At 66.2% G+C, this 113,592-nt stretch carries 110 protein-coding genes and 2 tRNA genes (1 of these 112 only partly in view); 59 read left to right on the top strand and 53 right to left on the bottom strand.

Annotated features, from left to right (window positions below):
* The 11 genes from BKA03_RS00555 to BKA03_RS00505 form a co-directional block, all read left to right on the top strand.
* Positions 1–298 carry the 3' end of a PP2C family protein-serine/threonine phosphatase gene (locus BKA03_RS00555; RefSeq protein WP_062075685.1) on the top strand. 908 nt of this gene lie to the left of the window's left edge, so only the last 298 of its 1,206 coding nucleotides appear in the window; its start codon lies off the left edge, out of view; the stop codon is at positions 296–298.
* Positions 299–311: 13 nt separating this feature from the next.
* Positions 312–1,814 (top strand): FtsW/RodA/SpoVE family cell cycle protein, encoded by a 1,503-nt coding sequence (locus BKA03_RS00550; protein WP_083971836.1) that lies wholly within the window; start codon positions 312–314, stop codon positions 1,812–1,814.
* Positions 1,811–3,277 (top strand): peptidoglycan D,D-transpeptidase FtsI family protein, encoded by a 1,467-nt coding sequence (locus BKA03_RS00545; RefSeq protein ID WP_062075684.1) that lies wholly within the window; start codon positions 1,811–1,813, stop codon positions 3,275–3,277. Before BKA03_RS00550 ends, BKA03_RS00545 begins: the two co-directional genes overlap by 4 nt.
* Positions 3,277–4,245, top strand: coding sequence for a serine/threonine-protein kinase (locus BKA03_RS00540; protein WP_062075683.1), 969 nt, complete (start codon positions 3,277–3,279; stop codon positions 4,243–4,245). Before BKA03_RS00545 ends, BKA03_RS00540 begins: the two co-directional genes overlap by 1 nt.
* 57 nt (positions 4,246–4,302) lie before the next feature.
* The gene (gene pknB / locus BKA03_RS00535; RefSeq protein ID WP_062075682.1) at positions 4,303–6,453 is read left to right on the top strand and encodes a Stk1 family PASTA domain-containing Ser/Thr kinase; all 2,151 of its coding nucleotides are present in this window, start codon (positions 4,303–4,305) and stop codon (positions 6,451–6,453) included.
* A gap of 212 nt (positions 6,454–6,665) precedes the next feature.
* A complete protein-coding gene (locus tag BKA03_RS00530; protein WP_062075681.1) occupies positions 6,666–7,748 on the top strand; it encodes a polyprenyl synthetase family protein in 1,083 nt (360 codons plus the stop codon).
* Complete coding sequence (locus BKA03_RS00525) at positions 7,745–8,653, top strand: phytoene/squalene synthase family protein (RefSeq protein WP_083971833.1); 909 nt, start codon at positions 7,745–7,747, stop codon at positions 8,651–8,653. The genes BKA03_RS00530 and BKA03_RS00525 overlap by 4 nt, the downstream gene beginning before the upstream one ends.
* Positions 8,650–10,353: a phytoene desaturase family protein gene (crtI, locus tag BKA03_RS00520; RefSeq protein ID WP_179397636.1), complete on the top strand. Its 1,704-nt coding sequence runs from the start codon at positions 8,650–8,652 to the stop codon at positions 10,351–10,353. Before BKA03_RS00525 ends, crtI begins: the two co-directional genes overlap by 4 nt.
* Positions 10,350–10,712, top strand: coding sequence for a lycopene cyclase domain-containing protein (locus BKA03_RS00515; protein ID WP_062075680.1), 363 nt, complete (start codon positions 10,350–10,352; stop codon positions 10,710–10,712). The genes crtI and BKA03_RS00515 overlap by 4 nt, the downstream gene beginning before the upstream one ends.
* Positions 10,709–11,014 (top strand): lycopene cyclase domain-containing protein, encoded by a 306-nt coding sequence (locus tag BKA03_RS00510; protein WP_062075679.1) that lies wholly within the window; start codon positions 10,709–10,711, stop codon positions 11,012–11,014. The genes BKA03_RS00515 and BKA03_RS00510 overlap by 4 nt, the downstream gene beginning before the upstream one ends.
* On the top strand, positions 11,011–11,889 hold the full coding sequence (locus BKA03_RS00505; protein WP_062075678.1) for a prenyltransferase: 879 nt from the start codon (positions 11,011–11,013) through the stop codon (positions 11,887–11,889). Before BKA03_RS00510 ends, BKA03_RS00505 begins: the two co-directional genes overlap by 4 nt.
* A 272-nt stretch (positions 11,890–12,161) precedes the next feature.
* Here the strand turns inward: BKA03_RS00505 and BKA03_RS00500 are convergent, their stop codons facing one another.
* From BKA03_RS00500 to BKA03_RS00490, 3 genes are read right to left on the bottom strand one after another with little or no spacing between them, the layout of a single operon-like run.
* Positions 12,162–12,785, bottom strand: coding sequence for an aminodeoxychorismate/anthranilate synthase component II (locus BKA03_RS00500; RefSeq protein ID WP_062075677.1), 624 nt, complete (start codon positions 12,783–12,785; stop codon positions 12,162–12,164).
* Positions 12,782–12,946, bottom strand: a complete 165-nt coding sequence (locus BKA03_RS00495; RefSeq protein WP_179397625.1) for a hypothetical protein — start codon at positions 12,944–12,946, stop codon at positions 12,782–12,784. The genes BKA03_RS00500 and BKA03_RS00495 overlap by 4 nt, the downstream gene beginning before the upstream one ends.
* Complete coding sequence (locus BKA03_RS00490; protein ID WP_179397635.1) at positions 12,943–13,776, bottom strand: class E sortase; 834 nt, start codon at positions 13,774–13,776, stop codon at positions 12,943–12,945. Before BKA03_RS00490 ends, BKA03_RS00495 begins: the two co-directional genes overlap by 4 nt.
* A gap of 129 nt (positions 13,777–13,905) precedes the next feature.
* Between BKA03_RS00490 and BKA03_RS00485 the strand changes: the two genes are divergently transcribed.
* Complete coding sequence (locus BKA03_RS00485; protein WP_062075675.1) at positions 13,906–14,151, top strand: cell division protein CrgA; 246 nt, start codon at positions 13,906–13,908, stop codon at positions 14,149–14,151.
* A gap of 127 nt (positions 14,152–14,278) precedes the next feature.
* On the opposite strand, the gene BKA03_RS00480 is transcribed toward BKA03_RS00485, so the two are convergent.
* Complete coding sequence (locus tag BKA03_RS00480) at positions 14,279–14,806, bottom strand: rhomboid family intramembrane serine protease (RefSeq protein WP_062075674.1); 528 nt, start codon at positions 14,804–14,806, stop codon at positions 14,279–14,281.
* A 237-nt stretch (positions 14,807–15,043) separates the two neighbouring features.
* Complete coding sequence (locus BKA03_RS00475) at positions 15,044–15,583, bottom strand: peptidylprolyl isomerase (protein WP_062075673.1); 540 nt, start codon at positions 15,581–15,583, stop codon at positions 15,044–15,046.
* Between the two features lie 141 nt (positions 15,584–15,724).
* On the opposite strand from BKA03_RS00475, the gene BKA03_RS00470 reads away from it, so the two are divergent.
* Entirely contained in the window at positions 15,725–16,897 is a 1,173-nt protein-coding gene (locus BKA03_RS00470) for a hypothetical protein (protein ID WP_062075672.1), read from the top strand.
* Positions 16,898–17,170: 273 nt separating this feature from the next.
* On the opposite strand, the gene BKA03_RS00465 is transcribed toward BKA03_RS00470, so the two are convergent.
* Both BKA03_RS00465 and BKA03_RS00460 read right to left on the bottom strand, forming a co-directional pair.
* Entirely contained in the window at positions 17,171–18,103 is a 933-nt protein-coding gene (locus BKA03_RS00465) for an aldo/keto reductase (protein WP_062075671.1), read from the bottom strand.
* Positions 18,100–18,993 (bottom strand): aldo/keto reductase, encoded by an 894-nt coding sequence (locus tag BKA03_RS00460; protein WP_062075710.1) that lies wholly within the window; start codon positions 18,991–18,993, stop codon positions 18,100–18,102. Before BKA03_RS00460 ends, BKA03_RS00465 begins: the two co-directional genes overlap by 4 nt.
* 69 nt (positions 18,994–19,062) lie before the next feature.
* Here BKA03_RS00460 and BKA03_RS00455 point away from each other — a divergent pair, with 69 nt between their 5' ends.
* The 9 genes from BKA03_RS00455 to BKA03_RS00415 all read left to right on the top strand — a co-directional run bounded on the left by BKA03_RS00455 (position 19,063) and on the right by BKA03_RS00415 (position 26,413).
* Complete coding sequence (locus BKA03_RS00455) at positions 19,063–19,983, top strand: LysR family transcriptional regulator (protein WP_238579445.1); 921 nt, start codon at positions 19,063–19,065, stop codon at positions 19,981–19,983.
* 74 nt (positions 19,984–20,057) lie between these two features.
* Positions 20,058–20,264, top strand: a complete 207-nt coding sequence (locus BKA03_RS00450) for a hypothetical protein (RefSeq protein WP_062075669.1) — start codon at positions 20,058–20,060, stop codon at positions 20,262–20,264.
* Between the two features lie 107 nt (positions 20,265–20,371).
* Positions 20,372–21,139, top strand: a complete 768-nt coding sequence (locus tag BKA03_RS00445; protein WP_062075668.1) for a hypothetical protein — start codon at positions 20,372–20,374, stop codon at positions 21,137–21,139.
* Positions 21,140–21,170: 31 nt separating this feature from the next.
* A complete protein-coding gene (locus BKA03_RS00440) occupies positions 21,171–21,902 on the top strand; it encodes a phosphotransferase (RefSeq protein ID WP_062075667.1) in 732 nt (243 codons plus the stop codon).
* A gap of 68 nt (positions 21,903–21,970) precedes the next feature.
* Positions 21,971–22,324, top strand: coding sequence for a helix-turn-helix domain-containing protein (locus BKA03_RS00435; protein ID WP_062075666.1), 354 nt, complete (start codon positions 21,971–21,973; stop codon positions 22,322–22,324).
* Positions 22,321–23,622, top strand: a complete 1,302-nt coding sequence (locus tag BKA03_RS00430) for a type II toxin-antitoxin system HipA family toxin (protein ID WP_062075665.1) — start codon at positions 22,321–22,323, stop codon at positions 23,620–23,622. The genes BKA03_RS00435 and BKA03_RS00430 overlap by 4 nt, the downstream gene beginning before the upstream one ends.
* Before the next feature lie 137 nt (positions 23,623–23,759).
* Complete coding sequence (locus BKA03_RS00425; protein ID WP_062075664.1) at positions 23,760–24,797, top strand: ABC transporter ATP-binding protein; 1,038 nt, start codon at positions 23,760–23,762, stop codon at positions 24,795–24,797.
* A 13-nt stretch (positions 24,798–24,810) separates the two neighbouring features.
* Complete coding sequence (locus BKA03_RS00420) at positions 24,811–25,620, top strand: ABC transporter permease (protein WP_062075663.1); 810 nt, start codon at positions 24,811–24,813, stop codon at positions 25,618–25,620.
* Complete coding sequence (locus tag BKA03_RS00415; RefSeq protein WP_062075662.1) at positions 25,610–26,413, top strand: ABC transporter permease; 804 nt, start codon at positions 25,610–25,612, stop codon at positions 26,411–26,413. Before BKA03_RS00420 ends, BKA03_RS00415 begins: the two co-directional genes overlap by 11 nt.
* An 87-nt stretch (positions 26,414–26,500) precedes the next feature.
* Here the strand turns inward: BKA03_RS00415 and BKA03_RS00410 are convergent.
* The 3 genes from BKA03_RS00410 to BKA03_RS00400 all read right to left on the bottom strand — a co-directional run bounded on the left by BKA03_RS00410 (position 26,501) and on the right by BKA03_RS00400 (position 27,315).
* A tRNA-Ala gene (locus BKA03_RS00410) sits at positions 26,501–26,576 on the bottom strand.
* Positions 26,577–26,643: 67 nt separating this feature from the next.
* Positions 26,644–26,717 (bottom strand) — tRNA-Ile (locus BKA03_RS00405).
* Positions 26,718–26,802: 85 nt separating this feature from the next.
* Positions 26,803–27,315, bottom strand: coding sequence for a DUF3566 domain-containing protein (locus BKA03_RS00400; RefSeq protein WP_152649603.1), 513 nt, complete (start codon positions 27,313–27,315; stop codon positions 26,803–26,805).
* 692 nt (positions 27,316–28,007) lie between these two features.
* Here BKA03_RS00400 and BKA03_RS00395 point away from each other — a divergent pair.
* Complete coding sequence (locus tag BKA03_RS00395) at positions 28,008–30,506, top strand: FAD-dependent oxidoreductase (protein WP_062075659.1); 2,499 nt, start codon at positions 28,008–28,010, stop codon at positions 30,504–30,506.
* A 387-nt stretch (positions 30,507–30,893) separates the two neighbouring features.
* Here the strand turns inward: BKA03_RS00395 and BKA03_RS00390 are convergent, their stop codons facing one another.
* The 3 genes from BKA03_RS00390 to BKA03_RS00380 all read right to left on the bottom strand — a co-directional run bounded on the left by BKA03_RS00390 (position 30,894) and on the right by BKA03_RS00380 (position 34,407).
* Entirely contained in the window at positions 30,894–31,721 is an 828-nt protein-coding gene (locus tag BKA03_RS00390) for a hypothetical protein (RefSeq protein ID WP_062075658.1), read from the bottom strand.
* Positions 31,722–31,725: 4 nt separating this feature from the next.
* A complete protein-coding gene (locus BKA03_RS00385; RefSeq protein ID WP_062075657.1) occupies positions 31,726–32,619 on the bottom strand; it encodes an ABC transporter ATP-binding protein in 894 nt (297 codons plus the stop codon).
* Between the two features lie 345 nt (positions 32,620–32,964).
* Entirely contained in the window at positions 32,965–34,407 is a 1,443-nt protein-coding gene (locus tag BKA03_RS00380; RefSeq protein WP_062075709.1) for a SulP family inorganic anion transporter, read from the bottom strand.
* Between the two features lie 512 nt (positions 34,408–34,919).
* Between BKA03_RS00380 and BKA03_RS00375 the strand changes: the two genes are divergently transcribed.
* Both BKA03_RS00375 and BKA03_RS00370 read left to right on the top strand, forming a co-directional pair.
* Entirely contained in the window at positions 34,920–36,212 is a 1,293-nt protein-coding gene (locus tag BKA03_RS00375) for an APC family permease (RefSeq protein WP_179397634.1), read from the top strand.
* Between the two features lie 73 nt (positions 36,213–36,285).
* Positions 36,286–37,302, top strand: a complete 1,017-nt coding sequence (locus BKA03_RS00370) for a nucleoside hydrolase (protein ID WP_062075655.1) — start codon at positions 36,286–36,288, stop codon at positions 37,300–37,302.
* Positions 37,303–37,438: 136 nt separating this feature from the next.
* Here BKA03_RS00370 and gyrA read toward each other — a convergent pair whose 3' ends face one another.
* The 6 genes from gyrA to dnaA all read right to left on the bottom strand — a co-directional run bounded on the left by gyrA (position 37,439) and on the right by dnaA (position 47,286).
* Positions 37,439–40,015, bottom strand: coding sequence for a DNA gyrase subunit A (gene gyrA, locus BKA03_RS00365; protein ID WP_238579444.1), 2,577 nt, complete (start codon positions 40,013–40,015; stop codon positions 37,439–37,441).
* The gene (gene gyrB, locus BKA03_RS00360) at positions 40,005–42,062 is read right to left on the bottom strand and encodes a DNA topoisomerase (ATP-hydrolyzing) subunit B (protein WP_083971852.1); all 2,058 of its coding nucleotides are present in this window, start codon (positions 42,060–42,062) and stop codon (positions 40,005–40,007) included. Before gyrB ends, gyrA begins: the two co-directional genes overlap by 11 nt.
* Before the next feature lie 221 nt (positions 42,063–42,283).
* Positions 42,284–42,991 (bottom strand): DciA family protein, encoded by a 708-nt coding sequence (locus tag BKA03_RS00355; protein WP_062075653.1) that lies wholly within the window; start codon positions 42,989–42,991, stop codon positions 42,284–42,286.
* Complete coding sequence (recF, locus tag BKA03_RS00350) at positions 42,984–44,294, bottom strand: DNA replication/repair protein RecF (protein ID WP_062075652.1); 1,311 nt, start codon at positions 44,292–44,294, stop codon at positions 42,984–42,986. The genes BKA03_RS00355 and recF overlap by 8 nt, the downstream gene beginning before the upstream one ends.
* Before the next feature lie 6 nt (positions 44,295–44,300).
* Complete coding sequence (dnaN, locus tag BKA03_RS00345; protein ID WP_062075651.1) at positions 44,301–45,428, bottom strand: DNA polymerase III subunit beta; 1,128 nt, start codon at positions 45,426–45,428, stop codon at positions 44,301–44,303.
* Between the two features lie 439 nt (positions 45,429–45,867).
* Positions 45,868–47,286 (bottom strand): chromosomal replication initiator protein DnaA, encoded by a 1,419-nt coding sequence (gene dnaA / locus BKA03_RS00340; RefSeq protein ID WP_062075650.1) that lies wholly within the window; start codon positions 47,284–47,286, stop codon positions 45,868–45,870.
* Between the two features lie 204 nt (positions 47,287–47,490).
* On the opposite strand from dnaA, the gene rpmH reads away from it, so the two are divergent.
* The 8 genes from rpmH (at position 47,491) to BKA03_RS00300 (ending at position 53,206) form a co-directional block, all read left to right on the top strand.
* The gene (gene rpmH, locus BKA03_RS00335) at positions 47,491–47,628 is read left to right on the top strand and encodes a 50S ribosomal protein L34 (protein WP_083971820.1); all 138 of its coding nucleotides are present in this window, start codon (positions 47,491–47,493) and stop codon (positions 47,626–47,628) included.
* On the top strand, positions 47,628–47,972 hold the full coding sequence (gene rnpA / locus BKA03_RS00330) for a ribonuclease P protein component (protein ID WP_083971818.1): 345 nt from the start codon (positions 47,628–47,630) through the stop codon (positions 47,970–47,972). The genes rpmH and rnpA overlap by 1 nt, the downstream gene beginning before the upstream one ends.
* On the top strand, positions 47,969–48,268 hold the full coding sequence (yidD, locus tag BKA03_RS00325) for a membrane protein insertion efficiency factor YidD (RefSeq protein WP_238579443.1): 300 nt from the start codon (positions 47,969–47,971) through the stop codon (positions 48,266–48,268). Before rnpA ends, yidD begins: the two co-directional genes overlap by 4 nt.
* A 10-nt stretch (positions 48,269–48,278) precedes the next feature.
* On the top strand, positions 48,279–49,388 hold the full coding sequence (gene yidC, locus BKA03_RS00320; protein WP_083971815.1) for a membrane protein insertase YidC: 1,110 nt from the start codon (positions 48,279–48,281) through the stop codon (positions 49,386–49,388).
* A gap of 43 nt (positions 49,389–49,431) precedes the next feature.
* The gene (locus BKA03_RS00315) at positions 49,432–49,920 is read left to right on the top strand and encodes a Jag family protein (protein WP_062075648.1); all 489 of its coding nucleotides are present in this window, start codon (positions 49,432–49,434) and stop codon (positions 49,918–49,920) included.
* Positions 49,921–50,251: 331 nt separating this feature from the next.
* Positions 50,252–50,923, top strand: a complete 672-nt coding sequence (gene rsmG, locus BKA03_RS00310; RefSeq protein ID WP_062075706.1) for a 16S rRNA (guanine(527)-N(7))-methyltransferase RsmG — start codon at positions 50,252–50,254, stop codon at positions 50,921–50,923.
* Positions 50,924–51,122: 199 nt separating this feature from the next.
* On the top strand, positions 51,123–52,172 hold the full coding sequence (locus BKA03_RS00305; RefSeq protein WP_274518623.1) for a ParA family protein: 1,050 nt from the start codon (positions 51,123–51,125) through the stop codon (positions 52,170–52,172).
* On the top strand, positions 52,169–53,206 hold the full coding sequence (locus BKA03_RS00300) for a ParB/RepB/Spo0J family partition protein (protein WP_062075647.1): 1,038 nt from the start codon (positions 52,169–52,171) through the stop codon (positions 53,204–53,206). The genes BKA03_RS00305 and BKA03_RS00300 overlap by 4 nt, the downstream gene beginning before the upstream one ends.
* Positions 53,207–53,217: 11 nt before the next feature.
* On the opposite strand, the gene BKA03_RS00295 is transcribed toward BKA03_RS00300, so the two are convergent.
* From BKA03_RS00295 to BKA03_RS00260, 8 genes are all read right to left on the bottom strand, one after another.
* Complete coding sequence (locus BKA03_RS00295) at positions 53,218–54,162, bottom strand: D-alanine--D-alanine ligase family protein (protein ID WP_062075646.1); 945 nt, start codon at positions 54,160–54,162, stop codon at positions 53,218–53,220.
* Between the two features lie 33 nt (positions 54,163–54,195).
* Positions 54,196–55,497 (bottom strand): aminotransferase-like domain-containing protein, encoded by a 1,302-nt coding sequence (locus tag BKA03_RS00290; RefSeq protein WP_062075645.1) that lies wholly within the window; start codon positions 55,495–55,497, stop codon positions 54,196–54,198.
* 130 nt (positions 55,498–55,627) lie between these two features.
* Entirely contained in the window at positions 55,628–55,957 is a 330-nt protein-coding gene (trxA, locus tag BKA03_RS00285) for a thioredoxin (protein WP_062075644.1), read from the bottom strand.
* Positions 55,954–56,937, bottom strand: a complete 984-nt coding sequence (gene trxB, locus BKA03_RS00280; protein WP_062075643.1) for a thioredoxin-disulfide reductase — start codon at positions 56,935–56,937, stop codon at positions 55,954–55,956. Before trxB ends, trxA begins: the two co-directional genes overlap by 4 nt.
* Positions 56,938–57,046: 109 nt before the next feature.
* Positions 57,047–58,435: a protein kinase family protein gene (locus BKA03_RS00275; RefSeq protein WP_062075642.1), complete on the bottom strand. Its 1,389-nt coding sequence runs from the start codon at positions 58,433–58,435 to the stop codon at positions 57,047–57,049.
* A gap of 22 nt (positions 58,436–58,457) precedes the next feature.
* Positions 58,458–60,224 carry a murein biosynthesis integral membrane protein MurJ gene (gene murJ, locus BKA03_RS00270; protein ID WP_062075641.1) on the bottom strand — a complete coding sequence of 589 codons (1,767 nt, stop codon included), beginning with the start codon at positions 60,222–60,224 and terminating at the stop codon, positions 58,458–58,460.
* 19 nt (positions 60,225–60,243) lie between these two features.
* Positions 60,244–62,157 carry a DUF6049 family protein gene (locus BKA03_RS00265; RefSeq protein WP_152649601.1) on the bottom strand — a complete coding sequence of 638 codons (1,914 nt, stop codon included), beginning with the start codon at positions 62,155–62,157 and terminating at the stop codon, positions 60,244–60,246.
* Between the two features lie 14 nt (positions 62,158–62,171).
* Complete coding sequence (locus tag BKA03_RS00260; RefSeq protein WP_202965750.1) at positions 62,172–62,711, bottom strand: NUDIX hydrolase; 540 nt, start codon at positions 62,709–62,711, stop codon at positions 62,172–62,174.
* Between the two features lie 127 nt (positions 62,712–62,838).
* On the opposite strand from BKA03_RS00260, the gene BKA03_RS00255 reads away from it, so the two are divergent.
* A complete protein-coding gene (locus tag BKA03_RS00255) occupies positions 62,839–64,299 on the top strand; it encodes a CCA tRNA nucleotidyltransferase (protein WP_062075638.1) in 1,461 nt (486 codons plus the stop codon).
* Positions 64,300–64,448: 149 nt separating this feature from the next.
* Positions 64,449–65,360, top strand: coding sequence for a PDDEXK family nuclease (locus tag BKA03_RS00250; RefSeq protein WP_062075637.1), 912 nt, complete (start codon positions 64,449–64,451; stop codon positions 65,358–65,360).
* A 120-nt stretch (positions 65,361–65,480) separates the two neighbouring features.
* On the opposite strand, the gene ald is transcribed toward BKA03_RS00250, so the two are convergent.
* Positions 65,481–66,572, bottom strand: coding sequence for an alanine dehydrogenase (gene ald, locus BKA03_RS00245; protein WP_062075636.1), 1,092 nt, complete (start codon positions 66,570–66,572; stop codon positions 65,481–65,483).
* 163 nt (positions 66,573–66,735) lie between these two features.
* On the opposite strand from ald, the gene BKA03_RS00240 reads away from it, so the two are divergent.
* Positions 66,736–67,269, top strand: coding sequence for an Lrp/AsnC family transcriptional regulator (locus BKA03_RS00240; RefSeq protein ID WP_062075635.1), 534 nt, complete (start codon positions 66,736–66,738; stop codon positions 67,267–67,269).
* Between the two features lie 50 nt (positions 67,270–67,319).
* Here BKA03_RS00240 and BKA03_RS00235 read toward each other — a convergent pair whose 3' ends face one another.
* Complete coding sequence (locus BKA03_RS00235) at positions 67,320–68,624, bottom strand: MFS transporter (protein ID WP_062075634.1); 1,305 nt, start codon at positions 68,622–68,624, stop codon at positions 67,320–67,322.
* Positions 68,625–68,723: 99 nt separating this feature from the next.
* On the opposite strand from BKA03_RS00235, the gene BKA03_RS00230 reads away from it, so the two are divergent.
* From BKA03_RS00230 to BKA03_RS00210, 5 genes are all read left to right on the top strand, one after another.
* On the top strand, positions 68,724–69,431 hold the full coding sequence (locus BKA03_RS00230; protein WP_062075633.1) for a DUF805 domain-containing protein: 708 nt from the start codon (positions 68,724–68,726) through the stop codon (positions 69,429–69,431).
* A 231-nt stretch (positions 69,432–69,662) separates the two neighbouring features.
* A complete protein-coding gene (locus BKA03_RS00225) occupies positions 69,663–69,851 on the top strand; it encodes a hypothetical protein (RefSeq protein WP_062075632.1) in 189 nt (62 codons plus the stop codon).
* Positions 69,848–70,189 (top strand): hypothetical protein, encoded by a 342-nt coding sequence (locus tag BKA03_RS00220; RefSeq protein WP_062075631.1) that lies wholly within the window; start codon positions 69,848–69,850, stop codon positions 70,187–70,189. The genes BKA03_RS00225 and BKA03_RS00220 overlap by 4 nt, the downstream gene beginning before the upstream one ends.
* A complete protein-coding gene (locus tag BKA03_RS00215) occupies positions 70,186–71,985 on the top strand; it encodes an HlyD family secretion protein (protein WP_062075630.1) in 1,800 nt (599 codons plus the stop codon). Before BKA03_RS00220 ends, BKA03_RS00215 begins: the two co-directional genes overlap by 4 nt.
* A gap of 52 nt (positions 71,986–72,037) precedes the next feature.
* Positions 72,038–72,664: a hypothetical protein gene (locus tag BKA03_RS00210; RefSeq protein ID WP_062075629.1), complete on the top strand. Its 627-nt coding sequence runs from the start codon at positions 72,038–72,040 to the stop codon at positions 72,662–72,664.
* Between the two features lie 42 nt (positions 72,665–72,706).
* On the opposite strand, the gene BKA03_RS00205 is transcribed toward BKA03_RS00210, so the two are convergent.
* From BKA03_RS00205 to BKA03_RS00175, 8 genes are all read right to left on the bottom strand, one after another.
* A complete protein-coding gene (locus BKA03_RS00205) occupies positions 72,707–72,949 on the bottom strand; it encodes a zinc ribbon domain-containing protein (RefSeq protein ID WP_083971810.1) in 243 nt (80 codons plus the stop codon).
* Positions 72,950–73,070: 121 nt separating this feature from the next.
* A complete protein-coding gene (locus tag BKA03_RS00200) occupies positions 73,071–75,299 on the bottom strand; it encodes a sensor histidine kinase (RefSeq protein ID WP_062075627.1) in 2,229 nt (742 codons plus the stop codon).
* A 52-nt stretch (positions 75,300–75,351) separates the two neighbouring features.
* Positions 75,352–76,800: a methyltransferase domain-containing protein gene (locus BKA03_RS00195; protein ID WP_062075626.1), complete on the bottom strand. Its 1,449-nt coding sequence runs from the start codon at positions 76,798–76,800 to the stop codon at positions 75,352–75,354.
* Positions 76,793–76,915 (bottom strand): hypothetical protein, encoded by a 123-nt coding sequence (locus tag BKA03_RS15065; RefSeq protein WP_257020087.1) that lies wholly within the window; start codon positions 76,913–76,915, stop codon positions 76,793–76,795. The genes BKA03_RS00195 and BKA03_RS15065 overlap by 8 nt, the downstream gene beginning before the upstream one ends.
* Positions 76,916–76,925: 10 nt before the next feature.
* On the bottom strand, positions 76,926–77,222 hold the full coding sequence (locus BKA03_RS00190) for a hypothetical protein (protein ID WP_062075625.1): 297 nt from the start codon (positions 77,220–77,222) through the stop codon (positions 76,926–76,928).
* A 466-nt stretch (positions 77,223–77,688) separates the two neighbouring features.
* Positions 77,689–78,834: an aminotransferase class V-fold PLP-dependent enzyme gene (locus BKA03_RS00185; RefSeq protein WP_062075624.1), complete on the bottom strand. Its 1,146-nt coding sequence runs from the start codon at positions 78,832–78,834 to the stop codon at positions 77,689–77,691.
* A gap of 626 nt (positions 78,835–79,460) precedes the next feature.
* Entirely contained in the window at positions 79,461–80,555 is a 1,095-nt protein-coding gene (locus BKA03_RS00180) for an inositol-3-phosphate synthase (RefSeq protein WP_062075623.1), read from the bottom strand.
* 18 nt (positions 80,556–80,573) lie between these two features.
* Positions 80,574–81,146 carry a PadR family transcriptional regulator gene (locus BKA03_RS00175; RefSeq protein ID WP_062075622.1) on the bottom strand — a complete coding sequence of 191 codons (573 nt, stop codon included), beginning with the start codon at positions 81,144–81,146 and terminating at the stop codon, positions 80,574–80,576.
* 349 nt (positions 81,147–81,495) lie between these two features.
* Between BKA03_RS00175 and BKA03_RS00170 the strand changes: the two genes are divergently transcribed.
* Together BKA03_RS00170 and BKA03_RS00165 are read left to right on the top strand one after the other, a co-directional pair.
* On the top strand, positions 81,496–83,868 hold the full coding sequence (locus tag BKA03_RS00170; RefSeq protein WP_152649599.1) for a transglycosylase domain-containing protein: 2,373 nt from the start codon (positions 81,496–81,498) through the stop codon (positions 83,866–83,868).
* Complete coding sequence (locus tag BKA03_RS00165) at positions 83,865–85,097, top strand: DegT/DnrJ/EryC1/StrS family aminotransferase (protein WP_062075618.1); 1,233 nt, start codon at positions 83,865–83,867, stop codon at positions 85,095–85,097. The genes BKA03_RS00170 and BKA03_RS00165 overlap by 4 nt, the downstream gene beginning before the upstream one ends.
* Here the strand turns inward: BKA03_RS00165 and BKA03_RS00160 are convergent.
* Positions 85,066–86,298 carry a carboxylate--amine ligase gene (locus tag BKA03_RS00160; RefSeq protein ID WP_062075617.1) on the bottom strand — a complete coding sequence of 411 codons (1,233 nt, stop codon included), beginning with the start codon at positions 86,296–86,298 and terminating at the stop codon, positions 85,066–85,068. The genes BKA03_RS00165 and BKA03_RS00160 overlap by 32 nt on opposite strands.
* Positions 86,295–87,350: a lipid II:glycine glycyltransferase FemX gene (locus BKA03_RS15630; protein WP_062075616.1), complete on the bottom strand. Its 1,056-nt coding sequence runs from the start codon at positions 87,348–87,350 to the stop codon at positions 86,295–86,297. The genes BKA03_RS00160 and BKA03_RS15630 overlap by 4 nt, the downstream gene beginning before the upstream one ends.
* Before the next feature lie 166 nt (positions 87,351–87,516).
* Here BKA03_RS15630 and rpsF point away from each other — a divergent pair, with 166 nt between their 5' ends.
* The 6 genes from rpsF (at position 87,517) to BKA03_RS00125 (ending at position 91,667) form a co-directional block, all read left to right on the top strand.
* Complete coding sequence (gene rpsF, locus BKA03_RS00150; RefSeq protein WP_062075615.1) at positions 87,517–87,807, top strand: 30S ribosomal protein S6; 291 nt, start codon at positions 87,517–87,519, stop codon at positions 87,805–87,807.
* A gap of 32 nt (positions 87,808–87,839) precedes the next feature.
* Positions 87,840–88,331, top strand: coding sequence for a single-stranded DNA-binding protein (locus tag BKA03_RS00145; protein WP_062075614.1), 492 nt, complete (start codon positions 87,840–87,842; stop codon positions 88,329–88,331).
* A 31-nt stretch (positions 88,332–88,362) separates the two neighbouring features.
* A complete protein-coding gene (gene rpsR, locus BKA03_RS00140; protein ID WP_062075613.1) occupies positions 88,363–88,599 on the top strand; it encodes a 30S ribosomal protein S18 in 237 nt (78 codons plus the stop codon).
* 13 nt (positions 88,600–88,612) lie between these two features.
* A complete protein-coding gene (rplI, locus tag BKA03_RS00135; RefSeq protein ID WP_062075612.1) occupies positions 88,613–89,059 on the top strand; it encodes a 50S ribosomal protein L9 in 447 nt (148 codons plus the stop codon).
* A 494-nt stretch (positions 89,060–89,553) separates the two neighbouring features.
* Positions 89,554–90,915, top strand: a complete 1,362-nt coding sequence (dnaB, locus tag BKA03_RS00130) for a replicative DNA helicase (RefSeq protein ID WP_062075611.1) — start codon at positions 89,554–89,556, stop codon at positions 90,913–90,915.
* 155 nt (positions 90,916–91,070) lie between these two features.
* Entirely contained in the window at positions 91,071–91,667 is a 597-nt protein-coding gene (locus BKA03_RS00125) for a peroxiredoxin family protein (RefSeq protein ID WP_083971804.1), read from the top strand.
* Positions 91,668–91,693: 26 nt separating this feature from the next.
* Here BKA03_RS00125 and BKA03_RS00120 read toward each other — a convergent pair whose 3' ends face one another.
* The 13 genes from BKA03_RS00120 to BKA03_RS00060 all read right to left on the bottom strand — a co-directional run bounded on the left by BKA03_RS00120 (position 91,694) and on the right by BKA03_RS00060 (position 102,951).
* Positions 91,694–92,581, bottom strand: coding sequence for a cytochrome c biogenesis CcdA family protein (locus BKA03_RS00120; protein ID WP_439645172.1), 888 nt, complete (start codon positions 92,579–92,581; stop codon positions 91,694–91,696).
* Positions 92,582–92,659: 78 nt separating this feature from the next.
* Positions 92,660–92,974 (bottom strand): AzlD domain-containing protein, encoded by a 315-nt coding sequence (locus tag BKA03_RS00115; protein WP_062075608.1) that lies wholly within the window; start codon positions 92,972–92,974, stop codon positions 92,660–92,662.
* Positions 92,971–93,714: an AzlC family ABC transporter permease gene (locus BKA03_RS00110; RefSeq protein WP_062075607.1), complete on the bottom strand. Its 744-nt coding sequence runs from the start codon at positions 93,712–93,714 to the stop codon at positions 92,971–92,973. Before BKA03_RS00110 ends, BKA03_RS00115 begins: the two co-directional genes overlap by 4 nt.
* 10 nt (positions 93,715–93,724) lie before the next feature.
* A complete protein-coding gene (locus BKA03_RS00105) occupies positions 93,725–94,330 on the bottom strand; it encodes a Pr6Pr family membrane protein (RefSeq protein ID WP_062075606.1) in 606 nt (201 codons plus the stop codon).
* Between the two features lie 39 nt (positions 94,331–94,369).
* Positions 94,370–95,221: an iron uptake transporter permease EfeU gene (gene efeU, locus BKA03_RS00100; protein ID WP_062075605.1), complete on the bottom strand. Its 852-nt coding sequence runs from the start codon at positions 95,219–95,221 to the stop codon at positions 94,370–94,372.
* Between the two features lie 129 nt (positions 95,222–95,350).
* Positions 95,351–97,141 (bottom strand): acetyl/propionyl/methylcrotonyl-CoA carboxylase subunit alpha, encoded by a 1,791-nt coding sequence (locus BKA03_RS00095; RefSeq protein ID WP_062075704.1) that lies wholly within the window; start codon positions 97,139–97,141, stop codon positions 95,351–95,353.
* A gap of 214 nt (positions 97,142–97,355) precedes the next feature.
* Positions 97,356–97,988, bottom strand: a complete 633-nt coding sequence (locus BKA03_RS00090) for a Maf family protein (protein WP_062075604.1) — start codon at positions 97,986–97,988, stop codon at positions 97,356–97,358.
* Positions 97,989–97,998: 10 nt separating this feature from the next.
* Positions 97,999–98,298 (bottom strand): hypothetical protein, encoded by a 300-nt coding sequence (locus BKA03_RS00085; RefSeq protein ID WP_062075603.1) that lies wholly within the window; start codon positions 98,296–98,298, stop codon positions 97,999–98,001.
* On the bottom strand, positions 98,295–100,253 hold the full coding sequence (feoB, locus tag BKA03_RS00080) for a ferrous iron transporter B (protein ID WP_083971800.1): 1,959 nt from the start codon (positions 100,251–100,253) through the stop codon (positions 98,295–98,297). Before feoB ends, BKA03_RS00085 begins: the two co-directional genes overlap by 4 nt.
* Positions 100,250–100,471 carry a FeoA family protein gene (locus BKA03_RS00075; protein ID WP_083971798.1) on the bottom strand — a complete coding sequence of 74 codons (222 nt, stop codon included), beginning with the start codon at positions 100,469–100,471 and terminating at the stop codon, positions 100,250–100,252. Before BKA03_RS00075 ends, feoB begins: the two co-directional genes overlap by 4 nt.
* Positions 100,472–100,562: 91 nt before the next feature.
* On the bottom strand, positions 100,563–101,186 hold the full coding sequence (locus BKA03_RS00070) for a SanA/YdcF family protein (protein WP_062075602.1): 624 nt from the start codon (positions 101,184–101,186) through the stop codon (positions 100,563–100,565).
* The gene (locus BKA03_RS00065; protein WP_238579442.1) at positions 101,183–101,425 is read right to left on the bottom strand and encodes an acyl-CoA carboxylase subunit epsilon; all 243 of its coding nucleotides are present in this window, start codon (positions 101,423–101,425) and stop codon (positions 101,183–101,185) included. The genes BKA03_RS00070 and BKA03_RS00065 overlap by 4 nt, the downstream gene beginning before the upstream one ends.
* Positions 101,422–102,951: an acyl-CoA carboxylase subunit beta gene (locus BKA03_RS00060; RefSeq protein WP_152649604.1), complete on the bottom strand. Its 1,530-nt coding sequence runs from the start codon at positions 102,949–102,951 to the stop codon at positions 101,422–101,424. The genes BKA03_RS00065 and BKA03_RS00060 overlap by 4 nt, the downstream gene beginning before the upstream one ends.
* Positions 102,952–103,048: 97 nt before the next feature.
* Here BKA03_RS00060 and BKA03_RS00055 point away from each other — a divergent pair, with 97 nt between their 5' ends.
* The 3 genes from BKA03_RS00055 to BKA03_RS00045 all read left to right on the top strand — a co-directional run bounded on the left by BKA03_RS00055 (position 103,049) and on the right by BKA03_RS00045 (position 105,177).
* Complete coding sequence (locus tag BKA03_RS00055) at positions 103,049–103,942, top strand: biotin--[acetyl-CoA-carboxylase] ligase (protein ID WP_062075600.1); 894 nt, start codon at positions 103,049–103,051, stop codon at positions 103,940–103,942.
* 2 nt (positions 103,943–103,944) lie between these two features.
* Entirely contained in the window at positions 103,945–104,460 is a 516-nt protein-coding gene (locus BKA03_RS00050) for a hypothetical protein (RefSeq protein ID WP_062075599.1), read from the top strand.
* A 195-nt stretch (positions 104,461–104,655) separates the two neighbouring features.
* Positions 104,656–105,177 carry a hypothetical protein gene (locus BKA03_RS00045; RefSeq protein ID WP_152649598.1) on the top strand — a complete coding sequence of 174 codons (522 nt, stop codon included), beginning with the start codon at positions 104,656–104,658 and terminating at the stop codon, positions 105,175–105,177.
* Here the strand turns inward: BKA03_RS00045 and BKA03_RS00040 are convergent.
* Complete coding sequence (locus tag BKA03_RS00040; protein WP_062075597.1) at positions 105,174–105,845, bottom strand: SOS response-associated peptidase; 672 nt, start codon at positions 105,843–105,845, stop codon at positions 105,174–105,176. The two genes, BKA03_RS00045 and BKA03_RS00040, sit on opposite strands and share 4 nt — an antisense overlap.
* 299 nt (positions 105,846–106,144) lie before the next feature.
* Here BKA03_RS00040 and BKA03_RS00035 point away from each other — a divergent pair, with 299 nt between their 5' ends.
* The 7 genes from BKA03_RS00035 to BKA03_RS00005 all read left to right on the top strand — a co-directional run.
* Positions 106,145–106,738 (top strand): hypothetical protein, encoded by a 594-nt coding sequence (locus BKA03_RS00035; RefSeq protein WP_062075596.1) that lies wholly within the window; start codon positions 106,145–106,147, stop codon positions 106,736–106,738.
* A gap of 178 nt (positions 106,739–106,916) precedes the next feature.
* Positions 106,917–108,611, top strand: a complete 1,695-nt coding sequence (gene treS, locus BKA03_RS00030; protein WP_062075595.1) for a maltose alpha-D-glucosyltransferase — start codon at positions 106,917–106,919, stop codon at positions 108,609–108,611.
* On the top strand, positions 108,608–109,924 hold the full coding sequence (locus tag BKA03_RS00025) for a maltokinase N-terminal cap-like domain-containing protein (RefSeq protein ID WP_062075594.1): 1,317 nt from the start codon (positions 108,608–108,610) through the stop codon (positions 109,922–109,924). The genes treS and BKA03_RS00025 overlap by 4 nt, the downstream gene beginning before the upstream one ends.
* 199 nt (positions 109,925–110,123) lie before the next feature.
* Positions 110,124–111,017, top strand: a complete 894-nt coding sequence (locus BKA03_RS00020) for a ZIP family metal transporter (RefSeq protein ID WP_062075593.1) — start codon at positions 110,124–110,126, stop codon at positions 111,015–111,017.
* 48 nt (positions 111,018–111,065) lie between these two features.
* On the top strand, positions 111,066–111,731 hold the full coding sequence (locus tag BKA03_RS00015) for an SDR family oxidoreductase (protein ID WP_062075592.1): 666 nt from the start codon (positions 111,066–111,068) through the stop codon (positions 111,729–111,731).
* Between the two features lie 147 nt (positions 111,732–111,878).
* Complete coding sequence (locus tag BKA03_RS00010) at positions 111,879–113,111, top strand: TadA family conjugal transfer-associated ATPase (protein WP_062075591.1); 1,233 nt, start codon at positions 111,879–111,881, stop codon at positions 113,109–113,111.
* On the top strand, positions 113,108–113,592 hold a 485-nt coding region (locus tag BKA03_RS00005; RefSeq protein ID WP_373366726.1), incomplete at its 3' end, for a type II secretion system F family protein. The genes BKA03_RS00010 and BKA03_RS00005, both read left to right, overlap by 4 nt.

The raw sequence follows: 113,592 nt of genomic DNA, 5'->3' as shown, positions 1-113,592 counted from the left end.
GCCGTGGCTGCTTCCCGTCGCCGCACTCCTTGTGGTCGTAGCGGCGCTCTGGGGCGGCTATGCCTGGACCCAGACTCAGTACTACGTGGGCTCGGACACCCAACATGTCGTCATCTACAAGGGCATCCCGCAAACCCTGGGGCCCATCTCGCTGCACTCGGTTGCCGAGGTGACCGACCTATCCGTGTCCAAAATCACAGGATCATACGACCAGGCGCGCCTCGATTCGGGGCTGCGCACCGACAGTCTCGCGGCGGCCCGCAAGATCGTTGCCCAGTTGACAGTTGACTACCCGTGAGAGTTGACAGCTAGTGGCAACGGTCCTTGCGGTCTCGGTCCGCGTCGGAAGGCGCTCCGAGGCGGTGCTTCTGGTATTCGCGTGCGCGATCGCCCTCGGGGCACGCGCGTTCGTGGACGCCAACGCGGGCGGGGGCATCGGCGCCTCGCTCGGCATCTACTCGATTGCCGTGATTGCCCTCGCCGTTGCGGCACACACGGTGGTGCGACTGCGCGCGCCCGCAGCGGACCCCATCCTCTTGCCCGCGGCCTTCGCGCTGACTGGCCTTGGCCTCGCAATCATCCGCCGTATCGACTTCGCGTACGCCGCACGCGGCAGGGTCACGCACTTCGCCGACGCCCAGGAGGTCTGGGCCGTCGTGGGGATTCTGGGCGCGATGCTCGTCATCGGCCTGCTGAAGGACCACCGTCTGCTGCGCCGCTACACCTACACGGCGGGCGTGCTTGGCCTCGTTGCTCTCATGCTTCCCCTTGTTCCTGGCGTGGGTCGCGAGGTCAACGGTGCGCGCATCTGGATCTCGCTGTTCGGACGGTCGCTCCAGCCTGGCGAATTTGCCAAGATCGCGTTCGTCATCTTCTTCGCCGGCTACCTGGTTTCCAACCGCGACACCCTCGCACTCGCCGGACCCAAGGTGCTCGGCATCCGCCTGCCTCGACCCCGCGACCTCGGGCCGCTACTGATCGTGTGGGCGGCGGCCCTGCTCGTGCAGGTGGCGCAGAGGGACCTGGGCGCTTCCTTGCTGTTCTATGGCCTGTTCGTGGCAATGCTGTACGTCGCCACCCAGCGCATCTCGTGGGTCATCGTCGGCCTCGCGCTCTTCGCCGCCGGGGCGGTCGCCGCAGGGACGATCTTTGCGCACGTCGCGGCGCGCTACGACGCGTGGCTGCACGCTCTCAACCCATCCGTGTATAACTCCGGGAAGTCGTATCAATTGGTGCAGGGACTCTTTGGCATGGCCTCGGGAGGCCTGTTCGGCACCGGTCTCGGCAATGGCTCACCTGGCCTGGTGCCCTTCGCGGAGTCCGATTTCATCGTGCCGTCACTTGCGGAAGAACTGGGCCTGACGGGACTCATGGCGGTACTCGCCCTCTACCTCGTCATGGTGCAGCGCGCGCTCCGCACCGCCATTGGGGTGCGCGACGGCTTCGGCAAGCTCATTGCCGTTGGCCTGGGTTTTTCGATGGCGCTCCAGATCTTCGTCGTTGTCGGCGGCGTGACGCGCGTGATCCCCCTCACCGGCCTCACCACACCATTTCTCGCCTATGGCGGCTCGTCGATGATCGCCAACTGGATCGCGATCGCCCTGCTCTTGCGCATTTCGGATCTCGCGAGGGCGTCGGCCACGGACGTGCCCCTGCGCGGTGCGTCTGCCCCTGCGGACACCGCAAGGACCGCGCTCGCCTCCGCGCCCGGCGTTGAGGAAAACACGGTTGAGGAAAACAACGTCGAGGAGGGCACCGTCCCGGTTCCCGACGGTGCCACCGACGCTGTGGCCGAGCGGAAGGCTGCGCGATGAACGAACCGATCAGGCGCCTCTCCGCGGTGGTGCTGCTCCTCTTCTTCACGCTCATGGCTGCGGGATCTTGGGTCCAATTCGTCAAGGCAAAACAGTTGGGCGACGACCCGCGGAACGTCCGCACGCTCTACAAGCAGTTCGGGTCCTTCCGCGGACCCATCATCGTTGACGGCCAGGCAATCGTGAGTTCTGTGCCCATTGATGACCCGTTCAACTATCAGCGGACCTACACGGACGGCCCGCTTTACGCGGCGATCACCGGCTACTACTCGATCGGCCCCGGTCGCTCCGGGCTTGAGGCGTCCGAGAACTCGCTTCTCGACGGATCCGCCGATGCGCTGTTCTGGACTCGACTCGGCGAACTCGTCGCGGGCACCCAACAACAAGGCGCGTCCGTGGAGCTCACGATCAACGCGGCCGCCCAAAAAGCGGCGTTCGACGCGCTCGGAAATAGGCGCGGAGCGGTCGTGGCCATCAATCCGCGCACCGGCGCGATCCTCGCGATGGTGTCGACCCCGTCATACGACCCCGCGACGTTAGCGGTCCACTCGTCGGCTGACGCGAACCGCGTCTACCAATCGCTGTTGAGCGACCAGACCAATCCTCTGATCAACAGGGCGATCGGGGGAGACACCTACCCGCCGGGGTCCACCTTCAAGCTCGTGGTGGCTGCGGCGGCTCTCCAAGCTGGCTACAGCCCGGACACCCTGATCGACGCGCCTCAGGAACTGTCGCTTCCGCTCACGACGGCCACCCTCAAGAATTACGGCGGCGAGAGTTGCGGGCCCACCGGCAAAATCACCCTGCTTGAGGCGCTCCGGATCTCGTGCAACACTGCATTTGCCAAGCTCGCGATGGACCTGGGCTGGCCGGCGATCGAGAGCATGGCCGCCAACTTTGGTTGGGGCTCCGGGCTGAACATTCCGCTCGGGGTCACTCCGTCGCGTCTGCCGGTGTCCCCCAACCAGCCCGAGGTCGCCCAATCGGCGATCGGCCAGTTCGATGTGAGGGCAACGCCGCTGCAAATGGCCATGGTCGCCGCCGCAATCGCCAACCATGGCGTGCTCATGAAGCCCTACCTCGTGAACAAGGTGCGCGATCCCGACCTGCGCGTGATTGAGCAGACGACGCCCGAAAAGCTGTCGACTCCCATGAGCCCGGACGCGGCTGCGGCGCTCACCGTCATGATGCAGGCGGTCGTCAAGAACGGCACCGGTACCCGAGCCCAGATTGATGGGGTCTCCGTCGCGGGGAAGACCGGCACCGCCGAAACGGGCCTCCACACGCCGCCTCACACGTGGTTCGTCGCCTTCGCGCCCGCGGAGAATCCCACGGTCGCGGTCGCCGTGTTGGTTGAGAACGGCGGCGACATCGGGAGCGAAGCGACCGGTGGCGCGGTCGCCGCGCCGATAGCCAAGGCCGTCATCGAGGCGGTCCTCGCCAACGCGGCGGGTGGCAACTAATGCAGCTCCAGGGGGGGACCACGCTCGGTGGCCGCTACGTGCTGCGCTCGTTGCTCGCCGTGGGCGGCATGGGCGAGGTGTGGCGCGGCGTCGACAGCGAGCTTGACAGGCCCGTGGCGATCAAGGTGCTCAAGGAAGAAGCACAGAACAACGAGACGTTCCTCAAGCGGTTCAACAACGAGGCCCGCAACGCGGCGGGACTCATGCACCCGAACATCGCGCAGGTCTACGACTACGGCGACCAGGCCGGCACGGCTTACCTGGTCATGGAGCTTGTCGAGGGCGAGCCGCTGTCAACAGTGCTTGAACGCGAGATCACCGTCGATGAACACCGGCTTGTCCGCATCATGATCGGCACCTGCAGGGGGCTTCATGCGGCTCACGAGGCCCACGTGATCCATCGCGACGTCAAACCTGGGAATCTCCTCATTGAGGGCGAGGACCACGTCAAGATCACCGACTTTGGCGTCTCTCGAGGCAAGGACCAGACGACGCTCACGGCAACGGGAATGGTCATGGGAACCGCCCAGTACCTTGCGCCCGAGCTCGCGTTGGGCAAGCCAGCCACCCCGGCTTCGGACCTGTATGCGCTCGGGATCATTGCCTACGAGGCCGTCGTCGGCAAGCGCCCCTTCACCGCATCGTCGCCCGTCGACATCGCGATCGCGCAAGTGAACGACACCGTTCCCGCGCTGCCGACCACAGTGTCCCCTCCGCTCGCGGCGCTGATCATGGATCTGCTCGAGAAGAACCCGCGAAGACGGCCATCGACCGCCGCCGAATTGGAACGCATCCTCACCGACATGCGTCTACCCACCAAGGTAGAGCGAGCGCTGCGAGAGAAGGGTGCACCCGAGGCGATTCGTCCCCGGCGAACGGGCCATGCACCTCAAAGAGCGATGCCTCCTTCGATCGCTCCAAAACGTTATAGACCCCGTCCCGACGCGCCACCGAGGCGATATGTCTAGCGGAAATGCCACAATGAACACGAGAACGGCGCTTGTGCCTGATAGGCAAGGAACACAATGAACGACGAACCAAGGATCCTCGCGGGTCGATACGAAGTCGGCGACCTCATCGGTCGCGGCGGTATGGCGGAAGTCCATATCGGCTACGACACGCGCCTCGGCCGCAGCGTCGCCATCAAGATCCTGCGCCCCGACCTGGCGCGCGACCCGTCGTTCCAGACCCGTTTTCGTCGCGAAGCCCAAGCCGCCGCAGGGCTCAACCACCCCTCCATCGTCGCCGTCTATGACACCGGCGAAGACCAGTTCCAGAACGACCATGGGGTGCTCCAAGCCGTGCCCTTCATCGTCATGGAGTACGTCGAGGGTCACACCGTTCGCGACATCCTGAAGGGCGACGTTGCCGCTCCCATCGAGGAGGCCGTCGAGATCACCGAGGGCGTGCTCGCGGGGCTCGACTACGCACACCACGCGGGACTCGTTCACCGCGACATCAAGCCGGCCAACGTGATGCTCACGCCCACCGGCGCGGTCAAGGTCATGGACTTCGGGATCGCCCGCGCTTTGGCCGATGTGGGCCAGACGATGACGCAGACCCAAGCCGTCGTCGGCACCGCTCAGTACCTGTCGCCGGAGCAGGCTCGCGGCGAGAACGTCGACGCCCGTTCCGATCTGTATTCGACCGGCTGCTTGCTCTTTGAACTCCTCACGGGCCGGCCTCCCTTCATGGGCGACTCTCCGGTGTCGGTCGCGTACCAACACGTGCGCGAGCCAGCGCCGCGTCCCTCACAGTTCGCTTCCGACGTCCCCCCCGAGCTCGATGCGGTCGTCGCGAAGGCGCTTGAGAAGGACCGCAACCTCCGGTACTCCACGGCCCAAGAGTTCACGGCCGACCTCCAGCGCGCCATGGGTGTGACTCCGAGCCCCACGAGCGGCGTACACGCGGTCGGCGCGGTCGGCGCGGTGGGCGTTGCCGCCGCGGCGGGAGTTCCACGGCCGGACGCACCAGCAGGCGCAGGCCCCGGCCCCGGCAACGCCTCGCCCTACGCTCCCGGATTCCAGCCCGGTGCCGCGGGTCAAGGCGGTCCAGGTACCGGCGCAACTACCGTGATGCCCGCGGCTACCGCCGGCGCATGGGGTTCGGTCATGGGCGGCTCCTCCATGCCACCTCGAGCTCCGTCTCCCGCGACTGGCACACTCATAGCCGACGAGTACCTCGTCGAGGATGATCCCCGCCACAGGCGGCTCATGATTCAGATTGCCATCGGTGCGGCGGCCGTGATCGCCCTCATCATCCTCGTGGTGACGCTGTTTTCGATCGCGAATAGGAACTCGAACAACGCCCCTCCCGCGCCCACTCTTGTGACCATTCCGATCGTCACCAACGCCTTGCAGGCCGATGCCGAGTCCCGGCTCACCAAGCTGGACCTCGTCGTCGACGTCCAACAAGAGGCCTCTGCCACCGTCGCCGTTGGCCGCGTGACGCGCACGGACCCGGCGTCGGGCCAGCAGGTCGCGGCGAAGTCCACCGTCACCATGTGGGTCTCTACTGGTCCGGACACGGTCACCATTCCCGACGTCAAGGGTCTCACTCAGGCGGATGCCATCACGGCACTCGAGGCCGCCGGCGTGAAGGTATCCGACGTGCAGACCGAGCACGATCCGACCATCGTGAAGGATCGCGCCACCAGGACCGACCCCGCCTCAACCCAGAGTGTTGCGCGCGATTCCTCGGTCACGCTCTACGTCTCGGACGGCCTGGTCGACCTACCGGAACTGCGCACCCAGACGAGTACCGAGGCGCAACAGACCCTCATTAAGTTGGGCCTGGTCGCCGACCTGCAGAATGTGGCGACGGACCAGCAGGATCCCAACACCGTGTACGACATGACCCCCAAACCCGGCCCCGTGCCCCAGGGCTCGACCGTGACGCTCCAGATTGCCACGGCGCCCACCACGGTTGCCGTGCCCGATGTTGTTGGCAAGACGCAGGCAAACGCCACGTCGATCCTGCAGGCGGCGGGACTCAACGTAACGGTGACGAAGGAGTTCTCAACTGCGGTGCCCCCGGTGCCGATTGGCAACGTCATCTCGCAGAATCCGTCTGCGGGCATTCAGGTGGCGCTCAACACCACGGTCACCCTCACGGTGTCGAAGGGCCCCGGCGTCGGACCCACGCCAACCGCTACGGCAACAGCGACAAAGCCTTAGCGGGCGCGCCGGATGGTTGAGTGCGGAGGAGGCGCGGGATGCCTCCTCCGTAACGGCCCCCGACGCCCCCATGTGATGGCGTTTTTTGTACCGCTTTTCACGGCGTCCGTCGCTGCAGTGGCGTTTTCTGTACCGGGCAGTCGCTTCGCTCGCCGCGGGCAATTTCGAAAATCGGGAATGCGGCGCGCCTCCACGGTGTCTTACCAGGAACCATGACGACGCTGCTCACCGCACCCGACCTGCGCGCATACGTGGCCGCGGGGCTCGAGGCCGTCCAGTGCACTCTCGACGACTACCTCGTGGGGGCGGGATCGGAGTTGCCCGCCGCAGGCTCGGACTACCGAAATCTGTGGCAGACGCTCGGCAACCAGTTCGGTGGGGGCAAGAATCTGCGCCCCTCTCTCACGCTCGCCGCCTACGCCGGTCTGGGAGGCGAGGACGACAGTGCGATTCTTCCCGTCGCCGCCGCCATGGAAATGCTTCACATCGCCATGCTCGTTCACGACGATGTGCTTGATCACGACGAGGTGAGGCGCGGAAAGCCAAACGTGGCCGGAACGCGCAGGGCAGAACTGCGCGGCTCGCGACTGCGTCCGTCCCAAGTGGACGATCACGTCCTTGCCGCGGCGCTCCTGGGCGGCGACCTGGCGATCGCCTCGGCCTATGACCTCATCTCTCGCGCGCCGCTGCCCGCGCACCATCGCCTCGCGTGCCTCGACCTCATCACGCGCGCCATTCGCACCACCATCGCCGGCGAGTTGCTCGACATGTACGGCGATCTGATCGATCCGGCCGATGCCAACTCGCTGCTGGTAGCGGAGCTCAAGACCGCCACCTACTCTTGCGTCGTGCCCCTTCGCGCGGGGGCGCAACTGGCCGGGGCGGACCCCACGATGGTGACCCACCTGGAACGCCTGGGCGCGTCGCTCGGGCTTTCCTTCCAGCTCGTCGACGACGACCTTGGCGTGTTTGGCGACCCGGCGGTGACGGGCAAGTCGGTGCTTTCTGACCTGCGCGCCGGCAAGCGCACCGAGTTGCTGCGCTTGGGATTCCACCAAGCAAACGACGACGGTCAGGCCGTCTTGAGGGCCTCCGTGGGCAATCCCGACCTGGACGAGGAGGGGGCGGAACGTGTACGGACCGTGCTCATCGAGTCGGGTGCGAGGGACCGGGCGCTCAAGGTCGCCCGCCAGCACGCGCGGTCGGCGCGTAGGATCGCGACGGAGCGCATCCCCGCTCCGCTGTCGGGATATCTCAACGAATTGATCGACTCCCTGGAGGAGCGAACCTCGTGAAGAAGTGGGCGGGCCGGGCGCGAAGAGGCGCTCAGCACGACAATGAGACGTCGCTCGCGCTCTACGACAAGACCGCGTACGAAGCATCGGCTCAAGTGATTCGCGGCTATTCAACCTCATTTGGGGCTGGCGCGCGGCTGCTCAACAAGAGCACATGCCGGCACATCACGTCGATCTACGCGATGGTGCGCGTGGCCGACGAGATCGTCGACACGTATCGGGGCCCCGACGCACGCGAGCTCCTTGACGGCTTCGAACGCGATGTCCACGCGAGCATGGATGGGGGTTTCGGCACCAACCTTGTGGCACACGCCTTTGGGTTGACCTCCCGCGCCACGGGCATTACCAAGGACCTGACGGAGCCATTCTTTGCCTCGATGCGCATGGACCTCGAAACCACCGAGCACACCCCCGCCAGCTTCGACCGCTACGTCTACGGCTCGGCCGAGGTGATAGGCGAGATGTGTCTGGCGGCCTTTGTGGCCACCCCCGAGGGGCCCGGTCAGGCCTCGAGCGAGGTGCGCGAGGGCGCCCGACGCCTCGGCGCGGCCTACCAAAAAATCAACTTCTTGCGCGACCTCGCGACCGACACCGGGGAGCTTGGGCGCTCTTACTTCCCGGGGGTCACGGCCACCAGCCTGACCGACGCGACGCTTGCCTCACTCGTCGACGATTGCCGGGCCGACATCAGAGCCGCGGAGCTGTGCCTGCCAGCGTTGCCGAGGCGAGCGCGCATCGCCGTCACCACCACGATCGACATCTACTCGCATCTGTTGAGGCGCATCGAGCGCACACCGGCGAGCCGCCTTTGTTTCGAGCGCGTCCGCGTGCCCAACCCGGTGAAGGCCGCCCTCGCCGCGCGCAACGCCTGCCCGTGGATGGGCGCCACCAGGAGGCCCGCGTGACGGCCGACGCCGCTCCCGGCCCCCGCATCGTCGTGATCGGCGCCGGCGTCGGCGGGCTGGCCGCGGCCGCGCTTCTCGCTCGGGGAGGTGCCGCGGTGACGCTGCTTGAACGCCACCCGCTCGTCGGCGGTAGGGCAAGCCTGCTGGAGACCGACGGCTACCGCTGGGACACGGGGCCTTCGTGGTACCTGATGCGCGAGGCCTTTGACCAGTTCTTCGCCCTCATGGGCACGTCGACTGCGGAACAGTTCGACCTCATCGACCTCGACCCGAGGTACCGCGTGTTTTTCGAAGGCGCCGATGCCGCGGGTCCCGGGGAGTCGCTCGACGTCGTCGCGGACCCCGAGGCCAACTACGCGCTCTTTAACAGGATGTCGCCCGGAGACGGCGATGCGATGCGCGCCTACGCCGCCGAGTCCCGCGAACTGTACGACCTCGCCCTCGATCGCTTCCTCTACACGACGTTCGAGCGGCCCGACAGAGTCGCGAACGCGAGCGTCATTCGCAGGCTCCCGATGCTCGCTTCCCTGCTCACCAGGTCCCTGGGCTCCAAGGTGGCCTCGCGCGTGCGCGACGAGCGCCTGCGCAAGATCCTGGGCTTTCACGCGGTGTTCCTTGGTAGCTCGCCCAAGCGCGCGCCCAGCCTCTTTTCGCTCATGAGTCACCTGGACCTGACCGACGGCGTGCGGTACCCGCGCGGCGGCATGTACGAGGTCATTCGCGCCTTGGAGCGAGTCGCGCTTGCCGAGGGCGTCGCGATTCGCACGTCGACGAACGTGGCGCGCATCGTCGTGGGCAACGACGGCCTCGCGTCGGGCGTCGAGCTTGACTCGGGCGAGGTGCTCGCGGCCGATGCGGTCGTATCGGGGGCGGACATGCACCACACCGAGACCGAGCTTCTGGACGCGCCGCACCAGTGGCAGCCCGAGCGGCGGTGGAGACGCCGGTCGCCGGGCGTCAGCGCGCTGTTGGTCTTCGCCGGGGTGCGCGGCGAGCTGCCCGAACTCGCTCATCACACCCTGTTCTTCTCGCACGACTGGGACGCGAACTTCGCCAAGATCGTGGGTGGCGGCGAACTCGAGCCGCCCTTCCCCGCGTCGGTCTACGTCTCGCGCGTAACCCCTACCGACCCGGCCTCCGCGCCCGAAGGGCACGAAAACCTGTACATGCTCGTGCCGTTCCCCGCCGATGCCGCGCTCGGGGCCACACCGGACAGCCGGGCGACGCTCGAGGAATACGCGTGGCGGTACCTGGATCAGGTCGCGGCATGGGCGTCGATTCCCGACCTCCGCGAGCGCACCACGCTCTACAACGTGACCGCACCACATGACTTTGCCACGGAACTGTCGACCTGGCGCGGATCCGCGCTTGGACTGGAGCACACCGTGCGCCAGTCGGCCATGTTCAGGCCTGGGAACGCCTCTCCCGTCGTTCCCAACCTGATGTATGTCGGGTCGTCGACAGTTCCTGGCATTGGCATGCCGATCTGCCTCATCTCTGCGGAACTGGTCGCCAAACGCCTCCTGGGCGCGACGGGCGTCTCGCCGTTGCCGACGCCGGCTCCGCACGGCTTCTTGGCGCGTTCGGTGCGTCGCGACGTGCTCGGCAGGATCGCCAGAGGCGAGGGGCACGGGCCGGGCGGCGTTGGGCCACGCCCTCGCGGCGATGGGCACCGCGCGAGCCGGGAGGCGCGCGCGTGAGCTCGGTGTACCCGGGCGGCGCATACCTGGCCGCGTTGTTCGTGAGCCTCGCGGGTCTCGGCCTTTTGGATCGCCGGTACTGCCTCGCGCTGTTTGCCGACGCGCGCAGGACGCTCGCGACCGTCGGGATCGGCGTCGCCGTGTTCCTCGTGTGGGACCTCGAGGGCGTGGGGCTTGGGATCTTCTTCCGCGGTGACTCGCGCTACCTGACGGGGATTCAGGTGGCACCCGAGGTTCCGCTTGAGGAGCTCTTCTTCCTGACCTTGCTGGTCTACCAAACGCTGCTCTTGTGGCTCGCGTTTTCGCGGCGGCCCGCGGCGCGACGCCCCGACATCACGTCCGACGAGAGCGCCCGATGACCTACGCACTCCTGTCCCTCGCCGTCCTTGCCACGTTGGCCCTGGTGTCCGTGCCTACGCTGCGGCGCTTGCCGTTCCGCCCGCTCGCGCTGACGGCGCTCGCCCTCGTGGCTCTCACCGCGGTGTTCGACAACGTCATCGTGGGCCTCGACATCGTCGCGTATGACGCTGCTAAGATCTCCGGCCTGCTCGTGCCGGTCGCACCCGTCGAGGACTTCGCCTACGCCATCGGGGCGATACTGCTCGTGCCCACCGTGTGGACGTTGCTGGGCCGGCGCAAGCCCGGAGGAGGCGCCCAGTGATCGTCAGCATCGTCAAGGCGTCTCGGCCCGTCAGCTGGATCAACACCGCGTACCCGTTCGCCGCGGGCTACCTGATGGTGGAGCGGCATGTCGATGCGCTGCTCATCGTCGGCACCCTGTTCTTCCTGATCCCGTACAACCTGCTCATGTACGGCGTGAACGACGTCTTCGACTACGAGTCCGACCTGCTCAACCCGCGCAAGGGCGGCATCGAGGGCGACGTGGTGCGGGACAGGGCACGGGCCCGCAAGGTGCACCGCGGGATCATTTGGGCCTCGGTGCTCACAGTCGTGCCCATGGCCACCTGGCTCGCCCTCCACGGCTCAATGGCTTCTTTTGTACCGCTTTTGGCGGTCATCTGTGCTGTAGTGGCTTATTCCGTACCGGGATTGCGCTTCAAGGAGCGGCCCTTCCTCGACTCGTTCACCTCCGCGGTGCACTTCGCGGGACCGCTCGTGTATGCGCTCGTGCTGACGGGGGCGGGCCTCACAGCGCGGGGTATCTGGCCAATCTGGGTGGCGTTCCTCGCGTGGGGCATGGCGTCGCATGCCTTCGGCGCGGTTCAGGACGTGCGCGCAGACCGCGAGGGCGTCATCGCTTCCATCGGCACCGTCATGGGCGCGCGCGTCACCGTATGGTTCGCGTTGGTCATGTATGTGGCCGCGAGCGCCCTGCTGCTACTGCTGCCGTGGCCTGGCGTGCTCGCGGCGGCGCTTCCGCTCGCCTACGCGGCTTCGGTCGCGCGATTCGCGCGCATCACCGACGAAAACTGCGAGGACGCGAACCGCGGTTGGCGCACGTTCCTGTGGCTCAATCAGCCCGTTGGCTTCCTCGTGACGATGCTCCTCATCGTGAGCGTCAAGCGCTGGCTCTAGCCGCAAGCCCCCTGGAGATGGGTCACCACGTACCCGTTTTGGGTTAGTCGATGCCTGGAGTGGGTCAACACGTACCCGGTGCCCCCGATCAAGACTCGTTGTTGAGTCGGCACGCCTTGGGCCGGGACGGCGCATCGTCATCCGCTAAGCGGGTACGTGATGACCCACAGGGACGCGCGCGCGCAAAAAGCGGGTACGTGATGACCCACTTAGGGCGTGGTGGGTACCTGACGCGCCCACAGAGACGCCGATGCCGGCGGAGCGGGCGGGCGCTACTTGCGAACGAGCGGGCTCAGCCCCGCCGAGCGGGCCTCGGCATCCGGCATGCCGCACTCTTCGAGCCAATTGGCCAACAGCCGGTGGCCGCCCTCCGTAAGGACCGACTCCGGGTGAAATTGCACGCCCGTGAGCGGCAGAATCCTGTGGCGCAGCCCCATGATGATCCCGTTGGCGGTGGTGCAGGTGACCTCAAGAGTGTCGGGAACCGTTGGGGGCTCTACCGCGAGCGAGTGATATCGGGTCGCGGTGAACGGCGACGGCAGTCCGGCAAGTACCGAGCCTCCTTCGTGCGATATCAGCGAAGTCTTGCCGTGCATGAGCTCGGGCGCATGCGACACCACGGCACCAAAGACCTCGGCAAGCGCCTGGTGACCCAGGCAAATCCCCAACATCGGAACTCCTGCGGCCGCGCAGCCCCTGATGACGTCCATCGAGGCGCCGGCGTTCGCGGGGATTCCGGGCCCCGGCGAGACCAACACGCCGTCGTACTGCGGAATGACGGTCAGGTCGACGGCGTCGTTGCGCACCACTGTGGTCAGCGCGCCCATTTGACGCAAGTAGCCCACGATTGTATAGACGAACGAGTCGTAGTTGTCGATGACCAGGATGCTAGTCATTGCCCGCCCACCGTTTGGCTTTGGTTCGGCAACTGGGCCGCCACCCACGGGAACACCCATTGGAAGAGCGACAACACCACAATCCCCAGGATCAAAGTGAGCATGACGGCACGCGCCCAGCGAGGCCCCGGCAGGTGACGCCAAATCCACGGGTAAATCATGGCTTCTCCAAGAGTTCGCTCGGGTACCCGTTGCCCGTCGGCGCCCAGTACTTCAACTGGCCCCAGACGATGTAACGCTGTGCGGCGGAGAACTTGGGGGTGCAAGACGTCATTGTGATGGACGCTACCGTCGGCGCCTCGCCCGGCTTGTCGGGCACGGGGGCGATCACGGCAACGTCAGTGGGGTTCACGATGGCGGTGCCCGTCACCGTGTAGACGTACCACGCCGCCTCTGTTTGCACGACGAGCGAATCTCCCACCTGGAGGGTGTCGATGTCGGCGAAGGGCTTGGCGTAGGTAGTCCTGTGGCCGGCGATCGCGAAATTGCCGACCGCGCCCGGCATCGCCGTTCCCTTGTAGTGACCGATACCCAACACGTTGAGCACCCTTGCCCAGTCCGTTCCCTCCGAGATGGTCCTGACGTAGTCATGGCCCCAGCGGGGAACGTGAAGGGTCGCGAACGTGGTGGTCACCGACGGCTCCGCAATGACCGGCGCGCCCGCTGCGGAGTAGACCTTGAGGCTGTCGGGGATGGTTGCCACCTCGACGGCGGGCGCGGTGACGCCAGCGGCCGTGATCCCGCCCGCGGTGATCGCGGGCACCCGCACTGGCTCAGCCCAAGAGATATTGTCGAGCACCTGCGTTTGGGTGCGACCAGAAAGAACATCCGTATAGAAGAGTTGCCAGACGACGAAGAGGCCGAGAACCACACCCCCCGTGATGAGGATCTCGCCCACCAAGCCGAAGACCGATTCAAGAATTCGGCGGCTCTTTGGAGTCGCCTGCGCGGGCACCGCAAGGTCGCTGCTGGGGACGGATTCGACGGCCATAAGAGTGACAGGATACGTGACTTCGCGCCGCTCGTCACCGTCGCGTCCACGCATCGGGCGCCTGCCGCTACGCTAGGGGGATTGCCCGGCCGCTTGGTGGCCGCGCCGTGTGGAGTCCAGGAGGGCACAGTGGCCGTCTCAAAGAAGCGGAAGAGCGAGACCTACAAGGTCCCGCGCAACATCACAAAGCCAAAGACCGATAACCCCAGGTGGCTTGTGCCGGTCATGAGCACGTTCCTGGTACTCGGGCCACTATGGATCGTCGTCTACTACGTCAGCGGTCAGCGGTACCCCCTCGACATCGGGTACTGGAACATCGTGACTGGCTTCTCGGCACTGTTGATTGCTATGGGGCTCGCCACGCGCTGGAAGTAGTCCGAGTTACACGCGTGTAGTTCTCCCCAGAACTTTCCACAGGCAGGGGATAACTACACCGGTGTCATTTCCTTCGCGTCTCGCGTGCCGATACCGGTGGGCCCAGGGAAGTCTGGCCGGGGCGAAACTACGAGTGCCGCTTCGCCTTGTTCATCGCGAGTATGACCACCATTGCCACTGCTCCCGTGATCGCGCCGCCCACGTGCCCCTCCCAGGAAATCCCGGGTAGGAAGAAGCCCGCAACGAGCCAGATTCCGGCCGTCGCCGCGAGACTTTGCCACGGGAGTTTCCTGCTGTACAGCAACACGCCATAGGCGGCGAAGAGCCCAAAGATCGCGCCCGATGCTCCTACGTGCAAACTATTGCTCGGGGCGAGGAGCACGATAGCGAGCGAGCCGCCCAGGAGCGAAACGCCGTAGAGCGTCACAAAGCGCTTCCAGCCGAGAATTCCCTCGAGCTGACGGCCAAACTGGTAAAGCATCAGCATGTTGATGCCGATGTGGAGCACGCTCACGTGCACGAAGCCCGAGGTCACCCACCGCCACGGCTCGTTCAGACCATAAATGGGGGCAAGTCCGAAGCGGTTTTGCCACGCAACCATCCCGGTGGCACCACCGTAAAGGTAGAACGCGACGTTCATGGCGATGATCGTCATCGTAACGGCGCCCCGCCCGGACCGTGCCGCCGCCCGCGCCCTTGCCCCGCCCGCAGACTTCTCCGCCGCGCGCACGCAATCGACGCACAGCACTCCTACGGGCGCGGCCACCTGGCACTGGGGACACGTGGGCCGATTGCACCGCTGACACCGCACGTAACTCACCCTGTCGGGGTGGCGCGGACACACAGGGGGAGCCTGGTCCGGCGCCCCCTGCGTCGCTTCAGTCACTCTCGCTTAGTCCTCGACGGTGACGCCGGTGATCATGATGTCCTCGACGGGACGGTCGCCGCGGCCGACTGGCGTGGAGCCGATCTTGTCGACAACCGCCTTCGACTCGTCGTCAATGACCTTGCCAAAGATGGTGTGCGCACCGTTGAGGTGCGGCGTGGGGCCCAAGGTGATGAAGAACTGCGAGCCGTTGGTGCCGCCCTGCTTGCCCGTGATGGGGTTGAGGCGCTTGCCCGCGTTCGCCATGGCGAGGATGTACGGCCCGTCGAAGCGCAGTTCGGGGGTGATCTCGTCGTCGAAGTTATACCCGGGGCCACCCGTTCCCGTACCGACGGGGCAGCCGCCCTGGATCATGAATCCGTCGATGACGCGGTGGAACACCAGTCCGTCATAGAAGGGGTCGGAGCTGGGCTGACCCGTCATCGGGTCCTTCCACTCCTTGGCGCCGGTGGCCAGGCCGGTGAAGTTGGCCACGGTCACGGGCGCGTGGTTCGGATAGAGCTCGATGCGGATGTCTCCCGCAGTGGTCTGCAACGTAGCGATCATCCGGCCATTGTGGCATGCCTCGGGGTGTCCGGACTGGCCCATAGGGTCATGTTCGCCGTTGGCGCACGCGGGACCTGAGCCTCGCGTTCGGCCTGGGCAAGTGGCAGTATGGACAGTGAACCGCTATTTGGGAGGCTTTCGATGCAGCGACGCTGGGACGGCACGGATGCCGAAAAGTACCGCAAGCAAGCCATAGACGCTGCGGAGACCGCGCGCGACGCGGCCGAGCGTGCCGCCGACGCTGCGGGCAAGGCCGCGCGCACGGCGAGGGAGTGGGCGGAGCCTCGCGTGAGGAACGCCAAGGAATGGGCGGCCCCTCGCGTGGAGACCACTTGGTCAGAAGCGAAGGAATGGGCAACACCCCGCGCGGAGCAGGCGGTGCACACCGCCGCCAAGAAGGCCAAGCCCTACGTGAAGAAGGCCGGAACCAAGGCCGAACACTGGGTCGAGGTTGCTCAAGGCGCGATCGTGGGCGCCGCGATCCCCGCCGTGCTCTCCGCATTCGATCGCGCCGCGGAAGAAGACGAATACGACGCACCGCGCAAGGGCGGTTCGACGTTGGCCAAGGTGCTCGTCCCCGTGCTGATCGCCGGTGCTGCCGGTGCCGCGCTCGTGATGTGGGCCAAGCGCAACCCCGCCAAGGATGGGTGGGCCGGCGACGATGACGAATGGGAATTTGAGGGCGAAGACGACTTCCCCACGCGCCTACGTCGCGACGTCAACAAGGCGGCCGATGCTACCGCCGCTGCAGCGAAGCGCGCGGCCGAGGCGGTAACCTCCGCAGCGACCGTGGTCGCCGAGCAGGCCGGCCCCACCTACGCGAAGGCCAAGGACGCCACGGTTGCGGAGGCCAAGAAGCTCGCGGAGCAGGCCGGCCCCTATGTCGATAAGGCGAAGGAGCAGGCGACTCCGTACGTTGACAAGGCCAGGGCACAAGCGACTCCGTACGTCGACAAGGCAGTGGTCGCCGCGTCTACCGCGGCCACCAGGGCCAAGGACGCCGCGACGCCCGTTGTCGAGCGTGCAAAGGGAGTTGCCGGGCCCGTCGTAGAGAAGGCCCGCGCCACCGCGGTCAGCGAATCGGAGCGCCTCAGGGCGAACGTCGAGGCTGCGCGTCATCGTGCCGCCATGGGGCTTGCCGACACCCTTGACGATGCCGAAGACGTGTGGGAGGACGAGGGCGGGACGCCGGACGACGCTCCCGCTCCTGCCGCAGCCAAGAAGCCACGCGCGCCGCGCAAGCCGGCAGCATCAAAGACGGCAGCGTCAAAGCCAGCCGCCCGGAAGCCCTCGGCCAAGAAGACCGGCGAGTAGCACCCTGCAGTAAGAAGACCACGCGACCCCGAGTCGCAAAGGAAGGGCCACGCCATTGGCGTGGCCCTTCCTTTTTGGCACTGCTGGCAGTTCAGCCTGCGTGCAGTGCGGCCGGTTCAGCAGGAGCCGCGTGCGCTGACATCGCTTCGCAATCGGGTACCTGATGACCCACTCGCGCCCGCTTTGGTCGACATCGGGTACCTGATGACCCACTACCGCGCGCGCGGCCGCGAAGCGGGTGCGTGGTGACCCACTACCGGCGCGAGCGGCGGATTACGGGACTTGGTAGCCCGCGGCCCTGAACATCTCGTACCACTCGGAGCGCGTGAGCGGGATCTCGGATCCCTGAGCGGCGGCCGCGACGCGCTCGGGCGTCGTGGTGCCGATGACCACTTGCCAGTGAGCGGGGTGCCGCGTGATCCACGCCGTCGCGATCGCGAGCGCGGGGACGCCGTACTTCTCCGCCAGGCGGTCGATCACGGCGTTGAGTTCGACGTACTCGGGGTTGCCGAGGAATGGGCCCGTGAAGAAGCCCGCCTGGAACGGCGACCACGCTTGGAGCGTGATGTCGTGCAGGCGGCAGTAGTCGACGATGCCGTTGTCGAGCGAGATCGACTGGTCGACTCCCGCCATGTTCATGGCCGTGCCCTGAGCGATGATCGGTGCGTGGGTGACGGACAACTGCACCTGGTTGGCGACGATCGGCTGCTTCACGAACTTGCGTAGCAGGTCGATCTGGCCGGGCGTGTGGTTCGAGACACCGAACGCGCGCACCTTGCCTGCTGCCCCGAGCTCATCGAAAGCCTTCGCGACGTCCTCCGGTTCCACCAGGGCGTCGGGCCTGTGCAGGAGCAACAGGTCGAGGTAGTCCGTCTCGAGCGCCTTGAGCGACGCGTCGACCGAAGCCACGATGTGCTCGGACGAGAAGTCGAAGTACGGGCCCTCGCGGACGATGCCCGCCTTGGACTGGATCACCATGGCCTCGCGCTGGGAGGACGTGAGCTTCATGGCCTCGGCGAAGCGAACCTCGCATCCGTGCAGGGTGGAGCCGTAGACGTCTGCATGGTCCATGACCGTGATGCCCGCGTCGAGGGCGGTGTGCACCAGGGTGCGCACCTCCTGGTCGGTCTTGTCCTGGATGCGCATCAGGCCGAGAGCGACGTTCGATGCGGGGACGTCGATGCCTGGGAGGTTGTAGGTCTTCACTCGGTTAGCCCTTCAGTACTGCGCTGATTCAACACTGCGGAGAGGAGCGCGACCTCTTCGGCCGTGAGCGCCAGGTCGGGTGCCTGCGCGGAGTCGATGACGGAGGCGGGCTTGGAGGCGCCGGGGATGGGGACGACGATGGGCGCAAGTGCGAGCTCCCACGCGAGGGTGACGCGCTGGGGGGAGACTCCGTGGGCATCGGCGACCTGCTGGAAGGCCTTGTGGTTCTCTCCCACGGCTCGGGCGCGCGAAATGCCGCCGAGCGGGCTGAACGGCAGGAAGGCGATGCCCATCTCGGCGCACAACTCGAGCTCGGGGTACGAGGAGACGAAGGCGGGGGAGAATTGGTTCTGGACGCTCACGAGGCGTCCGCCGAGAAGTTCATTCGCGAGGCGGATCTGGTCCGGGTTGGCGTTGGAGATGCCCGCCATCTCGATGACGCCCTCGTCGAGCAGCTCGACCACGGCGCCCACCGAATCGGCGTAGGGAACCTTGGGGTCGGGGCGGTGGAACTGGAAGAGCGCGATTGCCTCGACGCCGAGGCGCTTGGCCGACTCCTTGGCGGCCGCCTTCACGTACGCGGGGTCGCCGTTCTGGGTCCAGCTGCCGTCGCCGGGGCGCAAGTGGCCGGCCTTGGTGGCCACCAGGATGCCGGAGGTGTCGGAACCGTAGGAGCGCAGGGCCTCGGCGATGAGCAGCTCGTTGTGACCCACCTCGCCCGCGTCGCGGTGGTAGCTGTCCGCGGTGTCGATGAAGGTGACGCCGGCGTCGAGCGCGGCGTGAATGGTCGCGATGGCCTGCGCCCTGTCGGGGCGGCCCTCGATCGACATGGGCATGCCGCCCAGGCCGATGGCCGAGACAGTGTGGCTTCCAATAGTGCGTTCGCGCACGGTGACCTCCAGAAATAGGTTCGGGTTCCCTTTGAGCATACGAAGGAGTAACTTAGAAGTCCAACGATTGTGACTGATGACTTCCACAACCAGGAGTGCTTAATGGAATTGCGGCAGATGGAGTACTTGGTGACACTCGCCGATGAGCGCCACTTTACGCGCGCGGCCCAACTCATGGGGGTGTCGCAGTCCGGCCTTTCCGCAGGTATTCGCGGCCTTGAGCAAGAGCTTGGCGCGTCGCTGTTCACGCGCACCACCCGTCGCGTCGAGCCCACCGACGCCGCCCTCGCGCTCCTCCCGCACGCCCGCGCGATGCTCGACCAGGAGCGGGCCGCGCGCGACGCCGTCGTCCACGCGACGCGACAGGTTTCGGGCACCCTGCGCATCGGCACCGAACAATGCCTCGGCGTAATCGACGCGACCGCGCTCATCGACCGCTTTCACCGACGCCACCCTCAGGTCGAGATCCAGTTCCGGCAGGCGGGTTCGCATGAGCTCATCGATTCGCTGCGCGCCGACGCGCTCGACGTCGCGTTCGTGGCGGCCGCCTCACACCTGGGCACGCTGCCGCATCAGGTGCTGGGCCACGAGGACCTCGTGCTCGTGTGCCCCGGCGATCATGCCTTGGCCGACGTCGCGGTCGCCTCGTGGGAGGCCCTCGCCGTCGAGGACCACGTGGACTTCGACCCCACTTGGGGAGTCCGGCCGCTCACCGATGCGGCCTTCGAGGCGCGCGGGCTCATGCGGCGCGTGCGCTTCCAGGTGAGCGACGTCCATACGCTGCTCGACTTCGTTGACCGCGGCCTTGGAGTGGCGATTGTGCCTCGCCACGTGTCCAACAAGCCGCAGGCCGCGCGCCTGGTCACGGTGGCCCTGCCGCACGACGCTCCGCGCTGGGAGGTCTCGGTGGTCCAGTCGCGCAAGGCGGGGGCGGACTCGGCGGCGCCTCATCTGCTGGAGCTGGTGGCGGACGAGCCCGCGTGTAGGTAGACGGCGGCCGCGATCGTGGCGCCTAGGAGCGCCTAGCGGCCGACGCCTAATCGCGGCCGGCGCCTTGTGAGTACATGAGTGCTCTGCTCGACGAATCTGGAGCACTCAGGTACTCACGGGGCGCTGGCGTTGAGACCGAACGCTACGCCGCCGGGTTCCACTCCAACGCCCTAGCCACGAGCTCGTCGACGGGTTCTGCGCTGTCGAGCCGCAGGGCCGGGGCGGACTCGGCGGCGCCGCATCTGCTGGAACTCGTGGCCGACGAGCCTGCATTTAGGTAGACGGGGACCTCCGCAGGCATTCACCACGTTGGCGCCAGGCGGTCGCGGCCGCTAGATTTGGCTCGAGTTTCACGGTGGTGTGAACAGCGGGTGCTTGGGGGTCAATCGTGACGTCGGTTCTTTTGTCTCCGCGCATCGAGGCGGAGAGCACCGCACCCACCAAGCCGATGCGACGCGGGCGGCTTGTCGCCTACGGGGCGGTCGCGGTTGCAGTCTTCCTCGCAGGCCTCATTCAAGACGGGGTGGCGAGACAAGGCGCGTTTGTGGCTTTCTCCCTCACCCTCGGCGCCCTCGTGTTCGCCATGCTTGCAGCAGCGAGTGAGGTACACGGCGGTGCGATTCGCGTCCGTTCCGGTGGAGTCCTTTGCTTCGTCCCCCGCGCGCGCCTCGCTGGGACGTACTGGCTCTACGTGTGCCTCGGCCTGATACCCGGGGCCCTGATGGCGCTCGATATGCGCATCACCCGCAAGAGTTCAGTGGGCATCCCCGACATCACCGCGTTCGCCATGGGGATTGTTTCGGTCTACATGCTCATCCGGCTCACCAAACTCATTCGACAGTTGCGTTTGCCCGTTGGCCTCGCTGTGTCGGAGCGGGGGCTCTCCGGCGTGCGGAATGGCGGACGGGTGGCGATCTCTTGGGATGAACTCCAAGGCGCGTCGGCGATGACGATACCTTCGGGACCGTTGGTCGTCTTCAGCGTCGCGAGTGGCCCGACGGTCCTACTCCGCGGTGTCTACATCGGCTCGGACCCCAACCTGGTCGCCGCCATCGTCGAGCACTTCAGGACCCACCCCGAAGACCGTGTGCTACTCGCCGACGGCGCCGCGGCCATCCGTGCCGTCGAAAACGCGCCGCCTGCTCCTGCGGAGTAGCCGCGGCCGGGGTCGACCTAGGCTGTCCTCCATGAACGGCGAACTCCCCGGCGGCAACATGAACGCGGTGGTCCGCGACGGCGACACGGTGCTGCGCCAGGCCGGGCCTTGGACCCCGACCGTTCACCGCCTCCTCAACCACCTCGCGCGTGCCGGAGTGGACTGGGTGCCGCGGCCGCTCGGCATCGAAGGCGATCGCGAACGGCTGTCGTTGGTCGAGGGCGAGGTCCCGCTGTACCCGCTTCCCAATTGGGTCTGGGCCGATGCCCTTCTCGAGGACGGCGCGAGGCGACTGCGCCAGCTTCACGACGCGAGCGTCGGCTTTGATACCGAAGGGGCGGTGTGGCAAACCCCGCCACGGCTGCCGTCCGAGGTCATCTGCCATCGCGACTTCGCGCCCCACAACCTTGCCTTCGCCGACGGCGCGATCGTGGGGGCGATCGACTTCGACTTCTGCTCGCCGGGGCCGCGGCTGTGGGACGTCGCGTACTTCGCGACGCGCATCGTGCCGCTTACGGCGGCGACGCCCGAGGGCGCCCCCGGCATGGACGACGCGCGGCGCCGGGTCGAGCTAATCCTGCGGGCATACGCGTCCGAGGCGACGTGGGGCGACGTGCTTCGAGTCGCGATTGTTCGGCTCTACGATCTCGCGGAGATGTCGATCGGCAAGGCCGTCGAACTCGGCAGGCCCGACCTGCTGAGAGGCGCCGAGGGATACGTGCGAGACGCCCAGTTCTTGAGGGACTTTGCTGGAGACCGCTGAAACCGCACGAACATAACAGTCAGAGTATTGACTATTAGTAACGCTCTAAGCCTGTTATAGTCATAACTATGGCCATGCAAGAAGACTTCGCGTCTACCACCGACTGGGAGCAGGAACTCGGCGCGCAGGTCAAGCGCGCGCGCCTCGCGCGGGACCTCGGCCAGGCCGACCTCGCGCGCAACGCCAACGTCTCGCTCGGCGCTGTGAAGGGGCTAGAACACGGGAACGGCTCGACGCTCAAGACCTTCGTGCGGGTGGCGCGGGCGCTGGGCAAGCAGGACTGGCTCGCATCTCTTGAGCCCGAACCCGAGATCGGCCCCTTCGATCTGCTCCAGCTTCGCGAAGGTCGCAAGCAGCCGCAGCGCGCATCGGGACGGCGCGCATCGGGACGGCGCGCATCGGGGAGCAAGACCTCCCCATGACCTACCGCCACGTTGACCTGCTGCGCGTCGAGGCGTTCGGCCGCAGCGTCGGCGCCGTCGGCCCTTCGTCGACCAGGCGCGGCTACGCCTTCCAGTACGACCCCGCCTGGGTCCACTCAGGCATCGAGCTCTCTCCGCTCCTCATGCCGCTCGCCCAGGCCCGGTCTCCATTCACATTTCCGGGCCTCAACAGGGAGACCTTCCACGACCTGCCGCCGATGATCGCGGACAGCCTGCCCGACGCCTTTGGCAACGGCATCGTCGACGCGGTGCTCGCCCGCGAGGGAGTCGCGCCCGACCAGATCGCCCCGGTCGACCGGCTCGCCTACGTGGGCGCGCGCGGGATGGGCGCGCTGACGTTCACGCCCGACCACTCTCCGCACGACCTGCCCACCTCTCTTGAGATGAACGAACTGGTCGAGGCGGCACGGCGTGCGGTCCAGGGCGACCTCGGCACACCAGGCACACGCACCGACGCCCTCAACCACCTGCTCGCGGTCGGCACGTCGGCGGGAGGCGCGAGGGCCAAGGCCGTGATCGCGTGGAACCGCACCACCGGCGAGATGACGGCGGGAGGACTCCAGACGCCACACGGATACGAGCAGTGGCTCCTCAAATTTGACGGAGTGGGCACCGACCACCAGTTGGGAAAGGGCGCCGAGTACGGCCGCACCGAATATGCGTACTCGCTCATGGCGCGCGAGGCCGGAATCGATATGGCCCCCACCGAGCTGCTCGAGGAGGGCGGGCGGGCGCACTTTGTGACCCGCCGCTTCGACCGCCCTGGCACCGACGGTGAGCGACTCCACATGCAAACCCTGTGCGGCATCGGCGCCCTGGACTTCAACGCCGTGGGCGTGAACGACTACGCGAGTTACTTCACCACCATGGCCAGCCTGGGCATCGACGACCGCGAGGAGGCGTTCAGGCGCGTCGTGTTCAACGTTCTCGCGTCCAACAACGACGACCACACCAAGAACCTGTCGTTCCTCATGGAGGCGGACGGCACGTGGCGTCTCGCTCCCGCCTACGACGTGACATTCGCCTACAATCCCACCAGCCAGTGGGTCTCGCGCCACCTCATGTCGGTCGAGGGGAAGTTCGAGCACATCACCGCGGCCGACCTCGAGGTGTTCGGCGATCGCGCGGGCGTCGCCGGTTATCGCGACATCATCGCTCGAGTCGCCGACGCCGTTGCTCGCTTCGACTCGTTCGCCGACGCCGCGAGTTTGTCGCAGGCGCGCAGGCTGGAGATCGAGGAGCGGCTTGCGTTGGTACGGGCGGAGGCCTTGGCTTAACGCGGTCAGGGTTTCTCGACCGACGGCTGAGCCTGAAGCGCCCACCATTGAGAGTTGTCAGGGGCATGTGCCACCATGACGTGACACGTTCGCCGATGACCAGTCGAATGGCATGCGGCAGGGGAGGATCGCGGGCAATGGAGCAGATTCTGGCGTCGGACCTCCGGAAGGTCTTCCGGAGACCGGATAAGGGCCCCGGGCTCAAGGGCTCCGTGCGTCACCTGTTTGAACGCCACTACACCGAGACAGCGGCGGTCGACGGAATAGACCTCGCCGTCAACCGCGGGGAAGCCGTCGCGTACGTGGGACCAAACGGTGCAGGAAAGTCGACGACGATCAAGCTCCTCACCGGGATTCTCGTGCCCACATCGGGCGAGGTGCGCGTCGACGGCGCCATTCCGCACAAGAATCGCATCGAGAACGCGCGGCGCATCGGCGTCGTGTTTGGCCAGAGGACTCAGTTGTGGTGGGACCTCCCCGTCCGAGACTCGCTTGAGTTGTTGCGAGACATGCACGGCATCGGCGCCAAGGAGTACAGCGCCACCCTGGAAAGGCTCGTGACGACGCTCGGCATCGAGAACATCCTGTCGTCTACCGCCCGAAGCATCTCGCTTGGCCAGCGGATGCGCGCCGATCTCGCGGCGGCACTCATCCACAGCCCCGGCACGCTCTTCTTGGACGAGCCGACGATTGGCCTCGACCTGACGGTCAAGGACCGCCTGCGCTCGTTCTTGCGGGAGCTTGTGGCCGAGGGCACGACGGTGATGCTCACGACGCACGACTTGGGAGATATTGAGGACATCTGTTCCCGCATGGTCATCATCGACGAGGGCAAGAAGCTCTATGACGGGGGCCTGCGCGCGGTCATGGAGACGTACGCGCGCGATAGGACGATGCACATCTCGACCGTCAGGGCGCCGAGCTCGATTGCGTCGATTGCGTCGCGGATTCCCCTCGCCAAGGTCTCCGAGGGTGCGAGCGCGCTCGAGTTCAACGTGTCGTTCGACCCTTCCGTCGTGTCCGCGGGAGAGGTGCTCCTCGCGGTGCAGGCCGAGGCCGACGTGGCGGACATCAGCATCGACGAACCCGCGATCGAGGACGTCGTGCGCAAGGTCTACGCCCACAAGCTCAAGCCCGACGTCGGGCCGTCTTCGCGCGCCGACGGTTCCTCATGATCGCGGGTTCCTCATGATCGCGACGGTCGCGCGGGATACTCGCGCGAATATCGCCATCGCTCGCACGGCGTTTCGAAGCCTCGTGGCCTACCAGATGAGCTTCCTCTTTGGACTGTTGGCGGCCGCGGTTTCCGCGCTGGCGATGCTGTACCTGTGGCGATCGGTGCTCGCGGCCGGGGCGCGCGGAGGATTCACGTGGCCGGACATGAAGGCGTACTTGCTGGTCGCCTTCGTCGCGGGCTCCCTCGTTTCCGCGTACGTCGACTATCGAATCGCCGGCCGGATCAGGCAGGGCGATGTCGCGCTGGACTTCGTGCGGCCGGTTGGCTACCAACGCGCCCGGTTCATCGAGACCCTGGGGTTCGGGGTTTACGAACTCTTCACGGGCGTCGTGGTCGCCCTTGTCGCCGCCGTGGCGTTCGGGGGCATCCGCGGGGTGCCGTCCGGATCGATCATTCCCTTTGTGATGTCCGCCCTTCTCGTGCTCCCGCTGCGGTTCGGCATCGTGTACATCAGCGGACTGGTCGTGTTCTGGACGCGCAACTACATCGGCGTGCAGGCGGCACGGATTGCCCTCGTGACCCTGTTCTCGGGCGCACTGGTTCCACTCGCGCTCTTTCCCGACTGGCTCCACACCATCGCTTCGTACCTCCCGTTTGCAGGGATGGCGTCGACGCCCGCGTTGATCTACGTGGGGCACCTCACGGGTGGCGCTGCATGGACGGCGATCCTGGTCCAGGCCGCCTGGGCCATCGGGCTTTGGCTGGCCGGAGCCGCCCTGTGGAGCGTTGCTAGCAGGCAGGTGACGATCCATGGTGGCTGAGCTTCGCAGGAACGTCTGGCTCTATCGCAGAAGCCTGGGCGCCCATTTCCGCTCGACGCTCGAGTACGAAGCGGACTTCTGGATCATGTCGGTGGCGGCCATCTTCAGCCAAGGCGTGGGCGTGGCGTTCTTGTGGGCGATCTTCCGCGCGGTCCCCGACATCAACGGGTGGCAGTTCTGGGACATCGTCTTCATCTACTCCCTGGTCGCCATTGGCGAGGGTATCTCCGTCCTCTTTGGACAGGGGATCTGGTCGCTGTCGGTCATCGTGAACCTCGGTGGATTCGACGCGCTCCTCGTCCGACCGTTCTACCCGCTCCTTCAGGTGATGAGCTCGCAAATCGGAATGAACGGTCTTGGCAACATGGCCCTCGGCGGAGCCTTGCTCGTCTCCTCGATTACTCAGATAGACGTCGCCTGGACGCCGAGCGTGGTGGCGATGGCGATTGTTCTTCTGTTCAGCGCGCCGCTCGTAAAGGTCGGACTCAACATCATCACCAACTGCGCGGCCTTCTGGTTGCGAACGCCGTGGTCGATGTTCGCTTTCGCCATGCACTCGTTTGGTGAGCTCGCCAGGTACCCCATCACGATCTACGGTCCGGTGATCCGCCTCGTCCTGTCCGTGGTGCTTCCCTACGCGTTCATGAGCTTCTATCCTGCGGTCAGCATCACGTCGCGTGGATCCGCGCCGTGGATTGGGTACTTCACCCCATTGGTTGCTGCGTACTGCCTGTATCTAGGCGTCAGGGTGTTCCGCCTTGGCGTGGCGCGCTACGAGAGCGCGGGGCACTAGGCGTTCGATGGGGATTCTCCGCACGAGGCGCCGCGTCGTGGCACGGCTGCTCGCGAGGCTCGATCACAGGTCCTCTGCGGGGCGGGGTGGTGGAGCCTAGGGGAATCGAACCCCTGACCTCCTGCTTGCAAAGCAGGCGCTCTACCAATTGAGCTAAGGCCCCGAACGGCCATCGGCCGGGAAAGAAGCCCGCCGCCGCGCCAGCATCGTCGCTGACACCACGGGGGTAGTGGGCCCAGGAGGACTTGAACCTCCGACCTCTTCGTTATCAGCGAAGCGCTCTAACCGCCTGAGCTATGGGCCCTGATGCGGCCGGAGCCGCGACCAACCAAGATACCGCACGCGCGCGCGCCTCACCAAACCCGCGGCGTCGGGCGCTGGAGCCTCGCCTAGTCGTCAGTCAGCGTCAGGTACACGCCGCCGACCACACGGGCAATCATGTTGTAGATGAAGGCCGCAATCACGGACAGCCCGGAAATCAGCACGACGTTCACCACGGCGATCAGAACAGTGGCCGACATGACCTTGGTGAGGTTGAAGAACTGGAGGATGCTGACCTGCTGATCCGGCGGGAACAGCTTGGATACCCACTGCTGAATGGTGCCGAACGTCGCCATGTCATTGAGCGCGGTCCACAGAACCCACACGGCGACCACGTTCATGATGCCGATAGCAATCGAGGCCAAGAAGCCGATCTTGAGGGTCGACCACGGGTCGATGCGCGACAGCAACACCCGCACCCTGCGTGGCGCACCGGGAACCGGGGCCTTGGCGTCGTTCGCCTTCATCTTTTCGGAAGCGAGGCCCTTGAGTTTGCCGATGCCGATCGCTCCCGCGACGGAACGTGCGGGCGCGCCCACCTCGTCGGCGCGCGGCGTCGAAACGCCTGTCGTCGACGTCACTGGACTCGGGGAATCAGGCGTCGGGACGCGCGTCGTCGATGTCACTGGCCTTGGCGCGCCCGTCGCTGGGAAGCCCGACGCCGATGTCGCTGGCCTTGGGGCGCCCGTCGTCGCGGCGCCAACCGTCGGAGCTCCCTGCCTTGCAGGGGCTGTCGAGCCGGGCGCGGCTCCGGTGGCCGGCCGGATCGAGTCTGGCATGGGAGTGCGGGGCGCCGACTGCGAAGTGCCGGGCGTGGAGGGCGGCGCGTAGGTCGCCGGGCGCATACCGGCGGCCGGGGGGGTCGGCGCCGGCGCACCTGGGCGCGGCGAGGTCGGAGTCGTCCCCGTCACGGATCGAAAGGCCGTCCGTTGAGGCACCGATCCGCTGGGCGGCATGAGCCCTTCCCTGCGCACTGGCGGTTCACCAGATACGGGCCTAAACGGTGGCTTGGCCTCTCCTGCGGGGCCGCGGTCATCCGCGTTCATTAAGTCTCCTCCTCGCCCAGAGGGCGCACGTCGGCATAAGCCTAACCGAGCCTTGGCCCCTGGTCACGCGGTGGCAACGTACCGGGACCCCTCAACGCTCCCGTCACGCGGACTCTCCTTTAGTGCAGCCCCCGCCCCGAAGGTCCCGGGAGGTGACCATCGTCCCGCGCAAATCCACCGGATTCTCCCTAATGTGAAGGGGTAAAGATACCCCCGGAGGCATTGTCATGAAGCTCGTAGTCGTCGGTGGCGTTGCCGCCGGAGCGTCCACCGCAGCTCGCGCGAGAAGGCTCGACGAATCCGCCGAGATCGTCGTGTTTGAACGCGGTCACCACGTCTCGTTCGCCAACTGCGGACTGCCCTATCACGTGGGTGAGGTGATCGCGGATCGCTCGCGCCTGTTGTTGCAGACCCCCGAGAGCCTGCGCGAGACCCTCGACATCGACGTGCGTATCGCGACCGAGGTCATCTCGATCGACCGCAAGAAGAAGACCGTGACGGTGCGCGAGTGCGACACCAAGAAGGAATACACCGAGTCGTACGACAAGCTCGCGCTGTGCATGGGTGCCGAGGCGATGAAGCTCCCGATGCCAGGCGTCGACCTTCCCGGCGTCCACGTCTTGCGCCGCATCGGCGACATGGACCAGATTAAGGCTCAACTCGACGCCGCACTGCTCGCGCAGAAGGCGGGCAAGCGCGGGGTGGTCCGGGCCGTCGTCGTCGGAGCCGGATACATCGGCCTCGAAATGGCGGAGAACCTTCACCACCGCGGCGTCAAGGTGGACGTGGTCGAACTGTCCGACCAGATCCTGCCTCCCGTCGACCACGAGATCGCCGCTCCGGTGGAGCAGCACCTCACCGCTCGGGGCATCACGCTGCACCTCTCCACGGCCGCCGCCGCGTTCCACACTTTGTCCGACTCGGACGGCGCCGACCGTGTCAAGGTCGAACTCAACTCCGGCGTGAACATCGCCGCCGACTTGGTCATCTTGGCCGCGGGCGTTCGCCCCTCGGTCGAACTCGCCAAGGCCGCGGGCATCGAGCTCGGCTCGCGCGGCGGCATCAAGGTCGACACCCACATGCGCACCAACGACCCCGACGTCTACGCGGCGGGCGACGGCGTCGAAACCCTGCACCCCGTGCTGCCCGGCTCGTACCTCAACCCCTTGGCTGGGCCTGCCAACCGCGAGGCCCGCGTCGCCGCCGAAAACATCTGCGGTCGCGACACCGAATACAAGTCCACTCAAGGCACCAGCATCGTCAAGGTGTTCGACATGGTCGCCGGTGGTACCGGAGCGACCGCACGCCAACTCGATGCCTCCGGCGTCGAGTACCGCGTGATCCACATCCACCCGTCCGGCCACGCCGGTTACTACCCGGGCACCGCGATGATGCACATCAAGGTGTTGTTCTCTCCCACCGACGGCAGGGTGCTTGGCGCCCAGGCCTGCGGCTTCGACGGCGTCGACAAGCGGCTTGACCTCTTCGCCATGGCGATCCGCGCCGGCCTCACGGTCTACGACCTCGAGGAGCAAGAGCTCGCCTACGCCCCGCCGTTTGGCTCGGCCAAGGACCCGATCAACATGGCCGGCTTCGTGGCGGCTAACACTCTGCGCGGCGACCTGACCCTCTGGTACTCGCAGGAATTCCCCGCCGGAATCGCAGGCGCGCGCCTCATCGACGTGCGCACCCCGGAGGAGTACGAACTCTGGCACATCCCCGGCGCGGAAAACGTTCCGCTCGGCACCTTCCGCGACGCGTTCGCCGATTGGGACCGGGCACAACCCGTGCGCCTGTATTGCGCCGTCGGCTTCCGCTCCTACCTTGCCCAGCGCATCCTGGTGCAGAACGGCTTTACCGATGTGGCCACCCTCTCGGGAGGATCGACCACCTTCAAGCACGTGCACGACACGGACAAGGCCGAGTACGAGGCGTTGCCTCCGATGGAGAACTACGCCGAGACCACGTCGATCGCGGCCATGCCCGTCATGGCGAGCGGCACGCTCATCCAACTCGACTGCACCGGCCTCGCTTGCCCCGGCCCCATCATGAAGCTGTCGTCCGCGATGAAGCAAGCTGGCATCGGCGACGAGATCCAAGTCACGGTTTCCGACCCGGGCTTCGCGCTCGACGCCCCCGCATGGGCGTCCAAGAACGGCCACAAGCTCGTCTCCCTCGAGCCCAAGGGCGCCGGATACATCGCCACGATGCGCAAGGGCGGGCTCTCGCCCATCGCTACGGGGTCTGCACCCGCGAAGAAGAAGACCTCGATGGTCGTGTTCTCGGGTGACCTCGACAAGCAGATCGCCGCATTCATCATCGCCAACGGCGCGCTCGCCATGGGCGACGAGGTATCGATGTTCTTCACCTTCTGGGGCCTCAACGCGCTGCGCAAGGCCAAGCCCCCGCGTCGTCAGAAGAAGGCAATGGAGAAGATGTTCGGCGTCATGATGCCGCGCGGCGCCGAGAAGCTGACCCTGTCACAGATGCACATGATGGGTGCAGGCACCGCGATGATCAAGGGCGTCATGAAGAAGCACGACGTGCCGCCGCTCGCTGAGTTGATTCAGGCCGCGCAGGACGGTGGCGCGCGGATGCTTGGTTGCACCATGACGATGGATCTGTTGGGCATGGCCGAATCGGACCTGCTCGACGGCGTCGAACTCGCCGGCGTGGCGACCTTCCTTGGCGAGGCTGAGGAGTCGGGAACCACGCTCTTTATCTAATACCCGCAGCGCCGGGCCACCGCCCGGCGTTCGAGGGGGGGCGAAGCCCCGCAGTTATGGGGACTGCGGGGCTTCGCGCTGCCCGCCGCCACTGGTGCCCGCCGCGCCCCCGCAAATGGTTCAATCTGTACCGCCTGAGCAGGGGTGAGGGCTTCTGGTGGCTGGATCTGTACCGGGCTGGGCCCCAAAACTGGACCCGCGCCTGGGCCCGCGCGCGCCAAGGCAGGCTCAGGCTCAGGCTCAGGCTCAGGCTCAGGCTCAGGCTCAGGCTCAGTTCAAACGCTAGCCCGGGGCCGGTACGGAATCAGCCAGTCGACCGCTTTTGTGGCCCAAAACCGGTACAAATCGAGCCACCAGAGAGTGGCGCTCCTGGGGAACCTCGGGTGGCTACTCCTTGCCGGCGAGCGCCTTGTCGAACAGGATCCAGGTAAACGGCGCCACGGCCACTACCCACGCGGCGAGGCCCGCCAGACCGATTGCCACGTTGGACCAACCGTCACCGGTCGCCAAGGGAACCGACAAGGCGCGCGTGAACAGCGTGCCCGGCATGGCCTTGAGTGTGGCTCGAGAGGGATCGGCCAGCCACACTGGGGCGACTGCGGTCACGATGAGGAGCACGAGCGGCAGGACGGTGAGCGCCATGAGGAACACGGCCACCGCAATGGCGGGCTTCCTCAACACGGTCGCCACCAGGAACGCGAGCGCGCTGGCGAGCACCACATCGACGGTCGCCACCACGCTCACGAGCCCCATGTGACCAAAGGCCGAGCCGTCAAGTCCACCCGCAAGGAGCCGCACCAGGGCAATGGGGAACACGACGGCAATCGCCATTGCCGCTCCGAGCGTCGTGGCAGACAGCGCCCGTGCCCACAGCAGCCGCCCGCGCAGCGGCACGAGGACGGCGGATCCCGTGGCCGTGCCATCGGCCATCTCACGCGAGACGAAGCCAATCAAACCCACGGCGAAGGCGAGGGCGGCGAAGGAGATGCCCACCTCGAAGGGGACGATGTCAAGAGGGGCCCTGGAATCGCCGTCAGGGATGTTGACGGCGAGGGCCCACACCGTGACTCCGCCGGCGATCACGCCGAGCGAGACGCTCACGATCAGGGCGATCCGCAGCCCGCCCGCGGCAAGAGACCGGCGCATTTCTGCGGCCCACACGAGGCCAAGCGTCTGCTTGTGGGTTGAGATCGAGTTATCGGTCATCGCGGTCATGGGCTCACAGTTCCTTTGCGTGGTGCTCGCCCACGGTCGATTGCCGGTACAGGTTCTCGAGCGACTCCGTGATCCGTTTCAGTTGAGTCAACCCGGGCCCCTCCGTGAAGGCGAGCCGACCAATCTCCATCGTGTCGTCGGAGGTCACCACCAGGCCCTGTCCCTGCGGCGCGACGGCGAAACCGTGTGCGCCCAAGACCGCAGCCAAGCGGCCGACATCGGGCGACTCGACGTACGTCTGCGTGCTCGTCGAGGTCAGTTCCGCGACGCGGCCCTGTCTGACGACGTGCCCCTCCGACAACATGATGACGTCGTCGGCGACGAGCTCCAACTCACTCATCAGGTGAGAAGACAGGAACACGGCCTTGCCCCGGCCGGCTTGATGGCGCAGAAAGCTCCTGAGCCACAGGACGCCGTCAGGGTCGAGCCCGTTGACGGGCTCGTCGAGAATGAGGTTCTGTGGGTCGGCCACGAGGGCAAGCGCCAACCCGAGTCGCTGGCGCATGCCGAGCGAATATCGCTTGATGCGCTGACCGCCCACCTGCTCCAGCCCTACCTCGGCGAGGAGCTCGCCGACCCGGCTTGGAGGCAGTCGGTGCACGTCGCACGCGTAGCGCAGCACGGACTCGGCCTTGAGCCTGCCCGGAAGCCATTCCGCAGAGATCAGTGCGCCGATCGACCGGGCGGGCAAGGGCGCATCGGCGTACGGTCGACCGTCGACGCTGACGGTGCCGCCTTGCGCCTCGAGCAACCCGACGATGATCTTCATGAGTGTGGTCTTGCCCGCGCCGTTAGGTCCCACGAAGCCCATCACGCTGCCGTCCGGAACCGTCAGTGTCACGCCCTCCAGAACGGTCTTGGCGCCGAATGACTTGGTTACCGCATCTACCTTGATCAATGTGACCTCCCGGGACACGCTAACCCGACAACGACCTGCAGAAGCGCACTGGCCGCCCGCGCGTCGGCTTGGCCGCTCCCAGCAGATGGCTTGATTTGTACCGGGTAGCGGGGGTATTCGTGTTCCAGTGGCGGGATTTGTACCGGGTAGCGGGGGCAAGAGGGGCGGGGGCACGTGGGGCGGGGGCAGGAGGGGCGACGATGCTGGGGGAGGCGGCACGAGTGGCGCGCGGCCTCGCGTGCGTTATCGGTCGACGGAACGAATTCGGCCATCGGACGGCCATACCCCTCGGAAACCGGTACAGATCAAGCCACTTGTTGGGGCAGCCGCCACACGTGAGCCGCTCTAGTGGCTCGCGCCGAGATTGCCCGACATGCGGTCGTGAATGGCAAGCGAGGCCTCGTTCAAGCCATCGATGCTGACGGTCGTGCCGTGGCGCGCGTACTTGTAAACGATGCTGTCGAGCGCGGCGACCGTGGAGGCGTCCCACACGTGGGAGTCGGACATGTCGATGATCACGTTGGCGGGGTCGCCCGCGTAGTCGAACTGGCTGAAGAGGTCATTCGAACTCGCGAAGAACAGTTCGCCCGTCACCTTGTACACACGGGTGTCGCCCTCGATCGGCAGGCCCTCGACGTTCGCGAGGTGCGCCACGCGTCGGGCGAAGAGGACCGACGCGAGTATCACCCCGGCGACGACGCCATACGCGAGGTTGTGCGTGAACACTACGACGCCGACCGTGGTGAGCATGACGCCGGTCTCCGACTTTGGCATGCGACGAAGCGTCGACAACTGAATCGAGTGCCAGTCGAATGTCGCCCACGACACGTAGATCATGACCGCGACGAGCGCCGCCATCGGAATCGCCGCGACCAGGTCGCCGAGCACGAGGATCAGCACCAGGAGGAACACTCCGGCCATGAAGGTCGACAGTCGCGTGCGGGCGCGGCCAGCCTTCACGTTGATCATCGTCTGGCCGATCATGGCGCAACCGCCCATGCCGCCAAAGAAACCAGTGATGATGTTGGCGGCGCCCTGGCCCCACGCCTCACGCGTCTTGTCGGAGTGACTGTCCGTGATGTCGTCGACCAACTTGGCCGTAAGGAGACTCTCGAGCAGGCCCACCAGCGCGACTCCCAACGCGAAGGGGAACACGATGCGCAGCGTGTCAACCGTGAAGGGGACCCCGGGCCACAACAGCGACGGCAGTCCCTGGGGGAGTTTGCCCTCGTCGCCGACGGTCGGGACAGCGACAGCGAACGCGGTGGTCACAATCGTGAGCAACACGATCGCGACGAGCGGCGCGGGCACGGCCGCGGTCAGGCGCGGGAAGTAGGTGATGATCGCGAGCGCGGAGAGGACCAATGGGTACACGACCCACGACACGTTGGTCAGGTGAGGCACCTGCGCCAGGAAGATCAAGATGGCGAGCGCGTTCACGAAGCCGACCATGACGGAGCGGGGGATGAAGCGCATCAGTTTGGCCACGCCCAAGACCGCCAACACCACCTGAATGATCCCGCCCAGGATGACGGCGGCGATCAGATACTCGAGGCCGTGGTCACGACCGAGGGGCGCGACCACCAGGGCGATCGATGCCGTAGCGGCACTGATCATGGCGGGCCTTCCGCCCAGGAAGGAGATCGCGATCGCCATGGTGAAGCTCGCGAACAGGCCCACGCGCGGGTCCACGCCCGCGATGATGGAGAACGAGATCGCCTCCGGGATGAGCGCGAGCGCGACGACCAAGCCCGACAGAATCTCGGTGCGTGCGATGCGCGGGCTCATCCATGCCTGGCGCCGCCAAGTGCGTGGGTCCCACACCTCGCCCCACGCGTTGGTGACCTCGGGGACCCCGGTGGGCGTGCGGTCGGCGATTCCCGCCGTGACGAGCGTGTTGATGTCCGCCTCTTGGGCGCGAGTAGTGGGGGCCATGGGGTTCCTTACGGCGGGCGCGCTGGCGCCTTGATTTTCTTCGGTGTGCGCGAACGGGCCGGGACAGTCACGGTCAGTGACAAGAGCGCCGATGCGCGGGCAGGGGGACACGGCGCAGAGTTCTCTGCGCACGAAACTTGGAGGGGGCCAACGGCGGCCAGGGTCAAGGGTAGCGGACAAGTCGGTTCCCGATGGGCGGTACAGATTGAGCCACTGGCAGCCGGTATGGGCGCAGGGCGGTACGGATTACGCCACTGGCAGCCGGTATGGGCCCTATCCCGGTACAAATTGAGCCACCGCCGGTGGGCGATGGGGCCCAGACGCCGGTGGGGCGTCGGCAGCGCGCTCCTTGGCATACTGGCCCCATGAGCCAGGGCCGTCAGATCATGTCTTTCTCCGCCGTCGTGTCCCTGGGAATCGGCGCCATGATTGGCGCGGGCATCTTCGCGCTGCTGGGCGAGGCAGGTGCCATCGCGGGCAGTGCCGTCTGGATTTCGTTCCTCATCGGAGGCGTGATCGCCCTCCTCACCGGCTACTCCCTCGGCAAACTTGGGGCGCGATACCCCTCCGCCGGGGGAATGGTGGAATACCTCATTCACGGGTGGGGCTCGTCGCTCTTTTCGGGCGGCATGGCTGTCCTCATGTACCTGTCCGGCCTGTTGTCACTCGCTCTCGTGGCCAAGACCTTCGGCAGTTACGGGGCGACCCTCGTGCCCGGGTCGCCAGGGTGGCTGGCCCCCCTCTCGGCCGTCGGCGTCATGGTGCTCTTTGTCGCGGTTAACCTACGAGGTTCCGCGAGCGTCGGCCGGGTCGAATTGTGGATCGTGCTCTTCAAATTCGCGGTGCTGCTGACACTGGCCATCGGCGGGCTCACCATTCTTAAGCCCAGCCTGCTCGCGCCCTCCACCTACCCGGGCGCGTCCTCGATTGCGGCGAGCGTCGCCATCACCTTCTTTGCCTACGCGGGGTTCCGAGTCATCACGAACGCGGCCGAAAACGTCGACCACCCGGAACGCACCATCCCCCGCGCCATCACGACGGCCATCCTGCTGGTGATGGCGCTCTACATCGTCATCGCGCTCGTCGTTTTCGGCACCCTCACTCCCGGTGCGGTGAGCGCGGCCCAAGACCATGCGCTCGCGGAGGCCGCCCGCCCCGTGTTCGGCTCGGTGGGGGTGGCGGCCGTGGCGGTGACCGCGCTCGTCGCCACCGCATCGGCGATCAACGCCAGCCTGTTCTCTGTCACCAACGTCTCGTACCAGATGGCCAAGGACGGCGAACTGCCCGGCGTGTTCGGGCGCCCAGTGCGCAAGAGCCGCGAGGGCCTGCTCGTCAGCGGATTTGTCGTGTCAATCGCGGCGGTGGCCTTTGACCTCCGTCAGATCGCGGTCCTCGGCGCCATCAGCATCCTCTTGGTCCACACCGCTGTTCACGTGGGGCACTTGCGTTTGCTCGGCGCCACGGGAGCCAACAAGTGGGTGGTGGTGCTTGCGGCTGCGGCCGCGTTCGCGATCGTGACGGTCACCCTCGTCGACGCCGCCCAAACGTCGTGGACGGTGCCGCTCCTCTTCGTGGCCGTCGTGGCCGTCTCGTTTGGCGGCGAGTGGGTGCTGCGACTCACCACTCGACGCAAGCTCCGCACCCGCGTCAAGCACTAGCGGTTGCCCGCGTGGCGGGGCCGCTGTGCGCGTCGTGCGTACGAAATCCGGGGCGACACGGCACGGTGACCTCATGGCTACGGTGCCCACTTCCCCCTTCCCACAGCCCGCGCACGCATGGAAGCTCGGCGAACACCCCTGGCTTGACGCGTGGGGCGGCACGCCCGCTCGTGCTCGGGTCATCATCGACAACGACTTCGCGGGCGATCCCGACGACCTGGTTCAGGTGGTGCATCACCTCTTGTCGCCGTCGGTCGAGATCTCGCTCATCGTGAGTTCGCACCTGCACGAGGGACATGGCTCGCCTGACGCCGCGGCGGCGGAAGGGGCCGACGTCGTCCGATCGATCTTTGGGCGCATGGGCCTCGACGCCGAGGGCGTGCTGTGCGTGGGCGCCGAACGGGCGATGAGCGACACCACCAGGCCCCAAGCATCGGACGCCACGGAGCGAATCCTCGCCGAGGCGATGCGCGATGACCCGCGACCGTTGTTCTACGTGGCTGGCGGCTCGCTGACCGACCTAGCGTCGGCCCTGCTCCTGCACCCGGAGATCGCCGGCCCCCTCACGCTCGTCTGGATCGGCGGGTTCGGCCACGACGAGGACCTGTCGGGCCTGGTGGCCGACGACGAGTACAACTTCTCCATGGACGTCGCGGCCGCCGGCGTGATCTTCGATGCGCCGGAACTCGAAGTGTGGCAGGTACCGCGCACCACGTACGCGGCATGCATCATGTCGGATGCCGAGATGATCACGCAGTGGGCGATGGCGGGACCACTCGGCGCCCACCTTCGCGACGAGGTGCGGGCCGAGATGGAGCGCTTCGTCGATGGTCAGCGTGCCATGGCGGAAACGTACGTCATGGGGGATTCCCCGCTCGTGCTGCTCACGGCCCTCACCAACTTCTGGGGTCCGGAGGCGTCGTCGTGTTCATACGTCGTGAAGCCGACTCCGGCGCTGCTTCCGGATGGCTCCTACGTCGAGCGTTCCGACTCCCGGCCGATGCGGCTCTACACATCGGTCGACGTGCGCCTGATGCACGCGGATCTTGCGGCCAAGCTCACGTTGTTCGAGGCCTGGCAACGAAGCTGATCCACCGCGTCGTGGCTCAATCCGTTCCGCTTATGAGCACTCAGGCCCGCTGCGTGGCTTGATCCGTACCAGGCGCGCGGAGCCTGCGGTACGGATTCAGCCACCAGCGGCCCGTGCGTCCCTGAGGCGGTACGGATCAAGCCATTTGCGAGGGGGTGGTGGCTTCGGGCTCACCGTCGGAGTCGCCGTCAAGCGGCTCGTCCACATCGAGGTGACGCTCGACGTTGCGAGCGATGCCGATGATGTGGTCACCCTTTCCCGGCTTGGCAAAGATGACGCCCATGGTGTCGCGACCCTTGGCCGGCACCTCGTTCACGAGCGCGCGCATGACCTTGCCGCCCTCCATGATCACGAGGACCTCGTCGTGCTCCTCGACCAACAGTGCGCCCACGAGGTCGCCGCGCTCATCCTGGAGCTTGGCCACCTTGATGCCGAGTCCGCCGCGGCCCTGAACGCGATACTCATCCACGGACGTGCGCTTGGCATAACCACCCTCGGTCACCACGAACGAGTACGAGCCCTCGGTCACGACGTCCATGGCGAGTAGTTCATCGTCGTTGCGGAAGCCCATTCCCTTGACGCCCGAGGTCGCGCGGCCCATGGGGCGCAACGCGTCGTCGGTCGCCTCGAACGTGAGCGACAAACCCTTGCGGGACACGAGCATCAGCTTGTCCTCCGAAGCGACCAGGCGAGCGGAAACGAGCTCGTCGGGAAGCATCTCGCCGTCGTCGCCCTCAACCTCACGCAGGTTGATGGCGATGAGGCCGCCGCTGCGGTTCGAGTCGTAAGCGTGCAGGTCCGTCTTCTTGACGAGGCCGCGCTTGGTGGCGAGCACCAGGTACGGCTTGTCGGTGTAGGTGCGCAGGTCCATGACCTGGGCGATCTGCTCGCCCGGCTGGAACGCGAGCATGTTCGCGACGTGCTGGCCCTTCGCGTCGCGGCTGCCATCGGGAAGCTCATACGCCTTGGCACGGTAGACGCGGCCAAGGTTGGTGAAGAACAGCAACCAGTGGTGCGTCGTCGTGACAAAGAAGTGGTCCACGAGGTCGTCGCTACGCAGGGTTGCGCCGCGCACTCCCTTGCCGCCCCGACGCTGGGCGCGGTACTGGTCCGAACGGGTGCGCTTGGCGTAGCCGCCGCGGGTGATCGTGACGACCACCTCTTCCTCGGCGATGAGGTCCTCGATGGAGACCTCGCCGTCGAAGAGGCTGATGACGGTGCGGCGATCGTCGCCATACTTGCGCACCACCTCGCCCAACTCGTCCGAGATGATCGACCGCTGGCGCGACTCCGAGGAGAGGATCCCCTGGAGGTCCTTGATCTCCTCCATGAGGGCGGCGTGGTCGTCGATGATCTTCTGGCGCTCGAGAGCGGCCAGTCGGCGCAACTGCAGGTTGAGGATTGCGGTCGCCTGGACCTCGTCCACGTCGAGCAGCGCCATGACTCCGGTCCGGGCCTCTTCCACGTCGGGCGAGCGGCGGATCAGAGCGATGACCTCGTCGAGCGCGTCGAGCGCCTTGAGGTAACCGGTCAGGATGTGGGCCTCGCGCTCGGCCTCCCGCAGGCGGTACGCGGTGCGGCGCTGAATGACCTCAACCTGGTGGGTCACCCAGTGACGCACGAAGCCGTCGAGCGGCAGGGTGCGCGGCACGCCGTCGACGATCGCGAGCATGTTCGCGCCGAAGGTCTCCTGCAACTGGGTGTGCTTGTAGAGGTTGTTGAGGACCACCTTGGCGACGGCGTCGCGCTTGAGCACGATCTCGAGGCGCTGGCCAGTGCGGCCGGACGACTGGTCGCGAATGTCGGCAATACCAGCGACCTTGCCATCCTTGACGAGGTCGGCGATCTTGATCGCGAGGTTGTCCGGGTTGACCTGGTACGGGAGCTCGGTGATGACCAGGCACATGCGGCCCTGGACCTCTTCGATGTTGACGACGGCGCGCATCGTGATCGACCCGCGGCCCGTGCGGTACGCGTCCTCGATGCCGCGGCGACCAAGAATAGTTGCGCCCGTGGGAAAGTCGGGGCCAGGGATGCGCTCGATGAGCGCGTCGAGAAGTTCCTCGCGGCTGGCCTTGGGGTTCTCAAGGTGCCACTGCACGCCGGCCGCAACCTCGCGCAGGTTATGCGGCGGAATGTTGGTGGCCATGCCCACCGCGATGCCGGCGCTGCCGTTGACCAACAGGTTGGGGAAGCGCGCAGGCAGGATGATCGGCTCTTGTTCGCGGCCGTCGTAGTTGTCCTCGAAATCGACGGTGTCCTTGTCGATGTCGCGAACCATCTCCATGGCGAGCGGCGCCATCTTGCACTCCGTGTACCGCGAGGCGGCGGCGCCGTCGTTGCCTGGAGAGCCGAAGTTGCCCTGGCCGGAAATCAGCGGATAGCGCAGCGACCACGGCTGCACCATGCGGACCATGGTGTCGTAGATCGCCGAGTCGCCATGGGGGTGGTACTTGCCCATGACGTCGCCGACGACGCGGCTGCACTTGGAAAACGCACGGTCAGGGCGGTAGCCGCCATCGAACATCGCATACAGCACGCGGCGGTGGACGGGCTTGAGGCCGTCACGAACATCGGGCAAAGCGCGGCCGACGATGACCGACATGGCGTAGTCCATGTAGGACCGCTGCATCTCGGTGTTGAGGTCGACGTCCTCGATGCGGCCGTGGTTCACGCCCGCGAGGCCGTCACCGTTGGGGATATCAGATGTCAAGGAAACGCACATCCTTCGCATTGCGCTGAATGAAGTTGCGGCGGGACTCGACGTCCTCGCCCATGAGGACCGAGAAGACCTCGTCCGCCATCGCGGCGTCGTCCATCGTCACCTTGAGTAGCGTGCGACTGGCGGGGTCCATCGTGGTGACGCGCAGCTCCTCGTGGTCCATCTCGCCCAGACCCTTGTAGCGCTGGATCCCGTTGTCCTTGGGGATCTTCTTGCCGCTCTTGAGTCCCTCGGCGAGGAGCGCGTCGCGCTCCTTGTCGGAGTAGACGTACTCGTGTGCCGAATTGGACCACTTGATCTTGAACAGCGGCGGCTGCGCCAGGTACACGTAGCCCGCGTCGATGAGGGGGCGCATGTAGCGGAAGAGCAGCGTGAGCAGCAAGGTGCGAATGTGCTGGCCGTCGACGTCGGCATCGGCCATCAGCACGATCTTGTGATAGCGCGCCTTGTCGATGTTGAATTCCTCGCCCATGCCAGCGCCGAACGCCGTGATGAGCCCCTGGACCTCCATGTTGGCGAGCGCCCGGTCGAGCCTCACGCGCTCGACGTTGAGGATCTTTCCGCGGATCGGCATGATCGCCTGGTTGTACGGCTCACGGCCCTGCTTCGCCGAGCCGCCTGCGGAGTCACCCTCGACGATGAAGATCTCGCATTCGTCGGGGTTGCGACTCTGGCAGTCCGACAGCTTTCCTGGCATGCCACCGGATTCGAGGAGTCCCTTGCGGCGCGTCGCCTCGCGGGCCTTGCGCGCTGCCATCCTCGCCTGGCTCGCCTGGATCGCCTTGCGGATCACGTCGCGACCCTCGTTCGGGTGGGAGTCAAACCAGTCGGTGAGTCGCTCGTTGACCACCTTCTGCACGAAGGTCTTCGCGATCGTGTTGCCCAGCTTGGTCTTGGTCTGGCCCTCGAACTGCGGCTCGCCGAGCTTGACCGAGATGACGGCGGTGAGCCCCTCGCGAACATCGTCGCCCGTGAGGTTCTCGTCCTTCTCCTTGATGATGCCCTTCTCGCGCGCGTACTTGTTGACCAGCGTGGTCATCGCCGCACGGAAGCCCTCTTCGTGGGTGCCGCCCTCGGTGGTCGCAATAGTGTTCGCGTAGGTGAAGACCGACTCGGAATACGCGTTGGTCCACTGGAGTGCGAGCTCGACCGAGATGCGGTTTTCGACGTCCTCGGTCTCGATGCTGATGACCTCGGGGTGAACCAGCTCGGCCTTCTTGGCGGCGTTGAGGTGTTTGACGTAGTCGATCAGGCCGCCGTCGTACTGGTAGGTGACGGAGCGCGAGGTGGGCGCCTCGTCGTCATCGGCCTCACCCGAGATGTGCTCGGGGCGCTCGTCCGTCAGGGTGATGCTCAACCCCTTGTTGAGGAATGCCATCTGCTGAAAGCGCGCGCGCAGCGTCTCGAAGTCGTAATCGGTCGTCTCGAAGATGAGCGGGTCGGCCCAGAACGTCTGCTGGGTACCCGTCTCGTCGGTGGCCTCGCCCTTGACGAGCGTGCCATCCGGGCGGCCGCCCTCGACGAATATCTGACGCCACACGAACCCTTGGCGCTTCACCACGGTCTCAACCTTGTAGGACAAGGCGTTGACCACCGAGATGCCGACGCCGTGCAGGCCGCCGGAGACCGCATAACCACTGCCGCCGAACTTTCCGCCGGCGTGAAGGATTGTCATGACGACCTCGACCGTCGGCTTGCCCTCGGTGGGGTGCATGTCGACGGGGATTCCGCGACCGTTGTCGGTGGTGCGCACGCCGCCGTCGGCCATGAGCGTCACGGTGATGGTGTCGCAGTGGCCCGCTAGCGCCTCGTCAACTGAGTTGTCGACCACCTCGTAAACGAGGTGGTGAAGACCCCGCTCGCCCGTAGACCCGATGTACATACCGGGACGCTTGCGCACCGCCTCAAGACCCTCGAGAACAGTGATGTCGCTTGCGCCGTATGCCAGATCGTTCGCTGACGCGTCTTGCTTGGCCACAGAATGCCTTTCCACGCCCCCAACGCGGGCCGGTTCGGCTCGCGTGATATCTCGGGCCATTCTACGCGCTCTGAGCGGCTTTCCCGGGCGATTCAGGGGGATTCTGGGGGAAGTCGTCGGATGGCGGTTCTGGGGACGATCTTGCGGAGTGCCCGTGCGCGGTCCCTGAAGGCCTGGAGTCGGGACCTTTCTGGCCGGTGGCGGCCACAAACACGCCCTTCACACAGGGAACCGCCCGCGCCCGTCTCGCTGCGGCTCTACCCATACGTATCGCGGACGCCCTACCCGTACGTATCGCGGGGACCGCGGCCCTTCACGCGGCGGGGACCCTTGACCCAGTTCTTGTCACTGGGTCCGATGAACCGCAACTCCTTGACGACCTCGCGGCCAAACTCCTCGTTGAGGCGATGGCGCACCTGGCCCGACATGAGCTGCATCTGTGTGGCCCACGCGCTCGAGGACGCGCGCAAGAGAAGCGCGCCCTCATCAAAACTCACGGGTTCGCAGTGGTCGGCGATTTGGTCGCCGATGACCTCGCGCCAACGTGCCGTCACGGAGGCCACTTCAATATGCTCGGTCCAGCCCATTCGGGTCAGCAGTGCCTGGACGTTGTCGCTCATGGCCCGGGGGTCTCTTCCCGTGCCGAAGGGCTGGGGCGAAGACTCGCCATCCGTCGCCGCGCGCCTGGACTTCTTCTGCCTGCGGGCCGCTTGCGGCGACGTCCGGTGAGCGCCGCGTTCACGGGCCGACGCTCGTGCTCGCTCCATGGCCTCTTTGGCGAGGGCTGCGGGATCGGTGCGCTGCGCTGTTTCGCTATCGCGAGTCGCGTCCGGCTTGCCGTCGGCCGGGAGGCCATGACCCGAGACGGCTTCAACCCCGCCCACCTCAACCCCGCCCACCTCAACCCCGCCCACCTCAACCCCGCGGTCGTCAAGCCCATCTACGTCGTTGCCGCGGACTGGGGGGCCACTCGGCTCGTGGTCACTCATGGTCGTCCTCGAGGGCGACCTCGCCCGGCGTTACCTTCAAGATGCGGTGGCCCGCAGGGTGAGCCCGAAGTTCGACGGGGACATCCTCCGCAACGGCTGCCGTGATGAGCACCTGGCTCGCCCGGGCGATGCGGCCGGCGAGAGCCGCCCTGCGCCCGGTGTCCAACTCCGCGAACACGTCGTCCAGGATTAGCACCGGTTCGCCGTCGTTTCCGTCGCTGGCCAGCAGGTCATAGGAACCAAGGCGGAGCGACAGTGCGCAGGACCAACTCTCTCCGTGGCTCGCGTAGCCCTTGGCGGGAAGCGTGCCTATCTGAATGTCGAGGTCATCCCTATGGGGACCGACGAGGCACACGCCTCGGTCGAGTTCCTGTTTACGAAGGTCGCGCATTCGGCTGAGCAATGCTTCCGTGAGTTCGTCGACCGAGGTGAGTGGGGTGGGAGCGACGCGCTCCGTCGCGTCGCCTGCGGCCAAAGGCCGCGGCGCGAAAATTCCGGTTTCGGTTGTTTCCGAAGAGGCCGGGTTTGCGTCCGCCGTCACCGGTGTGGTGCGGTGCTCGACGTGAGGCGCCTCGGTTTCTGGCGCATGTTGGCCCGTTGTTTCACGTGAAACCAACGTCGCCGTCGAGTAGGCGATCGAACAGGCGCCCTCACCCGGGGCGACGTCGGCGTAGGCGCGCGCCACATAGGGGCCAAGTTGCTCCACCGCAATTACCCGCGCCTTCATGATGCGTCCACCGAGTCCCGCCAGCTTTTCGTCCCAGATAGCGAGCAGGTCCTCGTCGATGCGGGCCTTGCCCTTGGCGGACTTCAGCAGGGACGATCGCTGTCGCAACACTCGGTCGTAGTCGGCGAGGTCTCCCGCGAAGGCTGGCTGCAACGCGACACACAACTCGTCGAGGAAGGCCCTCCGCGTGCTCGGGTCTCCCTTGACTAGGCCGAGGTCCTCGGGGGCGAAGACGACGGTGCGCAGGAGACCAAGGAGTTCCCGCGGCCTGACAGCGCCCCGATTGAGCCGGGCTTGGTTGGCCCTTCCCGGAACGAGGGTGATCTCGAGCATCAGCGAACGCTCGCCGCGCTGCACGCGGCCGGCGACGACGGCCCTTTCGGCGCCAACTCTGAGGAGCGGTGCATCGGTGGCGACGCGGTGTGATGACAGCGTTGACAAGTACCTGACCGCCTCGACGACGTTGGTCTTGCCGTGGCCGTTGCGGCCCACCAGAGTGGTGACTCCCTCACCGAACTCGACTTGCGCGGTGGCGTACGAGCGGAAGTCTGTGAGTTGTAGGTGGGTGATGCGCATCGGGCGTTAGCCGGCGATGCGGATCGGCACCAAGAGGTAGCGGAACTCCGACTTGGGCGTGCCATCGGGCTTGTCGAGACCAACGAAGTCCACCGGTTTGGTGTCCTGCGTGAAGCCCATCCGGACGTAAGGCGCGTCGAGCGCGCTCAGCCCGTCAAGCAGGAAGGAAGGATTGAAGGCGACGGTGATTTCGCCGCCCTCCACCGTCGCCTCGATGGCCTCGGATGCCTGTGCGTCGTCGGTGTGCCCGGCGTCAAGCACCAACTCGCCTTCCGAAAAGACGAGGCGAACGGCTGCGTTCCTTTCGGCGACGAGAGAGACGCGCTTGGTGGCCTCGATCAGCTCCGCGGTGGAGACGACGGCCGTGATGGTCGACGAGTCCGGAAACAGGCGGCGGACCTGAGGGTATTCGCCATCCATCAGCAACGAGGTGGTGACCAAGCCGCCCGCCGAAAAACCAATGAGGTCGACACCCTGGCCGGAACTCAACGCAAGCTGCACTTCGCCAGAGCCGAGCGACTTGGCCGTGTCGGCAAGCGTCTTCGCCCTCACGAGCGCGATGGCTGAGATGTCGGGTGATCCCGGCTTCCACGTGAGTTCTCGCAACGCGAGTCGGTAGCGGTCGGTGGCGAGCAACGAGATGCGCTCGCCCTCGATCTCCATTCGCACGCCCGTAAGGATTGGGAGGGTCTCGTCTCGCGAGGCGGCTGCCTGAACCTGCTGCGCAGCGGCCAACAATTCGGCCCCGTCAATGGTGCCCGACGTCTCTGGCATCACCGGAAGTGCCGGGTATTGGTCGACCGGCATTGTGGCGAGCGAGAATCGTGAAGCGCCACACGTCACGGACACCTTGGTGCCCTCGAGGTCGAACTTAACCAGCTTGTGCGGTAGCGCATTGGCGATCTCGCGCAACAAACGCCCCGACACCAAGACTGACCCTGCGGTCTCGACGTCAGCCGGGAACTCGCCGCGTGCGGAGACCTCGTAGTCGAAGCTCGACAAGGTCACAACACCTGCCGTGTCCGCCTCAATCAGGACGCCGGCGAGAACGGGTACGGGGGGACGATGAGGCACCGCTCGCGACGCCCAAGCGACGGCGTCGGCAAGAATGTCGCGCTCTACAGAAAACTTCATCGAACTCCCCTTTCGGGTCACACACTACGCCAAAGGACCGACGCGTCTAGTCCCAAATCGCTTGGTGCTGGTGGGGACTTATGAAGGTCCATGTGGACAAGTAAGAGATAGAGATAGGTAGTAGTCATAGGGGGCGCCCACTTTGGGGATAAATGCCAAAGTTCCTGCAAAATGCACCTATGTGGTCGTGGACAGACACTGCAAATCTGTGAGGGAGCGCCCTAGGTTCCGGTGGACAGACAACCCGCGTACCCAGGAACCTGTGATTCATTCACAACCTATTACCCTTGGATAGGCGGTCCAAGAAAGATATACACAGAGTTATCCACATGTGTGAGCGACGGAGTTCTGAGCCCCGTATTGAGATCTCGAACCGAGGCCACAGGGACCCCTAAGTTACGAACCTTCCTCGAGAGCCAAAAACAGCCCGGACCGCGCGCTAGCGACGGTGCTGTTGCTTGATCCGGGCGTGAATCTCGTTGACCTGGTTGTACATCTGCCGGCGCTGAGCGATCTGGTCTTCGACCTTCTTGACCGCGTACATCACCGTCGTGTGGTCCTTGCCGCCAAAGTGCTCACCAATCTTGGGGAGGCTGAGGTCTGTCAGTTGGCGACACAGATACATGGCGATCTGCCTGGCGGTCACGAACACACGGCTGCGTGAGGTGCCGGTGAGCTCCTCCATCGTGATGCCAAAGTACTCGGCGGTCTTGCCGATGATCGCCGAGGCAGTGATCTGAGAGTCGTCATCAGAGATGAGGTCCTTGAGCACCACCTGGGCGAGGCTCAGGTCGACTATCTGCTTGTTGAGGGCGGCGAACGCAGTGACTCGGATAAGCGCACCCTCAAGCTCACGAATGTTGCTGGTGATGTTCGAGGCAATGTATTCGAGCACGTCGGGAGGCGCCGCCACGTCGTCCGCCTGGGCCTTCTTGCGAAGGATCGCGATACGGGTCTCGAGGTCGGGCGGCTGCACATCCGTCATGAGGCCCCACTCGAAGCGGGTACGCATGCGTTCCTCGATGCCGCTGAGGTGGCGGGGCGAGACATCGGACGTAATCACCACGTGCTTACCTGCGTTGTGCAGAGCGTTGAACGTGTGGAAGAACTCCTCGAGCGTCTGCTCTTTGCCTTGCAAGAACTGGATGTCGTCGATCAGGAGAACGTCGACCTCGCGGTATTGCCTCTTGAAGCTGAGCGACCGGTCATCGCGGATCGAGTTGATGAAGTCGTTCGTGAACTCCTCCGAGTTCACATAGCGGACCTTGTTCTGCGGCTTGATCTGGCGCGTGTAGTGACCGATCGCGTGGAGCAAGTGAGTCTTGCCCAGCCCCGAGTCGCCGTAAATGAAGAGGGGGTTGTATGTCTTGCCCGGACTCTCCGCCACGGCAAGGGCGGCGGCGTGGGCGAAGCGATTGGACGCGCCGATGACGAAGGTGTCGAACGTGTACCGCGGGTTGAGGTGCGGGTCCTCGTAGGGGGCGGGCGTGACAGGTGGGCGCCCGGATCCCCGGGAGTAGTCAAGTGCAGGCTCGTCATCGAGCGGCAAGGTGGGAGGTGTCACCGAGGAATCAACGGTGACCGCGATGCGCACTTCCCTGCCGAGCACATCACTCAACGCACCCGCGATCGGCTGACGCAACGTGGTCTCCACGTAGTTCTTGGTGAAGTCCTCTGCGACGGCGAGGAAGACGTTGTCCTCGAGTACGGCGAGTGGTTTGATGAGTCTCAGGAACGACCGCTGCTGCGCGGTGGTGGATCCGTCGGAAACGAGGTTGCTGACGGCGCTGGTCCAGACTTCGTCGATCGTACGATTAGCGTCGTCTGTGGTCACCGAACTGCTCCCTCTCCACAGCATTGTGCACAGGGGTTGAGACCCCGTAACCTATCTGTCATTTGACGTTGGCGGCGTGTCTTTCCACCGCACCATGCGTTGATGAGGGAGCCTATACCGTTTGGGCCCAGCGACCAACGGCTGATTTGAGATTTGACCGGCGCCCCGTGAGCGCGTACCGTGAGTTCGCTGATTTACCCATCCCCCAAAACGTCGTGGAGTACTCCCGTGAGCAAGCGGACTTTCCAGCCGAACAACCGAAAGCGTGCCAAGACGCACGGCTTCCGCCTGCGTAGTCGCACCCGTGCGGGACGCGCCATATTGAAGGCTCGGCGCCGCCGGGGCCGCGACTCTTTGTCGGCGTAGTGCTGCCTGCCGGCGCACGGCTGCGACGTAGCGAGGACTTTCGGGTCACGATGCGTCGCGGCGCCAAGGCCGGCGGCCGTACTGCGGTGGTGTACGTGGTGAAGACCGGCGGTGCTTCGAGCATGGCCGGTTTCGCTGTTTCTCGAGCGGTAGGAGGCGCCGTGGTCCGCAACCTCGTGAAGCGTCGTCTTCGCGCAGTGATGGCGGACGCTTTGGCGACGATTCCGGAGGGCTCCCACGTGGTGGTTCGAGCGCTCCCCGCAGCGGCCGATGCCTCGTTTGCACAGTTGCGGACGGACGTGCTTGGTGCGTTGGGCCGCGCGGAAGTAAAGGCGAACTCGTGACGCCCGCTGGCCTCGCGCGGGGAGTGTTCAGGATTCCCCAATATGCGGTCATGGCACTGATCAAGGTCTATCAACTTGTCGTCTCACCCCTACTGGGCCCCACGTGTAAGTACTACCCCTCGTGTTCCCACTACGGTCTCGAGGCAGTGCGCCGGCATGGCGCCATCAAGGGCACCGTGATGGCCGGCTGGCGAGTGCTGCGATGTAACCCATGGAGCAATGGCGGTGTGGACGAAGTCCCCGCCAAGGGCGAACCCCTGTTCCGAACCCATCAGACTTCACCCATAGCGACGTAAGGACTTATTCGTGGAAAAGCTCTACGCCCTCCTATGGCCACTCGAGTGGGTGGTGGCCAACATCATGGTGCTGGTGCACCAGGCCCTTGGCTTCATTGGTTTCAATCCCGCATCTGGGCTGACCTGGGCGCTGTCGATCGTGGGCCTCACCGTGATCATTCGAGTGCTGTTGATCCCCGTGTTCGTGCGGCAGATCAAGGCGCAACGCGCGATGCAGATGATTGCGCCGGAGCTGCGCTCGGTGCAGGACAAGTACAAGGGTAAGAAGGATCAGGCCTCAAGGGAGGCCATGACCAAAGAAACGATGGAGCTGTACTCCAAGCACAAGACGAACCCCTTCTCGTCGTGCCTGCCGCTCCTGATGCAGACGCCCGTGTTCTTTGCACTTTTCCACGTGCTGAACCAGCGACTAGACGGCAAGTCGCCCCCCATTGGATTGCTATCGGGGACACTCATCCGGCAGGCCAACGATGCCACCCTCTTTGGCGCCAAGCTGTCATCGACCTTCTTGAAGTCGGGCGCCGACATGCAGCCCAAGATCATCGCGGCCGTCCTCATCGCCGCGATGGTGTCGACCTCCTTCTTCAGCCAGCGCCAGTTGACCATGAAGAACATGCCGCCGTCGGCCCTTGAGGGGCCCATGGCCAAGCAGCAGAAGACCCTGATGTACATCCTGCCGTTCGTGTTCGTGCTGTCCGGCCCCAACTTCCCCATCGGTGTTCTCATCTACTGGACCGTGTCGAACATGTGGTCAATGGGCCAGCAGTTCTACGTCATCCGCAGGAACCCGACGCCGGGTTCAGCCGCCGAGGCCTCCTACAAGGCGCGGCTCACAGAGAAGGCCGCCCGCAAGGGCCTGACCATTGATGGCCGGACCCTGGAAGAGGCCCGCCTCGAGGAAGAGGCCGCTGCGGAGGCGGTGGCCGAGGAGCGGCGCAGCAGGCAACGCGCGCAACCCAAGCGCAAGAAGCGCAACAAGCCATCGACAAACCAGGGCCCCACTCAGCCTTCAGCCGATGGCACTCAGCCTTCCGGTGAGGGCTCTTCGGGGGACGACCCCGGTTCTCCAACCGACGACCCCGACGATGAGATCGACCCCCCTGGCATCAAGACCACCTAGCCGTTGGCCGCCGTCCGAGCGGCCCTAATTCCCAAGGACTGTCATGACTGATGTGAATCGTAAGGACCTCGACAAAGAAGGCGATATCGCAGCCGACTTTCTCGAGGAGCTGTTGGACATCCTCGACATGGATGGAGACATTGACATTTCCGTCGAGGCAGGTCGCCCCAAATTGGCAATCGTCGCGGAGGGTCCAAGCCAGGACCTCAAGCGCCTGGTGGGACCAGACGGCGAGGTCCTCGATGCACTCCAAGACCTCACGCGACTCGCGGTGCAGTCGGAGACGGGGAATATCAGCAGGCTCATGCTGGACATCGCCGAGTTCCGCGCTGGCCGCAAGGAGCAGTTGGCCGAGCAGGCGCGCGAGATCATCGCGAAGGTTCGCGAATCCGGCGAGCCCGTCGCCCTTCCCTCGATGAACGCGTTTGAGCGCAAGGTTGTTCACGACGTCGTTCTCGAGGCCGGCCTGGTGTCCGAATCAGAGGGCGAAGACCCGCACCGTCATGTGGTCGTCAGCCCCGCCGCGTCTTAGTGAGTAGGGCCTAGCGGGCACGGTTCGGTCGGCACTGTGTGTAGTCGGCACTGTGTTGTAGTGGGCACCGTGTAGCTGACGCCGGGAGGATCCCTCAGGGGACTCCCGGCGTCTTGCCTTCGGGGTGTTTCACGTGAAACATCGCGGAAGCGGGGCGCCCTGGTCGGCTCCGTGGCGGGTCGGCTCCGTGGCGGGTCGGACCGCGAGGCGGAGGGCACGACTACGGTGTTTCACGTGAAACATCGCGCGGGCACTCGACCAGTGGTGCGAGATGATGAATGCGGGCCAGTCCACATTGACGGCGTCTGCGACGGAGAAGGGTTCGGATGCGATGACGAGCGAGTCCACTGACGCCGACGACCGAGGAACGGACCTGGCGTCGCTCGACCAAGAGGCACTCCGAGTGCTCCTCGGTGCCCGCTTCGACGCGGTCGCCACGTACGCGGCGATGCTCGCCGAGCAGGGTGAGAAGCGCGGCCTCATCGGGCCGCGCGAACTCGAGCGGCTGTGGGAGCGTCACATCCTCAACTCGGCAGCGGTCGTGCCCTTCCTGGGACCAGGACGCATCGTGGACGTCGGCTCTGGCGCGGGACTTCCCGGCATCGTGATTGCGGCGATGCTCCCGGATCGGGAGGTCGTGTTGGTCGAACCCATGGAGCGTCGGGTGGCGTGGCTGGAAGAGGCCGCGACCGAGATCGGCCTCGACAACGTCACGGTCAGGCGGGCCCGGGCGGAAGAGGTCGCCGGCGAGTTGGAGGCCGATGCCCTGACGGCCCGGGCGGTGGCCTCGATCGACAAGCTGGTGAAGTGGTGCCTACCCCTCTTGTCCGAGACGGGCCATATGGCGCTCTTGAAGGGGCGCACGGCGGTGGACGAGATCGAGCGCGCCAAGTACGTTCTACGCAAGGCTCGGCTGTCAGCAGAGGTCCTCACCGCACCGACGCTTGTCGGCCTTGAGCCCACCACGGTGGTCCGCATCACGCGCGAAACGGCGAATCGCTGAAACTCTTCTCCCCAAGCTTTCCACAGGCCCGTGGTGCTCAGGAGGCCACCCCAGACGGGCGTCGTCCACAGGCCGGGCCTCCCAGCGAACCCTCCCCAGGCGATGTGTGGATAACCCACCTTTGCGGCGTTTGCGGTGAGAGTGTTTCACGTGAAACATTGACCTGTACCCCGGCTACGAGACCCCTGAGGAGACGTGTGTGACTGACCACGAGCTCGACGCGCGCAGCGCCGCTGCGACGTCCCCCGATGGACAGAGGAGCCACGTCCCTGCGTACCAGCCCAACGGGCTGGGTCGTCCCGCCGCAGACCGTCCCGCCGCAGACCGTCCAGCATTGGACGACGCGTTCAGCAGAATTGGCGTTGACGGCGATAGCCCCCTCGCGAGCGAACTCCTCGAGCTGGAGCGGCTTCGCCGCACCTTGGAGGAGTCGAACTTTCCGCGCCCCGCAAAGACGCGAATCATCGCGATCTCCAATCAGAAGGGCGGCGTCGGCAAGACGACAACGTCGGTCAACGTCGCCGCGGCGCTCGCGAGCAAGGGCGCGAACGTCCTGGTGATCGACGCCGACCCCCAGGGCAACGCGTCCACGGCCCTGGGCGTGGACCACCGTGCGGGAACGCCCTCCATCTACGAAGTCCTCCTTGAGGACGTGCCGATCGCGTCGGTGGCTCAGCGGTGTCCCGACCTGCCGTCGCTGTGGTGCGTTCCGGCGACGATCGACCTGGCGGGTGCCGACATCGAGCTCGTGTCAGCCGTCCGCAGGGAGTATCGGCTCCATACGGCGATTACGGAGTTGCTCGCACGCGAGGGCAAACAACTCGACTACCTCATCATTGACTGTCCCCCCAGCCTTGGACTGCTGACGCTCAACGCCATGGTGGTGGCGACAGAGGTGCTCATCCCGATTCAATGCGAGTACTACGCGCTGGAGGGATTGAGCCAGTTGATGCGCACCATCGCGATGGTGAAGAAGCACCTCAATCCGGCGATCTACGTTTCCACTATCGTGCTCACCATGTACGACCAGCGCACCAACCTCGCGCGTGAGGTTGCTCAAGAGGTCAGGACGCACTTTCCCAACGAGACCTTCGACCAGACGGTGCCTCGCTCCGTCCGGGTGTCTGAGGCCCCCAGTTTTGGCAAGACAGTCATCACGCACGACCCCCACTCCACAGGAGCGGTGGCCTACTTGGCGATCGCAAAGGAGTTGGCCGAACGCGGCGCGGCCGTAGGAGGTTCATTGTGAGCACCCCGAAGCGAGGACTGGGGCGCGGCCTCGGGGCCCTCATCCCCACCGAACCCGAGGAGCGCGTCGGCGACGACGCAGCGAATGACTCAACCCAAAGGCGAGGTGACCGACCGCGGGACGTGTTCTTCTCGGACACGGGGGCAGTTCCGCGAGTCACGGACGAGATGATTGCGGCAGCGACCGATGGGGGAAGCGGCTTGAGGGCCGTGCCCGGAGCGACCTTCGCGTTCATTGACCCGGCAGAGGTCGTGCCGAATAAGCGCCAACCGCGCACGGTGTTCGACCCCGAAGCACTCGCAGAGCTCGTGGGGTCCATCAAGGAAATCGGTGTTCTGCAGCCCATCGTGGTGCGACGCAACCCCGAGGGCTCGGGCTTCGAGCTCATCATGGGTGAGCGTCGATTGCGGGCGACCCGTGAGGCGGGCCTTACCGAGATCCCCGCGATAATCCGGAGCACGGAAGACACGGCGATGCTTCGCGATGCGCTGGTCGAGAACCTGCATCGGTCCCAGCTCAATCCGCTTGAGGAGGCCGCGGCGTACCAGCAACTCCTCGATGACTTCGAGATTACGCACGAGCAGCTCGCCACCAGGCTGAGCCGCTCCAGGCCGCAGATCTCGAACACGCTCCGCCTGCTGAAGCTCCCGCCTGCGGTGCAGAAGCGCGTCGCCGCGGGCGTGATTAGCGCCGGGCACGCTCGGGCCCTTCTCACGCTTCCCAGCCCTGAGGCAATGGACCAACTCGCCACACGCATCGTCGCGGAGGGAATGTCGGTGCGCGCCACCGAGGAGGCCGTGACGCTCGGCGTTGAGCTCAAGGTGCCCAAGAAGGGTTCCGTGCGCCCAGGCGGCCGCACGGCGGCGCTGGACGACCTCTCCGCGCGCCTGGGAGACCACCTCGACACCCGGGTTGGGGTCCAGTTGGGCCGCGCCAAGGGCAAGATCACGATCGACTTCGCGACGGTCGAGGACCTGGACCGCATCGTCCGCCTGATCAACCCCGAAGATCCGGGCGTCTTTGGGTCGAAGTAGGCCAGGAACCGTTAGTGCGAGCGGAACCGGGCGAGGGCGTCCGCGCAGATGGTTTCGTACAGCACGCCAAGGTCAACGCCGCTCGCCTCGATGGCCTGGGGGAGCAGCGACGTCTCGGTCATTCCGGGCGAGACATTGATGTCGATCACGTTCGCCACGCCGCCATCCAGGATCATGTCGATGCGCGAGATGTCGACGAGGCCAAGCGTCCGGTGGACGGCAAGGGCCGTCGCCTCGACGGCTGCGGTCGTCTTCGCGTCCAGGCGGGCTGGAGCGAAGTACTCCACGCGGCCGGCGTTGTACCTGGCGTCGTAGTCGTAGGGGCCCTCGCACACGATCTCGACCGCAGGAAGCACGTGCGCGTCGTCGCCGGTACCCAGGACGGAGACCCCCACCTCGGTTCCAGTAAGGGCGCGTTCTATCATCGCCATGTCGTCGTATGCGAAGCATTGCACCATCGCGTGGGCGAGCTCGCCGGGCTCCGTGACTAGCGTCACGCCAAGAGCCGAGCCGCCCCTCGCTGGCTTGACGACGACCGGGAGCGGGAAGCGATCCAAGAGCGCGCCCATCATCTGGTCAGCCCCCACCTCTCTGAACAACGACTGCGGCAGCGTCACGTAATCGGGAGTCGGGACCGAGTTGCGCGATAGGACCGCCTTGGCGACGGGCTTGATCCACGCGACCCTGGCCTCGCGAGCGCGGGTGCCGACGAAGGCCACATCCATCAGTTCGAGGAGAGCCTGGAGCGATCCGTCCTCACCGGAGGCGCCATGCAACAGGGGCCAGACGACGTCGTCGTCGCCCAGTGCGCGCAGCGCGGGTATGAGGGAGGCGTCGACGTCGGCGAGGGTCACCTTGATGCCGCGGGACTCGAGCGCATCCTTTACCCGTCGCCCGGACCGGATCGAGACGTCGCGCTCATGCGACATGCCACCTGCCAGAATCAGAACGTTCATTTCGTCTCCTTCTCGCTTCGCCAGGGGGTGGCGCTAGGCCAGGTCGGGTGATGGGAACTGCACCGTCTTGGTGGCGCCTGCCGCGCCGGGGCCGAAAATCCTGACGGTCTCCATCTCGGCCTCCACCACGCCGGCGAGGCGTTGCACGCCCTCACGGATCCGCTCGGGGGTGGGGTAGCAGTACGAGAGGCGCATGTAGTTCGAGCCGGAGCCGTCGAAGTAGAAGGCGGTGCCGGGAACGTAGGCCACGCGGGCCGTCACGGCACGGGGGAGCATCGCCTTCGCGTCGAGCCCGTCGGGGAGTTTGACCCACACGTAGAAGCCGCCATCGGGGACGTTCCACGATGCCTCGGGAATGAACTCCTCAAGCGCGTGGATCATCGCGTCGCGGCGCTCGCGGTACTGCTCCCTGAACTTCTTGATCTGGCCCTGCCAGTCCGAGTGCTCCAGGTAGCTCGCGATCGCCATCTGTGAGGCGTTCGATGGACACAAGATGGCCGACTCCGAGGCGAGTACCAGCTTGTCGCGCACCGCGTGCGGCGCCGCGGCCCAGCCAACGCGAAATCCGGGGGCGAAGGTCTTCGAGAAGGACCCCAGGTAGATGACCCCTTCGGCGTCCATGGACCTCATCGCGGGCAGGGGCTCCCTGTCGAAGCCGAGCAGGCCGTAGGGGTTGTCCTCCAGCACGAGGACGCCGAAGCGGCGGCAAATCTCCAGGATCTGGGGCCGACGTTCGAGCGACAGGGTGACGCCGCCGGGGTTGTGGTAATTCGGCACGGTGTACAGGAACTTGACGCGCCGGCCCTCCGCCTTGAGCCCGGCAAGGGTCGACGCGAGGGCCACGGGAATCAGGCCATTCTCATCCATGGGAACGTGTACGACGTCGGCCTCGTGGGCGCGGAACACGCCAAGGGCGCCCACGTACGACGGCGCCTCGGCAACGATCACGTCGCCCGGGTCGATGAAGACGGTGGTGACGAGGTCGAGCGCCTGTTGCGAGCCCGTGGTGACCACGACGTCGTCGGGGTGCGCGCGAATGCCCTCGAGGGCCATGACGTGCGTGATGTGCTCGCGAAGGTTCTCGTCGCCCTGACCCGAGCCGTACTGCAGAGCGGTCTCGCCGTGCTCGACGATCAGCCGGCGCATCATCTCGCCGATCTCCTCCAGCGGCAGACCCCCGATGTAGGGCATGCCGCCCGCAAGAGAGACGACCTCGGGTCGCGAGGCCACCGCAAAGAGCGCCCGGATCTCGGACGCGCGCATGTTGTGCGCGCGGGAGGCGTACGACCCAAGCCAAGGGTCGAGTCGCGTTCCCCCTGAATCCGAGTGAGTCATGTCCGTAAGTTTGTCACGAACGCGAGGCACATCGTGAAGTGCGTGGCCGGGCGGTCTGGCACCACGTTCCTGAGGCCGGTTGACGAGCCGCCGAAACCCGGCCCGCCCATACCCGGGCGACGTTCCCGCGCTAGGCGCCGACGACCTCGTCGAACTGTGCCTGGAGCGTCGCCTTGGGGCGCGCGCCGACAATGGTCTTGACCACGGCGCCGTCCTTGAAGAAGTGCATCGTCGGGATGGACGTCACGCCGTACGCCATCGCGATGTCGGGGTGCGCCTCCGTGTCCACCTTGACGACCTTGACCTTGCCCACGTACTCGGTGGACAACTCGTCGAGGATCGGCGCGACCGCGCGGCAAGGGCCGCACCACGTCGCCCAGAAGTCCACCACCACGGGCATCGGTGATTCGAGAACCTCTGCCTTGAAGTTCTCGACTGTGGCGTTAATGATCATGCTCATCGTGTTCCTTCCTTGAGCAGGGCGGCCTCGTCGAGTCCGTGCTCGGAATCCTCAAGGTCTTCGAGCCAGCGTTGCGCATCGAGCGCGGCGGCGCAACCGGTACCGGCCGCGGTGATGGCCTGCCTGTACCTGCTGTCAACCAGGTCTCCACATGCGAACACGCCAGGGATGTTCGTGAGTGTGGTGCTTCCCTCGGTCACGACGTATCCCGCCTCGTCAAGATCGACGACGCCCTTCACGAGTTCGTTGCGGGGGTCGTGGCCGATTGCCACAAACAGACCCGTAGCAGGGATAACGGACTCGCCGCCGGTCACGAGATTGCGCAGGACCACGCCAGACAACTTGTCGGCGCCCTCGAGGGACTCGACTGCGGAGTTCCACGCGAACTCGATCTTGGGGTCGGCCTTGGCGCGGTCCGCCATCACCTTGGAGGCGCGCAGCTCGTCGCGCCTGTGGACGATGGTGACCTTGTTGGCGAAGCGGGTGAGGAACGTCGCCTCCTCCATTGCGGAGTCGCCGCCGCCAACGACCACGACGTCTTGGCCGCGGAAGAAGAAGCCGTCGCACGTGGCGCACCAACTCACGCCCTTGCCGGAGAGACGCTTCTCGTCGTCGATGCCGATCTCGCGGTATGCGGATCCCATGGCGAGGATCACGGCGCGCGTCTGGTGAACGGCGCCCATTCCGGTCGTGACCGTCTTGATGTCACCGGTGAGCTCCACCGAGGTGACGTCGTCGAAGACGATCTCGGCGCCAAACTTCTCGGCCTGCGCCTGAAGCGCGGTCATGAGTTCGGGACCCTGAACGCCCTCCACAAAACCGGGAAAGTTCTCCACCTCGGTCGTGTTCATGAGCGCGCCGCCAGCGGTCACGGAGCCGGCAATAACGAGCGGGTTCAGCCCCGCGCGGGCGGCATAGATGGCGGCGGTGTAGCCGGAGGGGCCAGAACCGACGATGACGACATTGCGAATCTCAGTCACGAGTGAAACCTTCTCAGTGGTAGATGACCCTGCAACGCGATTCTAGGCCCGCTGTATTCCGAAGTGCGGCGCACCTCCGGTGTTGGCGCGCCTCTGGGTGACGACGCGTCTACGGGGGTGGCAGTGTGGGCCCGAGCGTGAATGGGGGGTAGGTCTGAGGTGGGTTGTCGTGTCCGTCAAAGGTGGGCACGTATGGCCTGGTAATGAGCGATGCCCCAATCACCGCGGACACGAAGAGGCCCACGAGCAACACGGCAAGCAACAGCGGGCCCACGTTGAGAGGGGCCGCTGCTTGGGCGCGGCGGCGTGCCACAGTCGCGGCGTTCGCCAAGGCGGTCGAACGGGGGAAGCGTTGGCTTAGGCGTTCGAGGAGCGCCTCCGCGACGGACCGTTGGGTCCCCACATTCTGAGCTGCGACGATGTCGTGGAACTCGTCCAGATCGTCAACCGCTCGTCCGAAGCGGGTGCGGGGCCGTTCGAGCACCAGGTCGACGATGTCGGCGTCGATGACGTCGGAGCCGGCCGCCTTGGCGGCGACCAGGTCGGCGTTGACAAGTTCATTGTCAACAAGCTCATCGTCAACAAGCGCGGTGTCGACGGGCCCAGCGTCGACGGGCCCAGCGTCGACGATGTCGTCGTCGCCAACGCCAGCGTCCTCGAGATCGGGCTCGCCTTCGACACGGTCGTGGGCGGGACCTTCCTCGACGTCGCCCTGCGGCGAGGGAGCGGGGATGACCGGCGATCGCGGCCACCACAGCGAGGGCGCCTCCGCAACCAGAGCCTTAAGAATCCGTGAATCGCCTGTGCCGAGCGCGGCGGTGACATCGGCAAGGGACGTGGGACCGGCGCCCTTGATCAGCGCGTGACACAAGTTCCTTGCGTCCAGCGGCACGTCGGTGGGAATGTCCGCCTCGGTAACCTCGGCGGGATCCATGGCCGTAATCGCGGCGAGGTAGAGGTTCGCCAGCGCCACGGCGTCGGTGCGTTCGTTCCGGACCTTCGCGCGACCGGACTGCGCCGCAATCACGCCGTCGATGCCCAGTCCGCTGACCATCACCCTGCCCTGCTCGGTGATCGTGATGGATTCGGCGCGCACCAGTCCGTGATGCACGCCCGTGCTCGCCACGGTCGCCAGCGCGGCCGCGGCTTCACCGATGGACGCGGCGGCGCTTGCCGGGGCAAACGCAATGTTCCCCAGCAGCTCGTCGAGCCTGACTCCGCTAGGCCGCTCGGTGACGACGTAGAAGGTGCGCTCGTTGCCGCGGCGTTCGATTCCGGCTGAGAGCACGCGATTCAGCCGCTTGTCGCGCAACACCCGCGCCTGTTGCGCCGCGCGGATCACCGCGCTCGGCGCCCGGCACGTGACGATGTCGACCGTCACGTCGACATCGAGTCGCGTGTCCCTCGCGACATACCTGACCAGGCCAGGCAAGTACTCTTCGTCGGCGCGCGCCAAGACGTAGCGGCGCGCGATGGTCTCCCCGGCCTGCACAATCACCTCATGACACTCGACGACCGCATCATCGTACGCGGCGCAAACGACGTGTCACGGCCTGCGCGACCGCGGTCGCTTCAGAGATGCCCAGGAACCGGCTCGCGGCGGCATACACGACAAACATCGAGAGCGAAATTGCCCCCGACATCCCGGCGCTGGTCATGACGGCCGAAAGACCCTCTTGGTTCCAGGAGTGTGGCCCGGCCATCAGGATGGCCACGCCCGCGACCGCGGCGAGTGACGCGGCCACAGCCGCCTTGAGGTGGGTCGTGGTGATGCGCTTGAGGTCCATGCCGCCCAGGCGCCGGTTGAGGCCCCAGAACCTCAAGACCACCGCCACCAGGTTCGTGGCCAGCATGCCCAAAGCCACACCCCTCACCCACCAGAGGGGATCCATCGTCCCCTTGACGGCGTAGGCGACCGCGAGCAACGCGATCGTCATGGGGATCTGAATGAGGAAGACCGTGCGAGCGTCTTCGAGCGCAAAGTAGGCCTGCTTGAGCATCACCGAGGCGCCGAGCGGGACGAGGCCGAGGCTCATGATCGCGAGCACCCACGCCACGGCGTCCACCGACTCGCCCGAAACACTGGGCGCGAGGACGCGGACCAGGTGCGGCGAGGCGACGATCATGGCGGCGCCCGCGAACATCGTGAAGACGCCGATGGTGCGCACGCCTTCGCTCGTCACCTCGCGCAGGCGGTCGAGTCTTCCGGAGGCGACGTGGCGGGACATCTGCGTGAACAACACCGTCATCAGGGAGATCGTGACGAGCGAGTGGGGCACCAAGAAGAAGCTAAGCGCGTAGTCGTAGGCGGCCGACCCTGCGATGGAGGGATCGGGTTGGCTCGCGATGTGCGTCACGGGGTCCACCGGTGAAGACGCCGCGGTCGCCGCGGTTGCCACGTTGCTGGCGAACCACACGGTCACCTGTTCGACGAGCACTGCTCCGAGTGCCCACGACGCGACCTTCGCCACGACGCTGAGTTCGCCCTTGGGGCCCCGCCAGACCCAGCGCCAGCGGTAGCCGCCCTTGATCATCGGTGGGATGAGAATCAGGGCCTGCGCGGCGATGCCTAGCGTGGCAACGGCCGCCACGAGGAGGATCTTGGGAGTGGTCCAGTCGCTCACGATGGTGGAGATGGTCGCGTTCTCGTCGTAGGCGTACCCGCCAAAAAGCTTGTAGTACACCACAAGGCCTGCGATCGCGACGACGTTGTTCGCGACGGGTGCCCACATGAACCACCCGAACTGCTCGCGCGCGTTGAGCACCTGGCCAAAGAGCGTGTAGAGGCCGTAGAAGAACAGTTGCGGAATGCACCAGAGCGCGAAGGCGGTCGCAAGGGCTGTCTGGTCGGGACCCCAAGTGTGGGAGTAGAACCTGACCCAAAATTCCGCCATGAGCGTGAGCACCGTGGTCGCGACGAGGATGCCCACTCCACCCAAGGTGAGGATGCGGTGGATAGTGCGCTCGCTCCCGCCGCGGAAGGCCTTGACGATCTGGGGCACGAGCACCGCGTTGAGTACGCCAGCGGCGAGTACGGCGTACATGACGTTGGGGAGCCTGTTGGCGACCGAGTAGGAGTCTGCCGCGATCCCTGTGACGCCGATGTCGATGGTGAGCAACATCCCTCGCACCACGCCAAGGACCCTGGAGACGAGCGTGCCCGCCGCCATGATGGCCGTGTGGCGGCCGACGCTCGCGGGGGGCTTCTCGCTGCCGCCGGCGAGGCCAAGGCTCCCCGCCGTCGGAAGGTCAACGGGCATCAACGCGCCAGGATCGTCGGTCGTCATGGTGTCATTGTGCGGGAGATCAGGCGTCGTCGTCCGACGCACCCGCCACGGGGGTCTCCGTCGTGGGCCGCAATCGGGTGTCCTTGCGACCGCGCCTAATGGTTCTGAACAGGCCGGCGATCAGCAGAACGACGAGCGCAGCGGTGAAGACTCCAGTGGTCAGGTTTCCCCACGCGGCACGCACGCGGACACGGAGGGTCTCGGCGACCGCGAGGGTCGCGCCACTCTCGGTTCGCAGCGCGACTGACAAGTCGACGTCGCCGCTCGAGATCGCCGCCACGGGCACCTTCACCATGGTGTCCGATTTTGCGTCGATGGTCACGGTCGGTTGCTCTTTGGTGCGCAGTATTGGCGATAGCGAGGTCACGGCGAGCCTGACGGTGACGGGGACGTCGAGCGAGTTGCTGACGGTGATCGGTACCGAACCCGACGAAGACACGAGGAGCAGCCGCGAGCCCGATGTCACCGTCACGGATGCCAGCGCGGTGTTGGCGGCGTCGCGGGCCGCGGTCGTTTGGGCGGCGCGGTACGCCAGGTCCACCCTGTTTGACAACGAAAGCGACTCGAGCACCCCCCGCTCCGCATCCGCGATCACCTTCGACGATTTGGTGGTGGCCTTTGCCAGGTCGTCGAGGCGTGTGAGGGCGGAGACCGCGCCCACCACGTCGTCGGCGGCGGCGTCGCTTGGCTTCGTGGTGAGGGCCGGGAGTTTGATGGATGGGTGGTCCGGCGCGGACAGGACCGCAGACAGAGGACGTGAGGTGACGAACGGGGCATCCAACAGCGCCCTGAGTGCCCGCGAGGGACGAGTGCCCTCGACACTCCAGCCGTCCCCGGGTGCCACGACTACCGAGCCCGCGCCAGAGCTCGCCACGAATGCGGCCTGAGCCAGCACCCACGCGGTGGAGGTCGAATCGGCCGGAGACCGTGAGGCGAGCATGGACGACATGGGGCGATTGGCGACGACGATGGGGACGGTGGCCGCGCCGTCGATCGTCCCGGCGTCGTAGGCGCCACCCCCTGGGGGAGCGTCGACGTCCGCCCAGCGCGCGTCGACGAGTACCGCGGCCGCGCCCTCTTTGGTGGCCGCGGAGACGGTGGATTCATCCGTGGCGGCAGCGACGGCGATCCACTGGAGGTTACTGACCCCGCGACTGCGGCTGACGGCATCCTCAATGAGGCCAGGGGTGTCGGCGTGCGCGGCGCTCGTGACGTCGATGTTTGCGGCAGGCAGCGCGTAGGCCTCGCGTCCGTCCAAGGACAGGCGTTGCTCCTCCGTCAGGGCCGTGGGGTCGACGAGCAGGGCAACACGCGGGTCGGAGGCCGCGACGAGCAACCCGGCGACCCTCGACGCGGCGCCGGTAATGGAGGCCACCGCGGTGACCGCCAGTTGAGGCAGCGCCGAGGGCTGCCAGGTCAGGGGGGTCGCACGCGTCCAGACGGACTGCCCGTCTACCGTGAGCTTTACGACCACGCCGTAGACGCCGGGTGCGTCGGTCGGCAGGCCAAATCCGCCAGCGGGAATCATGATCGTCGTGCTCGTGTGTGTGCCGGCCTGCAACTGGCCCCCGCTGGGGGTGCCATCGGAGACGGGGGAACTGGACAGCAGGCGGACCGGCGTGTCAGAAGGCGAGGCGCCGAAGGCCGTCAGCTCCGCAATATCTGCAAACGGGGCGTTCGTCATCGAGAGGGTCACCGTCGCGTTATTCACCGTCTGGAGCGTCGAGATTGCCTCGACCATCACCGCGTAGGGCGTCTGGGAGTTTGCGCTCGCGGGAATGTCTCCCGCCATCTGGACGGAGAGGCCGGGGATGGTCTGATCGCGCGGCGTCGGCGTGGGGGCCGGGGTCGGGGTCTGGGTCGCGGCGAGCGCCGCCGAGCCGGTGAGCGCCACGAGTCCCGCCACCGCGATGGCGGCGAGAGCGCGGATCACGCGGTTGGGCCTCATCACGACCGCGCGGTCAGCAACTCTGCTGCCAAGAGCGCCATCTTCCGCTCATTGGGGAACGCGAGTCGAGTGCCGAGGTCTGCGATCGGGATCCAGGCGGCGACCTCGGCTTCGTGGTCCGGATCGTTCTCCGTCGTAATGTCGCCCTCGATCGCTTCCATCAAGAAATGATGGACCTTCTTGTGAACCCGGCGGTCGTCGCCAGTGAACCAGTAGTCGATCACGCCAAGGGGCTGCAGAATTTCCGACGAGATTCCGGTCTCTTCGGCGACCTCGCGAATCGCGGCGATCTCGGGAGTTTCGCCTGCCTCAATATGCCCCTTTGGGAGGCACCATTCCAGGCGTCCCGAGCGGTTGCGGCGGCCGATGCATGCCACGTACGCAACACCATCGTCAACCCTCACGGCAACACCGCCAGCGGAGACCTCGCGCGATACAGGCAACTGGCCCGCGACGCGCAGGATGCGGCGCTTCTTGGTCGCGGCGCCCACCGGAGGCCGCGGCATGCGGCCAGGACGGGGGATCGGCAAGTCCGGCATGGCCCAACTCTAACTGGGCGCGAACGCGGTCCCGGGCGCGTGGGCGGCCGAAGCGTGCGCCGTGTCTTCCGCGGATCGGGATCGGGTCCGCGCCGCGTCGAGCGCGTCCGATGGGAGACTGGTGCCCATGACTCGGCCCACACCACCCGTTGTTCCCCCTCGCAACGTGTTGGTTGCGCGTGCCGAGGCGCTCAACGTCGTTCTTCCTCCCGAGGTCATGGAACTCGCCGAGACCTTCGTCGACGCGGGCCACGACCTGGTCCTTGTGGGCGGTCCTGTGCGCGACGCCTTTCTGGGGCGCTCGAGTGCCGACCTCGACTTTGCGACCTCGGCACGGCCGGACGAGACCGAGGCCCTGTTGTCCCGCTGGACCAAGGCCACGTGGGACATGGGGCGCGACTTCGGAACCATCGGCGGCAAGAGGAACGACCTCGTCGTCGAAATCACGACATTCCGTGCGGACGAATACGACGGGGTGACGCGCAAGCCCGTGGTCGCTTTTGGCGACTCGTTGGAGGGCGACCTCGCACGGCGCGACTTCACTATTAATGCGATGGCGCTGCGGGTAGCAACCGGCGAGTTCATCGATCCCTTCGGTGGCCTGGATGACCTCGCGGGTGGGCTGCTGCGCACTCCCGTGGGTGCCGACGTGTCGTTCGGCGATGACCCCTTGCGCATGATGCGGGCCGCGCGTTTCGTTTCTCAACTCGGCTTCGAGATTGAGCCGGCCACGTTTGCCGCGATGGGCCGGATGGCCGACCGCATCACGATCGTCTCGGCGGAGCGCGTGCGAGACGAGCTCACCAAGCTGCTCATGGGCGCCGACGTCAGGGCGGGACTCACCGCCCTTGTCGATTCGGGGATTGCCGCGCATGTGCTCCCCGAGTTGCCCGCTCTCCAACTCGAGGTCGACGAGCACCACCACCACAAGGACGTTTACCAACACACGCTCACGGTGATTGAACAGGCCATCGATCTGGAGACTGGCGACGACGGCGCGGTACCTTCGCCCGACCTGGTGCTGCGACTAGCCGCTCTGATGCATGACGTCGGTAAGCCCGCGACGCGTCGGCTCGAGCCTGGCGGCGTCGTCAGTTTTCATCACCATGAGGTGGTTGGCGCCAAGATCGCCACGAAGAGGCTCAAGGCCCTGCGGTTCGAAAAGGACGTGATCAAGGCGGTTGCCCATCTCACCGAGCTGCATCTGCGGTTTCACGGATATGGCGAGGCGCGCTGGTCCGACTCCGCGGTGAGGCGGTACGTGACGGACGCGGGCGATCAGCTCGAGCGACTGCATCGGCTCACGCGGGCTGATGTCACCACGCGAAATCGACGCAAGGCCGAGCGTTTGGCTTTCGCCTACGACGACCTCGAGGCCCGCATCGCGGAACTGCGAGCCAAGGAGGAGATCGACGCGATCCGCCCCGATCTCGACGGCACGGAGATCATGGAGACCCTGGGCATCGGCCCCGGTCGCGCCGTCGGCGATGCCTACAAGTTCTTGCTTGAACTGCGGATGGAGCACGGCCCGCTTGGGACCGAGCGTGCGCAAGAGGAGCTCCGGACGTGGTGGTCTGCGCGGGCCTAGCCCCTCCCCCGTAGTGGGTCATCACGTACCCGAAGTGGGTCATCACGTACCCGTAGTGAAGGTCGTCCCCATCCTGGTGGGTCAAGAGGTACCCACCGCCTGGCCATCCCCGCCAGCAAACGCGCTCCCCTGCGGCGTCCCATGGACGCATGACTCTTTCCGAGGCGCTTCACGAGCTCCGCACCGCTCCGCGCCCCTTTGCGACGGGCGAGGTGCTGGCGATGGCGAGCCGGCACGGCCTCGAGAACGCGGTGCGGCGCGGCGCGATCGTCCGTATCCTGCCCGGCCTGTACGCGGCCGCTCTCCACTCAGACTCGTGGCTCGTCCTCGCGAGAGCTGCACTTCAGTGGTCGCCCGACGCCGTGCTGTCAGGCGCAAGCGCGCTCTTCGCGGCAGGGGCTTTGCTTGACGCGCCGTCGCGCATCGAGGTGGTGGTTCCGCGTCACGGCAGACGTCGATACCCGGCGTGGATCGCCGCGAGACGCTCCGACCTCATCCTTCCCACGGCGCCATGGATCGAGGCGCACCGCATGCTCGTTCCCGCGTATGCGGTGGCGCTCGGATACGGCGCGGCGCCTCCTGGGTTCCGCGCGGAACTCGTCTACGGTCCGGTGCGGTCGGGCCGCACGACCCCGGAGGAGATCGACGCTGCCGTGCGCTCGCTTCCGCGGGTGCGATCGCGACGGGCCCTCCATCGCCGTGCCGCCCTGGCCGCAGCCGGAATCGAGAGCTTCATGGAGGAGGTCGGCGCACGTGACGTGCTCGTCGGCCCCGAATTCGCCGGGCTGGTGCGGCAGCATCGGTTGCATGTGCGAGGGGCATCCTTCAGGGCCGATGCGTTCCACGCCCCCTCGTTGACGGCTTTCGAGTTTGACGGCGCCCGGTTTCACGATGCTCGCCGGCTCGAGGACGCGCGGCGCGACGCCATCCTTGCTTCGGTAGGTGTGGTGACGGTGCGTTTCGGGTACGCAGATGTCATGAATCGGCCCGAATGGTGCAGAGACGTGGCGCTAAGAACCGTGCAGGCCCGGGTACGTGATGACCCACTGAGAGACCGATGACGAGCAAACGGGCGCGTGATGACCCACTACCGGGAGGGTTGCGGGTCCCAGCCCGGGTCCCGGCCCGGGGCGGCGGCCACGGGGTCGCCGCCGCACCGAAATACAGGCCGACGTCCTCTGCTACGCGGCGGGCAAGTGCGGAAACGCTTGCGCCGTGGGCTTGTTGACGATGCGCCCGTCGACCACGGCGAGCCCCTTTGCGAGCGCGGGGTTTGCGGCGGTCGCCACCGCCCATCCGTGGTTGGCAAGCGCGAGCGCGTAGGGAAGCGTCGCGTTGGTGAGCGCCACCGTGGAGGTGTAACCGACCGCGCCCGGCATGTTGGCGACGCAATAGAACACCGAGCCCTCGACCTTGTAGGTCGGGTCGGCGTGGGTGGTCGCGTGCGAGTCCTCGAAGCAGCCACCCTGGTCGATCGCGATGTCGACCAGCACGGAGCCTGGCTTCATTGCGGCGACGGTCTCGTGGCTCACCAGCTTGGGCGCGCGCGCCCCCGCGACGAGGACGGCGCCGATGACGATGTCGGCGTCGATGCACGTCGCCTCGATCTCGTGTGCGCTCGACACGACGGTCTTGATGGAACCGCCATACAAAGCGTCGAGTTGACGTAGGCGAGGGATCGAGGTGTCGAGCACGGTGACGTCGCAACCGATGCCGACGGCCTGCGCGAGGGCCCCGGCGCCGGAGACGCCCGCGCCGATGACGGCCACCTTGGCAGGCCGCACTCCCGGAACCCCGGAGGCAAGCACCCCGCGACCGCCCTGGCTCGACATCAAGTGGTAAGCGCCAACGAGCATCGACATGCGGCCCGCGACCTCGGACATCGGCGCAAGCAACGGCAGCGAGCCGTCCGCGAGCTGCACCGTCTCGTAGGCGATCGAGACGCAATCCGCGTCGATGAGCGCTTGAGTGAGGGGTTCGTTCGCGGCGAGGTGGAGGTACGTGAAGAGCGTGAGGTCGGGGCGCAAGTAGCCGTATTCCGACGCGATCGGTTCCTTGACCTTGAGCACCATCTCGCAACCCCAGGCGTCGCCAACCGCGCCAATCTGGGCTCCCGCTGCGACGTAGTCGGCGTCGCCGAATGATGAACCGACGCCCGCTGCGGCCTGAACGATCACCTCGTGTCCCGCCTCCAGGAGCTCGCGGACTCCTGCGGGCGTGATGGCCACGCGCGTCTCGTTGTTCTTGACTTCTGCAGGAATTCCGATGCGCATGGTGTTCTCCTTCGGCGATATGGCTTGGGGTGGTGGCGACGATGCCCGCGACGGGCCGCCTTGGCCGAATGGCGTCGCTCATCGACAATTGTCGAAGAATCTGCGAACAACGCAAGCAATTGCGGATAAGTTGTAGGTCAGGGCCCCAAAGAGAGAAGAAAACATGAGCGCTGGCACCGCCGAGGCCCGTTTACCGACGAATCTTCGACTCGACGCGCTCGACGAGAAGATCCTGTGGGAGTTGATCAAGGACGCGCAGTTGTCGAACGCGGCGCTCGCGGCCCGCCTGCACGTGTCGCCGTCGACCACCCACTCGAGGGTGCGGGCGCTGAAGGACACGGGCGTGATCCGATCATCGCACGTGGAGGTTGACTTCGAGGCGCTCGGGCTCACGGTCCAGAGCCTCGTGTCCGTCCGCCTGCGCGCGCAGGCCCGCCCCCAGGTCAAGAACTATGCCCGGCAAGTGTCGCAACTGCCGAACGTGGTCTCGGTGTTCTTTGTGGGAGGGAACGTCGACTTCCTCATCCATGTGGCGTGCACATCGACGACGCAGTTGCGCGACTTCGTCGCTAGCCACCTGAGCATGGATCCGGCCGTCGCGTCGACGGAGACGCAGATCGTGTTCGAGCACCTCATCGGGGCCGAGCACAAGAAGGGCGACGACGGGCTGACGGCTATGCGGCGCAAACTCGCCTAGGTCTGCCGCGCCGACGCCACCTAGGCCGACGCAACCGACGCCGACGCCACCTAGGCCGGCTTCACCTCGATCACCCTCGCGGTGCGCGGGGCGCGCGCGTACACGAAGGCCGCCCCCACATACGCAATCACCAACGCGCCCATGACCGCGTGAGAGTAGCCATTCGCGGGCAAGACCACCGCGCCCACGACGGCCGCCGAAATGAAGGCGGTGTTGTACGCGACGTCGTACAGCGCGAAGGCCCTCCCCCTGAAGGCATCGTCCGTGTCCCGCTGGACAATTGTGTCGACGGCGATCTTTCCGCCCTGTACCGCGAAGCTCACGATGACGGCAGCGCTTAGCAGCGCCCAGGATGACGACGAGATCGCCAGAATCGTCTGCCCGACGGCACCGAGCAATAGGCACGCAACGATCCACTGGTGCCTGTCGACGCGGTGGGCGAAGGTCGGGGTGAGAATTGCGGCGAGGCCGAAGCCGATCGCGGCGAAGCCGAGCACGAGCGTGAAGTGCTTGATCGCGCTTCCGGCACTGCCTGGTGTGCTGAGGATGTGGCGCGAGATGAGGATGGCCGCGACGAACATCATCCCATAGAGCATCCTTCCTGCTGCCATGACTCCCAGCGCTTGAAAGGGAGTCACGCGTTCCCGCAAGTGGTTGTAGCCCGCGCGAAGTTCTCTGAGCAAGTGGATCGCCTCGGCGGCGAATTCTTTTCCGTCGATGGTCGCCACTGGCCCCAGGGCGCGACGCCCAAGGGCGGTCGCCGTCCACGATGACGTGCCAAAAGCGACTGCGGCGCCGCCGAGGGCAAGAAGGGCGAGCCTGTTGTCGGACACCCCGGGAACGAGGATCGTGACGACGCCCCCGATGGCAGCGCCGATGGCGGCGGCGATGGTGCCCATCGTTGGCATGATCGCGTTTGCCGTCAGCAGGTCCTCGTCGTCGACGACCTGTGGGATGCCCGCGGTGAGCGCCGCCAACAGGAAGCGATTGATGGACAGGGTGAGGAGCGCAAGAAAGTAGAGAAACGGCTTGGGGGCGTTCAGGGCGATCGAACCGCCAATCGCCACCACGAGCGTGAGGCGGGCGAGGTTGCCAACAAGCACGATTCGCTGGCGGTGCCACCTGTCGATCATCGGCCCGACGAAGGGTCCCACAAGCGTGAAGGGGGCAAGAAGCACGGCGAATCCGGCCGCGATATCGCGCGGCGTCGACGCGGAGGTGGGATCGAAGAAGAAGGCGGTAGCGATTCCGACTTGGAACGCACCGTCGCCTCCCTGGGACAACACGCGTACCCATGTGAGGAGGCGAAAGCCACGGGATCTCCATAGGTGGCTGAGGTCCGCGAGGAAAGTCATGGCAATAGGCTAGGCGGTCGCCGACGCGCCGCGGTTCGGTTGCCTTCGCGGAGGAGCATCGGGCAGTAACGTTGGCAGCAAACCTGGGAGGGGTCGCTCATGTCATTTGGTCAGGCCGTTAAGTCGGTTTTCCGTCAGTACGCCACGTTCAGTGGCCGCGCGCGCCGGTCCGAATACTGGTGGTTCACACTGTTCAGCTTCCTTGTGCAGCTTCCCTTCATGATCATCTTCGGGATCGGGTACATCCAGGTGATTAACAGCGTTGTCTCACACGTCGACGCGCAGACCGGCAAGATTTCCTCCGGGGCGTTAAGTGACGCCAACTGGGGACCGGTGATTGGTGGCGGGGCGCTGTGGATGGTGATCGCCCTCGCCCTGTTCCTTCCGAGTTTGGCGGTGGTGGTGCGGCGCCTGCATGACACCGGTCGCTCGGGCTGGTGGTATCTCATCGCGTTCGTGCCCCCCGTGAGCATCGTGTTGCTCGTGTTCGAGTTGCTCGACGGCCAGCCGTACACCAATCAGTACGGACCGGACCCAAAGGCCGCCGAACACGGCAATGGTGGGTACCCGCCTCAGGGCTACGCACAGGCAACGTACGCACAGCCGGCGTATCCCGCGCAGCCGGCGTATCCCGCACAGCCCGCGCAGCCGACGTATCCCGCGCAGCCGGCGTATCCCGTCTATCCCGAACCGCCAGCGCAGCCCGGTTACCAGGCGCAGCCCGGGTATCCCGCCGCGCCTCCGTCGCAGTCGCCTCCCGCTTCCCGGCCCGGCACGGACGACCCCTTCTTCACCCCCGGTAACTAGCGCTCAGCGGGAGCCGCCGCAACTGGCGCCGGCCGCAATTGACGCCGGCGCCTAGCCGCACGGGCGTGCGCGTGACGGCGTGCGCCTCGCGACCACTCTCGACGCCCCTCCCGCCCTCCGCGCGCCGTGCCCAGGATGCCCGGACGGAGGCGTGTCCCCAGGCGAACCTTTCCCACTCCACCGCGCCCTGACCCCCCAATACGCTCTGGCACCAGAGAAGGGGGTGTCCAAGTGCGACGCACAGGGGTTGACGACGGCGCACAGGCGTCGCACGACCATGCAGTGGAGGAGCTCGTCGCGATCGCGACGGGCCTTGCCCAAGGCCGTGAGGTGACCGTTGACTCGGCCATCGCCGGGGAGGCGCGTCGCCGTGACGCCGAGATGTGGGCGAGCCTCGGGGCACGCGGCCACGCGTCATGAGCGACCTGGTCATTCGGAGCGACGCCCTCCATAGCCAAGCCCGCAGGGTGCGTTCCATTGCCGCGGATCTCGCCGCCGCGCATAGCCAGGCCGACGCCGCCGCCGCTGCGGTCGGCCACCAAGACCTTGCGCGCACCGTGCGGGACTTCGGGTCGCAGTGGGACATCCACAGGCAGAGGTTCATTGACGACGTCACGACACTCGCCGACGTCTTTGACGCCATCAACAACACCATGGCGGATCTCGAGGGCAACATGGCGTCCCACATGAGGGGAGCCGCCCGGCAGGCCACGGCGGCCATGCCCTCGCCGGCCGCAAGCGGAGGCCAAGGCCGATGACCACGTTGAGCGCCCCAGCGGGCAACCCGGCCGCTCTTGACGAGTCCGTGCGGCAGTACCTGGTGACCGAGCGGGCACTCGAGAGGGCCGCGAGCGACATCGCGTCCTCCATCGCTGAGGGCTCGGGAAGGGCCATCGAGGCGGCGAGCAACCGAAGTGGCAAGGCGCAGTCGGCTCTCGCTCAGGCCCATGGGCGTTACCAGGGGGCTCGGGCGGCACTCCAGGACTATTCGGTCGAACTTCATCGGTTCCACGCCGACGCGAATGCCGCCATTCGGGACGAGGAGGCCGCTCAGGCCCATCTTCACTGGGCGCAATACCAACTCGACCACGCGGAACAGCAGCTGCGCGTCGCGTCGATGAACCCGAACGATCCGTACACCACCGAAGAGTGGCGTCACGCGCACTTGGTCGCGCGAAACGCCGTCGACCATGCCCAGCAAGCGAGCGCGGATGCGCACACGGAATACGCGGCCGCGCTATCCCGGCTTGACTCGGCTGCGCACAGCACCATGAGGCGCATCGTGGCGGCCTTTGAGGGCACCAATGATGGCTGGCGGGACTACGCCAACGAGGCCATCAACGCCTTCACACATCTGCTGGATGACCTGGCGGAGTGGGCCATCTCATTCCTACAGGAAGTCCTGACGCTGGTCGCCCAGGCCGTGGCGATCTTCCTCGTCGCGGTGCTCGTTGCCGCCGCGGTGATCGCGTTCGCGATCGTGCTGGTGCAACTCTTGGTGATCCTTGCGGCGGTGGTGGCCGCGATCGTCGTGCTCGCGATCGTGGCCCTCGTCGCGGTGCTAGCCGAACTGATGCTCCTCTTCTCGGTCGGAGCCCGGGCCCTCCTGACCGCGAACACCCTGGGCCTCAAGGGCCTCGACCGGATCCGGTTCGTGGTGAACGCACTCGAGGCGGCGTGCCCGCCCCTGGCCCTGTTCATTCTGTCGCGCATCGAGAATGAGCTGTCGAAGCCCGTACCCGATGTTCGGGAGATTGACCCGTCGACGCTCACGGCGGACAAGGTCAAGGCCCTTGGAGCGCTCGACACGGACGCGCCCGAAGACGTGGCCGACCTCCTGGAATGGGCCGGCATCGTTGACGACGTCGGCGGCGATGCGCAGGCCGTCGTGGACGTGGCCCGCATCGTTGACGAGCAAGGCGACGTCAGCTGGATTGTGACATTGCCGTCGACCGAGGACTGGGTCCTCGGTGGAGACAAGGGCGCGCCCAATGACCTTGATGCCGACCTCATGCTCATCCTGTACCCCGAGCTGCGGTGTCAATACGAGGAGGCCGTTCTCAAGGCCATGGGCCAGGCAGGGATTCCGCAAGGCGACCCCGTGGTCCTCGCGGGCTGGAGCCTCGGGGGGATCATGGGTGGCAGCCTGATCGAGTCCCATGCGGGCGGCTACAACTACGCGGGGCTCGTGTGCGCGGGCTCGCCGATCGACCACTTGGCCATCTCCCCCAACATCCCCGTGTTGCAGGTCAAGCACATGCTCGATCCCGTGCACCGCGCTGACATGATCGACGACGTGCCAGACACCGCACATCACTTGTCGGTGTGGGACGGGCCGCGCTCGGACGGCGCCAGCACCGACATCAAAACCGGAAACCTCATGGGCCACAAGAACACCGACTACGTCGACACGCTTCAGGATCACCTCAGGTACAACGCGACGAACGGCGGGCCGGACCTCAACAGCGACTTCGCGGTGGTGCTGCCGGTGGACGACCCCACCACCCCGGAACATGTCGTGGTCGAGCACACCCAATATGCGTTCAGCGAGTAGGGGGAGTGAAGCGACCGGCGGGAAGCGCGGCCATTCTCAAGGGCTACAGGCCGTGACCGGCGCCCGCGTCGTGAATCCGCGGCTCGTCTTGCGCCTGCCGGGAACGTGGGTGCAGCTCGACCCGTCGCGCCCCGAACTGACCGACAAACGCATCCGCGCCTTCGTGCGGCTCTCCATGGGTCGAGCCGATGAGCTCGCCACGGCGAGGGCGGACATGCGCAAGGCGCTGGGGCTCCTGGTGGAGCGGGCGGATCCGGCCGCCGCTCTCGAGTCGACCTTCCTGTGCCACGAGGTCTCGCCCGGGGTCCCCGCCCCCATCGCCGTTTCGGTCTTCACGCCGGAGGCCATCCGCATGAGCCCCGTGATAGGTACCCGCCCCGAGGACGTGATCGCGGGCTTCATGGCCGCCATGAAGGCCATCGGGGATGGAGGCGGCTGGGAGGTGCGACCGTGTGCGGATGGCGCGTCGGCGCGTCGGTGGCACATCGCCGAGACGGTCGTGGCCGAGGGCCTCGAGGATGTCCCGATCCGGGCCTTCAGCGCCGACTATTGGCGCACGGTCCCGGGTAGCAAGCGCCTGGTGTTGGTGACGGTCACGAGCCCGCTCGCAGACATCCCCCAAACGCTCCTGCACCTCGCCGACGCGATCGTGGCGGGCTCGCGTTTCGCGCCAGCTTAGGCGGGTCCCCCGCACGATGCGATATTGGCGGCTATTGAGGCCCTAGGCCCAGCGCGGCAGGGAGGCAATCGAGCTCGTGAGGCGAGTGGCGGTCAAGGGCGGCACGCCCTCTGCGACGAGCGCGGCGATGGCGGCCTCGCGTACGTCGTCGATGGAGGCATCGGGCGACGTGAAAGAGCCGTCGGCGTAGCACGTCAGGCAGTAGGCGGCGCTGGGCGCGCCATCGGCCTCGGTGCCCTGCGTGGCATCGTTGAGCGGCATGCCACAACTCTCACAGCGACTCATCGCCGCCTCCTCGTGCCCGTGCCCTTGCCCACGCAACCACGTGCGGCTTTGAGGTCACAATAGCGCTCCTGGGCGATCGCGTCGATGGCCTCGCGATCCGATTCACTGCTAACCGAAAGCCTCACATCTGGTGAGAAGGTGCCACGGCGAGGAACTCGGGTTCTGAACCCACCTCGAGCTCGACCCACGTCGCCTCCGGCGAGAAGTCGCTGCTGACCATGTTGTCGGCGAAACGAGTCGCGAGCTCACGTGCCCGCTGGGGGTCACCCGGCACGGTCACTGCGCTGATGCGTTCGGCTCCTGTGTGTTCGTCGACAGAGACGGCGAGCGTGAACTCTCGCGGCGGTGGGCCCGATGTGAGCGCCGCCAGAATGAGGGCCTGTGCCGCGCGGGGGGCCTGAATATCGGCATCGGGCACGTGAAAACTCACCATGCACCCCGCCATCCTGGCGTTCCTGAGCGCCTCGCGCGCCCGACGATCGAGGACGCCTGGAAGGTGCAGTTCGTCGCGAACGAGCTGTTCAAGACGGGAGGCCTCATCCGTCCAGCGGGCGTCGATGTGCGAGGCGTCCGCGAGGATTCTGAGGAACGGCACGACCTCTTCGCGAACGTGGGCAAGGCGTCGTGCGATCGTCGCCTCGCGTGCGAGGCTCCTGGCATTGACCTGCATGGTGACGTCCGCTGCACCGATCGCGCTCAACGTGATCGAGTGCAGGCGCCGTACTTCGCGAGCGAAGACGATCGCGATCAGAAGGGGCCCCACGGTCGAGAGACTCGCGGGCATGGCGTGGAGCAAACCCGCCACCCCGCTCACGTTGTCCCAGTGCCCCTGGTAGGCCGGTATCCACACCAACACCTGCAGGCCGACGAGAATCCCGATCGATTCCCATGACCGTATGCGCCCAAAGTAGAGAACGATGAGGACTCCCGCGAAGGCCCCGAGCGGCCAGGTCGAGAAGTCACTGAGCGACGAGCGCGGCACCGTCAGTCCGAAAGCCAGCGAGCCCCCAAGAAGCGTCGCGGCGCTTGCGAAGGAGAGCCACCCGGAGATCCCGGTATTGACCCCCTTGAGCGCGGCCAGCGTCAACGCGACGCCAAGGATCCACCACGCGAGGAGCCACAGCGGTTGCCCAAGCATCTGGTTGTGGATGACGTAGAGAGTGGTGCAAGCGAGAAAGGGCAATACCGCCAGGTCTAGGGGCCGCTTGAGGTCGCCGAGGCCCATCGCAAAATCGCCTCGCCGCAGGGAGACACTATCGGTCGGGGGCGGTAGCCACCGGAGAGTCGCGACTGTCCCAGCTCCCAGGAGGCTCGAGATGCTGACGGAACCTCCAACGGCTTGTATGCGCTTCTCGACTGAATGGATGAGCCCGTGCCCTCGGCGTTCGGCGTCACCCGCGTCGAAGCCGATGCCGTCGTCGGACACCGCCACCTCGAATCCGGTGGGTCCGCCGCACAACTCGACTGTCACGCGGCTCGCGCTCGCGTGCCGCACGGCGTTCCGCATGAGTTCACCGGCGGCGGCTACGACCGCGTCCGCAACGGCGAGTGTGGTCTCGACCGGCGGCCCTTCGGTGGTGAATCGAGCGCCCCACCGGTCTGCGGCAGCGCGCAGCGCCGGCGCGAGCCGCCTCGGCGCGTCGTCGGTGGCCTCCGGCGCTGCTGAGGCGCTTTTGAGCGCGATCAGTGCGCGGGAAGCCGCCTCACGAATTCCTCCCAAGTCTTGCGTTTCGAGACGGGTCAGTCGCAGTGCGGAAATCACATCGTCGTGGAGAATCCCGTTGATGTCCCGCTGTGAGCTGCGCCGTTCCGCGAGGATCGCCGCACGGGTCGACGCCTCGCTCAATCGCTCCGCGGCGATATCCGCCCGATCGGCGGCGTCTCGCAGAAAGCGGGAGGCGCCGTACGCCGCAAATCCAGTCGCCACGACGGGTCCGATGAACTCGAGTGCGGCCAACGTGCCGTTCTGGAGTATCTCGGGTGGCAACATCGCGCCAATGCCTCCGGCCAGAACAACAACTCGCACCCAGGGAGTCGCGAAGATCATGGCCAGGACCGTGGCGGCGGAGAGGAGGGCGTCGCGAGCGCCCGGCGGAAGGACGATTGTGGATTGGGAGAAGAGCGCGTAGTAAAGGCCGACCGTCGCGACGGCCAGCGACAAGACCTCACCGTTCCCGATGCCACCGCGCTGGACGCCTCTCCACAGCGACATCGTCGCGAGCCACAGGAGCGGTAGCCCTAGCCACACGAGGGCATTCTTGGTGACGCCTTGCCCCAGGATCATCGTCGTAATGGTGAGCGAGAGAAGCGTGACAAAAATCGCGACTGGCAGCCGCAGCGCTCGTTCCATCGCCTCCCGACGCTGGCCGAACGACGCTATTCCAATGGGACCATTCGAGCGGCTACCGCTGTTCGTCAAGGTCTTCTTGGTCGACGTGACCCGTGATGGTCGCCTGATAGAGGAGATCCTTTGGCCCCGCCAATTGGGTCTGCGTCGCCTTTTGCCACTTCTTGATCGCGCGGTCTCTGTGCTCGTAGACGGTGCTCACCGACCGATCCATTCGCCTGGCAATGGTCGCCCATGGCAAACCGGTGCTCAGGTGCCTGAGGACCTGGAGCTCAGCGGGGGTGAATCGCACCGCGCCCCGCGGATCGCTGAGAATTTGGTGGGCTAACCTGCTCGATTCATATATGCCGTGATCTGCCACCGCCCGGATTCCTTCGAGCAGCCGATCCTCCGGGTCCTCCTTCAACACCAGACCGAGCGCCCCGCTCGCGAAGGCCCGCTGGACTACTGCGGGCCGGTGCTCGCTCGTGTAGAGCAGGACCTCGGCGCCGGACTCGCGTAGGCGTTCGACGTTGAGTTCGACCGGGCTGCCATCGCCCAGGTGGACGTCGAGAAGCACCACAGCAACGCGCGAATAGTCCGTGGTGAGGTACTCGTCGACGGTGCTACTAATGGATTCCACCGCGATCTCGTCGTCCGAATCGTTCAGGAATGCCTGGAGTCCACGGATCATCACCGGGTGGTCGTCGATGGCGGCAACCAGGAGGGGCGCGCGCCCCTGGGGTGTCGGTGCTTCGTGATTCACGCCACCCGCCGTCCCGTCGACTGTTGGCGACAGGCTATCGGACCGCACGGGGTCCGTGGGGCAATATTCGGGCGGCATCGGTGGCGCCGGCTCCGTGGCCACCTGAATCGTGACGACGCGTTGACAGCCGAAGAGGACGCGATCGTGGAGAAGGGTCGCTCTAAAGGCGTGGCAAGCCTGATCGAGAACGAGGCCCACCATCGCTTCCGTATGCACCTGCACTCCGGCCGCCCCAGCGGGAGCAGCGACCAGATGCCGGAGCGCCGCCGCCGCTGCCGAGCCAACCCAGCTCCGCCCGGCCGCCCGGTCGGCGCGACGGACCGTTCGGGCATCGGCGCCCACTGCGGGGAACGCGACCACAACGAGGGCTCGCGGCGCTGCCAGACGGACCATCTCAGCGATGACCGCGGCAGGCTCAGGGTGGACATGTAGCACGTTGATTGCGAGGACGACGTCGGCGATTTTCGGCGAAAGTTCCGTGGCTGACACCTCCGCCAGCCGAGACGACGAGACGCGATGCTTGCGGGTGGCTCGTCGCAAGCGGCCCTTAACCCCGTCCACTCCAAGCACGGTCACACCACGGTCGACGAGCGCCCTGGAGGACAGACCCGTACCGCAGCCCAGATCGACAACGAGGGCGCCCGGAGCGATGCCTGCACACGCGTCGTCGGCCACGGCCTTGGTCAGCGGCGAGTCCCAAATCGCGTCGTAAACGAGCCCATACAGCGTCCAGAAGACGCGGTAACCGCGACTAAGCATCGTCCCCGAGGCGACGGCGCCGGTTCTCGGCGGCCCGCCTGCGCAGCTTTTCGCGACCGATGATGAATCCGGCCATGATTCCGAAGAAAGCCACCCAGATCAGGAATGGGGGCATGGCGGGCCCGCTACCAGACCACGGTCTTGCTGCCGGGGAGTAACAGGTAGACCCCGTACGTGGCGATACCCGCGCACGCCCACCAGTACTTCCCCGGGTCGGCGAAGAGCAACGCAATGCCGCCGAGCGTGAGGATTAGGCCCCACGTCTTCATGAGGAACCAGGCGATACCGTGGGCGACACGGCCAGCGCCGTGTGCCACTTTGTCCGCCACCTCGAAACCGCTCGGTCGGCCGCCCGACGCTTGGGTGGTGCCGGGCTGGCCCTGCTGAGTGAACTCCTGCGGCGCGGCGCCATTGTCTGCCATCGTCCTTCTTCCGATCATGGCTCAGGTGTGCGGTCCGGTGTTCTCGGCCGCGGCTTGGGTCGTGCTCACGCACGGTCGACTCATGGCCTAGACGAAGGCCGCGTCCCGATGCTCATTGCGTTGCCCCCGCATGGCGCCGGCGACACCGACCGGCTTCCACCGGTCGGTCTCACCGGCGCCATCTGTTGCGCGCCTTTGTACCTGTCGCTATCGAGTCAACCCGTGTCTCGACGAACGCGGTAGTCCGCAAAAGGGGGGACGGGGACTTCGTGCTGCCAGTGATGAGTGCTCAGCGCTTGCGACTAGCTGCAGTTCCCCGTGAGGTTGTGAACACGGTCTGATGGGACTTGGCCGCCGCTGGCCGTGTGGATTCCCCAGTACACATCGGCCGGGACAGCCATGCTCCCCAGCGTGTCAGTCTCGGTCCGCATCGTGACGGTGCTCTACTCGCTCACCATTCTTGGTCCTAATTTCCAAGAGCGCCGTGCCGCAACCGATCGCCGATCGCGCGCACCAATGCGTCGATGTCTTCCTCGGCCGTAAACAGGCCGAACGACACCCGGACCCGATCCCTGACCTCGGTGACCCTGATGGCACGGTCAGCCAGGTAGTCCTGCCAACCGGTGCCGGGCAGATCGAGTACACGAATGTGCGATCGTCGGTCCCTGCGTGTGGGGCCGATCGGTTCCACGCCGAGCGGTGCAAGTTCTCCGTCGAGGTAGTCGCCGAGGGCGAGCACCCGTTCCGTGATCGTGGCGAGGCCGACCTGACCGATAAGGTCCAAGGAAGCGCCGAGCGCGTGAATCGCGGCGTAGTTGAGGTTGCCGATTTCCAGTCGGCGCGCCGTCAGCGACAGGGCGATCTCCGTGTCGAAGGACACCTCAGGGTCGTGGGGGGAGCCCTCGATGCTCGCGGCGGCCACATAGGTGGGCACCAACTCGGCGAATCGTGGCGCTCGGTGCACGAACCCAAGCCCGTGCGGGGTTAGCAGGCCCTTGTGACACCCAGCGGCCAGCCAGTCAACACCCTCCGCCTCCACCGGAAACACTCCGACCGACTGCATGGCGTCCACGACGAGGGGAATCCCACGGTCAGCGCAGAGCCGTCCGATTGACGCGATGTCGTTTCGCTGGCCGGTGTCGTAAGCAACGTGGGACACCGCAACTGCCCGTGTCTGAGCATCGACTACCGGGCGAAAGGTCTCGCCATCAGCGCCTTCTGACGCAGCGGGCACTACCCGTACCTCAAGACCGTTGCGGCGCTGATGCATCCACCCGTACGCGAGGTTGGCGTGCTCGCCAGCCATGAGCACCACGTTGTCGCCCGGCCGCCATGGCAGGGTCGTGGCCGCAATGTTCACGCCCTCCGAGGTGTTCTTCGTGAAGGCGATCGTGTCAGGCGTCGTTCCGAGAAATGCCGCGAGGGCGACTCGGACCTCCTCGACACGGATTGCCCATTTCTCCTTCGGTCCGGCTCTCCACTCGGCGTCGTCGTAGAACCGGTCTAACTCGCGGCGAACCAGACTCGACAGCGGCGCCTGGTGTGCGTTGTCCAGGTAAACCAACTCTTGCGTGATTGGAAACAGTTCGCGCACGCCCTCAAGTCCAGACATCCCAGTCACCCGTTCACGGTTGAAACGATCTGCGTCACTTGCGAGCCGCGCGGATTCCGCGCGAGGACGTCAAGACGGGGGCGGAGCCGCATCACCCGGTCAAAGGTCTCCGCCAGATCGGTTGGGCTCGGCCGGAGGGCGACAGGTGTCGTCTGGTTCACGTTGCAGACTCTCCTTGCATGTGGTGTGCGAGCCTTCTCTTGGTTGGCTCCCTCACTATTCCATATCAAGGTGAGAGGGACAGTCCCCGCAGCAGCCGATAGAAGGTGGACCGCGAGCACAAGTACACACCCTCGTCGACCAGGGCGGCCCGCACGTCGGCCGGTGCCAGGTCAACGAACCGCTCGCTGTGCAGTACCTCATGGTGAGGCGAGGTAGGCACTGGTACTTATCAACCGTACCCATCGACCAAATTCTCCGAGGCGCAGTTGGAGCGAGGTCCTGACGGACTGACTCAGAGGTCTTGACGCGAGGCGTTGATCCAGCACAATCACGGGTGTGACCTGCTGCAACAGCCCCACAAGAACTGACGTTTGATCCCACCGTGCTTTTGCACACAAAGGGCCGAGTCACCCGAAGGTGACCCGGCCCTTGTGCTGCCAGAGATGAGTGCTCGGTGCTAGTGACTAGCGCTCGCGAGTACCCGCGATGAACTCTTCGAGGTGCTGACGGCCGAGCGTGTCTTCCATCTGCACGGGGGGCGACTTCATGAAGTACGTCGCGGCGGACAGAATCGGTCCGCCGATGCCGCGGTCCTTGGCGATCTTGGCGCAACGGATCGCGTCAATGATGATGCCTGCGGAGTTGGGCGAGTCCCACACCTCGAGCTTGTACTCAAGGCTCAAGGGAACCTCGCCGAACGCGGAACCCTCGAGGCGGACGTAGGCCCACTTGCGGTCGTCGAGCCATGCGACGTAGTCGGACGGGCCGATGTGCACGTTGCGCGAGCTCTTGAGCCCGGCGAGCGGGCCCTCGTGGAGGTTCGAGGTCACGGCCTGCGTCTTGGAGATCTTCTTGGACTCGAGGCGGTCACGCTCCAGCATGTTCTTGAAGTCCATGTTTCCACCGACGTTTAGCTGGTACGTGCGGTCGAGGCGCACGCCGCGGTCTTCGAACAGCTTCGCCATCACGCGGTGCGTGATGGTGGCGCCGACCTGCGACTTGATGTCGTCGCCGACGATCGGGACGCCAGCGTCCTCGAACTTCTTGGCCCATACGGGGTCGGAGGCGATGAACACGGGGAGGGCGTTGACGAACGCGACGTTGGCGTCGATCGCGCACTGCGCGTAGAACTTGTCGGCCTCATCCGAACCCACGGGAAGGTAGGAGACGAGCACGTCGGCCTGCGTGTCCTTGAGGACCTTGACGATGTCAACGGAGGCGTCGTCCGACTCGGTGATGGTCTCGCGGTAGTACTTGCCGAGGCCGTCGAGCGTCACGCCACGCTGCACCTGGATGTCCGTCTTGGGGACATCGCAGAACGTGATGGTGTTGTTCTCGGACGACTTGGTCGCCTCGACGAGTTCCTTGCCCACCTTGAGCGAGTCCACGTCGAAAGCGGCCACGATCTCGATGTCGGAGATGTGGTAGTCGCCCAACTGGACGTGCATGAGGCCGGGTACGGTCTCTCCTGCCTTCGCGTCCTTGTAGAACTCGAGCCCCTGAATGAGGGACGTCGCGCAGTTTCCAACGCCGATGATGGCGAGACGCAACTTAGCCATGTTTCCTTGTCTCCTTGTCTAGCCCGCGGATGCGGGGTCGTCCTTGCCGCGGGAAGCGGATCGTTCGTTTTCAATCAATTGATCAAGCCACTCAACCTCGCGCTCAACGCGCTCGAGTCCGTGACGTTGAAGTTCTGCGGTGTACGCATCATGGCGATCGCGCATGGCGCGCAGATTCACCGAAAGCTCTTCGAGTCGCTCGGCCATGCGGCCCCTGCGCCCTTCGAGAATGCGCAACCTCGTGTCGGAATCCGTGCGGTCGAACATGGCGAAGCGCACGTCGAACGTGTCGTCGTCCCACGACGAGGCGCCGGCCGACGCTAGCTCGGTCGCCAAGCGGGCCTTGCCTTCGTCCGTCAGCCGGTAGGCGATGCGGGAACGGCGAGAGGGCGCTGTCTCGGGGCCCCCTGCGTCGACGGCGATGAGGCCCTCGATGACCATTCGCTTGAGCGCGGGGTACAGGCTGCCGTAGGACACGGCCCGGAACGGACCGAGTTGGGCGCCGAGGCGCTTGCGGATCTCATAGCCGTGGTACGGCTTTTCGGAAAGGGTGCCGAGAATAGCGAGGGTGAGCACGTCTGTGCGTCCCATGCTTTTCCTCTCATCCAGATCCCTTGAGGGCGCCACACGGGGAATCGACCCCGGCGTCGCCGCGCGCCGATGATCTTCGATGTATCGGTGCGGTGTAGCAACCAGTTGTATCGCGCCGATACATCAGAGCGCAAGTCGAGACCGGAAAGCGCCGCGCTGGCCGCGCCCGCGTCGAAGCGATTCGCGCTCGTCGGCGCTGTGTCGCTCCTTGGCGTCGTGAGGGCGCAATCGTTGACCTTCGCCGGCCGACGTCCGCCCTGGTTGAGGGGCCCTGGGGGTGGCCTTCGCAAGCTTGAGTCGCCGCGCGGGGGAACCTTGGCCGCCACGCCCCCGTTCGTACACTGACATGGTGAGCGAAGACGACAGACGGCCGCAGCGCAAGAGCACCCGCCCCGTTCAGGGCGAGGGGCCTCAGCGGCGCTCCACAGGCGCGTCTGGAGCGGGGCCTCGGCGGCCGACGACGGGCAGCACCTCAACCGGCAGGGCCAGGCCGACGACGGGCTCGACCTCAACGACCCGAACCAGGCCGACGACGGGCTCGACCTCAACGACCCGAACCCGGCCGACGACCGGCTCGACCTCCACCAGTGGCGGCGGACGCGGCGGCGGAAAGAAGGGCGGCAAGGGTGGGCCTCCTCGCGACCGCCACGGCAAGCCGATCCCACGGTGGAAGTATCTGCTGCGCCGCATCGGCATCGGCGCCTTGGCCAGCGGGCTGGCCGTCTTCCTCCTTGGCTTCATCGGGCTGTTCATTCGCTACGAAACGTTGCCCGTGCCGCCGCCGAGCGCTTTCGCCCTGCAGCAGGCGTCCACGATCTTCTACGCGGACGGCACCACGGTGATGGGACGTCTTGGCCAGGCCGACCGCCAGGTCGTGGACGTCAGCAAACTTCCCCCCTACGTCCACCTGGCATTTGTCGCGGCCGAGGACCGCAGCTTCTACACGAACCCTGGCGTCGACTTCATGGGCACCGCGCGCGCACTGATCAAGACGGTCGTGTTCGGCAAGAAGCAAGGCGGGTCGACCATCACCCAGCAGTACGTCGAGCGGTACTACGTCGGCAAGACCACTACCGACATCAAGGGCAAGATCGACGAGGCGCTTCTCGCACTCAAGATCGATAAGCAGCAAGACAAGGACGTGGTTCTTGGCAACTACATGAACACCGTGTACTTCGGCCGCGGCGCTTACGGCATCGAGGCAGCGGCGCGCAACTACTTCGGTAAGCCAGCCGCAGACCTCACCGTATCCGAGTCGGCGATGCTGGCAGGGATACTCCCCGCGCCCTCGCGCTGGGACCCGGCCCTCAACCTCGCCCAGGCGACGTTCCGCTGGAACTACGTGCTTGACGGCATGGTCCAGGGCGGAACGATCACCCAGACCGAGCGCGACGCCATGGTCTTTCCCACCACCATCGAGTACGCCAATAACAACGTCTTCGCTGGCACACAGGGCTACCTGCTGCGCACCGCGCTCGACGAGGTCACGGCGACCACGGGCAAGACCCAAGAGGACATCGAAACCCAAGGCCTGAGCATCGTTACCACGATCCAGCCGGCGGCTCAGCAGTCGATCGAGGCGGCCGTCGCCCAAATGCCCACCGGCGCGGCCCCCAACTTGCGAGTCGCCGCGGTCACGATGGACCCCACGACGGGCGCGATCACCGGCATGTATGGCGGAGCCGACTACCTCACGATCCAGAGCAATGCGGTGACTCAAGACATCGCCCAGGCGGGGTCGACATTCAAGCCCTTCGCTTTGGTCGCCGCCCTGGAGAGCGGCATCTCGCTCAACTCGGTCTACGACGGCAACACCAACAGGACCGTTCCGGGGTTCGACTCCCCCGTGCACAACTTTTTGGGCGTCAACTTCGGAAACATCAACCTGATCCAGGCGACGGCCTACTCGGTCAATACGGTGTACACCCAACTCAACGTCGACGTCGGTCCCGACAAGACCCGAGAGGTAGCGATCAAGGCGGGAATCCCGGAGAACACCGCCGGCCTGGATGCAAATCCGTCCAACGTGCTTGGCTCCGCTTCACCGCACGCCATCGACTTGGCGTCGGCATACTCGACCTACGCGACGGGCGGCCTCAGTACGCAGCCGTTTATGGTCGCGTCGGTGACCGACTCCAAGGGCAACCTCTACTACGAACACCAGACGACGCCCAAGCGCGTCTTCGCGGAAGACGTCATGGCCGACGCCACATATGCGATGCAGCAAGTGGTCAACCTCAACGGCGGTTCGGGGCACTTCGCGGCCCAACTTGGCAGGCCAATCGCTGGCAAGTCGGGCACGTCAGACGCCAACCGCTCGGCCTGGTTCGTCGGCTTCACGCCGCAGCAGGTCGGCGTGGTCGGCATGTACCAAGTGGGGCCGAACGGTGAGGCGGAGGAGATCACGCCCTTTGGGGGCTTTAGACAGATCACTGGCGGGTCGATTCCCTCGCGGATCTGGACGTGGATGATGGGGCCGATCGTGAAGGATCAGCCGGTGGTCGACTTCCCTGCACGCGCGAACATCGGAAAGGCAAACACGTCAACTCCTTCATCCAGCCCGACGCCGAGCCCGTCGCCGAGCCCGACGCCAAGCTCGAAGCCAAGCTCGAAGCCAAGCCCCACGCCCACCCCGAAGCCGACCGCGCAACCCCTGCCGAAGCCGACCCTGCAGCCCCTTCCGAAGCCGACGCCCACGCCGGTTCAGGCGGTCAAGCCATGAGCGGGGCCCGCGTCACGGGTGATTCGGGCGCGCCTCGCGACTCACGGTTGGGCGGCACCCAAGGGGTCGCCGACCGGCTGGCCGCACTGACGGGCACCGAAGCCGCCGACTGGCATGTGGTCTTCAAGGCGCGGTACGGGATGTTGGAGACGTTCGCCGCGATTGCGGAACACACCTCGCGCCGGTCCGTTGTGTCGCAATTGCTGACATGCGCGACCGCGGTTGACCCGATTCTCGTTGCGGGTTTGAGGCCGACGTATGCGGAGGTCTCCCCCGACTCGCTGTCGATCGACCCGGATCGCCTCGCGGTGGGCGACGACGTTGCGGCGGTTGTCATTCAGCACACCTTCGGCATCGTCGACGATGCCGCCTCACAACGCGTCGCGGCCGCCGCACGCGCTGCGGGCGCCCTCGTGTTGGAGGACAGCGCCCACTGCGTCGGCCGGATGGCGAGGGGTGTCGACGGCGCGCCCATCGCCGACGTTGCCTTCCATTCCTTTGGTGTGGAGAAGATGCTGCCCACGATGTTCGGCGGCGCGGTATGGGTCAACCCGGCGATGGAGCACGAGGCCCTGCGTCTCGCGATCGTCGGCCGCCTCACGTCTCTCGATCGACCGGGGTGGCGACTGCGCTGTGCCGCGCGCACGTACCGCTACCAACTTGCAGTCCTCAACCGGGTTCCACGCCAGATCGGCAGGCCGCTCCGGTCCCTCTTGGTGAAGGTCGGTTCATTCGACCCGCCCGTCGCGGACTCAGAAACCGAGGGTCGCTTGGCCTACCGTTCAGCCGCGGCGACCGGCTGGATCCACGCAGGCGTCGCGGCCGCGCTGGGGCGGTTGCGCGCGAGCGAGGAGCTGCGAGCGAACGCCGTCGCCGCCTACGTGGAGGAGTTCGGCGACCGCGTGGAGATTCCCGCCAGCGCCACGATGGGGCAGCCGTTGGTGCGTTTCCCTTTCCTCGTGCCCCCTGGCGTCGACCCCGAGGTCGTCATTGCCGGATTGCGCGCCACGGGCGTGGTCGAGGGGCGTTGGTACCGGCCAGCACTCTTCCCAGGCGCATCGGATCCCGCCGTGTACGGGTACGTGCCCGGAGCAGCAGCCCACGCCGTGACCGAGGGTGTCATCGCGCGCATCGTCAATCTGCCCACCTCTGTGGAGCCCGATCAGGCGCGGCGCACCGCGCGTCACGCGCTCGAACTCATCGATTCATCCCGCGTCGGGCGTACTTGATGGTGCTGAGCGCGTGGCGAGCGTCAACTCGCAACACGTCGACGAGGCGCGTTGGGCTCATGTCTGGCCGATACCAAAGCGTGTGCTTGGCGCCCTTGCGGCCCGCCGCACGCACGCGCGAGCGCAGGCCGCGCGGCGCATAGATCACCGCTAGTGGGTAGGGCAGGTTGAGCCACAGCCGCTCCTGCGTGGTCGCCGCGTACGGTGTCGGCTTCCCGTAGATCCAGTCCTGGACGATGCGCGCGGGGATGTTGCCTCCGGCCGCCATCGCGTAGTACGACGCCCCCCCCTGGCGCACGTTGAGCTCAAGCACCTTGCTCACGCCGTCACGGCGGTCGCGCATCACATCGAAGTTCGCGCTCCCGGTGTAGTGGACCGCGTTGAGCAGCGTGCCGAGCGACGCGATCAGGTCCGGATCGTCGACGGACAGGATCGCGTCGTAGTTGCCGACCATGCCCGGGTCGTGGTCGGCGAGCACCACCTGGCCAACGGAGACAAAGGTGAGCTGACCGTTCCTGTCGGAGTACGTGTTGGCCACGCGCATCACCGACTCGTCTCCCTCGAGGTACTCCTGGACGAGGAGGTCGTCTTGGTACCCGGCGGCGAAGATCCGCTCGGCGACCTCGCGCACCGCCGCAGCGTCGTCAAGCAGGTAGATCTTTTGCTTGCCCTCGAAACGCAGGCGCGGGTAGACGTCCGTGTTGGATGGCTTAAGGATGACGGGATAGGCGAAGGGCAGGTCATCGCCGAGGCCCGCGTCGCCACGCGCATCGGGAGTGAGGACGACGGTGCGCGGGTGGGGCACTCCGAGCGCGTCGCACGTGGCGTAGAAGTCTGTCTTGTTGATGAGCTGGTCGGCGAGCTCACGGTCGACGAGCGGGATCACGAAGCGGTCGCCGAGCTCCTCGCGATGGTCGATGAGCACGTTGACGTAGTACTCGACCGTTCCGATGAGCAGCAGGGTGCGGCCGGGGAACTCGTCGGCGAGGGCGTGGAGTTGTCTCACGATCTCGTCGGGGTCGTCGAACTCGTTCGATGCGCGGACGTCGATGATCCGTGAGTTCCGCGTCTCCCTGAGTGCGACGCGGCCGAGCGCCAGGCTGCGCACGCCGAACTCCTCATGCAGGCTGCGGGCGATGTTGTACGCGCCAACGCCGGTGCCGAGCAGGATGGGAAGGAACTCCTCGTTGCCGTACGTCATCGGCTTCCCTTCAGGAGCCGCTTCGCGGCGAGCGCCCACGTCAGCGCACGGTAGGTCATGCGCTTGACGGGCACGTCATACGACGGGTCGACGGGCGTTGTCTCCTCGGCGAACTGCAGCTTGAACTGGCGCACGCCCATGAGCCCCGGTGCCTTGGCCGAGCCGACGCCCATCATGTCGTACCGCACGCACCCCTCTGCCTTGAGCGACATGAGGATGTACCACTTGAGGCGCAGCGCGGCGTTGGTTTCGAAGCCCTCGAGGTTCGAACCGCCGTAATAGTCCTGGCCCACGCCGTCGTAGAAAGTCGACAGCACCCACGACACCGCCCGGCCTGGCGCCCCTGGTCCGTCGGTTCCGGCTTCGTCTGTGCGTCGCGCGACGAACAACCGCGCGTGATCCCCGAGCGTCTCGAGCATCGAGTAGTACACCTCGGCCGGATAGATCCCAAAGCCGTCGCGGCCTGCGGTCTCCCGATAGATGTCGTACAGCTCGGCGAAGCCCTCGCGGGATATGCCGCGCTCCTCGGTGAGGGAGAAGCCCTCGTCCCGCAGGGTGCGGCGCAACTTCTTGCGGCCCGTCTTACCCATGGCCAGCATGATGTCGTCCTCGGAAGGTGTGAGGTCCACCTCGACCGTTTCGTCGTACGTCATCGTCTGCAGCAGGGGCCGAAGGTCGTCCGCCTCGTGGTGAGCGTGCAGGCGCACGAACACGACGTGGGGAGACCGGCTGGCCACGAAGGCACGCAACTCGTCGCGAAGTGCCTTCTCGGTGTCGGCCGTCGGGGTGGTGAGCCAGACCGGGCCGTGCTTGGCCCACACGTACGTGAAGCCGCGCCCCGCGTATTCGGTGAGGGCGATCACCGCGACCACCTTGTCGTCGGCGTCGATCGCGGCCAAGCGCCCCCACGGAGTCCGTTCCCCGATCGCGGCGTCGTAGGCATCCCACACGGCGGCCTGCTCGATCGGCACCGCCACTCCCGCGGCGTCCGCGAGGTCCTCAAGGGCGTCTGCGTCGATAGGATCAAGGCGAAGCTTCGTGTGGTCTGTCACCCGACGAGCCTACCGGCGCTGTGGATCATTTCCCGTGGACAGCGTTGACCTGTACTCTTGTGGATCGTGGTTTATGCCCGCCCACCTGGGCGGCGCGCCACTGCATGCGTCACCCTCCTGCTACGGAACGTCCGTAGCCGTTTAGTCCAGAGGAGGTGGGTTATCTATGCGCAAGTACGAAATGATGGTCATCCTTGACCCCGAGGTCGACGAGCGTACGGTCAAGCCGTCGCTCGAGAAGTACCTCGCCGTTGTCACGAATGACAAGGGCACGATTGACAGCCTTGATGTATGGGGCCGTCGCCGTCTTGCCTACCCCATCAAGAAGAAGACCGACGGGGTTTACGCAGTCATCAACTTCACGGCGGAATCTCCCACCGCGAAGGAACTTGAGCGTCAGCTCGGTCTCAACGAGACCATCCTGCGCCTCAAGCTGCTGCGTCCCGACGCTCACTAGCAGTCACACCCACGACACGACAGGGATATCTCATGGCAGGCGACACCCAGATCACCGTGATTGGCAATCTGACCGGCGACCCCGAACTGCGCTTCATTCAGTCCGGTGCCGCAGTGGTCAACTTCACGGTGGCGTCCACCCCCCGCACGTTTGACCGTCAGTCGAACGAGTGGAAGGACGGGGACACCCTGTTCATGCGCTGCTCCTTGTGGCGCGAGGCCGCCGAAAATGTGGCCGAGTCGCTCACCAAGGGCATGCGGGTGGTCGTTCTCGGCCGCCTCGTGTCGCGTTCGTGGGAAGCAAACGGTGAGAAGCGCACCGTCATGGAACTGCAGGTCGATGAGGTTGGACCCTCGTTGAGGTATGCCACCGCCAAGGTCACGCGCACACAGCGCGGCGGCTCGGGCGGCGGCGGTGGCTTCAGCGGCGGCGGAGGCGGCGGCGGTAACGCCAGCGCTCCTGCCGGTGGCGCCGACAACGACCCGTGGGCATCGGCTCCGTCCTCGGACGAGCCCCCCTTCTAAATAGCTCTTCTTGATGTAAGGAAAGACAGCAATGGCAAAGATCGACACGCGCAAGCCGCGTAAGAAGGTCAACCCTCTTAAGGCCGCCAAGGTCACGAAGGTCGACTACAAGGACACCCCCCTGCTCCGCAAGTTCATCTCTGACCGCGGGAAGATCCGTTCGCGCCGCGTCACGGGTGTGACCGTCCAGGAACAGCGTCAGATCGCGCGCGCCGTCAAGGTTGCTCGCGAACTCGCGCTGCTTCCCTATGCCGGTTCCGGCCGTTAAGGGGGACTGAGATATGTCGAAGATCATCCTCACGCATGAGGTCCACGGACTTGGTGTTGCAGGCGACGTCGTCGTTGTTAAGGACGGCTACGCCAACCACTTCCTCGTGCCCCGCAAGCTGGCCACCCCGTGGTCGACTGGTGCCGAAACGTCCATCGAGGCGATGCGCAAGGCTCAGCGCGGCCGTGAGCTCGCGACCATCGAGGAGGCCCAGGCTGCGCGCGACGCGCTCCAGGCCAACCCCGTGGTCGTGACGGTCAAGGCCGGCGAGAGTGGACGCCTGTTTGGCGCCGTGAGCACCGGCGACATCGCCGATGCGATCGGTGCGCGCGCCAAGGTGGACAAGCGTCGTATCCACGTCGCTTCGCCCATCAAGGCCCTGGGTGAATACCAGGTCAAGGTGTCGCTACACGGGGACGTGACGGCTACCGTCGACGTCCACGTCGTCGCCGCCAGCTAAATACGACATACGCCTCGGCGTCGGCCCAGCCCCTTCGTGGGGCGGGCCCGGCGCCGAGGCTTTGTCATTTCCCGGGTCCCTGCGGCGCGTCGTTGACGACTCGCCGAGGCGCTATCCCCAGACCTGGTGGCACCGCGCGAGGAGCGTTCTCGAAGACCGCCGCAACGCGCCGTCGGCCGTGCTCGACACGCCCACACGCAACACGCCGATAAGTTTGTCCCCCGAGTTATCCACAGCGGGGGACACGTCAACTGGGCTGATAGATAGAGATTTTGGCGCAATCCGGGGTTGTGATCGGCATGGCTCTCCACAGGTTTGTGCCCTCCTGTCCCCACCCCCCGCCGTGTGTGTACACAGACCGTCCACTGACCGTCCACCGTCCAGCGTTTGTGGGCAACTCCGGCGCTCCCTAGAGTTGCCTGTCAGAGCCGGGTGGGAGACTCGCGGTATGGGGGTGCGGGTCCCGGCAACAATGCGAAAGAGGGGTAGCGGGCGTGTCAATTGATGAGCTCGAGGTTGCGTACTCGCCGCGCACCCTGGACCGCACGCCGCCCCAGAATGTCGAGGCGGAGCAGTCGGTCCTCGGCGCGATGATGCTCTCCAAGGACGCGATGGCCGATGTCATCGAGGTGGTCAGGGCCAACGACTTCTATAGGCCCGCTCACGAGATGGTGTTCGACACCGCGACCAAGCTCTACAACTCGGGCGATCCTGTCGACGCGCTGACCGTTGGCTCCGAGTTGCAGCGCGCGGGCAACCTCGCCCGCATCGGCGGGGCCGAGTACCTCCACACGCTCATCTCGATCGTGCCCTCCGCGGCATCGGCCGGCTACTACGCCCGCTTGGTGCGCGAGCAGTCGATTTTGCGCAAGTTGGTCGAGGCGGGCACCCGCATTGCCAACATGGGCTACGACGCCGACGGCACCGAGGTAGACGAGGTCGTTGACAGCGCGCAATCCGAGATCTTCGCGGTCACCGAACGGCGCAACTCCGAGGACTTCCTGCCCATCGGCGACGTCATGGAGCGCACGCTCGAAGAGATCGACGCGGCGTCGAGCCGCGACGGTCAGATGCTCGGCATCCCCACCGGGTTCCGGCAGCTCGACGAGCTCACCGGTGGCTTCCAGGCCGGCCAGATGATCGTCCTCGCAGCGCGCCCCGCCATCGGCAAGTCGACGCTCGGCCTCGACATCGCGCGCTCCGCCTCCATCGCCCACGGCAAGGCCTCGGTCATCTTCTCGCTCGAAATGAGCCGAGAGGAGATCACCAAGCGCATGCTCGCCGCAGAGGCGGGCGTGAAGCTCTCCAAGCTCACCAAGGGCCCGATGGGCCCCAACGACTGGGAGAGGCTCGCCTCCACCGCCGCCCGCATCGCGAAGGCGCCACTGTTCATCGACGACAGCCCCAACATGTCGCTCATGGAGATCCGCGCCAAGTGCAGGCGCCTCAAGCAGCAGCACGATCTCAGCCTGGTCATCGTGGACTACCTCCAGCTGATGAGCTCCGGCCGCAAGGTCGAGTCCCGCCAGCAAGAGGTTTCCGAGTTCTCCCGCGCGCTCAAACTGCTCGCCAAGGAGATCCAGGTGCCCGTCATCGCGATCTCGCAGCTGAACCGCGGAGCAGAGCAGCGCACCGAGAAGCGCCCCATGCTCTCCGACATGCGTGAGTCCGGCGCGATCGAGCAGGACGCCGACATCGTGATCCTGCTTCACCGCGACGACGCCTACGACCGCGACAACCGACCGGGCGAGGCGGACTTCATCATCGCCAAGCACCGCTCGGGACCCACCGACACGATCGCGGTCGCCTTCAAGAAGGACTACGCGCACTTCGCCGACATGGCGGCGGATCTGTAAGGCGAGTCCGGCGATTTATCGGCGGTCCACACAGCCATCCGCTGCGGGGACGGCTCCGAATTCACGTGAGCGGCACGCTCCGCACTGCACTCTTCACACCCTGTGGCATCTAGCGCTGTGAGGCGAGAGTCCTTAGGCTGACCTCGGAGGTCGTCATGAAGAGAATTATCCCCATCTTCGCCATGGCCATTGCCACCGCCCTGACCCTCGCGGCCTGCTCTGCCGCTGCGCCGGACACCGTCACGATGTCGAACGCGGCCGCAGCCGGTTCCGGTCAGGGGGCCGCCATGGCGTCCGCCGCAGCAGGCGCCGAGCAGAAATGGGCGGACCCAAGCGCACCAGACATCTTCAAGTTCATGGCGACGGACCTCGTGACCGGAAAGCCTGTCGACGGAACGACGCTGATCGGAAAGGACGTGGTGATGTGGTTCTGGGCGTCATGGTGCCCCGTCTGCAACGCGGAGGCGGGCGCGATGGTGAATGCGATGCCCAGCTTCCCACCCGGTGTGACCGTGCTTGGCGTGGCGGGCGAGTCGAGCGTCGCCGAGTCGAAGACCTTCATCGCGGACCACCCCGGCATCGACGGGTTCCCCAGCATCTATGACCAAGATGGCCACATCTGGAAGGACTTCGGCGTCGTCGGGCAGCCCACGATGGTGCTCATCAAACACGATGGAATGTCGCTGACCTACGAGGGCGGCTACGGCAAGTACGACATCATCGACAAGGTGGCATGGCTCGGCCAGGCGTAGCAGGTTCACAGCCAGCGCGCCGGCAGCTAATGCTTGGCCCGAATCTGCCTGCTCGATGCCACGAATACCCACGACCCGAAGGCCACCGTGGCGGCAAGGAGGATTACCAGCACGGTCGTTCCCCAGCCGCGAATGGCATTGGTAATGTCACCCTGCCAGCCAGACGTGGTGAACAGCACCGACTCAAGAGCGCTGATTCCATGTAGTTGGAGCACCTCGGCGAGGCCGTAGAGCACCACATACAGTCCCGACACCGTCATGAGGGTGCCGCCGATGCGCATGATCAGCCCCGTGCGCATTCGTAGGGCCCGGCCGACGGCGGTCCCCGCAAACGCGGCCGCAATGGACACGAGCACCACGGACGTTCCCATGCCGGCGCCGTAGATGACGAAAGGGCTCACGGTGCCGATCACATTCCGCGCGTCAAGAGCCTGAGTGACGACCGCGAAGAATGGGCCGATGGTGCACGACAGAGAGGCGAAGGCGAAGGACACCCCGTACAAGACTTGTGACCATGCGGCCCGCCCGGGGGCGCGTCCTGTGAGAGCGGCGGGCGTCATCCTGAGGCCAGGAACCCGCGCCTCGTGACCGAGGACCATGGTGATTCCCAGCGCCACGAGGACCACGCCCAGAGCCATCGTGACGTACGGCATGTACGGAAGGACGTACCCCTGCAGCGCTGAGTTGATTCCCACGAAGACGAGCCCGAAGGCCGCGAACACGGCCACGAATCCGGCCGTCATGGCGAGTCCAAACACGATGGCCCTGCGGAGGGCCATGAGCCGGGTGGTGTCGCCGTCGGCCGTGCCGGTGACGATCACGGCGATGTAGGCGGGCAGCAGCGCAAATCCGCATGGGTTGAATGCCGCCACCGCACCCAAGAGGAGTGCGAAGGCGGCGGCTGTGGCGTCGATCAGTAAAGAGTACGACTACTTCCACAATCGCACAGATAGGTTCCGCACATTGTGCTGGCCGCTTTGCGACCCGCCAGGCTAGTAGACGGTGAGCAGCAGCACGGCGAACGCGGCGGCGCCCGCGAGCATCGTCAGGGCGAGGTTGCGCTTCCACACGGCGGCAGCAACCGCGACCAAGGCCGCGATGTGCCAGGCGCCGAACGGTCGCCATGCGCCCTGGTCGAGGAACAGGGCGTTGCCGACGATCGCCCCCATGGTCGCCGGGCCGATCATCCGCAGGGCGCGACGGACCAGCGGCGGAATGCGGTCCTCGTTTTGGAAGATCAAGATGCCGGAGGCGCGAATGAGGTAGGTGCCGATCCCCGCGAGGACGACCACGATCCAGATTCTCATGCCGAGTCCGCCGTATCCGCCGTGGGCTCGGTCGCGCTGCGCCGCGACGGGCGATCATCCGACGTGCGCCTGTGTACGAGCAAGCCGGCCGTCATCCCGAGCAGCGCGGCCGTGACGATGTTGAGCCCGAGCGGCAGGTCCTTGAGCGAGGCGACCGCAACGACTCCCGTGACCGCTGCGACGAGTTCGGGAAGGCCGCGGATCCCGGGAATGGCGAGCGCGATGAACATTAGCGGGACGATGAACCCCACCTGCCACGCGCCCGGCACCACCGGCCCGAGCAGGATCCCCGCGACGGTTCCGCCCGCCCACCCGGTCCGCATTGGCAGCGTGACCCCGAGCATGTAGTACTGCTGCAGCGCGGGCGTCTTCCAACGCTCCTGGCCGCGCACGTACAGGCCGACCGTCTGGTCGGCGACGAAGTACGCGAGCCCCCAGCGCCAGGCGGGCGTGAACCGGCCAAACATGGGTGCAAGCGCGGCGGAGTACAGCGCGAAGCGCGCATTGACGATCAGCGCGGACAGCACGGCGATGGCGACCGCACCCCCGACCGCGAAGACCTCGACGGCCGCGGTCTGGCCCGCTCCCGCGCCCACGATGAGCGAGCTCGCGGCGCCGGCGATCGGGTCGATGCCCCGCGCCCGCACGAGTGCGCCGAACGAGAGCCCGAACACCGTGACGCCGGGAACGAGCCCCGCGACGTCGCGCACGCCATCGGCGAAGGCGGCGCGGGAGGTCATGCTCACGATGTTAGAGGGCGGTGACGACGCGCCAGCGCGTCAGGCGGAACAGGACCGCCCCAATCGCCAAACCGACGACGACGATGCCCCCCACGACGATCACTACCGGCGCGTACCCGTCCTTGGGATCCATGAAGGGGTACGGAATCCACCCGTCGGTCGCGCCCCGGACGATGGCGACCGCGATCCACACCACGGCATATGGCAAGACCACCCAGGCGCGCCTGATGGGGTGCATCTTCCGGGGGCCCTCGAGTAGCCAGTCGGCGAGCAAGATCACGCACGAGATGCCGTGCATCGTCAGCGTCGACCACCGGTACGGGTCGCCGGGCTCGAAGCCGCCCAGGAGGGTCCAGAACACGACGGTGACGATGACGAGGTACATCGTGACGCTCGCGCGGGCGTATTCGAGCCACAGGGGGCGGGGCCTGCCGGTGTACCCGACCACAACAAGCAGCAGGATCGCGGCGAGGATGTTGCTCTGTTGCGAGAAGTAGCCGAGCGTGTCAAAGAACGCGAAGTCGCCCAGGTGGAGGTGCCTGACGACGTTCGCGACGAGGGCGGCGATGATCAGGGCCGCGCCGAGCACACGCCAGGTACGAATCGCGGTGGTCATAGGGCGATCCTAAGGGCGGTGCGGCGGAGGTCGCGGCGGCTAGATGGCCGTGGTGGTGGCGAGTTCCGGCGAGGGGGCTCGCTGGGGAGTGCGAGCGAACGCCATCCTCGAAAACAGCCACAAGGTAGGTACTAGGTACAACACCCAGGTGATCACTTGGAGGATCGTGCTCTCTGGAGAGAAGTTGAAGATGCCCTTCAGCAGCGTCCCTGCGAAGGACCCCGGCGGGATCGCGGCGGTGACGTCAAAGGCAAGGGTCTCTGAGCCCGGAAGGACGCCCGCCTCCTGCAGATCGTGGATCGCGTAGGCGAGGACGCCCGCGGCGACCACGATGAGGAACAGCCCCGTCCACTGGAAGAACATGCGCAGGTTGATGCGCACCGCGCCGCGATAGATCAGGTAGCCGAGGGCGATGGCCGTCGCGAGGCCGAGCACCGCTCCGGTGATGGGTGCCGATGTCGATCCCGCGGCCTGGATTCCTGCCCACAGGAATAGTGCCGTCTCCAGGCCCTCGCGGCCGACCGCAAGGAGGGCCATGGCGATGATCGCGCCCTTGCCGAGCGCGATGGCCTTCTCGAGCCCGTCTTCGAGGTGCCGCTTCAGGAAGCGTGCGGTCTTGCCCATCCAGAAGATCATCCAGGTGATGAGGCCAACGGCGGCGATGCTGAGCACCCCGCCGAGGGTCTCTTTGGCGGTGAAGCTGAGCTCGCGCGGCCCGAGCGTCAGCGCGGCTCCCGCAGCGAGAGAGACCCCGGTGGCGATGCCAATGCCGATCCACACGGCACCGAGCAGGTCGCGCCTGCCCGTGCGCACGATGTACGCGATGAGGATGCCGATGACGAGCGACGCCTCAAGGCCCTCTCGCAGACCGATGAGGTAGTTGGCAAGCATGGACTCTCCCTGACTGAATGTGACCGGCTAAGTAAGGCAACCCTTACTTGGTCAGGCTAGGGGAGGGCGACGCCCGGTGTCAAATATTCGCAACATCGGTGTTGCGTAATTCGAGTGAGCGGGCTAACGCTACTCCGCGAGCTCGTCGAGGATCTCGCAAATGGCGGCCCCTGCGGTCACGGAGGATCCCAATGCCGCGGTGAGTTTGGAGACCGTGCCGGCCCTGTGGGCGGTGAGCGGTTGCTCCATCTTCATGGCCTCGAGCACCACGATGAGGTCGCCCTCGGCCACCACTGCGCCCTCGGCGACGGCCACCTTGACGATCGTCCCCTGCATCGGCGAGGCAAGAGTGACGCCCGAAGATGCGCGAGTGGCGGGTCCCTTGCGCGCAGTGCGCCTGGCTGGGCCGCCCGCGCGGGCGCGTGCCCTGCCTGCCTGGGCGAGAGCCGCGGGGAGCACGACCTCGAGCCTCTTGCCGCCCACCTCGACCACGACGCGTTCGGTCGCGCCGTACTCGTCATCGGCGTGAGCGCCGTGGGAGAGCGACGCCCCGAGCGCCTTGACCCGGGACTCAAAACCGGTCTCGATCCAGGTCGTATACACGCCGAGAACACCGTCGGCCGCCGCAAATTCGGGGGAGTCGACAACGGCCCTGTGGAACGGGAGCACCGTGGGGATGCCCTCGATTCTCATCTCTTCGAGCGCCCGCCTGGAGCGTTCGAGAGCCTCGGTCCGGGTGGCACCCCAGACGATCAGCTTGGCCACCATCGAGTCGAAGTTGCCAGAGACCGTGTCGCCTTGGCGCACCCCGGCGTCGACGCGCACGCCGGGGCCTCCCGGAACGATGAACGTCGAGACGCGTCCGGGTGCGGGCATGAATCCGTTGACCGGGTCTTCGCCATTGATGCGGAACTCGAAGGCGTGCCCGCGCACCTGGGGGTTGAGCTCGGAGATCGCCTCGCCGGCCGCGATGCGGAACTGCTCGCGCACCAGGTCCACTCCGGTCACCTCTTCGGTGACGGGGTGTTCAACCTGCAGGCGAGTGTTGACCTCAAGGAAGCTGATGGTGCCGTCCGTGCCGACCAGGAACTCGCACGTTCCCGCGCCGATGTAGCCCGCCTCGCCCAGGATCGCCTTGCTCGACTCGACCAGGCGTGCGTTCTGGTCGTCGGTCAGGAACGGCGCAGGCGCCTCCTCGACCAGCTTCTGGTGACGACGCTGGAGCGAGCAGTCGCGCGTCGAGACGACGACGACGTTGCCGTGGGTGTCGGCGAGGCACTGCGTCTCGACGTGCCTGGGCTTGTCGAGGAACCGCTCAACGAAGCACTCGCCGCGGCCGAAGGCCGCGATGGCCTCGCGCGTGGCGGAGTCAAACAGTTCGGGGATGTCCTCCAGGTAGCGCGCGACCTTGAGCCCACGCCCGCCGCCGCCAAAGGCGGCCTTGATGGCCACGGGGAGGCCGTGCTCCTCGGCGAAGGCCAGCACCTCGGAGGCGTTCGCGACCGGGTCTGCGGTGCCCGGCACCAAGGGGGCGCCGGCGGCGAAGGCAATGTGGCGAGCACTCACCTTGTCGCCAAGCGACCTGATCGCGTGGGGAGGAGGGCCGATCCAGATGAGGCCGGCATCGATGACGGCTTGGGCGAACTCGGCGTTCTCCGACAGGAAGCCATAGCCGGGGTGGATCGCCTCGGCGTGGCTGCGCACCGCGATGTCGATGATCTTGGAGATATCCAGGTAGGTGTCGCGGGCGATTGAACCGCCCAGCGCGTATGCCTCGTCGGCGAGAGCGACGTGGGGCGCGTCCCTGTCGGGGTCCGCATACACCGCGATCGACCTCAGCGAGGCGTCGCGGCAAGCACGGATCACGCGGACGGCGATCTCGCCACGATTGGCTATCAAAACCGAAGAGAACGCAGGCACGTTGCTCAACCTACCCCGCAGTGCGGTGGCATCCACCGTGTTCGAACCCCCCTGGCCGTGGTTTTGGAGGGGAGCACAGCATGCGGGACCCGAATTGTAGGGAACCTACAAAAACTGAGGGCTCTCAGGGACCTACGGGGGTGAAGGTTGTGGAGCCGCCACAAACGGCGGTCCCGGGTCGCCCATGGGTTGGCGTACCACCGGGCACGCCACGTCACGCGCCGTTCGCTCTCCACAACTCGGTGACGCTCACTCCGCGTTCCCCGAGTAGCCGCCTGAATAACGGAAGGCTCACTCCGACGACGTTGTGGTGATCGCCCTCGATGCTCTCGACAAACGACCCGCCGATGCCGTCGACCGTGAACGCGCCAGCGACGTTGAGCGGTTCGCCCGTCGCGACGTATGCGGCGATCTCGGCGTCGCTGAGATCGGCAAAGTGAACGGCGGTGGACGCGACGCCTCCCGTCGCGCCGGGGTGACCCTCGCGGCAGTCGACGAGCCAGTGGCCCGTGTGAAGCGCCCCGGAGCGGCCGCGCATCGCGCGCCACCGAGCGGTGGCGGTGACGGCATCTCGAGGCTTGCCCATGATCTCGCCGTCGAGTTCCAGCATCGAGTCGCAACCGAGTACCAGCCCGGCCGATGCCCTGCTCGCGACGTCCTCCGCCTTGGCTTTGGCGAGGATCAGGATGGCATCGGCATGGGTGAGGGTGCCGCCCGACGCGGCGCGGGCCTCGTCAAGAACGGCGTCCTCGTCGACTCCGCTCACCACGACGATCGGGTCGAAGCCCGCGGAGCGCAAGGTGGCGAGGCGAGCAGGGGACGCGGAGGCGAGGGTGAAGGTGATCACCCGATGGAGCCTAGCGAGAGCGAGGGCGCGTTGTGAATGTGAGGGGTGTGAGCGTGACGGGCGTGGGACCGCTTCGAGATGTAGCCCCGGCGGCCCTGCCGTCGGTGAAGGGGCAGCCGGCGCAAGCGGGAGATGATGCGGGCACGCACGTGCCGCAGGCCGAGCCGCCGCTCACCACGAGCCCCATGCGGGTGGCCTCCTCGGCGACGGCCTCAGCGAGGTCGAGCGAAATGCCCAGGGTGCGTGCCGCCGAGCGGGGGCTGGCGCCCGCGGCCAACTGGGTCATGACGGAATCGAAGATGCCACTCACAGCAGCCTCCCCACCTGGAAGACGAGGATCGCGAGTCCGTAGGCGCTCACCAACTGGGCGCTGGCGGCGGCGGCGGTCCAGCGCAAGCCGTAGAGGCGGCGCTGTTCCGCGAGGGTCGCCATGCACGGCAAGTACGCCAAGACGAAGACCATGAGGGCGAGTGCCGCCGCACCCGCGGCGCCTCCGGACGTGCGCTCGACGGTGGCGCGCAACTGTTGACCCAGGCTCGCGTCCTTCGCGGAGTCCAAGGCGTAGGACTGGGCGAGGGAGGCGATGGTGACCTCCTTGGCGGCGATGCCGGCGACGAGCGAGGCGGAGATTCGCCAGTCGTTAAGGCCCATCGGCGCCAAGGCGGGAGCGACTCCCTGAGCGACGGCGCCGTAGACAGAATCGTTGACGGGGACGGAGGCGATCTCGTGACCACCCCGCACGGGAATGGCCTGCAACGCCCACAGCACCATCACGGCCACGACGATGACGGAACCGGCCTTGCGGATGAACGACGCGATGCGGGTCCAGACGCCCATGCCCAGGGTCTTGAGGTGGGGCAGCTGGTAGTCGGGGAGCGCGATGATGAGCGGCTCCGGCTTGAGGTCGCGCATGACGGTGTGGCGCGCGATGAGGCCCCCGCCGATGACGAGCGCGACGGACGCGACGTACATGCCAAAGACGACGGTGCCCGCCGAGCCAGGGAAGAACGTGTGTGCCAACAGCAGGTACACCGCGAGCCGCGCGGTGCATGAGGTGAGCGGAACGAGCAGTCCGGTGAGCAGCCGCTGACGCGCGTGGGGCAACACGGCGGTGGCCGACAGTGCGGGCACGTTGCATCCGAAGCCGACGATGAGGGGGAGCATCGCGCGACCGTCGAGCCCGAGTGCGCGCATCGCCTTGTCGGCGACGACGGCGACGCGGGCCAGGTAGCCGGTCGACTCGAGGGCTGAGACCGCGGCAAACATGATCGCCATGAGCGGCACGAACGACAAGACGGTGCCTACGCCGGCAAGCACGCCGCCGACGATGAATGACTCGAACCAGGACGGCGAGTTGACGGCTCCGAGCGCCGACGTCACCCAACCGGCGACGGGGCCACTGAAGGTGCGGGCGACGGCGTCTATGAGCGGCGACGCCACCACGGTCGTGAGCTGGAACACCCCCCACACCACGGCGAGGAACGCCGCGGGTCCCACCCACGGGTTGAGGAGCACGCGATCGAGACGGTCGCTCACCGTGGTCCGGGGGTCCGCCGAGGTGGCGGCCGCGTCCGTGATCGTCTCGACCCAATCGAAGAGTTGTTGGGCCTCGGTGAGGTTGTCGGGCAGATCGTCGGCGGCAACGTGCGGGGCGACACCCTTGATGTGGCTCGGGTTCTCGAGGGCCTCGGTGACCGCGGAGGCGAGTTCCTGCAGCCCCTTGCCCGTGCGGCCGTTGACCTCGATCACCGGAACGCCGAGCGCCTGCGACAGCGCCCCCGCGTCCGGCGCGACCTCGCGCGCCTGCGCCAGGTCGAACATCGTCAGGGCGGTGACGACGGGCCTGCCCGCGCGCGCCACCTGACCCAGCAGGTAGAGCGACCGGCTGAGCGCCGTCGCGTCGAGGACCACCACGGCGAGGTCGTGCGAGGTGTCACGCACGGCATCGGCCGCTACCTGTTCGTCGGGCGAGCGGGCGATGAGGCTATAGGTGCCGGGAAGGTCCACCAGGGTGAGGTCGTCGCGTTCCGTTGACCACACGCCCTGGGTGAGATCCACCGTGGTACCAGGGGCGTTGACGACGCGTTGCCGAGCGCGCGTGAGCGCGTTGAACAGGGTCGACTTGCCGACGTTGGGGTTGCCGACCAGCAGGACGCTCGCGGTGCGGGGCACGGTAGCAAGGGTGGCGGTGGTCAGGGTGCCGGCGGCGGCCGTGGCTCTGGCGCCGCGGGTGGGACCGGAGTGGCAGTCTCCCTGCGCGCTCATGCGGCTTCCACGTCGATGAGGGCGGCCGTCGCGCCGTCGATCGCGATGCGTGCGGCGCCAATGGTGATGATGCGTGAGCCCCCAGCGCCGCGTCCAGCCATGCGCACCAGCGCCCCCGGTCGCAGACCCATCTCACGCAACCTCAAGACGGCGCTCGACTCCGTGCTGACGGCGCGCACGTGTGCGGCGACACCTGGACGGAGCGCGCTCAGCAACATGCGTCAAGGATATACGTAAGGCAAGGCTTGCCTAATTACCAAGGTCCCGGGAGGGGCGGCGAGGCGGACGGTGTCCCTGGACGCGGAACGGTCAGGAAGCCGCGTTGGGAACGCGCCCGCTCCACACGTCGATCATCGCCTTGGCGTCGGCCGGGACCTCGCGCGCGTGGCCGACGACGGTCGACTTGGTGAGCCACTGGGGCGGGTAGGCGCCTTGAGCGTCGAGGCCAATGTTGTCGCAAATCCACACGGCACGTGGCACGTGGAACGCCTGGCTCACCATGATGACGCTCGTGGCGCCAAAGGTGTCGCGCGCGTTGATGCACGACGAGTAGGTGTCGACGCCGTGGGGGTCCTCCACGATGGCGTCGGCGGGCACGCCCATGCTCTCGGCGACCTTCCGCATGACGGTCGGCTCCCCAAAGCCGGAACTGTCATTGCCGTCACCACTCATGATGATCCTGTCCACCGTGCCATCCAGGTAGAGCTTCACGCCCACCTCGATGCGCTCGCGAAGAAAGCGAGACGGCCGCCCGTCCGCATAGACGCGGGCGCCAAGCACCACGGCGGCATCGGCGTGCGTGAACGTCGCGTCGGCGGGACGCACCGACGAAGAGGTGCTGATCCGCACGATCGCCCACGGGGTGGCGACAAATGTGGGCACCAGGACGATCGCCGCCGCTACCCACCTGTACTTCGGGTGCAGCCGCATCATCGGAGCGAGTGTCGCCACGCGACCGAGCCGTGGCCGAGCACGCCCACACTGACGCCGCGCATCGTGCGGGCGCGGTCCATCCACGCGGACGTCGGCGAGCCTGGCTCGTCCTCTTCTTCTCGGGCTCCCGCCATCGCGACCACTCCGGCCACGAGGGCCGCCAGCTCGTCATCGTCCAGTGTGCCGCGCACCACCCGCATGGAAGCGGCGGCGGCGACCAGTTCTTCCTGATCGCTCACAGCGGGATGTTTCCGTGCTTCTTGGGGGGTAGCGCGGCGCGCTTGGTGCGTAGCGCGCGCAGCCCGCGCACGATCTGCGCGCGAGTCTCGCTCGGTTCGATCACCGCGTCGACGTAGCCCTTGTCGGCCGCGTCGTACGGGTTCACGATCGCGTCCTCGTATTCGGCCGTGAGGCGAGCGCGCTCGGCCACCGCATCGCCGCCGGCCTCGGTGACGGCCGCGAGGGCGCGTCGCTGCAGGATGTTGACGGCGCCACCCGCACCCATGACCGCGATCTGCGCGGTGGGCCAAGCCAGGTTGATGTCGGCGCCCAACTGTTTGGACGCCATGACGATGTACGCGCCGCCGTAGGCCTTGCGCGTGATGACGGTGATGAGCGGCACGGTCGCCTCTGCGTACGCGTAGATGAGCTTGGCACCGCGGCGAATGATGCCCTGGTGCTCCTGGTCCACGCCGGGCAGGAAGCCTGGCACGTCGACAAACGTCAACACCGGCACGTTGAACGCGTCGCAGGTGCGGACAAAGCGAGCGGCCTTTTCGGCGGCGCTGATGTCCAAGGCGCCGGCCATCGAGAGTGGCTGGTTGGCGACGACGCCCACCGAGTGGCCCTCGACGTGGCCGAATCCCACCACGATGTTGGTAGCGAAGAGCGGCTGCACCTCGAGGAAGTCGCCGTCGTCGAGGACCGCCTCGATGACCCGCTTCATGTCGTAGGGCTGGTTGTCGCTGTCGGGAACCAGCGTGTCGAGCGCGAGGTCGCCCTCGTTTGGCTCCAGGTCCACGTCGACGTCCCACGCGGGGGCATCGGACAGGTTGTTGGATGGCAGGAACGTGAGCAGGTGCTTCACGTAGTCGATCGCGTCGTCCTCGTCCTCGGCCAAGTAGTGCGCCACGCCCGACTTCACGTTGTGGGTCTGGCCGCCGCCAAGTTCCTCGAACGTCACCTCCTCGCCGGTGACGGACTTGATGACGTCGGGGCCGGTGATGAACATTTGCGACGTGCCGTCGGCCATGACGATGAAGTCGGTCAGGGCGGGTGAGTAGACCGCGCCGCCCGCGCTGGGGCCGAGGATGATCGAGATTTGGGGGATGACGCCCGATGCCGCCACGTTGCGACGGAAGATCTCGGCGAACTGCGTGAGTGCGGCGACGCCCTCCTGAATGCGCGCGCCGCCGCCGTCGGAAATGCCGATGAGGGGCACGCCGGTGCGCAACGCGAAGTCCTGCACCTTGGTGATCTTGTGTCCGTGAATCTCGCCGAGCGAGCCGCCAAAGACCGTGAAGTCCTGAGAGTAGACGGCCACTTGGCGTTCGTCGACGGTGCCGTAGCCGGTCACGACGCCATCGCCGTGGGGGCGATTCTTGTCGAGCCCAAAGTTGGTGGAGCGGTGGCGCGTGAGGGCATCGAACTCGACGAATGAGCCCTCGTCGAGCAGCAGCCCGACCCGCTCGCGCGCGCTCTTCTTGCCTCGCGCGTGCTGCCTCTCTTGTGCGGCGGCCTCGGAGACGTCGACTGCTGCATGCATCCGCTCGCGCAGCGCGTCGAGCGCGGCCGCGGTGGACTTGGGGGTGGCGGTGTCGGACACAGTGCTCCCTTGATCAACTCGCAGATAGCCTAGCCGGGTGGACACCTTTAATGCCGACGCCGGCGCCGGCGCCCCTCTTCACTCGGTCGCCGCGTCCAGGGCCGCGCTGACCGCGGACTCACTCGCGTCGCTGACGGGCGAGCATGCTGCGCTCCCGCTGCTGGTGGTCACCAAGGCGTCGCCGTCGACCAACTCGGAGCTTCTCGAGGCCCTGGCCGTGGAGCCCGATGCGTGGCCCCACATGAGCGCGCTTGTTGCGGATCACCAAACTGCGGGGAGGGGACGTGCGGGCCGCGAGTGGCTCACACCCGAGGGTGCCGCGCTGACCGTCAGCTATGTGTTGCGGCCGCGCCTGCCGCGAGAACGGTGGGGGCTCGTTCCGCTCGTCGTGGGTCTCGCCGCAGTGAAGACGATGCGTTCCGTGGGCATCGAAGCGAGCCTCAAGTGGCCGAACGATGTGGTGGTGAACTGCGCTGACGAGACCGAGGGCGGTGTCAAAGGCGACATTGCGGGATGGGGCTCGATGCGCAAGATCGCAGGCATCCTGTGCGAGGTCTACGAGGACGCCGTGGTGGCGGGCATCGGCGTCAACGTCTCGCAGACGCGAGCGGAGCTTCCGGTGCCCCACGCGACCTCGATGGCCATGGTGGGGGTCAGGCTGCTCGACAGGGCGCTCCTGCTCGACGCGTTGTCGCGGCAACTGGCCGCCGAGATCAACAGCGCCGAGGCGGACCCCGATGCGTTCGTGGCGGAGCTGGCCTCCGTGACGTGCACTCTTGGTCGCCAGGTGCTGGTGGAGCGTACGGGCGCCTCGCCCCTCACCGGTGTAGCCGAGGGCATCGGCGCCGATGGCTCGCTCACCGTGCGTACAGCCGCGGGAGAGGCGGTCGCGGTCACGGCAGGCGACGTGCGGTTGCGCGGGGCAACGTGAGCATGAGCGAGCCGGCCTGGCGCACGTGGATCGCTCTTGGGCTCGCTGAGGTGCTCTTCGCGGTCACGTACACGGCGTGCGCTTGGCTTGCGATGGCACTTCCCGCCACGGACACGCGCGACGGCTGGGCGGCTCTCGCGTTGTTCGCGATGCTGCTCGTGGTGGGCGTCTTCGCCGTCCTCGTGGGAATACCGATCGGCGTGCACACCGTGGGCAGGCTGACGGCCAAGTGGGTGGCGGGGAGGTCATCTCTTCGCGCGTCCTCCGCTCACCTCGTGATGGGCCTAGGCATGGGCGCGGTGGTGGCGGCGATGATGATCCACGTGTCCCCGATGGAACCGGCCGTGGCCGTCATCGCGTTTGTCGTCCCCGTTGGTCTCGTGGCGCTCGGGACAAACTTGCTCATGCCGCTCGCCATGCGCCACAGGTGGATCAGGATCACCTCGTGGGCGCTTGCGGCCGTCCTCTGGGGCTTGACCCTTGTGTTTGTTGCCAGCCTGGTGGCCGGGAACCTCTAGACCGCCTGGATCCTGTCGATCGGTTGTTCCGAGTTGGTCGGCGTCAACCTCGTGGCAGCGCAACCCGCGCGCTAATGTGTGGTGACCGGCGCCGCAGGGCGCCTTCGCGGTGCGGCGGGGCACGATGCGCTGTGGATCTTTGGGGGAATCCATGAATGGGGACGACATCCGCTTGGGTCAGACTGCGGTGGCAACGTGAGCGCGAGCGAGGAGACCAAGCGCGCGTGGGTGGCGCTTGGCATTGCCGAGGTGGCCTTCGCGATCTTGAGCCCGGTCGGCGGTCTCGTGGCGATACTCGTGAGCGGGCCCGAATCCAGAGACGAATGGATGCCGTTGTCGCTGCTCGTGGCGATCGTCATGGTCACCGGAGCATCGCTGTTAGTTGGCTTGCCGGTCGCGGTCCATACGGTGGGCAGGCTCACCGAGCGCCTCACTCGCACGTGGCGGCCCCTCGGCGCCGGGCTGATTCACCTGGTCGTGGGTCTCGGCTTGGGCGTGTTGGTTGCGGTCCCGCTGGTGGTGTGGGCCCCCATCGAGCCGTTGGCCGCGGTCATTGCGTTCGTTCTACCGGGGGGCCTTGCCGCATGGGTGACGCGCGCCCTGGTTCCCGTGGCCGTGCGGCACCGCTGGGTCGCGATTGTGGCGTGGGCGCTCGCGGCGCTCGCCTTCGTGGCGAGCGTGCCGCTGCTGTTGGTGACCGTGTGGGGCATCGGCTAGACCCTGTCGATTAGCTCTTCCGAGTTGTTGCGCACGTTGCCAACGGCCTTGCCCACCTCGTGCCACTCGAGCTCGGGAGCGTCGTCCGCCGCCGCGGCCAGCAGCTCGTCGGGAGTCGATGCGCGGTCCAGCCAGGTCTTCCACGCATCGGGCCGCATCATCACGGGCTGCCGGTCGTGGATCGCCGCCATCTCGCCGCATGCCGCCGTGGTGACGATCGCACACGAGATGAGCCACTCGTCGCCGGGGGTGCGGCGCCACGCCTCCACCAGACCGGCGAAGGCCAAGGGCGCATCGTTCGCGGGGTGGATGTAGAAGGGGGTCTTGCCCTCGGCGGTCGTGCGCCATTCGTAGTAGCCGCTCGCGGGGACGATGCAGCGGTGCTTGGCAAACGCCGTGCGGAACGAGGGCTTCTCGCGGACGGTCTCGACCCGGGCATTGATCATGCGGGGGCCAATTGACGGGTCCTTTGCCCACGAAGGAACGAGCCCCCACGCGGCGACGCCGAGCGTCCGCCCCTCGTCCGAGGGTCGAATCACTCGAACCAATTGGGTGGGAGCGACATTGAATGAAGGAGGCAGGAGTCGCTTGTCATTTGCAGTGACCGCCAACGAAAAGGCGTCCGCCAGGTCCTGGTCGGAGAGGAAGTCAGCGTAGCGGCCGCACATGAGTCCATTGTGGGCGATTTGTGACAAACGCCACGCACCATACGCGCATGGTCGAACCGGTTGACGGGTCTTCGGTCATGTGATGTCCGCCACTCGTCCTTAACAGGCGATTGCGCGCCCTCGAACACCAATGGGGGCGGACAAAAACGGACATCGACCCCCGCGTGTGAGGCGTTCCACAGAGCACTTCTCTGGCCCTCAGCGGGGCACGGTGTCCTATTCGGGGGGATGAACGGTGTCATCGTTGAGGCATCGGCACCACGGAAAAGGCAACAGATCCCACGGAAGGGAGAACGCTCATGGCCGTCCCCATTACCCTTTCGGTCATCCAGCCGCTCGCCACGCGGGCCTGGGCGACAGCGATCAGTTACGTCGTCATCTACGGTGTTTCCTTCGCCTTCCTGGCACCGCCAGCAACTCAGCTCGCAATGCACGGATACGCGGGTTATGAGTCTCAGACCGCCACCTTCGCGCTCCTGCTCATGGCGGCACTCACCGTCACCTTTGGTGCGGGCGCCTTCGCGTACAGCGTGGGATGGCGCGTCGAGTCTGATCTGCGCAAGCGCAAGACCACGCCGCGCCGCGCCTCCATAGAGTTCGTCGGCTTTGGCGCCCTTCTGACCCTGTCGACCGCGGCCATCTTTCTCGTGGTCGTGGGCGGCACAAGCGGCATCACCGCCTCGCTCGTTGGCGCGGCGGTTCTCGCCCTCGTGCTTCCCGGCCTCGCGGCCGCAGTGTTCACTCGCTCGGTCGTCGATCACGTCGCCGCAGCCAAGCGCGAACTGTTCGCCACGTCGCTCAGCGCGCTCGCGGTCATCGTGCTCACCAACTACTTGATTGTCGGCTCCCTTCCAGCTTTAGCCGACCTGCCTCAGCTCTTCGGACTGAAGTAGTCCCTCCACCGGCGTTTCCGCCCGATCCGCCGGTGGGGTTTCCCTACAGCGGCCACTTCGCCCGAGGTGGCCGCTGTAGGCATTTCTGAGGCTTCCGCATCGGTCCCTCGCCACATGAGGCCAGGGGCAACGACGCCGACGTCTCGCCCTGGGTCGGCCGAGCGCCTACGGTGGAGGCATGGATGACGCCGGGAAGGGCCTCGATCGCACCGATGTCGACTGGTTCAAGTCGGCGGTCTTCTACGAAGTGCTAATCCGATCGTTCCGCGACTCGTCGGGGGACGGCGTGGGCGACCTGCGGGGCCTCACCGAGAAGCTCGACTACCTCGAATGGCTCGGGGTGGACTGCCTGTGGCTGCCGCCGTTCTTCCCGTCGCCGCTCAAGGACGGCGGCTACGACGTCGCGGACTACACGGCCGTCGCCGCCGACATCGGCACTATGGCCGACTTCCAGAACTTCCTCGATGACGCCCATTCCCGCGGCATCCGGGTGGTCATTGACGTCGTCATGAACCACACCTCGGATCAGCACCCTTGGTTCCAGTCCTCTCGCAGCGATCCGGATGGGCCGTACGGCGACTTCTATGTCTGGAACGACACTGACGAGCCCTACGCGGACGCCCGCGTGATCTTCGTCGACACCGAGCCCTCCAACTGGACCTGGGATCCGGTGCGCCAGCAGTACTTCTGGCACCGCTTCTACAGCCACCAGCCCGACCTCAACTTCGAGAACCCCGCCGTACACCAGGCGATGCTCGACGCGCTGAAGTTCTGGCTCGACGTAGGGGTCGACGGGTTCCGACTGGATGCGGTCCCCTACCTGTACGAGGAGGAGGGCACCAACGGCGAGAACCTCGCGCGCACGCATCAGTTCCTCAAGAAGGTCCGCACATACGTGGACGAGAACTACCCGGGCCGCGTGCTGCTCGCCGAGGCGAATCAGTGGCCGGCGGACGTCGTCGACTACTTTGGCGATCCCGCCGTCGGGGGCGACGAGTGCCATATGTGTTTCCACTTCCCTGTGATGCCGCGCATCTTCATGGGGGTTCGGCGCGAATCGCGCTATCCCATCAGCGAGATCCTCGCCCAGACGCCCGCGATTCCCGAGCACTGCCAGTGGGGCATCTTCCTGCGCAATCACGATGAGCTCACCCTCGAGATGGTGACCGACGAGGATCGCGACTACATGTGGAAGGAGTACGCGACCGACCCGCGCATGAAGGCCAACATCGGCATCCGGCGTCGTCTCGCCCCCCTGCTCGACAACGACACGAATCAGATGGAGTTGTTCTCGGCGCTTCTGCTCAGCCTGCCGGGCTCGCCGGTGCTCTACTACGGCGACGAGATCGGGATGGGCGACAACATCTGGCTCGGCGACCGTGACGGCGTGCGCACCCCGATGCAATGGACCCCTGACCGCAACGCGGGCTTCTCGCAGGCCACCCCGGGCAAGTTGACGCTGCCGGTGGTGATGGACCCGGTCTTCGGCTTCCAGGCGATCAACGTGGAGGCGCAGCAGGCGAGCAACTCCTCGCTGCTGCAGTGGACGCGCCGCATGATTCAGGCGCGTCGCCAGCACTCCGCGTTCGGCCGCGGCACCTTCTTCGACCTCGGCGGGTCCAACCCGTCGGTGTTCTCGTACCTGCGCGAGGACGGGGACGACGTGATGATCTGCGTCAACAACCTCTCCCGCTTCCCGCAACCCGTCGAGCTCGACCTGCACCAGTTCAGCGGGTCGCACCTCGTCGAGATGCTGGGGGGCGTCGAGTTTCCCGCCATTGGCGAACTCCCTTACCTGCTGACCCTGGCCGGATACGGGTTTTACTGGTTCCGGATAGCCCGGCCGGCTCTGACGGAAGGATCGGTCGCATGAGTGAGTGGACAGAACGCCCGGAACTGAGCGCCTACCTGGCCAGGCAGCGCTGGTTCGGCCAGGGCGAAGGGGAGGTCGCGATCACCGAGGTGCGCGAACTGGAGTGGCTGAGTGATCCGGCCGAGGGGCTGGGCGTGCGCTTCGAGCTGGTGCTCGCAGGGTCGCTATTCAATGTGCCGCTGTCCTACCGGCGGCAGCCTCGTGAGGACCTCTCGTACGGTTTCATCGGTGCGGCGGCTCTCGGCGGCGAGGTGTTCTACGTGTACGACGCCCTGCACGACCCGGAGGCTCGCGGCATCCTCGTGCGCGGTTTCATCGACGGAGTCGACACTCCCGCCGACATCGAATACTCCCGGCTCGAGGGCTTCTGTCTCGAGGCCGAGGGCGACAGTGTGCTGCTGTCTGCGGAGCAGAGCAACACTTCGGTGATCGTGGGCGATGCCCTGATCAAGTTCTTCCGCAAGCTCGCTCCCGGGCGCAACCCCGACATCGAGATCCAGGCGGGGCTCACCCTGCTGGGGTCCGAGCAGATCTCGCCGCTCCTCGGATGGATCAGCAGCGGCGACATCGACCTCGCGATGATCGGGGTGTTCCAGCGGACGGCGACCGACGGGTGGGACTCCGCCAGGGCGAGCGTCCGTGCCCTACAGGACGACGCGGTGCGCGCACGGGAGGCCGGCGGCGACTTCGCCGCGGAGAGCGAACGCCTCGGCGAGACGCTCGCCCTTGTGCACGAGGAGATGCGGGAGACCCTCCCGACCGCGAGCTGGGGCCCCGAAGACGTCGCCGCGCTCGTCGGGCGCCTGAACGAGCGCCTGGATGCGGCGGTCGCGATGCACGACGCGGTCGGGACCTATGCGGACCGTGTGCGTGCGGCGTATGCGGCCGTCGATTCCGGTGTGCCTATTCCGGTGCAGCGGGTGCACGGCGACTTCCACCTCGGCCAGACGCTGCGCACCACATCGGGGTGGAAGATCATCGACTTCGAGGGCGAACCAGCGCAGCCGCTCAGGGATCGCGTGCGGCTCGACTCCGTCGACCGCGACCTCGCCGGCATGCTTCGCTCCTTGGACTACGCGGCGCACTCCGTCACGATCGCGTTGGGCGAGGAGAACAACGAGTACGTCGACGACTGGGTGCGGCGCAATCGGGTCGCGTTCCTGGACGGCTACGGGTACGAGGTGTCGGAATCGTCGGCGGCCCTGCTGCGCGCCTACGAGATCGATAAGGCCCTCTACGAGGTGGTTTACGAGTCGAACTACCGGCCTGACTGGGTGCAAATCCCGTTGCGCGCGCTGGAGCGGCTGCTCTGACGATCTAACTCGTCGCGCCGCCACGGTCGCGTCCCTGCTCCCCGTTCTGGAGTGCCCCCAGGGGGCCTATGTGTCAGGGGCGGTCGTCTTGATCGTCGTCGTTCGCGAGATACACGATGGACGTCTCCAGCCATACGAGATTGACCCACCCCGACCTATGTAGGTTAGCCTTACCTAGCTTTCCAGCAGAGGAGTTGTTGTGGGCCTGTCGAAGACGTTGCTGCTGGGGTTGATCGCTGGGGGGACGATCTTGCTGGGCTTGCCCGTGGGGCGGATGCGTCGCCCGGCGGCGAGTTTGCGGGCGCTGCTGAACGCGGTCGCGATCGGGATCTTGTTGTTTCTGGTGTGGGATGTGCTCACTCACGCGTGGGAGCCGGTCGACTCGGCGTTGAGCAACGTGCACGCACATTCGGGGGGGATGGGCCCTGTCTTCGGCTACGGCAGTCTGTTCGCCGGAGGGCTTATCGGCGGAATGTTGTCCCTGGTCTTCTACGAACGGTGGATGAGCCGCCTGTCTGGCACGCCTGCAGCGTCAGCCGAGCGTGCAGACCGGCGGGGTCCGGGCGCGATGGCCGTCGGTGAGTTGAAGGCGACCCGGTGGAACGTCGCGTCATGGTCGCAGGCTCGCCGGTTGGCCTTGCTGATCGCAGTGGGGATCGGCTTGCACAACTTCGCCGAAGGCCTGGCCATCGGGCAGTCCGCGGCCAGCAATGAGGTCGCGTTGGCTACTTTGCTGGTCATCGGCTTCGGGTTGCACAACGCCACCGAGGGCTTCGGCATCGTCGCGCCCTTGGCTGGAGAGACCGACGACGAGGGCGAGGCGGTCCGTCCGAGTTGGCGGTTCCTGCTCGCGCTCGCGGCGATCGGCGGGGGCCCGACGTTCGTGGGCACCGTGATCGGGCACGGCTTCACCAGTGCTGCGGTCAGCGTGGTGTTCCTAACGCTCGCCGCGGGGTCAATCCTCTACGTCGTCATCCAGCTGCTCGGGGTCGCCGCCAAGACCCGCAAGCCCGAGTTGCTTGCCTACGGCCTGCTCATCGGACTGATCGCCGGCTTCGCGACCGACGCGATCGTGACCGCAGCGGGCGCATAGACCAAGCGCACAAGATGCTCGCGCGGACGGGAACTATAGGGTCAAGGCATGTCTGTTGCACTCATCACTGGCGCTGCACGCGCGAATAGCATCGCCGCCGGCGTCGTGCCGCAGTTGACGGCCGACGGGTGGACCGTCATCACGAGCGACCTTGTTGATGCGGATTACCCCGCCGATTTGTCTACGCCGACGGCCGCGGACGAGTTGATTTCGGCTGTCGCTGGCGACCACGGCCCCATCGGCGCACTGATCCTCAGCCACGCCCACGACATCGAATCCGGAATTCTCAACACGACCGCCGAGAGCTTCGATGCGCACATCGCCGTGAATGCACGCGCCAGCCTTCTGCTCATCGCCGCCTTCGCCAGGCAGGTGCCCGACACGGGCGGCGCAATAGTGGCGCTCACCAGCGACCACACCACGGGGAACCTTCCCTATGGCGCCTCAAAGGGAGCGCTTGACCGCATCGTGATCTCGGCGGCGCGAGAGCTGGGACCGCTGGGCATCTCAGCCAACGCGCTCAACCCTGGTCCGGTCGACACGGGGTGGATGGATGACGCGCTTCGTGAAGGACTCACTGCGCAGCACCCACTCGGCCGTCTCGGCACTCCGACCGACATCGGCAGCATCGTGGCCTTCCTCGTTTCGCCGGCAGGGCGTTGGTTCTCCGGCCAACTCCTCCACTCTGACGGCGGCTTCCCTGCACGCTTCTGAGTGTGCGGAACGCTCTGCGCTCGGTCCCTGAGTAGCGCCACCCCGAGGCCGAAACCGCCTCCTGCGCGCTTGGCACCGGTGGGCTTGTCTGGGAGTTGTCCACAACTCACCGGGCGCGAATTGGCAGAACCCTCTAGTCTCCTGACCATGAGTGCAGAGGCGGCCACTGCGATTGAATCGCAGGTACGGGAGCTCATTCGCAAGAGGGGTGTCGATCCCGTGCGCGATGTGGGGGCCGTGCGGACGATGGTTGACGACGCGCTGGCCTCGTGGGAGCAGCGGGCGCTCGCGGGCGCCGTGGCGCCTTACGACGACCGCCTCACAGTAGCCAAGTCGGTGCTCGACAACGTCGCGGGCCTGGGCCCACTCCAGGCCTACTTGGATGATCCCGAGATCGAGGAGATCTGGATCAACGACCCGGCGCAGGTCTACGTCGCCAGAAGGGGCGAAGCGGAACTCACCTCGACGATTCTCACGGCCGCGCAGGTGCGCGATCTCGTGGAGCACATGCTCAAACTGTCGGGACGCAGGCTGGACCTGTCGAGCCCCTTCGTGGATGCCTCGCTCCCGGGTGGCGAGAGGCTCCACGCCGTCATCCCAGACGTGACGCGTGAGCACTGGTCCGTCAATATCCGCAAGTACGTGACGCGCGCCAACCACCTGAGCGACCTCGTGGCGCTCGGGTCGCTCACACAGCAAGCGGCCGAGTTCCTGGGCGCGGCGGTGGCCTCGGGCCTCAACGTGCTCGTGTCGGGAGGTACGCAAGCCGGTAAGACAACATTTCTCAATGCGTTGTCGGGGAGCATTCCTCCGCGTGAGCGGGTCATCACGTGCGAGGAGGTGTTTGAGCTCAAGATCCCGTTGCGTGACGTCGTCGGGCTGCAGTGCAGGCAGCCTTCGCTCGAGGGCACCGGCGAGATTCCCCTGCGCAGGCTCGTCAAAGAGGCGCTGCGCATGCGACCCAACCGCATCATCATTGGCGAGGTGCGAGAGGCCGAGTCTCTCGACATGCTCGTGGCACTCAACGCAGGCGTGCCGGGCATGTGCACCATCCACGCGAACTCCGCCCGCGACGCCATCACGAAGATGTGCACCTTGCCCCTGCTTGCCGGCGAAAACGTGTCGGACCGCTTCGTGGTGCCGACAGTCGCCTCCGCCATCGACTTGGTGGTTCATCTCCACGTGGATGCGCGCGGGCGCCGCCGCCTGCGCGAGATCGCCGGGGTCTCCGGACGCGTCGAGCAGGGGGTCATCGAGGTGAGCGACCTGTTCCACAGGGTGGGTGACACGTTGGTCAGGGGAGACGGCTTTCCGCCCGAGGAGGAGCGCTTTGCTCGTGCTGGGTACCGGCTGTCCGACCTGTTGGCGAGGCAGTCATGAGCGCCGTTCTCGGCCTCACGTTGGGCGTGGGCCTCTTGCTGGTGTGGATGTCATTCTGGCCTGGGCAAGATGGCGGGGGGCGGTCGAAGAGCGGGTGGTACGAGCGAACCCAGGACCAACTCATCCGTGCGGGGGCCCCAGGGGTCACACCGTGGGCGCTCGTGGGGACCTCAATCGCCGTGGGTCTCTTGGTAGCGCTCTTCGCGACGGGAACGTCCGGGTCGCCCGTCATCGGCCTCGCATTTGCCGCCATCTCGGCCCGCGGACCCTTCGCCCTTGTCGCCGCGCGCGCGACCAAGAGACAGGCATCAATGCGCGACATATGGCCTGAGGCGGTTGATCACCTGGCATCCGGCATTCGTGCCGGGCTGTCGCTGCCAGAGGCGCTGAGCCAGCTTGGCGAGCGGGGCCCGGAGCAGTTGCGCGAACCGTTTACGGCGTTCGCCGAGGACTTCAGGGCCTCCGGACGGTTCGGCGATTG

It is taken from the genome of Demequina lutea (genome assembly GCF_013409005.1).
GTDB lineage: Bacteria > Actinomycetota > Actinomycetes > Actinomycetales > Demequinaceae > Demequina > Demequina lutea.
This window is presented reverse-complemented; position numbering and strand designations above follow the sequence as displayed.

Excerpts from the sequence above, each read along its gene's own strand:
- BKA03_RS00545 (WP_062075684.1), top strand. The coding sequence starts at position 1,811 with ATGAACGAACCGATCAGGCGCCTCTCCGCGGTGGTGCTGCTCCTCTTC.
- BKA03_RS00540 (WP_062075683.1), top strand. The coding sequence starts at position 3,277 with ATGCAGCTCCAGGGGGGGACCACGCTCGGTGGCCGCTACGTGCTGCGC.
- pknB (WP_062075682.1), top strand. The coding sequence starts at position 4,303 with ATGAACGACGAACCAAGGATCCTCGCGGGTCGATACGAAGTCGGCGAC.
- BKA03_RS00530 (WP_062075681.1), top strand. The coding sequence starts at position 6,666 with ATGACGACGCTGCTCACCGCACCCGACCTGCGCGCATACGTGGCCGCG.
- BKA03_RS00510 (WP_062075679.1), top strand. The coding sequence starts at position 10,709 with ATGACCTACGCACTCCTGTCCCTCGCCGTCCTTGCCACGTTGGCCCTG.
- BKA03_RS00500 (WP_062075677.1), bottom strand. The coding sequence starts at position 12,785 with ATGACTAGCATCCTGGTCATCGACAACTACGACTCGTTCGTCTATACA.
- BKA03_RS00495 (WP_179397625.1), bottom strand. The coding sequence starts at position 12,946 with ATGATTTACCCGTGGATTTGGCGTCACCTGCCGGGGCCTCGCTGGGCG.
- BKA03_RS00490 (WP_179397635.1), bottom strand. The coding sequence starts at position 13,776 with ATGGCCGTCGAATCCGTCCCCAGCAGCGACCTTGCGGTGCCCGCGCAG.
- BKA03_RS00480 (WP_062075674.1), bottom strand. The coding sequence starts at position 14,806 with ATGACGATCATCGCCATGAACGTCGCGTTCTACCTTTACGGTGGTGCC.
- BKA03_RS00475 (WP_062075673.1), bottom strand. The coding sequence starts at position 15,583 with ATGATCGCTACGTTGCAGACCACTGCGGGAGACATCCGCATCGAGCTC.
- BKA03_RS00470 (WP_062075672.1), top strand. The coding sequence starts at position 15,725 with ATGCAGCGACGCTGGGACGGCACGGATGCCGAAAAGTACCGCAAGCAA.
- BKA03_RS00450 (WP_062075669.1), top strand. The coding sequence starts at position 20,058 with ATGAGTGCTCTGCTCGACGAATCTGGAGCACTCAGGTACTCACGGGGC.
- BKA03_RS00440 (WP_062075667.1), top strand. The coding sequence starts at position 21,171 with ATGAACGGCGAACTCCCCGGCGGCAACATGAACGCGGTGGTCCGCGAC.
- BKA03_RS00435 (WP_062075666.1), top strand. The coding sequence starts at position 21,971 with ATGGCCATGCAAGAAGACTTCGCGTCTACCACCGACTGGGAGCAGGAA.
- BKA03_RS00430 (WP_062075665.1), top strand. The coding sequence starts at position 22,321 with ATGACCTACCGCCACGTTGACCTGCTGCGCGTCGAGGCGTTCGGCCGC.
- BKA03_RS00425 (WP_062075664.1), top strand. The coding sequence starts at position 23,760 with ATGGAGCAGATTCTGGCGTCGGACCTCCGGAAGGTCTTCCGGAGACCG.
- BKA03_RS00420 (WP_062075663.1), top strand. The coding sequence starts at position 24,811 with ATGATCGCGACGGTCGCGCGGGATACTCGCGCGAATATCGCCATCGCT.
- BKA03_RS00415 (WP_062075662.1), top strand. The coding sequence starts at position 25,610 with ATGGTGGCTGAGCTTCGCAGGAACGTCTGGCTCTATCGCAGAAGCCTG.
- BKA03_RS00395 (WP_062075659.1), top strand. The coding sequence starts at position 28,008 with ATGAAGCTCGTAGTCGTCGGTGGCGTTGCCGCCGGAGCGTCCACCGCA.
- BKA03_RS00390 (WP_062075658.1), bottom strand. The coding sequence starts at position 31,721 with ATGACCGCGATGACCGATAACTCGATCTCAACCCACAAGCAGACGCTT.
- BKA03_RS00380 (WP_062075709.1), bottom strand. The coding sequence starts at position 34,407 with ATGAGCCCGCGCATCGCACGCACCGAGATTCTGTCGGGCTTGGTCGTC.
- BKA03_RS00375 (WP_179397634.1), top strand. The coding sequence starts at position 34,920 with ATGAGCCAGGGCCGTCAGATCATGTCTTTCTCCGCCGTCGTGTCCCTG.
- BKA03_RS00370 (WP_062075655.1), top strand. The coding sequence starts at position 36,286 with ATGGCTACGGTGCCCACTTCCCCCTTCCCACAGCCCGCGCACGCATGG.
- gyrB (WP_083971852.1), bottom strand. The coding sequence starts at position 42,062 with ATGGCCCGAGATATCACGCGAGCCGAACCGGCCCGCGTTGGGGGCGTG.
- BKA03_RS00355 (WP_062075653.1), bottom strand. The coding sequence starts at position 42,991 with ATGAGTGACCACGAGCCGAGTGGCCCCCCAGTCCGCGGCAACGACGTA.
- recF (WP_062075652.1), bottom strand. The coding sequence starts at position 44,294 with ATGCGCATCACCCACCTACAACTCACAGACTTCCGCTCGTACGCCACC.
- dnaN (WP_062075651.1), bottom strand. The coding sequence starts at position 45,428 with ATGAAGTTTTCTGTAGAGCGCGACATTCTTGCCGACGCCGTCGCTTGG.
- dnaA (WP_062075650.1), bottom strand. The coding sequence starts at position 47,286 with ATGCTGTGGAGAGGGAGCAGTTCGGTGACCACAGACGACGCTAATCGT.
- BKA03_RS00315 (WP_062075648.1), top strand. The coding sequence starts at position 49,432 with ATGACTGATGTGAATCGTAAGGACCTCGACAAAGAAGGCGATATCGCA.
- rsmG (WP_062075706.1), top strand. The coding sequence starts at position 50,252 with ATGACGAGCGAGTCCACTGACGCCGACGACCGAGGAACGGACCTGGCG.
- BKA03_RS00295 (WP_062075646.1), bottom strand. The coding sequence starts at position 54,162 with ATGAACGTTCTGATTCTGGCAGGTGGCATGTCGCATGAGCGCGACGTC.
- BKA03_RS00290 (WP_062075645.1), bottom strand. The coding sequence starts at position 55,497 with ATGACTCACTCGGATTCAGGGGGAACGCGACTCGACCCTTGGCTTGGG.
- trxA (WP_062075644.1), bottom strand. The coding sequence starts at position 55,957 with ATGAGCATGATCATTAACGCCACAGTCGAGAACTTCAAGGCAGAGGTT.
- murJ (WP_062075641.1), bottom strand. The coding sequence starts at position 60,224 with ATGACGACCGACGATCCTGGCGCGTTGATGCCCGTTGACCTTCCGACG.
- BKA03_RS00260 (WP_202965750.1), bottom strand. The coding sequence starts at position 62,711 with ATGCCGGACTTGCCGATCCCCCGTCCTGGCCGCATGCCGCGGCCTCCG.
- BKA03_RS00255 (WP_062075638.1), top strand. The coding sequence starts at position 62,839 with ATGACTCGGCCCACACCACCCGTTGTTCCCCCTCGCAACGTGTTGGTT.
- BKA03_RS00250 (WP_062075637.1), top strand. The coding sequence starts at position 64,449 with ATGACTCTTTCCGAGGCGCTTCACGAGCTCCGCACCGCTCCGCGCCCC.
- ald (WP_062075636.1), bottom strand. The coding sequence starts at position 66,572 with ATGCGCATCGGAATTCCTGCAGAAGTCAAGAACAACGAGACGCGCGTG.
- BKA03_RS00240 (WP_062075635.1), top strand. The coding sequence starts at position 66,736 with ATGAGCGCTGGCACCGCCGAGGCCCGTTTACCGACGAATCTTCGACTC.
- BKA03_RS00235 (WP_062075634.1), bottom strand. The coding sequence starts at position 68,624 with ATGACTTTCCTCGCGGACCTCAGCCACCTATGGAGATCCCGTGGCTTT.
- BKA03_RS00230 (WP_062075633.1), top strand. The coding sequence starts at position 68,724 with ATGTCATTTGGTCAGGCCGTTAAGTCGGTTTTCCGTCAGTACGCCACG.
- BKA03_RS00220 (WP_062075631.1), top strand. The coding sequence starts at position 69,848 with ATGAGCGACCTGGTCATTCGGAGCGACGCCCTCCATAGCCAAGCCCGC.
- BKA03_RS00215 (WP_062075630.1), top strand. The coding sequence starts at position 70,186 with ATGACCACGTTGAGCGCCCCAGCGGGCAACCCGGCCGCTCTTGACGAG.
- BKA03_RS00205 (WP_083971810.1), bottom strand. The coding sequence starts at position 72,949 with ATGAGTCGCTGTGAGAGTTGTGGCATGCCGCTCAACGATGCCACGCAG.
- BKA03_RS00200 (WP_062075627.1), bottom strand. The coding sequence starts at position 75,299 with ATGGAACGAGCGCTGCGGCTGCCAGTCGCGATTTTTGTCACGCTTCTC.
- BKA03_RS00195 (WP_062075626.1), bottom strand. The coding sequence starts at position 76,800 with ATGCTTAGTCGCGGTTACCGCGTCTTCTGGACGCTGTATGGGCTCGTT.
- BKA03_RS15065 (WP_257020087.1), bottom strand. The coding sequence starts at position 76,915 with ATGCCCCCATTCCTGATCTGGGTGGCTTTCTTCGGAATCATGGCCGGA.
- BKA03_RS00190 (WP_062075625.1), bottom strand. The coding sequence starts at position 77,222 with ATGGCAGACAATGGCGCCGCGCCGCAGGAGTTCACTCAGCAGGGCCAG.
- BKA03_RS00185 (WP_062075624.1), bottom strand. The coding sequence starts at position 78,834 with ATGTCTGGACTTGAGGGCGTGCGCGAACTGTTTCCAATCACGCAAGAG.
- BKA03_RS00180 (WP_062075623.1), bottom strand. The coding sequence starts at position 80,555 with ATGGCTAAGTTGCGTCTCGCCATCATCGGCGTTGGAAACTGCGCGACG.
- BKA03_RS00175 (WP_062075622.1), bottom strand. The coding sequence starts at position 81,146 with ATGGGACGCACAGACGTGCTCACCCTCGCTATTCTCGGCACCCTTTCC.
- BKA03_RS00165 (WP_062075618.1), top strand. The coding sequence starts at position 83,865 with ATGAGCGGGGCCCGCGTCACGGGTGATTCGGGCGCGCCTCGCGACTCA.
- BKA03_RS00160 (WP_062075617.1), bottom strand. The coding sequence starts at position 86,298 with ATGACGTACGGCAACGAGGAGTTCCTTCCCATCCTGCTCGGCACCGGC.
- rpsF (WP_062075615.1), top strand. The coding sequence starts at position 87,517 with ATGCGCAAGTACGAAATGATGGTCATCCTTGACCCCGAGGTCGACGAG.
- BKA03_RS00145 (WP_062075614.1), top strand. The coding sequence starts at position 87,840 with ATGGCAGGCGACACCCAGATCACCGTGATTGGCAATCTGACCGGCGAC.
- rpsR (WP_062075613.1), top strand. The coding sequence starts at position 88,363 with ATGGCAAAGATCGACACGCGCAAGCCGCGTAAGAAGGTCAACCCTCTT.
- rplI (WP_062075612.1), top strand. The coding sequence starts at position 88,613 with ATGTCGAAGATCATCCTCACGCATGAGGTCCACGGACTTGGTGTTGCA.
- BKA03_RS00125 (WP_083971804.1), top strand. The coding sequence starts at position 91,071 with ATGAAGAGAATTATCCCCATCTTCGCCATGGCCATTGCCACCGCCCTG.
- BKA03_RS00115 (WP_062075608.1), bottom strand. The coding sequence starts at position 92,974 with ATGAGAATCTGGATCGTGGTCGTCCTCGCGGGGATCGGCACCTACCTC.
- BKA03_RS00110 (WP_062075607.1), bottom strand. The coding sequence starts at position 93,714 with ATGACCTCCCGCGCCGCCTTCGCCGATGGCGTGCGCGACGTCGCGGGG.
- BKA03_RS00105 (WP_062075606.1), bottom strand. The coding sequence starts at position 94,330 with ATGACCACCGCGATTCGTACCTGGCGTGTGCTCGGCGCGGCCCTGATC.
- efeU (WP_062075605.1), bottom strand. The coding sequence starts at position 95,221 with ATGCTTGCCAACTACCTCATCGGTCTGCGAGAGGGCCTTGAGGCGTCG.
- feoB (WP_083971800.1), bottom strand. The coding sequence starts at position 100,253 with ATGAGCGCGCAGGGAGACTGCCACTCCGGTCCCACCCGCGGCGCCAGA.
- BKA03_RS00075 (WP_083971798.1), bottom strand. The coding sequence starts at position 100,471 with ATGTTGCTGAGCGCGCTCCGTCCAGGTGTCGCCGCACACGTGCGCGCC.
- BKA03_RS00070 (WP_062075602.1), bottom strand. The coding sequence starts at position 101,186 with ATGATGCGGCTGCACCCGAAGTACAGGTGGGTAGCGGCGGCGATCGTC.
- BKA03_RS00060 (WP_152649604.1), bottom strand. The coding sequence starts at position 102,951 with ATGCATGCAGCAGTCGACGTCTCCGAGGCCGCCGCACAAGAGAGGCAG.
- BKA03_RS00050 (WP_062075599.1), top strand. The coding sequence starts at position 103,945 with ATGAGCGAGCCGGCCTGGCGCACGTGGATCGCTCTTGGGCTCGCTGAG.
- BKA03_RS00040 (WP_062075597.1), bottom strand. The coding sequence starts at position 105,845 with ATGTGCGGCCGCTACGCTGACTTCCTCTCCGACCAGGACCTGGCGGAC.
- BKA03_RS00035 (WP_062075596.1), top strand. The coding sequence starts at position 106,145 with ATGGCCGTCCCCATTACCCTTTCGGTCATCCAGCCGCTCGCCACGCGG.
- treS (WP_062075595.1), top strand. The coding sequence starts at position 106,917 with ATGGATGACGCCGGGAAGGGCCTCGATCGCACCGATGTCGACTGGTTC.
- BKA03_RS00025 (WP_062075594.1), top strand. The coding sequence starts at position 108,608 with ATGAGTGAGTGGACAGAACGCCCGGAACTGAGCGCCTACCTGGCCAGG.
- BKA03_RS00015 (WP_062075592.1), top strand. The coding sequence starts at position 111,066 with ATGTCTGTTGCACTCATCACTGGCGCTGCACGCGCGAATAGCATCGCC.
- BKA03_RS00010 (WP_062075591.1), top strand. The coding sequence starts at position 111,879 with ATGAGTGCAGAGGCGGCCACTGCGATTGAATCGCAGGTACGGGAGCTC.